Genomic DNA, 115,343 nt, shown 5'->3' with positions numbered 1-115,343 from the left:
GGGAATGGGTGCCATGGAATCCTGCTACGAACAAAGAATCAACCAGCGGAACAGGAACGTTCAAGACAGACGGCAACGGCTATCATTTTAATAATGGCCTGGACCCGGGAGAATACAGGGCGTATATGACAAATCCTGCGACTGGCTACGAGAACTTCTATCCTGAGAAGTATACTGGCGTCCAGGATAAATCATTGGCATTCCATTTCAACGTGGTCGTGTCCGACAGAACACAAACCTTCACTACATACAGTCCGTCCAAACCGAAGATGACCATCACAAAGACGGATATGAGTGGAAAAGCCATTTCGTTGCAGGCGGAGTTCAAGCTGGACAAGAAAGAAGGTACAGCTTACAGCAAGACTGCAAAAACCAACAGAGACGGTGAGGCTGTCTTCACAGAACTTCCGGCTGATACCACGTTTACTCTATCTGAGACGAAAGGACCAGATGGATTTACAAACGAGTACTTCAAGCAACTCTTCATGGCGCAGTATCCGGACTTTAAGAATCTGGTAAACGGCACGGGATATCCGGTCAGCTACACAACCGAGACGAAACCGAACGGAACCAGCAGCCTGGATGGTTCGAAACTGCATGAGAAAGTCATCAAAAAGAAAGAGTATAATAAAGCCTTTGCTTTGAAGGCACCGAATCTTGAAACTGTCAAAATAAAGCTGGAGAAGAAAGACGCCCAGAAGGGCACAGCTTTGTCAGGTGCTGAATTTGCAGTTTATTACCATGCCTTTGATAAGATCAGCGGTGAATATACTGTTCCTGAATTCTCAGCCTCAGACAGTGCATGGATCAGCCGCGGCAAGGTCACGACCGGAACTGACGGATCGATCACGATAGATGATAGCACCTTCAGTAATGTTAAGATCAACCCAGGCATCTACTATGTAGAAGAGACAAAAGCGCCGGCACATTATGATCTTCCTGATCCTGCGGCACAGACCATCGTTATGACCGGCGGACTGGATCTGCGGATCGCTGAATCTGACAAGTACACGGTTAACAGTGTCGCAGGCGGCACAGGACTGCTGACTTTCAAGGACATGCCGAAAGTCAAGATGCTGATCGACAAGACGGTTGATTTCGGTAAAATACCTGCCAGAGATTACAGCTTTGAATTCGAACTTCTGGATTCAGAAGGTAAGATCGTACCGGGAAATCCAATTAAGGCTACGGGTAAAGCTGATGGCGGTGAAATTCCGAAAGCGAAAAAAACCAAAGCGGTCTTTGAAGATCTCAGCCAGGGAGCGACCTACTATCTGAAGGAAAAGACAGCAGCAGGTTATCTGCTTCAGAGTGTACAGGTCGGCAATAAGAAAATCGATCCTGAAACGAGCGGGAAATTCAAGGGTTATTACAAGATTGTCATTCCGAAGGACGGAAAAGATGTCTCTGTAGATGTGACAAATCTCTGCCTTGAGGCGCGCGTCACGATATTCAAGTATGATGGAGAGACCGGAGAAGGCCTGACCGGAGCATCCTTTGAAGTGCTGAAGTCGGATGAAAAAACACCGATTTCAGGTGCAGAAGTAACAGACAACGGAGACGGCAGTTACACAACAATCATCCCATTTGTGAAGGATGAACAACAGACAGTCTTTATCCATGAGGTCAAGGCGCCCGAAAAAGACGGCAAGAGATACACCATCGATGAAGACAACGCTTCAATCAGAGTGGATGATCTGAAGCCGGGCGATAATTTGCAATACAAATTCAACTCCCCTCAGGCAGATGATAATCAGTATGTTCTTCCGAACTACGAAGGAACATCCGTCAAGATCCTCAAGTACGGAGGAACCCATGGAACTTCCAATCCTGTGGAGCTTAAGGGAGCCCAGTTCCAGATGTACTTCAGTACAGATAACGGAAATACCTGGGATACATGGCATCCTTATGAAACAACAGATGCGAATGGGAAGGCTGAGTTCCTGGTTCTGCCGGGGTATGATTACGCACTGGCAGAGATCAATGATGTGAAGGGATATGTGGACTTTGAGGGCCTCTATAATGGTTCGGAGAAACTTTCAACCAAACAATCCTCAGACGGCAGAACACTGTATCTTCTGGACATCGATTGGGACAAGCACGAATCCGGTCAGGAGTACAATTACACTGGCTACAACATTCCGTACCTGAAACTCATTGTAAACAAGGAAGACATCAGCGGAAAGGTTCAGAAGCCGGATGTTGATTTCCATGTTTATGAAGTTCCAGACGGAACACCAACGACACTGACAGAGGAGCAGATCACTGCACTGACAAAGAATAACAAAAAGAATATTGGAGGCAAGACGAAGGATTCGACCTATTCCAATGAACAGTTTATCCGTCCGGGAAGGACGTATCTGGCTGTGGAGGATCATGCAATTGCCACCGGCACAGAATATGATGATTATAGTATCATCAAAGACGATTCACGTGTTGTCAGTTATGAGGTATTCTCTGTACCGGCAAAGAATTATGAAAAAGAGTACAGCGTTACATTCAAAAACAACAAAGGTGACGCGTCGATCGCACTCAAAAAAACAGTAGATCAAAAACGGATTGATAGTCTGACTGTGAAAGCAGCAGAGCTGACTTACACGTTGAAGCCGACGACTACCAATGGTTATGCATTGGATGCGTATAAGCTGAACGATTCCGGGCTGACTGCAACGCCTGATAATGCAACACTGGCTGATGAATGGTACGACATCACGGAGGTTATCGTCGGTCAGGGAAGCATGGATCATTACCTCAAAGGCGCGAAGAAGGATAAGGATTACACAATCGAGGCAACTGTAACCTTTGTAGCATTCGACGGAACCGAGTACAAGATGGATCCGGTCAACGTTTCTGAAGGTAATATTACTGTAAAGCCATCCGGAACAGATGGAAAGAAGATCAAATCCTTCTACGTAGAGTACAATTCACCGGATTTGAAGACAGATACAGGCTATGCACTGGGGCAGAATTTTGTTGCAGGGGAGACCGTTGCAAAAGCGACTGTATTCAAACAGGAGAAACCGGCACAGGGCGTTGTAAAGTCTGTCACCAAGATCAAAGATGATGCAGATGTGATGCTGAAATACACGCCATGGTCTTCAACAGGTGAGAAAGAAACGCAAAAGACCCTGACAGCCAAGGATGATGCCGAAACTCTGGTAGACAGTGCCAAGGCGCCAAAAATCGAGTTCACGAAAGACGGTCCGGATACGAATACAGCTATTGATGTTGGCAAACCAATCACTTATACACTTACGGTCAAGAACATTACCGGAGAGCCGATCGACTTTACGGATCCGATCATAGTTGACCTACTGCCACAGGGCGTTATTGTGGATCCGAGCAAGGAATTCGTGAAAGTTACTAAAAAACCGGATACCATTACCGGAAAGCCAACAGTCACCACAGGTTATGCTGGCGATAGCCAGTATGTGAATATTGCCTTCAATGGTACAGTTGGAAATGGTGAATCCATTGAGATCGAGCTGACAGCGGACGTTACTGATGCGGTAACCAATTTTGGTTCCGAGATTTGGAACTTTGCATTTACAACCAGTAAAGAAGTCGGCGTTGCTACCAGTGACAATACCACAGGTGCCGTTATCAAGGATGATGAGGGTCTGTGGGCGAGCGAACTGGTAAACATCGCCACGGCACTCCACTGTCCGGAAGAACGGGCACAGGCGCTGAAGACAGCTCTCGGTACGCAGGGCACATATGGATATCTGGGTGATTTCCATGAAAATACCTGGGCCACAGACAATCAACTGGTTTGCGTAAAAGCGGAGTATGGTCCTTCTGACGGAGGTGTATACCGGACAGACAAAGTCGCTTTGCTGACCAATGATGAACAGGATGCGCAGAGAACCATGCATTATCAGCTGACGATCAACAATGTGTCAGAGGCCAAGCGTACGAATATGGCGGTCATGGATATCATGCCTGCCGTGGGAGACCAGCGCATCAACAATACGGACAGAGGATCCAACTGGGATCTTTACTTCAATGAATTGGGGACTGTGACTGTAAACGGCAAGAAGTGTACAGATTATACCGTTTACTATTTTGAAGGTGACGCCACACAGTTTGATGCAGATACGATCACTGATATCGTCAACGAGTCCAAGAGAGGCTGTCCGGCTGGATGGCGCACAGACAAACCAGCTAAGCCAACGGCATTCATTGTTGCCTTTGCTTATGATCCAAGTGATGAAACTGCAGTAACAGATGATAAAACTGTAGTCCTGGAAGGCAATAAGAGCGTACAGATCGAGTACACAGCTAAGATTGATTACATAGCAAACCCTGAAGATTTGAACAAGATTGTTTTCACGAATGCAGCGAATGACTTCAACTTCGGTTACAGTACATTCTCGCCTCCGTCTACAGCGGATAAGGCAAAGGAATATGATCCGCTCGGCAGTAATGTGGTAGAAGTGACCATCGCGCCTCCCAAGGTCAAGGTGGGTGGCGATGTCTGGATCGATGCCGACAGCGACGGATGGCAGAATGACGGAGAACAAAGCTGGTATCTCAGCTTTGACGTCGTGAAACAGCTGCTCAAGGATCTGAATGTTAAGCTGAATACTTCCAACCAGAGGAACTTCGCTGTCACAGATGTGACGCAGGGGACCATAAAACAGACAGGGTCGGATCCTGACAACTATGGTATCGCGCATTTCGAGTTTGATGATTTGACAGCAGCAAAACTCAGAAGCAAAAGTACAGATCTTGACGATCTTAAAAACTGGATCAACGACAAATCAGGCGATGAAGCAGGAAAACTCATTGGTAAGAACCCGTATACCTACAATATGAATATGGTCTACAGTGGCAGTACCTTTACGAAGACGAAGAACAATGTCGATCCCAGAGGTTCCTATATTCCGGGAAAGATTCCGGGTGATGACCAGAAGGATGACAACTTTGTGACCCGCAGAGGTAATTATCAGACAGAACAGTTCTTCCTGCATCAGACTGCAGATGTCTTTGATATGACCAAGGACAACGGATACAATCTGCTTAGAAGCCTGAAACTGACCAAGGTCAGCCAGTCAAGCGGAGAAGCGTTGGAGGGCGCGGAGTTCACCATCTACGGACCGTTTGATCATGGTACAGGAACCAAGGCAAGTAAGAAGCTGTCTGATGACGATATCGTCGCGAAGCTTACAACGGATTCGGATGGGAAAATCTCCAAGGATGATCTGTTCTTCTTCAAGGAGTATGTGATCGTTGAGACCAAGCCGGCCGATGGCCACAGCATTGAAGGAGCAAAGGCGGAAGGCACCAACATCACCAAGCTGGGAGAAGGCAAGTGGCTGCTGAAAGTTCCTGCCGCTGACTACGTACCTTCGGGCGACGAGATCACAGATCAGGTTATTGTCCGTGATCCTGGAAATATCGAGGTAGAAGTCGACAAGATCTGGGATGACGATGAGGATGCTTACGGCACCAGACCGGAGTCCATCCAGGCGACGATCTATACAGATGAAGCGTGCACCAAACAGGCGAAATACGCTGATGGAAAGGTTGCCGAAAGCAAGACACTGGATGCTGGCAACGACTGGAAGGCTGTATGGAAGGAACTGCCGAGATATCAGGCTGTAGAAGGCGCAGAAGCAGAAGAAATCACCTACTACGTCAAAGAAACCGATTCTCAGGGCAGGGAACTCAGTGGATATAATGTCAGAACTAAGTCCGTTAAAGACAAGGATAACGGAAATCAGAAACTGACCATTACTAATACACCGATATCCACCAGCCTCGAAGTCAAAAAGAATTGGGAAGACACAGATGATCTTGCCGCACAGGTCAAAGCAGTTACGTTCCGTGTGGAACAGTCAAGTGATGGCGAAACCTGGACACCGGCAACAGTGAAAGGCAAGGAGATCACCCTGACAATCGAGAGAAAACAGGGCGAGAAAATGGGCACAGCGACAAAGGATGGATTGCCGGCATACGATGCGGGTAATAAACCTCTGACGTACCGTGCTGTGGAGATTTCGATCACCATCGATGGCAAGACACTAGAAGTCAAAGACGGCAAGGTCGGACCGTACGAAGTGACAGAAGCACATATGCCTGGCGAGGATGAATCGGCAGAAAACGCCACTGCGACCGATCTCTCAGAGATCACCAATACGATGATTCCGACGAAGTTCAGTGTCGAGAAGTCATTCGTGGATGATACGTTTGATTTCAACAAAAACATCAAGTCGATCACTGTCATGCTCCAGAGAAAGAGCGGTGAAGCAGACTGGGATGATGTCGAAACATTTGACCTGACTGCGCATGGCGACTGGAAGCATACCTGGACCGGACTGCAGAAGCTGGACGGGGAAGGAAATGCATACGAATACCGTGCTATCGAGGTCAGTTATACCACGAAGCAGGGCCAAACTGTCGCTGTAGATTATGAATCCGGTGACAAGACAACAGGAACCATCGGTGCCTTCACGTATACTTCCAGCACAGAGGGTACAGAAGAGGAAGGTTTCACGACCTATATCGAAAACAGACCGCTGAAGGGATCTCTCGAAGTGTCCAAAGTCTGGAAAGGAAGCGATGGAGCAAAAGTGCCTGATTCACTGACCATCAGCCTCAAAGCAGTTGTGAACGGCAAGGAAGTCAACCTCAGGGGCATTCCTAAATCTGTGGAACTGAACAAAGCGAACGGTTGGACGGATGATACCACCTGGGCGGAACTGCCGGTTTACTACACAGACGGAAGCAAGATCAGCTATCTTCTGACAGAGGCCGGAAAGGGCAAGTACACGGCAGCATACAAGGTTTACTATGATGGCAATGTCATCCGCAAAGGAGCAGGCAAGAGCCTCTCGGTCAACGTTTATGCGAATGACACGGTTGAAGCGGAATACACCAATACACTGACGCCTCCGCCGACCAGAACCAGAACCGGAGACAACACGCCGTTCCTGCCATTCCTGTTATCAGCGCAGATATCCTTAGCAGTTCTGCTGCTTCTGATCTACAGAAGAAGGCGCGCCGTATCATAAAGCATACGATTTCTATAATAAGAAAAACCGCCGATTCTAAATTGACCCCCAAAAGTCTAACTTTTGGGGGTCACTTCAATCTGGCGGTTTTTCTGTAAGTGGTGATCATCGTCGGATACATACTTAATAAAAGCTCAGGCCGCTGAGTATGACCAGCGTGATACCTATTACTACTCGCGAAACGGAAAGATCAGCTGCCGTGACATTGCAAGGCAGATCAAGGGTGTTCCCTATGAAGCGCTGCTGGATGTGGGCTGCGGGACAGGGTTTTTGATCGATATGCTCACAAAGCAGAGACAGTGCAGGATCAGCCGGAATGGCTGCGGCAGTTCTACCGCCTCAGACTGGACGTGGAAGGAATCCGTTCGGAATATGACCGAAAATGATAATAGTCTAATTCAAGTTTGTTGCAGGGAGGCTCCATCATGCAGGGGTGGACAAATGACGATCGTATGATGATTGCCTGCTGCAACGGCGGGACGAGGCCAGTCATATTCAAAATCGAGAGAATAGATATTCTGGAGACAGATGAAGAAAAAGCATGGTTAGAGAAACAGGTTTTTTCGAATTCTGCCGAGGATGCATACACAGGCTAAAATGTCGAAATGCGATCAGGGAGAGCGATCCGGATGCAAAGACAATACAGCTTTTGTCAGCCAATCCGCTTGCTTTGTCCTATGAGAAACTTGTGCCGATCCTGGAGATGATCACCCATCATACAGTGTCCGGAAAGAATCTGACCGGGCCGGGGTTTCTACGCAGGAAAGACAGCATTATTGCCGCACTGGACCACGAGATCCGGCACGGAGATCTTGACAGGATGGCGGCGATCAGACAAAGCAAGAGGACTCTGTGACGGCGCGCGTTACAGCGGGAATGCCACCGCGTCGGCATACAGTTTCTTCAGGATGGTCAGGAAGCGGGTCAGGCTCTCGCGGTTGTCGGCTTTGTGCGTGAGAAGCTGACAACGGAAGGATTCTTCGCAGTCGAAGGGGATCCAGGAGAACTGACCGCTGTGGTCATTCAGGAAGCCCGGAGCAAGGCAGAGGCCGCGTCCGGCGGCTAGATTTATCAGTGTCGTGTCGTGATCAGCGCTGTTGAAATACCGGATCCTGCCGCTTGCGATCAGCCTTTGCTGGACCGCGCGCAGCGCCGGGGGAGAGCCACCGCCCACCATGAGGGTACGGCCGTAGAGATCCGCATCGTTTACTTTGTTTTTCTCGGCGAGAGGATCCTTGCGGTCTGCAATGAGATAGATGTGACTTTCGAACAGGTCGTGGACGGACACACCGGAGAGCTGCCTGGTTTCGTCGCTCAGGGCGAAGAGAATGTCCGCATCTCCCTTCAGAAAGGTGTCCATGCCGCCCTCGTACTGGAACATGGGCGTGACCTGTACGTCGGGATCGCTCTTCTCGAACAGGCGCATCGCCTCCGGCAGGAAGTAGACCGCCTGTCGGACCATCAGGCTGATGGTGATGTTGTCCTTGTATCTGGCGCTGAAGTTCTGCCCCTGCTCGACGGCGCGTTTCAGCTCCTCCCGCATGCCAGTAAGATAAGTGACGAACTGGGAGCCGGCCGGTGTGAGCTCGGCTCCTTTTCCATTGCGGTAGAATATCTGAAAACCGACTTCCTCCTCCAGCAGACGGATCTGGTAGGAGAAGGTGGGCTGGCTGACGAAGAGATTCTCCGCCGCCCGGCTGAAGTTCAGTGTTCTGGATAATTCGATACAGTAGTCGATCTGTTTGGTGTTCATGGGAGTGCTCCTGTGCTATTTAATAATTAAATCAATTATACAATAGTTCGATTGGACTTTGCAATAGTTTGGTGGGATAATAGAGTCAGAAAACAGAACGACAGGACAATAAGTAAAAACTTAGGAGGATACAGAAATGGCAAAGACACTGATCGCATTTTTTTCAAGAGCAGATGAGAATTACTTCGGCGGCGCAATGAGATACGTGAAGGTGGGAAACACGGAGATCGTGGTGGGCCACATGAAAGACATGATCGATGCGGATACCTTCAAGATCGAAATGAAGGAACCCTATTCTCCGGTCTACATGACCTGCATCGACGAGGCCAAGAAGGATCTGAGGGCGGGAGCACGTCCGGAGCTGGTCAGCTATCCCGGGAGCATCGATGAGTACGACACCATCATCCTGGCCTATCCCAACTACTGGGGGACCTATCCGATGGCAGTGGCCACCTTCCTGGAAAGGTACGACTTCACAGGCAAGACCATCCTGCCGCTTTGTACCAACGAGGGAAGCGGGATGGGCAGCAGCGAGCGCGACCTCAGGAAGGCCTGCCCGGGAGCAGAGCTGAAGGCCGGCCTGTCCATCACCGGCAGCCGCGCGCAGGAGTCTGCCGGAGCAGTGAAGAAGTGGCTGAACAAGAACGGTATCGCGTAGGAACGAGGGAGGTAAGATCATGGAATATATCAAATTGAACAACGGGATCCAGTGCCCTGTCATCGGCATCGGGACATTCATGCTGAGCCCGCAGGATGCGGAAAACAGCGTGCGAGAGGCACTGAAGATGGGCTATCGCCTGGTGGACACGGCCAACGCCTATGTCAACGAGAGAGCGGTGGGTAGAGGGATCAAGGCCAGCGGCGTTCCGAGAGAAGAGGTCTTCCTCTCCACAAAACTTTGGCCCAGCGAATACGAGAACGACCACGCTGTCGAGGAGACGCTGGAGAGACTGGGCGTGGATTACATCGACCTCCTGTACATCCATCAGCCCGCAGGAAACTGGATGGCAGGCTACCGGCAGCTGGAGAAAGCCTACAAGGAAGGCAAGGTCAGATCCATCGGTATCTCCAATTTCGAAGGCGAGTACATCGAAGAACTGCAGGCAAAGTGGGAAATCGTTCCGCAGTACATCCAGGTTGAGGCGCATCCGTACTTCACCCAGAAAGAACTGCGGAAGACCCTGGAGAAGTATGATATCCGGCTGATGTCCTGGTATCCACTGGGGCATGGGGACAAAGCCCTGATCCAGGAGCCTTTGTTCCAGACGCTGGGCGAGAAATATGGAAAGAGCAGCGCGCAGATCATCCTGCGGTGGCATACACAGATGGGATTCTCCGTGATCCCGGGCAGCCGGAACGTGGATCACATCAGGGACAATCTGGACATCCTGGACTTTCGCCTCACGGAAGAGGAAATGGCAGAGATCGCCAAGCTGGAGAATGGCGTGCGCTACTACAACCGTACAGACGAAGCTCTGGCTGGGTTCGCATCCTGGAGGCCGGAGTTCGAGAAAGCGTGAAAACGACATGACAGACGAAAAACAGATCCAACAAATATACCGGGACTACTGGACGTTTATGATTCGGAAAGATACGCAGGGACTTCGGGGTTTGATGGCGGAGGACTACTATCTGGAGCATATGACCGGTGTCCGGCAGACCTGTGAGGAATTCCTTGCAGGTCTGCTGGCGGGAACCTTCAACTATTATTCTGCGGAGCACGATGCCATCGAGGTGCGCGTAAACGGAGACTACGCTGAAATGATCGGAAGGAGCCGGGTCATGGCGGCCGTGTACGGCGGTGGGAAGAAACGCTGGCGGCTGCAGGGGGATTTCACTCTTAAAAAAGAAGAGGGTGCGTGGAAACTGACAAGCTCCCGCGCATCGACCTATTGAAAGGTGAGGAGGTGCTGCAAGATGAAAATCAGGAAGCTATGGATCGTCATCCTGGCGATGGTGTTGACGGTGGCGCTGACTGCCTGCGGGAGCACCAGGCCGCCAGGAATGACGTGATCAAGTGGTTGCAGGGGCTGGATCTGTAACGAGCGCCAGAAACCCCCGCCGTTATAGGCGGGGGTTTCTTGCTGAGATTTTTGTTAAATTGCCCTGCTTTTTCTCTGGCAGTCAGACGCTGAACTGTTTTTATCTGATCCGTTGCCTGCTTCGGCCCACCCAGGGTGCAGAAGAGCCCACAAAGCAGGGTTTCCAAGGTTGCTTTTATGGTTGACACGATGTCAGCGAGGTGCTATAATGACTTTATTGACACGGTGTCAATGAGGGCGATGAAAAAGACTGGCAGGCAGCCTCCAGATCAACGCGATCCGTTTCTGGGAAAAGGAGATGAAATAATGGCAAAGAAGACATTGGTAGCAGTATTTTCTGCAAGTGGAACAACGAAACGTGTAGGGAAAGAGATTGCGAGAGTAAGCAGCGGTGACTTCTATGAGATCGTTCCAGCGGAGAATTACACAGGCGCTGATCTGGACTGGACGAACAAGAGAAGCCGCAGCAGCGTGGAGATGAATGATCCTTCCGCAAGACCGGAGATCGCAGGTAGACCGCTGGATATGTCCTCTTACGATATTGTGATCATCGGGTATCCGATCTGGTGGGGAGTCGCGCCGCGCATCATCGAGACTTTTCTGGAAAGCTATGATTTCAGCGGAAAGACGATCGTTCCCTTCTGCACGTCGGGGGGAAGTGGCGTCGGCAGAAGTGACAGAGAACTGCACAAGAATGTAGGCGGCGATGTCAAGTGGGCAAAAGGCAGGCAGATCAATCGTCCAAATGAATCGGAGATCCGACGCTGGATGGACGAGGTACTGTAAGTCGGAGGTGAGTTTTGAAAAAGATATTATCAATACTGATGACACTTTGCCTGCTCTTCGGACTAACGGCATGTGCAGGTGGAAGTTCGGAAGACCCCGCAGGCATAGATAGCGGAGCAGAAACTGCCACAGAAGAGGCAGAGACTCCTGAAGAGAAGGGCAGCAGCTCCGGGAACGCGACTCTCGTCGTATACTTCTCTGCAACCGGTACCACCAAAGGCATTGCGGAGAAGATCGCAGCGATTGAAGGTGCGGATCTATATGAGATCGAGGCGGCCAAGGAGTATACGGATGCGGATCTGGACTATAACGATTCCGACAGCCGCACCACGCGCGAGCAGAATGATTCCTCTGCCCGGCCAAAGATCGGAAGCGACCCGGTATCGCTCGACGGATATACGACCATCTACATCGGCTATCCCATCTGGTGGGGTGAAGAGCCGCGCATCATGGATACCTTTGTGGAGAGTTATGACTTTGATGGCAAGACAATCATCCCGTTCTGTACATCAGGCGGCAGTGGCATTGGAAGAAGCGGACAGAATCTGGCGGATCTTGCCGGAAAGGGCAATTGGCTGAAAGGGGCCAGATTCGACGGCGGTACTTCGGAAGAGGAACTGAGATCGTGGATCAAAGGGAACTAGGGCCCAGCTTCGCATGAAACAGATCATCATACATGTGGATATGGACGCATTCTTTGCGTCCGTGGAGATCAGAGACGATCCGGCCCTGAAGGGGAAACCGCTGATCATCGGTTCTCTGCCGAGAGAACGAGGGGTGGTTGCGACCTGCAGCTACGAGGCGCGTCGATACGGCGTTCGCTCCGGGATGAACATCAAGGAGGCCTACAGGCGCTGCCCGCAAGGCGTCTATATGCACCCGAACATCGATAAGTACAGAGCGGTGTCCCGGCAGCTTCATGAGATCTGGAATGTCTATGCCACCGCGTCCGAAGCGGTCGCTCTGGACGAGGCTTATCTTGATGTGACAGAGAAAGCCGGTGATCTCGCGGGTGCGCGGAAGATCGCACACTGCATCAAGAAGCGGACCCTGGAGAAACTGGGGCTGACCTGCTCGGTGGGGGTAGCCTATTCCAAGACAGCGGCCAAGATCGCCAGCGAGGAGAAGAAGCCAGATGGGTATTACGAGATCCCAACTGCGGAGGACTTTGTGTCCCTGATCGCGGATCGGGATGTCAGAGTGCTGTACACCGTGGGGCAGATGACCGCTGAGAAGCTCCGGGGCGCAGGGATCCGCACGGTACGGGATATCCAGAACAACACGGAGACGGTGATCAACCTGCTGGGCAAACAGGGGGGATGGATCGCGAACATCGCCCGCGGGATAGACGATCGCAAGGTGAAGCCATACAAGCCGGAGAATGCCAAGTCCATCAGCAGGGAGGTCACCTTTCAGCAGGATGTGGAGGACTTTGGGCTTTTGAAGGATGTGCTGATTCTCCTTGCTTTTTGTGTTGAGAAAAGAGCCAGGCGCTACGGCTTGCACGGGCACGGCGTCACGCTGAAGCTCACCTATGCGGATATGAAAGGGATCACTCGCTCCCGGGCAAAGGACTCTGCCGAGGATGCGGCGACGATCTACAGGGAGGCGGCGGCGCTGCTGGATTCTGTGGAACAAAGCCCTGTGCGGCTGGTGGGCGTCGGTGTGTACAATCTCTCAAAGGAGGTCAACCGCCAGATGGATCTGTTTGCCTTCATCGACGGGGAGGCGGGTAGTCCCGAGGAGGAATTCCAAACGCTGCTCGCCGCGTTGCAGGAGAAGTACCACCTGGATTTTGCCGCCCACCTGGAGGAGATCTATCACGCAGAAACGCTTCACAAGACAGTCGAATATATGCGAAAACACACCTGACAGGAGCAGGAGGGCGTTTGTTTTGTGACAGCCTGGTGTGCCGCGGACAACGCCGGCTCTCGCAGGATCATGGAGAAGGCCGGCATGGTGTGCACAGGCGCGGTGCAAGGGGCGCTGGAGATCGACGGACAACGCTTTGATAAGATGGATTACCGGTACGAGAGAGAGGAGAGGAAGAACAGTGTTTAAGGGAACCCCCAAGATCGTTGCGCAGAGGAGGGAAGAGATCGTCAATGCCTGCGAGCAGCTTTATCAGACGATGAATTTCAAGGACATCACCCTCAAGGAGATCGGAAAGGTGACCTCCTTCTCCCGCCCGACGATATACAACTATTTTCAGACCAAAGAAGAGATATTCCTCGCCCTTTATGAGCGGGAGTACAGCCGATGGAACGCGGAACTGAAACGCATCCTGGACAGCGAGGAACCCTGCACCAGAGAGCAGCTGGCCCAGAAGATCGCCCGGTCGCTGGAGAGCCGGGCACAGCTTTTGAAACTGCTGGCCATGAACAACTACGATATGGAGGAGAACAGCAGGGCGGAGATGCTGGCTGATTTCAAGCGAGCTTACGGAGCATCGCTGAAGCTGTTTCGGAGCATCCTGGAGAAGTACTGCCCGGAGATGTCCGAGGAAGCGGTAGCGCACACCATGTACGTGTTCTTCCCTTTCATGTTCGGCATCTACCCGTACACATCGGTCACGGATAAACAAAAGACGGCAATGGAAGAAGCGGAGGTCGATTATCAGTACCAGTCGATCTATGAGCTTACCTACCACTGCCTGACCAAACTGCTGGAGGTATAGATATGCAATACACAAGACTGGGCAATTCAGAACTGCAGGTATCCCGCATCTGCATGGGATGCATGGGATTTGGGGACGCGGCCCGGGGGCAGCACAGCTGGACCATCGACGAAGCCCATTCCAGAGAGATCATCCGGCGCGGCCTGGATCTGGGCGTCAACTTCTATGATACCGCCATCGCCTACCAGAGCGGCACCAGCGAGCAGTATGTGGGACGCGCCCTGCGGGACTTTGTGCCCCGGGAGGAGGTCGTAGTGGCCACCAAGTTTCTGCCCCGCACCCCTGAGGAGATCGAGCAGGGCATCAGCGGACAGCAGCACATCGAGACCATGATCGACACCAGCCTTCGGAATCTGGGCATGGACTACGTGGACCTGTACATCTACCATATGTGGGACTGGAACACGCCGCTCTACGATATCCTTGACGGGCTGGATCGGGTCGTGAGAGCGGGGAAGGCTCGCTACATCGGCATCTCCAATTGCTTCGCCTGGCAGATCGCCAAGGCCAACGCCCTGGCCGAGAAGGAGGGGTTCAGCAAGTTCGTCTCCGTGCAGGGGCACTACAACCTGATCTTCCGGGAGGAGGAACGGGAGATGGCACCTTACTGCGCGGAGGAGAACATCGCTCTCACCCCCTACAGCGCCCTGGCCAGCGGCAGGCTTTCCCGGCGTCCGGGGGAGGAGGGCACCAAGCGCGCCGCCGAGGACACCTACGCCAGGTTCAAGTACGACGCAACAGCAGAGCAGGACAATGTGATCATCCGCCGCGTGGCAGAGCTTGCAGACAGGCACGGCGTGACCATGACAGAGGTCTCCCTGGCGTGGCTGCTCACCAGAGTAACCTCACCGGTGGTGGGCGCCACCAAGCTACACCACATCGAAGGCGCGGCGAAGGCGGTAGATCTGGAGCTTGCTCCGGAGGAGATCGCCTATCTGGAGGAGCCCTATGTGCCGCACCCCCTCGCCGGTGTGATGGCACAAAACAAACCAACAGCAGCAAAAGAGAAACACGTATGGTCCACAGGCGACCAGAAGATCGGAGGTAAAGACAATGAGTGAGATAATCGTACAGACAGCAGGAAGAGATCAGCTGGGAGAGTTCGCGCCGATGTTCGCGCATCTGAATGACGATGTGCTGTTCGGTGAAGTTTGGAATGAGGAGGCGATCGATGTAAAGACCAGGTGCATCATTACCGTCGTCTCCTTGATGGCCTCCGGGATCACAGATTCATCCCTTACCTATCACCTGCAGAACGCGAAGGCCCACGGTGTGACGAAGGAAGAGATCGCCGCGATCATCACCCACGCCACCATGTACGTTGGCTGGCCGAAGGGATGGGCCGTATTCCGTCTGGCCAAGGAGGTCTGGAACGAGGACGCGCCGGCTGCGACGGAGAAAGAGAAGTATCAGAATTCCATCTTCTTCCCCATTGGAGAGCCCAATCCTTACGGCGAGTTCTTTGTGGGAGAGAGCTATCTGGCGCCAGTGTCCACCGAGCAGGTACCGGTGTTCAACGTGACCTTTGAGCCGGGCTGCCGAAACAACTGGCACATCCACCACGCGAAGAACGGTGGCGGACAGATGCTGATCTGCGTCGGCGGCAGAGGGTATTATCAGGAATGGGGTAAGGAAGCCGTGGAATTGACCCCAGGCACGGTGATCAACATCCCGGCAGAGGTCAAGCACTGGCACGGCGCGGCGCCGGATTCCTGGTTCTCCCACCTGGCTATCGAGGTGGAAGGAGAAGAGACCAGCAACGAGTGGCTGGAGGCCGTTGCGGATGAGGATTACAATGCTCTGAGATAACAAAGGAAGATTTCCAATGGATCTCCGTCATCCGCCTGCCAGGCTTTGTGACCAAGGTATAGGCCGTATTCGATCATTGACATAATCGCACAACTCAATTATAATTAATTCAATACAATTATCTTCAGCTGGTGGTTTTGTGACGTTAAAGCACGCCCTAGCTTATTTAGATCACTGGAGAAACTGTGTTGGTTGGATAAATTGAGGTTGGATCGATATGACGAATTGCCTGACAATACCAACTTTGGCGACAACAATTAGACAGACAGACAGGATAATCCCGTCCTTTTTGTATTTCAAGAAACACATCGTGATGTTTGGCACACTTTCTACACAGAGATGATCTGTGTAGAAGGTGCTCTTTTTTTGTGGAGGCTTCTATGGGAAAATTATTTTCAAATGAACCGGTTAACAGCGGCAGACAGATCGAGCTTGACCTTGCGAAGTGTCTTGCTATTTTCTTTATGATTTTTTTGCATTGCTATTTTGGTACGAGTTATTTTACAAATGAGATCAGCTTGGGCATGCAGCGGGCCGTTAGCCAGCTTTTCGGGGGTCCATTTGCTGCCCCTGTCTTTATGTTTGCTATGGGTGTGGGGATGGTGTATTCCAGAAATCAAGCGCCGGCATATTTAATAAAACGAGGAATAAAATTGATCCAACTCGGTTTTTTCGTAAACATAGGTGAATTTTTTGTTCCTTATTTCCTTTCGGGAAATTTGCTTGGTGATTGGGATACTTTCCCGATTGCGAATGGACTGCTTTTGTTCTGCATTGATATTTTAGCCTTTGCAGGAATGGCGTTTATTCTAGTCGGTGTTCTTAAGAAATTGAAGGTGTCGGCAAAAGGAACAGTTGTTGTTGCTTTGCTCCTTTCTATTATTGGTTCGATTGCTAGATTCCATGACTTTGGGAGCAATGTCCCGAATCTGATAGCGGGATATTTTATTGGAAGTGCAGGCGGGTTTACGGCATTTCCATTGTTTAACTGGTTTGTATTCCCGGCGGTTGGGCTTCTGTTCGGAGAGTATTATATGAGATGTAACAATAAGGAAAAACTGCTGCGTTTGTGGCCGTTAGGTCTTATTGTATCTGTTGCATATTTTGTAGTATCCTGGTTCATCCCGGGAGGCTTCCTGTCGGAAACACACCATTATTACTTTATGACGACTATTGATGCCATGTTTTGCCTTATGTGTATTTATGGCGTTATTGGCGTTTGCTATTTGGTGTCAAAGCGTTTGCCTGAAGGAGCTGTTAGTTTTTTCTCGAAGACAAGCAGCAATCTGAATACGATTTATGTTATTCAATGGTTTTTAATACCGATCACATATGTTCTTATTGTTTATTTCAATAGAGATATTGTATTTGGCGATTTATCACTTGTTATAGTTGCTCTTTTGGAAATGGCGCTATCAACGCTGTTTGCAAGTTGGTATAAAAAATTAAGTCTATAAGTTAGAAAAAGGAGAAGTGATATGGTTAATATAAAAAAATGGGGCATTCTCTTATCACTGGTTGTGACGGTAGCATTGTGTTTTGTTTTTTCTGTGTCGCCAGCATTTGCGGAGGGAAAAAAATCGGAGATAACACCCGCAAAAAAAGCAGAAATTGAGAAAGAGTTGGGAATAGAAGATTATGATGAAAACGGAGACCCGTATGAGACGGGTATTGGCGTTCATGCTGATGAAAATACTTTTAAGAAGGATTTCTCTTTAACGGTTGACCAAAAAGAGTATACAATTACGGAAATGCAGAGGGTTGTTTCCGAAATCATAGACCCGCAGATGAGTGATTTGGAGAAATATTACACGCTCGCTGTTTGGGTGAATAAGCATGTAGAGTATGATTGGGAATTTTGGTGTGGAAGATATTATTTTGAATACTATAGTCATCAGTGGGATTCATATGGCGGAATGAAAGATGACGAGAGGTCTGTTTGTGCAGGCATTGCGATATTCTATGCAAATATGTGTCATGCGGCTGGACTTCCTTGTAAATTTGTTAGATTGGATCCGAAGCATTTAGACCATACGATAAATTATATTCCTGATATTAATGGTCATGCGTATTTGGTTGATGTGACAGAGGATGTTTTCCTGATGTCCGAGCATTCAAGTTCTGCTTTTTCACATATCGATAAAGCATTTGCCAATATAACGAAGAATGCAGATGATGAGACGTTTGACTATCGCAATACAGCAGATGGTGAATTAGTGTCGTCAACGATAAAGGAATATTACGATACTCCATTTGACACTTGGTTTAATGAGTATGCACGGCACAAGAATACGAAAAAAATCTTCAAGACTCCGTATGTAGAATTGGGAAGCGGTGTAAGAGGCCAGAATCATGCATCTTACCGTAATTATGAATCGAATCGCACAAAAAATCCAGATATTTGGTTTATGGATGATTTTTATGAGGATACAGCAGGTGTGAGTGCTAAGGTTCTATCTGGACAGTTTGATGACCAGGTGACTAGTGTTACGGGCGTAAAGAAGGGTTATGATTGCGATTCTGAATCTGCTCTTATGGGAATGGTTGAAAATGATATTCAGGTAAAGAATTTCCCGTCTGCTGAAAATGGAAAAATTGTTGCTAAGACAGCTAATTTGAAAAAAGACGTAGATTTTACATTAAGTCTTGATAGTTATGATGAAGCTGGTAAGAAAGCACAGTTTACTGTGAAAGGTATTGGTAGTTATAGCGGTACAAAGACATTTACAGTATCTTTAAATTCTGCGGTAGTTGAAAAAGAGCCAGTTAGAAAGTCAGGCCTTATCTATACTGGAGATGCCCAGAATCTTATAGTTGGAGGCGAGGCAACCAACGGGGAGATGCAGTATGCTATTGGTGATGAAAAAGGCCCTACAGGAGAATTTAGTACGGAGATTCCATCTGCTGTTAATGCGGGGGCATATCATATATGGTACAAAGCAGTTGGAGATGACACGCATGGGTCAACTACGCCAGAGAGATTAGAAAAAGCAGTTACGATTTCTAAAGTACAGCTGGACATTAATGTTGAAGATATGACAATTGAAGTTGGTCAGACAGCAAAAGCAAAGCCTGCTTTGGATAATGGCATGACTGCAACTTTTGGTTATTATACATTTGATGATGATATTGTAAAGATTGATAAAAAAGGTAATATTACGGGACTTAATGTTGGACATGCAGATATTATTGTTAGTGCTGATTTAGGGGCAAACAGTCAAAATTATGAGATTTCTGATTGGGTGTATCTTATGGTTGATGTAGATGCAACAAGCATTAACAATGCAAAGGTTTCTCTTTCTAAGTCATCGTTTGTTTACAACGGGAAGGTTCAAAAGCCTGAGATCAAGACAGTCAAAGGCTTGAAGTTGAAGGATGGAAGAGACTATGCAGTGAAATGGTCCGATGGATCATCTAAAAAAGCAGGCAAATATAAAGTCGTCGTCGAAGGGAAAGGCAATTATATCGGATCGACAGAGGCGACATATACAATTACAAAGGCCGCAAATCCGATGACCCTGAAAGGAAAGACCGTTAAAGTTAAGCGTAAGACGTTAAAGAAAAAATCAAAGTCGATCAAGAGAGCGAAGGCGTATACCGTAAGAAAGGCGAAGGGCAAGCGTTCCTATAAACTCGTTTCCGCCAGAAAAGGCAAGAAGAGTTTTACGAAGAAGTTCAAAGTCAATGCCAAGACCGGAAAGGTTACGGTGAAGAAAGGGCTTAAGAAAGGTGCCTATAAAGTGAAGGTGAAAGTAAAAGCGAAAGGAAATGCCAATTATAAGGCATCTGCCTGGAAGACCGTGACGTTTAAGGTACGAGTAAAATAAGAACAGGGCGTTAGTCCGGCGTTAGTACCCATAGCGTATAATAGTCTCTGCGCGCCAGCGGAGACGAGAAAGTAGCCGCATCATGCGGCTTTTTCCTTTGGGGTTGGTGCTGAAAGCCGTAATGCATAAAAGAGGTGGATCATGAAGATCAAAAATGCAAGAATACTACAGATCATTGCACTGGCCCTGGCAGTCATCGCTGCTCTGATCAGCTGCCTGGTGGCGGTACGTCCCGAAATAATGGGAATCACGGGCCTGGGAATGGTCCGAGCGATCCCGACGGCCGCCCTCGGGAATAGCATCGGTTTTGTCATTGTGGATATCTTCTACCTTGTGATGCTGATGCGTGCCCGGACAGCAGGCAGCAGCAAGGCGGCTGTCCTCATCTCTACAGTGCTTCTTTGTCTCCGGGGCACTGTCCTTCCTCTCGATGGGTGGATTCTGGGGGAAACCCATTGATTTTTCCGAGAAGTAATCCTATACTCTACCTTAGGGTAATGCGATCTATAGAAGATAACGAGGAGTATAGAATTGAACACGCAGAAACTGAACCATGGATCCTTATTGTCGGTCTGCGGCGCCAAAGCCGCCCCAGGCTCCCCCTTTGATGCCGCTGCAGCGGAAAACGCTCTGCGGTTTCACAAGAGTCTTCCCGGGTATCAACAGACCGAGTTGGTCTCTCTGGAGGGGGCGGCCAAGGCAGCCGGTGTGAAAGAGATCCTCCTCAAGGACGAGTCGGCCAGATTTGGTCTGAAGGCCTTCAAAGGGCTGGGCGGAAGCTACGCCGTGTACCGGATCCTCTGCAATCGTCTGGGACTGGATCCGCAGAAGGCTTTGTTCAGCGATTTCGGCACGGAGGAGATACGCCGCCGGTGCAGAGAGATTACCTTTGTGACGGCCACCGACGGGAATCACGGGAAAGGGGTTGCCTGGGCAGCCAGGCTGTTCGGTTGCAGGGCGCATGTATATATGCCGGCGGGCTCTGTAGCGGAGCGGCGGCAGGCCATCCAGGACGCCGGCGCTGAGAGCGTGACCATTACCGACCTGAACTACGACAAAGCCGTGGATCACGCCAGCAAAATGGCAGAGGAGCACGGATGGATCCTGATCCAGGACACTGCCTGGGAAGGATATGTGGAGATTCCTGGCTGGATCATCCAAGGCTACCTGACCATGGCGGCAGAGATTCGGGAGCAGCTTGGGAGCACCGTGCCGACCCATGTGTTCCTGCAGGCGGGTGTCGGGGCCATGGCAGGAGGTGTGCTTGGATACCTCTCCAATACCTTTGCGGAGCAGGCGCCCGCGTTCACCATCGTAGAACCGTCCACCGTGAACTGCCTGTACCGATCCGCGGAGGCTGGCGATGGAAGGGCGCACTCCATTGAGGGTGACCCGGTGACCATCATGGCGGGCCTCAACTGTGGCACTCCCTGTATGGTCACCTGGCCGGTGATCCGAGACAGGGCGGCATTCTACTGTGCCTGCGACGATGTGGTGGCGGAGCACGCCATGCGCGCTCTGGCGCATCCTCTGAGTGGGGACAAGGTTATCACAGCAGGTGAAAGTGGCGCGGCTGGCTATGGCGCGTTCCTGGAGATCGCGGCGGATGTGGGAGCACGGAAACTGCTGGGTATAGACGAAAAGTCCGTCATCCTCTGTATCAACACAGAAGGGGATACAGACCAGGCCAATTACCGGAAGATCGTTGGTTAAGTGATACAAGAATGATAGGGCGGAAAGGATCTGACCATGACTGAGAATAACATCCATATGGCCGGGCCGCTGTTGGCCTGGTACGACCAGAATCGCCGCATTCTTCCCTGGAGAGAAGACCCGACACCTTATCATGTATGGCTGTCGGAAATCATGCTCCAGCAGACCAGGGTGGAAGCTGTGCGGAGCTATTATGAACGGTTTCTGACGGTACTGCCCGACATACGAGCTCTTGCCGAGGCGCCGGAAGACCAGTATCTGAAGCTTTGGGAAGGCCTGGGCTATTACAGCAGGGTACGTAACCTGCACAAAGCCGCGCAGGTCATCGTGACGGAGCACGAGGGGAAGATGCCGGCAGAATATAATGCTTTGTGCAAGCTGCCGGGGATCGGGCCGTACACGGCGGCTGCCATCGCTTCTATCGCCTTTGGCAAGCCAGTGCCCGCTATCGATGGCAACCTGCTGCGGGTGTTTGCCCGGCTTTCTTTCTATGAGGAGAACATCCTCGCGCCGGCGGCTGCCAAAGCCGCGTGGGCATTCTTTGAGGAGCGCATCCACCGGGAGCGGCCGGGAGAATTCAATCAGGCCCTCATGGACCTGGGCGCGCTCATCTGTCTGCCGAACCGCGCGCCTCTCTGTGACCAGTGTCCTCTCCAGGATGCCTGCTCGGCCCATGCCTTGGGGAGGGAGACAGAGGTCCCTTTCCGTCCAGCCAAGAAGAAGCGCCAGATCGAGAAGATGACCGTTCTGCTGATCCACTACCGGGACCACATTCTTCTGCACAAGAGATCGGCCAGTGGGCTGCTTGCAGGTCTCTATGAGTTCCCCAACACCTCCGGATGGTTGACCAGAGAGGAGGCCCTGCGGGAGGTGGAAGCGCTGGGGCTTGAGTCGGTGCGGATCCGGAAGCTGCCCGCTGCTCGCCACATCTTCAGCCACAAGGAATGGCACATGCATGGCTACCAGGTCTTTGCCGGGGACTGGCAGGCCGCTGAAGAGGAGGCGGGACTGGCCGTCCGGGATCTCTTCCTGGCATCCACGGAGGAGATCGAGACAGTCTGGTCCATCCCCTCTGCCTTTCGGGCGTATACAGATATAGCGCTGGGACAGGATTGATCTATGAAAATCCCCGCGTTTAACGCGGGGATCGTTTTTAGCAGGCATTTCACGAGACTACTCATAAGCGCTTCGTTCTATGGTCTGTCCTGCGTTAAACACCAGAAACTGCTCGTCCCATCTGCCGGCGAAAAGCTTCTCCAGAAGATAGGTGCCACCGGGGACGATATCCATGTCGGCCTGAAGCCAGTCAGCGTCCGCTCTGACGGTGTTCACATAGTCCGGCCTCCTGCAGTCGTTGAGGCCGGTGTCGATGATGTCGATCTCGTGGTAATGGCGCATCCAGTCCTGGTGGTAGCTTTTTTTTGTGTTCTCATCGAGATCTTCCGTCATGCGGTCGAAGATCCGGTGGAAGTTCTCCCGGGTGGGATCCTGGTCTTTTACGTAGAGGTGGCCCGGCTCCTTCAGATCGAACATCGGACGGTCCGTCGTCTGAAGCAGCAGGGAGATGCAGTCGTCGATCCTGGGCATCACCAGCCTGCAGGGGGGCTGCACCTCCTGCCAGGATCCCCCGCAGAATCCCATGGCTGCCAGAACGGTGTCCACCTCCGGATCTAGAGTGGCCAGAGCCTGGAGTATATGTGCCCGCATCTCCGTCGGATCGCGGTGATAGAGACGGTTCAGATAGATCACCGGGTAGTGTGTGCCCACCTTTCGCTGGGCAAGTTCTATATAGTCCTTCAGAGAAGAACAGCCTATGATCACGGTGCTCACAAAGCCCTCCTTTCAGTGCTGCCTATATATTAACAGATATGCCAGGTGACTGCAAATATTTGGGGTGAAGGGGGTTGGAGATTATTAATGAATTTTTAAGTCGGTGGTGCTATAATAGAACATATTCCAAGGGAGAAATAACTTATGTATAAACGAATCGGAATTCTCATATTGTGTGTTGTTCTATGGGCAGGCATGAGCGTGCCCGCGTTTGCCGCAGAGAAGACAGGGGAACTGCTGGAAAATCCAGTTTCTTCAGAGAGTGCGATAGCAGAGCCACAGGAATCATCTGCAGAAGAACCCCCGGCAGAGCCACAGGAAACGGATGGCCCGGTAGAAGTGGCCGGTGACATCGATGAGCTGGGAGAGGCTTTGGATGAGTCTGACCCAGAGGAACAGAAGGGGCTGGAGGCTTTCCAGCAGAAGGAACTGATCCTGTTTCTGGAGCAGGGAGCGCTGAAGGAGACTTATGGTGCTGCCAACGTAGTCTACTACGAACCGTTGGTGGAATATATTCTCCAGTACGATAGCCCGGAGGAGACCCGGGATGCTTTCCATAATCTGGTGAAATCTTATGGGGAGGACGCTGTGATGGTGAACCTGCCTGTGGAAACAAAGGCTGCCAGCTGGTCGCAGACCACCAGCAACCGCACCTCTGCCAGGTCCGTGTCCTGGGGCAGCGACGTGATGCTGCTGGACGCACTGCGGGACAGGGCGAGCAGTGCCGGAGGCCCTACCGGAAAGGTGATCGTCGGCGTGCTGGACTCCGGGGTCAACCCTACGCATGAACTGCTGAAGGGAAGGATCTCCCCGGCCAGCGCAGCAATCAAGAAATACATCGCCGCAGGGTCCACTCCTTATCTGGACGAGAACGGACACGGTACCCATGTGGCGGGAATCATCGCTGATGCGACACCACCACAGGTAGAGATCCTGGCAGTCCGGACCACGGACAGCAATGGAGGCGGGGATTTCAACAGTCTTCTGGTTGGTATGCAGTATGCCGCCAGCCATGGGGCCAGGGTCATCAACGTGAGCTTTGGCGGAGACCTGTATACCAACAGTGGGATCAGCGTCGCCAGGTATCAGGCGATCCTGGACAACTATGAGAAGGCAATCCATAACATCTGTAGCAACTACGACTGTATGGTGGTGGTGGCAGCAGGCAATAGCGGCATGGATATTGAGACCAGCAAGGCTTTTCCGGCCTGTTTCCCGGAGGTGATCACCGTGGGGGCACTGAACACCGACCTGAAACGAGCCAGTTTCTCCAACTACGGAAAGAACGTGGATTTTGGCGCCCCCGGCGTGGATGTGGCCAGCGGATGGAATGCAGGAAACAGTGAATACAAAATAGCCACCGGCACCTCTATGGCAGCGCCTCATGTGACAGCAGCCGCGGCCATGGTCCGGCTGTATAACCCGGGACTGAACCGCACAGAGGCGGAGGATGTGCTTAGGGGAAGCGTGACCGATATCACCCCGAAGGGAATAGACCGGTACACCGGTTGCGGGATGATCAGGCTGGGAAGCAGCCAGATGAGAACTTCCTTCTCCCTGGCAGGCGCATCGGTGAGCGCGGGTCCGGCAACCTGGTCAGGGAGGGCTTTGTCTCCCAGTGTGCGGGCAACGCTGAGAGGAAGGGCACTGACCCAGGGGAAGGAGTTCACCGTCACCTATTCGAACAACAAGAAAGTCGGCGTCGGCCGGTTCACCATCCGTGGAAAGGGGCGGTACACAGGCACCCGCAGCGGGACCTTCCGGATCGTGCCCAAGGGCACCCGTCTCACCAAATACAGGCCCGGCAAGAAGAAGCTTACTCTGAAGTGGGTAAAACAAAAGAAACAGACTTCCGGTTACCAGATCCAGATCTCCAGGAGTATCTCTTTCGGAAAAGGAACCAGGACGATCACCGTCAGGAAGCCGAAGAAATCCTCTGTCAAGATCAAGAAACTCAAGCGGCGGACAGAGTACTATGTTCGGATCCGCACCTACAAGAAGGTCGGCAAACAGAAGTATTACTCCACCTGGTCGACCAAGGGCATCGTCCGCACCGTATAAAAAACGAGGCTGTCTGCAATCATGCAGCAGCCTCGTCTGCGTTCTGTATGGTTACTCTTCCGCGTCGGTATCTGTATCATTGGCCGTCTCTGGCTCTGCAGTATCTCCGTTCTCCGCTTCCGCCAGAGTCTGATTCCCGTTATCCGTCGCCACGTTCTGGATGTTGTCTCTCTTGGCGCAGTAGAAGCACAGCCTGGTCCGATTGGCAGCTACCGCCTCCTTGACGGTGCCCTGGGTCAGCACGTCGCTCTGGTTCAGAGAGCCGCAATCATCATGGGTGTGGTAGACCTTGCCGAACTTGGTCCAGTAGACCTGAGTGTTGCCCAGGGCGGCCTCCGCCTGCTGGAGCTGCTCACTGGAGATGGGGTTGAAATCGATGCCGCTGACGCCGGCGATGAGCAGGCAGATGATGGCGGCAACTGTGGCGATGACCTTGGTTTTCTTGTCCATGTCCTTCTGGGTCAGACAGAGGACGATAAAAGGCAGGAAGGCCACTACGGACACGATCATGCCCAGGTTGTTCCAGAGCCAGAATTTGGTTGGGTTCGCTTCTGAAGCTGGATCGATGTGGTTGGCCTTCTTCCAGAAGGTGTTTCCGATGATCACAAGGATCAGATCCAGGATCAGGAAGACCACCAGCTGGACGGTGGAGGACATGAACGGGAGAGAGATCTTCCCGAACATCACCATGACCGCCAGGATCTCGAACAGGATGGCTATGACCCAGAGGACGATGGCTCCGATCCTGTTTGATTTCGCGTTACCGACGGGTTTAGCCTGGACTTTCTTCTTCTCGGGGTGGGCCGCCAGATCTGCGGCTTCTTTCTCTGCCTTCTTCTTGGCAGCATCGTGCGCCTGGGTGATGTCCTCGCCCTTGGTGTTGACGATGGTGTGTTTTTTCTTTTCGGACATTTTCGACTCCTGTCTCACTTTCTTTTAATAATGGTAATGATATTATTATTATACATTGTGCCCGTAGGAAAAGCAATCACCGTTTCTTTCCTGATGGATTCGTGATATAATAAAAGCATCACTTGGAAGGGAGAGATCACAATGGATATACTGAGCATGATGCTGGGAGCGATGACCAGCGAGGAGTCACTGAAGTCGATCGAGAGCAAGACCGGTGTGAAGGGTAAGGATCTTACCAAACTCATGGGAGAGGCGGTGCCCATGATGCTGGGATCCATGACGGAGAACGCATCTTCCAAAGAAGGCGCGGAGTCTCTGTTGAACGCACTGGGCGATCACAAGACCAAGAAGTCCGTTGCCAGTCAGGTGGCGGAGTTGGACGAGGAGGACGGTCGGAAGATCGTAGGGCATATGTTGGGCAAGAACAGCCAGAAGAAAGCACAGCAGCTTTCCCAGAACACAGGGCTGTCCATGGATCAGGTCATGAAGGTTCTGATCTGCCTGGCACCACTGCTGATGAGCGGCCTCTCCAATGCCACCTCTACCGCCAGTCACCAGCAGCACCAGCAGGGGAGCGGTTTCGACCTGTCCGATGGGCTGGATCTGTCGGATGTGATGGCGTTGTTTGGCGGGACCCAGAGTTCACACCAGACATCGCATCAGGGCGGCAATCTGTTGGGCGGTCTTCTGGGGAATCTGTTGGGTGGCAGCCAGCCGGCCCACACGAACAACAGCAACAACGGCATGCAGCTACTGGGGACACTGCTGTCGATGATGAAGTAACCGAATACAGAAAGGGGAACAGGGATGAGATACGCAGCGAGGAAGGCTTTGTGCCTTCTCCTGACCGCCGCTATGGTCGCCGTCTTTCTGCCGGAGAGCAGTCTGGCCGCATCCAAGCCGTTTGAGAAGACCAAACCATGCGGGGCTATGGCGACAGCGGTGGGAAGCGAGATCGCAGTGAGCTGGGAGAAACTGAAGGGCGCGCAGGGGTACTATGTGTACGAGTCGATCAGCGGCAGCAAGTATGCCAGAGTCGCCACCACCAAGAGCCTGAAGGTAGTGCGGCCAGTGAAGACCAAGGGTGTCACCTGTCGCTATGTGGTACGGGGCTACAAGATCAAGTCCGTCAAACAGACCAGGGTGGTGAACGGCAAGAAGCAAGTGACCATGGTGAAGAAAACCGCGCTGAGCAAGTTGAGCCGTACCGCCTATACCACGACGCCTGCGGCAGGGAAGTCTACGCTGAAGAACTACCTGAGAGGGGCCATCATGCCTCTCGGACACACCATGTACATCTGGGGCGGCGGCTGGAACAAAGCAGATACCGGCAGCGGCAAGACCACCCGCAGAACGGGCCTTTACAAGACCTGGCGGGCCTATGCGAAAAAACAATCCAGATGGTACAACTACATGCTGCACCGCTATAAGATCAACAAGGGTCTGGACTGTTCCGGGTTTGTGGGATGGACGGTCTACAATGTAATGCAGACACGGAATAACAGACCAGGATATGTTTACCTGGCAGATGTGGAAGGGCAGCGCTATGCCAGAATGGGACTGGGGGCCTGGACCAGGCGCACCCGGGTGAAAGACCATATCCCAGGTGACATCATGGAGGGAGATGACCATATCTGGATCTCCCTGGGGCAGTGTAAGGACGGGAGTACGGTGGTGCTCCACGCCTCGCCGCCGGGGGTCAAACTCAGCGGCACCGCTTCCCGGACGGGAGCACGAAACAGTCAGGCAGCCAGGCTGGCGGCGAAGTACATGAAGAAATACTACCCCTCCTGGTACAGCCGCTATCCCAGTACAACACTGGTATTCGCCAAATCTTACAATCAGGACTACAACCGGTTCCGGTGGTACAGTACCGTGTTATCTGACCCGGAAGGGTACAGGAATATGAGTGCTGACCAGGTACTGGCGGATCTTTTCAAGGAAATGTAATCTATCGGCCCGTCTGCTGTTGCGGCGGGCTTCTGTTTTAGGAGAAACATATGAATCAACTTGTCGACAAACTCATCGTTTACCGAAAGATCGCAGAGGACAGCATCCTACACCGGATGGGAGAGATCTGCAGGGACTGGAAGGCCGGGATAGAGGATGCAGGGGCTTTGAACTCCCGGATATACGACCAGGTGAACCGTCTGTTGGATGTGGGCACTACCTACGGGTTTGATGGAGATATGTGGGCGTGCTACATTGCCTATCTCCTGGCCAACACTATCACGCCTTTTACTCTGGTAGCGGAGAAGACCGGTGCTCCCGACGGATCGGTGAACCGATTCGTCATGAACGACTTCCACATCTTCCGCACTCTTGTGCATTATGATTTCGGCCCCATGGAGGAGGATCTGGGAATCGATTGTTTTTCCGTGCTCCGAGATTACCACGCCGTAGTGAAGAGCGAACAAATCTTCAACCGCGAGGTCAGCGCCAAGGTGAGGGAGCTGGCGGAGCAGTTGTTGGCTGCGGAAGACGATGTCACCTTCTACGATGTGGTGACAGATTTCTACCGGCGCTACGGGGTCGGTAAGCTCGGCCTCAACAAAGCCTTCCGCATCGCGGAAACAACGGACGGGGAACTGCTGGTTCCGGTCACCAATACAGCGGATGTCCGCCTGGAGGATCTGGTGGGATACGAGATTCAGAAACAACGGTTGGTGGAGAACACGGAGGCGTTTCTGGCAGGCCGTAAGGCGAACAACGTGCTCCTATACGGGGATGCGGGCACAGGGAAATCCACCAGTGTCAAGGCGATCCTAAACCAGTACTACGAGGACGGACTGCGGATGATCGAGGTCTACAAGCACCAGTTCCGGGATCTGTCCGCGGTGATCAACGAGATCAAGAACCGAAACTACCGTTTTATCCTCTACATGGACGACCTTTCCTTTGAGGAGTTCGAGATAGAATACAAATATCTGAAGGCGGTGATCGAGGGTGGGATCGAGCCCTACCCGGAGAATGTGCTGATTTATGCTACCTCCAATCGTCGTCACCTGATCCGGGAGACCTTCCGTGACAAGCGTGACGAGTCGGATGACGATCTTCATCGCAACGATACTGTGCAGGAGAAGCTGTCTCTGGCAAATCGGTTTGGACTTTCCATCGGGTTTTTCTCCCCTACACCACAGGAGTATGATACGATCGTCCGGGAACTGGCGGCCAGATACCCTCAGATCCAGATGCCAGAGGAAGAATTGATCAAGCAGGCACGGGCATGGGAGCTGCGTCACGGAGGTTACTCCGGCCGTACGGCACAGCAGTTCATCAATTACCTGGCCGGTGTAACCTATGCAGAAGACAGGAGCTTGTAATGAGAGAGGCATATACCTTCCCATCCACAGACGGGAGCACCGTCATCCACGCTGTTAGATGGATGCCGGAGAATGGGAGCATCCGGGCGATCCTTCAGATCGCTCACGGAATGATCGAGCATATTGAGAGGTACGGGGAGTTTGCGAACTACCTGACAACGATGGGATTTCTGGTGATAGGACACGACCACATCGGCCATGGGAGATCGGTGGAGACTGCCGCGGACTGGGGGTTTCTCCCGCCAAAGAACGGGGATGTGATCATGGTGGAGGATCTGCATCGCCATCGACTTCTGGTGCAGGAGAAGTATCCGGATCTGCCCTTTTTCATGTTAGGGCATAGCATGGGTTCCTACGTGCTCCGCAGGTATCTGGCGGATTATGGGGAGGGTCTCTCCGGGGCCATTCTCATGGGAACCGGCTTTGTGCCGGGGATGGCGGCCAGAAGCGGGATCGCGCTGTGTCACGCCATGGCGAAAGGGACAGGCTGGCATCACAGGAGTCGTCTGGTGACGGGCATGACCTTCGGCAAGGAGTACAGGGATTTCGACATGAACGGAGAGGATCCGTCCAACAGCTGGCTGTCCCGGGATGTGGAGATGGTGAAGAAGAACCTGAGTGACCCGGCCTGTCGGTATCTGTTCACGTTGGGAGGATACCTGGCTCTGTTTCGGACGGTGCTGTTCGACAGTCACCAAAAGAACGCCGATGCTATCCCCGGGTCACTGCCGCTGCTGCTGGTGTCCGGAGACCGGGATCCGGTGGGATCCTTCGGCAAGGGGGTCAGACGGGTGGAAGGAATGCTACGGAAGGTGGATCGGCAGGATCTGACCTGTCGCCTCTACGAAGGCTGTCGCCACGAGATTCTGAACGAGCTTAATCGCCAGGAGATCTACGAGGACCTGCGGGACTGGATGGAGGCGCGGATGTAGAGGGCGAGGAGAAGCACTTCCTAGCGCACCTTCACTGAGAAGTCGCGAAACAGGCCGTTCCGGCCGTAGTCGATGACCAAATGGTCGCTGAACTCCCTGATCTGCGAATCGATGATGATCGCAAAGCCGTCGACATGCTCCAGCGTGTCGGCGCTTTTTTGTTTGTCGGCGTAGAGGAGAAACCTGTAGCCGCAGCAGCCAGCCTTGGAAAGGACCAGCCTCGGGTACAGGCCCTTTGCGGCGAGTCGGCGGAACTCGTCCTTGGCGGCATCAGTGAGGGTGATTGTAAGTTCCTGGCGGGCGGGCGCCGGAACAGATGTGTTTGGGATCATGATGTCAGACATGACAGAACCTCCTTCTGTGGGTAGTATAGCACAGATCGAGGAACTGTGGGGCGGGAAGTGAAGGCTCTGCGACAGGAGAAAAAGAAAACCCGCGTTCCTCAGAACGCGGGGATGGTTGACTAGTGATCTGTATCAGACAGATTGTAGATGCCTATGGTCAGCAACGCAATTCCTGCCATAGAAGCCACGATACCGTAAGCCATTGGTATTACCTCCTGTTAAAATACTCGGAACTATCTGTTTTCCAACCGTATTATGCTCTTTTGTGAAGGCTTTGTAAAGCGACATTTATTCATCGCAGACATAAGGAAATCTTATGCCAGCCAGTTGAATCAGTAATGTGAATTATTATAATAATATGAGTTTTCTGATACTTTATTTCCTCGCCAGAATATGTTAATATGTAGGGTATATAAGAAGTCCAAACAGGAGGGATGTTTATGCCAATTACATATTATCTTGAGAGAAATGCCATCGAATGGCCGAACGATGTGGCCCTGGTGGAACTGAACCCGGGGCTGGACCTTCCCCAGCTCACCACCTGGAGAGAGTATGAACTGATCCAGCCCACCAGAACCGACAAGTATAGAGAAGAGATCACCTGGAGGATCTTCGATGAGAAGGCCAACCGGGTGGCTAATTACCTGCGCGCCCGCGGTGTCAAACGCGGGGAGAAGGTAGGGATCCTGCTGATGAACTGCCTGTCCTGGCTGCCCATCTATTTTGGTATCCTGAAGGCAGGCGCCATCGCCGTACCCCTGAACTTCCGTTATTCCGCCGATGAGATCGAGTATTGCGTGGAACTGGCGGATGTGAAGGTGCTGGTGTTCGGACCGGAGTTCATCGGTCGTGTGGAGGAGATCGTACCCTCCATCGCGCCGGGGCGCCTGCTGCTGTTCTTTGGTCAGTCCTGTCCGGTGTTTGCGGAGAATCTGATCTTCCAGTCCTCCAACTACCCGAGCACAAAACCGGACGTGGTGGTCAGCGACGACGACATCGCCGCCATCTACTTCTCCTCAGGGACCACGGGATTTCCCAAGGCGATCCTCCATAAGCACAAGGCCCTCATGCACTCCTGTGAGGTGGAGCGTGCCCATCATGGGCAGACCCGGGACGATGTGTTCCTGTGCATCCCGCCTCTCTACCATACCGGGGCCAAGATGCACTGGTTTGGCAGCCTGATCTCTGGCGGCAAGGCGATCCTGCTGAAGGGGACCAAGCCGGAGTACATTCTCCACGCCGTCTCCGAGGAGCAGTGCTCCATCGTATGGTTGCTGGTGCCCTGGGCGCAGGATATCCTGGATGCCCTGGACAGAGGCGATCTCGACCTGAACGATTTCAAACTCGACCAGTGGAGACTGATGCACATCGGTGCACAGCCGGTACCGCCGTCCATGATCCGCCGCTGGAAGAAATACTTCCCTGACCACGACTATGACACCAACTACGGTCTGTCCGAATCCTTGGGACCTGGATGTGTCCATCTGGGGATCGAGAACATCAACAAGGTGGGAGCCATCGGTGTTCCGGGCTACGGCTGGGAGGTCAAGGTGGTCGATCAGAACCGGCAGGAGCAGAAGCAGGGGGCTGTGGGTGAACTGGCAGTCAAGGGGCCCTCGGTCATGATCGAGTACTACAAGGACCCGCAGGCTACTGCAGAGGTGCTGGACGAGGATGGCTGGCTGTACACTGGCGACATGGCTATGGAAGACAAGGACGGCTTCTATTATCTGGTCGACCGGAAGAAGGACGTGATCATCTCCGGCGGCGAGAACATCTACCCAGTACAGATCGAGGACTTCCTCCACGGGTTCGAGCCTGTGAAGGACGTGGCTGTCATCGGCCTGCCTGACAAACGTCTGGGAGAGATTTCCGCCGCCATCATAGAAGTAAAGGAAGGCATGACCACTTCCGAAGAGGAGGTAAGAGCCTTCTGCAAGAAACTGCCGCGCTACAAGCGTCCGGTTACCATCATCTTTGCAGACGTGCCGCGCAACGCTACCGGCAAGATCGAGAAGCCGAAACTGCGTGAGATGTACGGTGCTTCTTACCTGGTCGCTGCGGAGAACGAGATGCTGAAGAAATAATCATTGGAGAGGATAGATATGGCAGAACATGCGATGAAGAAATATTTTTTGAAGAATGGACAGGAAGTAAGTGTGACGGATTTCCAAGCGGAATACCAGGCGTTGCAGCCCTCCTGCTACGAGGTTATCCGGGTGATCGACGGCAAGCCGCTGTTCCTTGACGCCCACTATCGGCGGTTCGTTGGAACGGTGGAGAGCATTGGCCAGCAGGTTCCCTGCAGTAAGCAGGAACTGGCGGCCGACATCTCTCGCCTGGCTGCACTGAACGATGTACAGAATTACAACGTCAAGCTGATCTACAACGATTTTGAACACGGCGGCACGGTGTACCTGTTCTTCACCCATACGGCGTATCCCACAGAGGAGATGTACCGGGAGGGAGTCCGCACAAATCTGCTTCGGATGGAGCGGAAGAATCCCCACGCCAAGATCATCAACCAGACCCTCCGGGAGGCGGCAGATACACTGATGGAGGAGAAGGATCTGTTCGAGGCGATCCTGGTGAACGAAGAAGACCAGATCACTGAGGGAAGCAAGTCCAACATCTTCTTCCTGAAAAGTAACTCCACAGGAGGCGAAGTCTGGACCAGCCCTGCGGATGGCGTCCTGCTGGGCGTGACCCGTCAGCATATCCTGGCTATTTGCAGGGAGGCAGGTCTGACCATCCGTGAGGAGACCATCAGCGTGTCGGATCTGCCAGATTTTCAGGCTGCCTTCATCAGCGGGACCTCTCCTAAGGTGTTGCCGATCCATTGGATCGGCGATCAGGAATTGGATGTCAACGATCCACTTCTGCGCAGGATCATGGCGCTGTACGACGAAGCGATCCTGGCCGATCTGCGCTGAGTGTATCAAAGTGTGTCAAAAGGGACGGTTCTTTTTGACACAGAAGTAGGAGGAAAACATGTATCTTGTTCAGAAATATGGTGGTGAGTACCTGAGGAACATAGAGGATCTGAAAAGGATCGCTGATTACGTTGCAGCACACCGTGATCAGCTTGGGCAGTTGGTACTGGTGACTGCGGCCATGCACGAGATCTCCACAGAGATGATGGAGCGGGCAGAGCAGTTCGGGGCCGGCGTGAAGAAACCGGAGTTGGATGCTTTGTTCTCCGCAAGCGAATATCAGACGGCGGCGCTCATGTCGGCGGCGTTGGAACAGAGAGGTATCTCTGCGCGGGTGATCAGCGACATCCGTGGACATTCTTTGGACGATGTGGACGTGGAGAACGGTAAGCACGAGCTGAAACTAAAGTATCTGCAGGAGACGCTGGACAGAGGAACCCTGCCAGTGATCGCGGGGTTTCAGGGCATCGGCGAATTCGAGATGAGCGACCGGAAAGGGCGTTACGGAGCGGCGGCAACGGCAGTGGCGCTGGCCGGCGCGCTGGAGTGCGAGTGCGAACTATATGGCGACACAAAATCCGTCTACGTGGTTGAACCAGAATTTACGGATGAACCCAAGATATTTGAAAAGATCAGCTATGAGGAAGCTATGGAACTGGTGACGCACAGCGAAAGCGATCTGGAGGCGGAAGCTATCGAGCTTGGCAAGATGCTAGATGTGCCGATCTACGTAGGACCGGCGTTCCAGGAAGAAAAAACAGGAGGTACCTATATCGTGAACAAGAAGATGATTGTCGAGGAAGCTGCTGTCAGCGGCATCAGTACATATGATGATGTGGTGGTCTACACCATCAAAGGCCTCTCCAACCAAGGAGAAGAAATCGCAGAGCTGTTCGAACTTCTGGGCGACCTGAAGGTGAACCTGAACGTGATCTCACAGCAACCCTATCAGGAGGATTCCTGCGTGGTCTCCTTCAGTTGCGAGAAACCAGATATCCAGCGTATCGACGAAGCTCTGGCGGTGAACGGCCGGTTCAAGGATCTGGAGACAGTCAAGCAGGACAACATCTGTATGATCTCTCTGGTGGGCGTGGGCATGGCGACGCATGTGGGCGTGGCCGGTAAGGTTTTCGCTACTCTGGCGGAGGCGGGAATCCCGCACTATAACATCACAACCTCCGAGATTTCCATCACTGCCACTGTCGATGCGTCGCACAAAGCCGAAGCCGTGGTGGTTCTGGCCGAGGCATTCCAGCTGTAGGAGGAGATTCGGGTTTTCTGGAAGAAAAGGGGCGCCGGAGGGCGCCCTGTTTTGGTGGTGGAGTCCTTTGGACCTTACTTTTCAAACGGGTTGTCTTTGTGCCGTTTCCGGCTAAGTCCCGACTCGAATGGATTTTCGGTGTAATTCGGTGGAAGGTCCATCAGTGTGGGAGCGGAACTTGGTTTGTCTGCCGGTCGGGTTTCCGGGTTGGCTGGCATCCGGGCAGCCGGTTTTGTTTTTGGTTTATCTGCCGGCCTGGTTTCCGGCTTGGTTTCGGTCCGCGCTCCGGTCAGTTTTTCTTTGGCTTCGTTCACCTTATCCCTGACGGCCTGTACGACAGCCTCCGCCTTCAGGTCGTCCTCCGAAAGATCCGGTGTCCATTCGTCGTCCTCCGGATTTCCCTCATCCTCATCGTCATTGGCCTTATCCTTCCCTTTGATTCTGCTGATCAAACCGAACAATACGAGTCCGGCAGGGATAAGCGTGAAAAGCCAGCTCTCATCATCTGAGTCATCCCAGTCCTCGTCCCAGTCTTCGTCGATATCTTCGTCCTCGTCCTCAGGAGCGATGCTGAGGCCATCGATTTCGACATCAAATGTCAGGTCATCCTCTTCGCTCCACCAACACTGGCAGGGCGATGGAGCAATGTCCAGAGGGTCTCCATCCTGGTCGAAGTACTCCACCTCAGCGGTTGCTTTGTGCAAGGGGGCGGTGAGACCGTCCGCATCCTCGGAATTGAAAGTAATGCTGCAGCGGTCAGACAATTCATAGAAGGACTCGCTGTACGCTTCGTCATCATCGTAGTTGATGGTGAGGGTGAAAGATGTAGCCTCCGCAGGCGGGCGGAGGAAAATCGTCTCGCTGAAGGGCTTCCCTTCGAAATCCCTCCCTTTGGTGATGTTGGCCGGTGTCCAGGCAGCACGAACCTCCCCCTCAGCCAGGTCTTCCGCTGAGGTGTCCGTCTCTCCATATGAAGGATCCGTCCATCCGTAAACAGCAAGAACAGGGCAGCCGACGAGTAACGTCAGCAGCCCTGTCAGGATAACGATCGCGATAGTTTTTCTCATCTAATCCTCCCTCTCTTCTTGCGAGGTGTCGAAGTAGCACCAGAAAGTGTGTCAAAAAGAACCGTCCCCTTTGACACATTTAGATCGAGAGCAGCTGGCTGTAGGCGGCCAGGGCGCCCTCCGTGTCGTGGGCCAGGACGCGCTTGGCCAGTACTTTGCCCAGCTGGACACCTTCCTGGTCGAAACTGTTCAGGTTCCAACAGAAGCCCTGGAACATGATCTTGTTCTCAAAGTGAGAAAGCAGAGCGCCCAGCGCCGTTGGATCGAGCTGCTCCCCGATGATGATGCTGGAGGGGCGTTCACCGTCAAACTGTTTGTTAAGATCCTGGTCTTCTTTGCCGCAGGCAAAGGCCACGATCTGAGCCGCAACGTTGGCGTTCAGTTTCTGCTGACTGGTGCTTCCCTGGATGTCCACATCTACTCCTGCCTGATTCTGACGGAATCCTACGAACTGAAGGGGAACGATGTTTTTCCCCTGGTGAAGCAGCTGGTAGAAAGAGTGCTGCCCGTTGGTACCCGGCTCACCGAAAAGTACCGGTCCCGTCGGGTAGTTCACTGGTTCGCCAAACCGGTTCACGGACTTTCCGTTGGATTCCATGTCTGCCTGCTGCAGATGGGCCGGGAACCGGGAAAGCGCCTGCGAGTAGGGCAGGACTGCGGTGGCCTGGTAACCCAGAATGTTTCGCTCGTAGACGCCGATCAAAGCATCCAGCATGGCCGGATTTTTCATCATGTCGGCCTTTGCTGCCAGACGGTCGCCCGCTGCAGCCCCCTCCAGGAACTGGTGGAACACCTCCGGTCCAAACGCCAGAGACAGCACCGCGCCTCCTACCGCCGAGGTGGAAGAGTAGCGCCCGCCGATATAGTCATCCATAAAGAAAGCGTCCAGGTACCCTTCGTTGCCGGCCAGCGGTGAGGTCTCACTGGTCACTGCGATCATGTGGTTCGATGGATCCAATCCCTCTCTGCACAAAGCCTCTTTCACAAAAGCCTCGTTGGTCAATGTCTCCAGGGTGGTGCCTGACTTGGAGACCAGGATGAAGAGGGTGTGCGCTACATCGGTTGCAGCCAGCACGCCAGCTGCGTCATCCGGGTCCACATTGCTGATGAATTTCGCCTCCATCTTCAGTGTATCGTTTGCCCGGGCCCAGTTCTCCAGGGCAATGTATACAGCCCGGGGGCCCAGGTCGCTGCCGCCGATGCCGATCTGGCAGACTGTGGTAAAGGGTTCGCCGGCGGCATTGGTGATCTTCCCGTTATGGACCTTCTCCGCAAAAGCATCGATCCTCGCCTGCTGCCCGGTATAGAACTCTCGCTTGTCTACGCCATCTGCCATCACCGGATCGCCGAGCTGGCCTCGGGTCAGGTGGTGAAGCACCAGGCGCTTCTCGCCTGTGTTGATCATGGCACCGTTATAAAGCTCACGGAACTTCTCCGCCAGCTGAGCTTCCTCTGCCAGGGCGGATAAAGCCTTCAGTATCGGCCTGTTCACAGGCCGTGCCGCATAACTGAACTGCAGGCCGCCGGCCATAGGGACACAGTACTCCTTCACCCGCCGGCCGCCTGCCTCACCCGCCAGTACCTCCTTCAGGGAGACCCGCTCGGGCAGGGCCTGCAGCTTCTGAAAACTATGCAGTGTATCTAAATTTTTCCATTCTATCATTGGATAATCCTCCGTTCTTGTGTTCTTATATTATTGTAGCAGACTGACGTAAGAATGCAAGGAGCACGAATGAAAAACAGTCACTTTGTAAATATAAACAGGATTCCTGTTGTCTCTATCGGCTATACTGCGCTATAATTGTGTCAAAAGGTGTGTCAAAAGGGACGGTTCTTTTTGACACATTCTAACACGAGAGAGGAGACTGCCATGAGGAGTATAGTGAGGCGCTGTAGTCAGGTGACTGTGCTGGTAGCTTTGTTGCTGGCTTTGTGCATGGTGGGAGCAAGACCGGTGAGTGCGGCGGGCAACTTCGTCATCAAGCAGTACGATGTTGAGATGACCGTGAACGAGGACGACACCTACGATGTCATCGAGACACTGGATGTGCATTTCACGGCAGACAGCCATGGAATCTACAAGACGATTCCCTATCTGGTAACCCTTGACCGAGACGGGCAGAAGAGCCGTTTTTTCGCCAAGGTAAGGGATTTTCGGATGCTGTCCGGTCAGCCCGTCAAGAAGATCAAGGGAGACGAGGCGTACATGTTCAAGATCGGTGATCCAGACAAGTACGCAGCCACGGATACCCGGTACAAGTTGCGGTATACCTTTGACATGCGGGGGGATCATCTGGACGGCGCTGATGAAGTGTATTATAATATCATCGGCACCAGATGGGAGGCCCAGTCTATCGACAGGGTCAGTTACCGGATTACATTCCCCCAGACCATCGACATGAGCAAGGTGGGAATCAAGACAGGGGATCAGACGCGACTGGAGTTTCAGACGGAAGGCGATAGGGTGGTAAAGGGTACCACCGACGCATTTGTCTTGAATGGTCTGACCATCCGGGCAGTGCTGCCAGAGGGCTATTTCTCCAGACAGGCCACAGCAAACAACATCCCGTTCTACATCGTGCTGGGGCTGATGATTCTGGGCGCTTTGTGGGGGATTCTGATGTGGCGGCGCCACGGTCTGGACCCAGACGTGGTCGAGACGGAGGAGTTCTACCCACCGGATGGCCTCAGCGCGCCGGAGATCGCATACCTGGAAAACGAGGATGTCAGTGGAGAACAGATTACCTCCATGCTCCTGACATTAGCAGACAAGGGGTTTGTGCGTATCGTGGAGGAATCATCCACAAAGAAAAAGCGCAAGACTCAATACCGCATCGAACGGGTAAAACTCTACGACGGTGACAACGCGCTGGAGCACACGTTCATGGAGGGACTGTTTGAAAATGCCAAAACCGGAGAAGATGGAACCGTCTATGTAAAAAAGAAAGATCTGGATGACAGCTTCTATACGACGGTAGAGGAAATAAAATCCCAGATAAACGATGCATTCAAAGACAGACTGTATGATGAGAAGGCAGGGAATTATGCCTTCCTTCTGGGACTCATCGGAGTGGTCTTGTATGCAGTGTTGTGGTTCGTTGCAAAGATCAGCAACGGCAGCCCCTTTGTCACGGATGACGAGTTCGCCGTTTACCTGGCCTTGGATGCGCTGCAGGTCCTGTTGCCCATATTCGGATTCTGGGGGATCGGCAAGCGGATCATGCGAGGGAGGAAAAACCCCTTCGGGTATCTGGGATGGGTCATCCTGATCCTGATAGGCTATGGTGGAACCCTGCTGTTCAATTCGGTGATGGGGAAACAGATTCCACTGTTTCTGGCGGGCATGGGCCTTTGTCTCCTGCTGTTCGTGGTAGGAGGGCTTTGTGAACGGAAGACCGACTACTATGCCGCCATGCTGGGCAAGATCCGAGGATTCAAGCGGTTCCTGCAGGTGGCAGAGAAGGATAGGATCGACATGCTGGCAGAGCAGGATCCGGGGTATTACTACAAGACCCTGGCCTTTGCCTTTGCCTTGGGGGTAACGGCAGTATACGCCAAACGGTTCGCGTCCCTGGCCAAGCAGCCGCCCGAATGGTACAGCACGCCTTATTACTACGGGGCGATGTCCGGTTTTGATCCCGTGCGAATGACGGACGACCTCAGCGGCGCCATGCACGGTTTCAGCAACAGCATGACCAGCTCCCCCGGCAGCGATGGAGGCGGGGGCGGTTTCAGCGGCGGCGGTGGTGCCGGCGGAGGTGGAGGAGGCTCCTGGTAACATTAGACGATAACGAGAGACGGAAGTAAACGCTTCAAAGATAAAGAGGAGGATTATGTCAGAGAAGAGTATTCAGGATATTTTCAGACTTGCCAAACCAAAGAGAAAGGGCATACTGGCGTTGATCTTCAGCCGGTTCCTGCTGATCGCCGCATTGCTTGTGTTACAGCTTGCGGTGTTTGGCGTGTTCTTTGTCTGGTTGTACAACTATCTGCCCCATTTCATCCTGTTTGAGAGGTTGTTTGCCATCACCATGATGATCTACCTCTTCAGCAATTCCATGGACTACTCGGCGAAAACCACCTGGATGTTCATCATGGTGCTGGTTCCGGTGGCGGGATCTGCGTTTCTGCTTTTCACCCAGGCAAACACGGGACAGAGAGCGATCAAGCGAAGGGTCGAACATACTATCGAAGAGACCCGCCACGCGCTCCCACAGGATCCGGCGGTCAGGAAGGCTTTGCTTGCGGATGGCGGTGACGTGGACGATCTGGTCAGTTACCTGAACCGAAGTGGTTGTTTCCCCGCCTTTGACGGCACCGATGCCCGTTTCTTTCCCTCTGGGGAGGCGAAGTTTCAGGCCATGCTGGAGGAACTGGCCAAGGCGGAGGAATACATATTTCTGGAATATTTTATCATCGAAGAAGGCTATATGTGGGGCGAGATCCTGAAGATCCTGGTGGAGAAGGCAGCGGCCGGCGTAGAGGTCCGGGTGATGTATGACGGCATGTGTGAGATGTCCACACTGCCCCATAATTATCCGAAACTGCTGGCGTCCAAGGGCATCAAGGCCAAGAGCTTTTCGCCCATCCGGCCGATCATCTCTTCTCACTACAACTACCGTGACCACCGAAAGATCCTGGTCATCGACGGCAAGGTAGGCTTTACCGGCGGGGTCAATCTGGCGGATGAATATATCAACCATATCGAACGCTTTGGGCACTGGAAGGACACGGCGGTGATGCTGAAGGGGCCGGCGGTCCAGAGTTTCACCCTGATGTTCCTGCAGATGTGGAACGTCACCGAGAAGACTTCTGAATACGAACCCTGGCTCTCGCACAAAGCCCTGCCTGCCGGAGCATCGCGCCCCGGCGGCTACGTGATTCCCTATTGCGACTGCCCGCTGGACGATGACAAGGTAGGCGAGGCCGTCTACATGGATATACTGAACAGGGCCGGCACCTACGTCCACATCATGACGCCATACCTGATCCTGGATGGAGAACTGGAGACTGCACTGAAGTTTGCGGCGGAGAGAGGAATCGATGTGAGCCTGATCTTGCCCGGCATCCCGGACAAGAAGATGGCATATGCTCTGGCCAAGAGTCATTACAAATCGCTGCTTCGCTCCGGCGTAAAGATCTACGAGTATACACCGGGCTTTGTCCATGCCAAGGTATGCGTATGCGATGACGAGAAGGCTGTGGTGGGCACCATCAACTTCGACTACCGGAGTCTGTACCACCACTTTGAGTGTGCGACCTACCTGTATAAGACGGACTGCATCACTGAGATCGAGGCGGATTTTCAGGATACTATGTCCAGATGCCGTCAGGTCACGCCAGAGACCTTACACGAGGAGAGGTTGTACTACAAAGTCATGGGAAAGCTGATGAAATTCGTTGCGCCGCTGATGTAGTAGACCGGGCGCAATGCAGTCAGGTGCGTTACGTCTGATGAGAGGAGCGGGGAAATGATCAGACCTGCGAGAGCACAAGATCTGGATGGAATAGAAGAATTGTATGACCACATCCACGATCTGGAAGAGGCTGGTGGACAGACCATTGGTTGGATCCGGGGAATATACCCTGTCCGGGCAACTGCAGAAGAGGCGCTGGCGCGTGGAGACTTGTTTGTCATGGAAATCGACGAGACGGGTTCCACAGGGGAGATCTGCTCCCGGATCGTTGGTGCGGCCTTCATCAACCAGCTGCAGGTGGATGTGTACGATCAGGCCAACTGGCGCTATCCGGCAAGGGACGATGAGGTCATGGTCATGCATACGCTGGTCATCGATCCGGCGGTCCAGCATCGGGGATTGGGACGTGCGTTTCTGGAGTATTACGAAGACTATGCCAGAGTCCATGGCTGCCGCTGCCTGCGCATCGACACCAATGCCCGCAACGAGACCGCGCGGGCGATCTACCGGAAGTATGGGTACTGGGAGGCCGGTATCGTATCCACCACATTTAACGGCATTCCGGGTGTAGACCTGGTGCTGCTGGAAAAGGCAATCGAGGAGGAGAAGGATGGACATCAGTGAGATCACAAGGCAGGTAAAGGGCGTGTTCGCAGCAGAAGGGGAGAGTGAACAGTTTGCCAGAAAGGCGTGGGAGATGGGCCAGGAGTACGCCCGCACACACCGCTTCAACAACTCACGCTACTATCACAATTACCAGTTTCAGCTGGAGGACGGCACCAAAGTCAGCTCCCATTCCTTCTTCAGCATCTACACCACCCGCAACCAGACAGGAGCCTATCTGGACGCAGAGAAAGCCGTGCAGGAAGCCTGCGCGGCTGCCGGCGAGCCGTTGGATGACGCCGCGCAGAAGGCTTTGTTCCACATGGTGCGGGACCAGCGCTTCGGTATCAACGGCGTCTTCAAGGCCGTGCTCTCGCCCGCCGAACCACAGCAGATCAGTTACACAGACTATGTGCTTATCATCGCTGCGTTCTGTGCGGGGGCCTTGGGACTGGCATAGGGGGATCGAGTTCCGAAATCCCTCAAAGATGGAACTACATCAAACGACAGGAAAACCACCCGAGAGAAGGGTGGTTTTCCTGCCTTAGCATCGGTTTATTTGGTTTTCACGGTTTTCTTCGACCACTTGGAGTAGTAAGTCTTCCCGTTGACGACCGTGTAAGCTCTCATCTTGATTCGATATGTTTTCTTGCGAGTCAGCTTCTTGAGTTTGGCGGACTTCTTTTTGGCAGATTTCACTGTCAGTGTCTTCGCATCCTTGAAGTTGCCGCTCTTGGTGTACATGATCTGGTAGCCGGTCAACTTTGATTTTGGCTTCTTCCACTTGAGTTTGATGGTCTTTTTGCGTGCCTTTGCCTTGGTGATCTTGCAGGCTGCAGGATTGATGGCAAAGTTGGCGCGCAGTGTGCCTCGGTAGCTACCCTTGCCGGTGATGATCACGGTTGCGGTGCCGATGTTCTTGTTGGATGCATAGGCGATCGCATAGTCCTTTCCGGCCGTGAGTCTCTTGCCGTTCATGGTGATGACAAGCTTCTGCACCTGTGTCTTTCCGTTGAACGCCTTGGCTTTCAGTTTGGAGAGGGCTGCGTATTTCAGATCGCTGCGCAGCGAATTCAGTGCAGCTTCCCTGTCGGCCAACTGAGAAGCGGCGTCCTTGTTCTTGTTCAGTGCTTCCTGCAGGGCCTTCTCAGCGGCAGCTAGTTCCTCAGTCAGAAGCTGACGATCCGTCTTCTGCTCGGCTACGCTTGTGTGCAGTTCGTCCATGGCCTTGTCGATGGCTTCCAGGCTGGTGGCATTCTGGATGGCCTCCCGGGCCTGCTTCTGCAGGTCGCAGATCCTCTGCTGCTGAGCCTGTCGGTAGTCCGAAAGATCGACCAGATCCGCGGCCTCCTGCTGCGCCTTTTCTTTGGCAGCGGCCAGCTGCTGGAAGATAGCCTTCACCTGTAGGAAAGGTACGGTGATCGGATCCTTCAGGTCTTCCTTGCTGACAGACTTGACCGTATAGGTGCCGTCTTCCGGGAAAGTGAAGTGCAGTACGCCATTCTCATCGGAGACAGCGCTGACCTCATGGCCATTCTCGTTTGCCAGTGTTACCTGGAATCCGGTGGCCTGTGCCGGCTGTTTGGGATCGCCGGTGTGAAGTACGACATCGTGGCTTTCGGCAGGTGCTTCCTCCCTGATTTTATCGAAATACAGATATTGATCGCTGTAGCTCTTGTCGATCTTGATAGTGACCAGGTCACCGCTGTGGACGTCCGTCTTCTGGTAGCCCATGTGGTCAACGTAACTGTTGTTCAGTCGGTAGGAGGTCTGGTTGGTGTCTTTGCCGAAGATCCTGGTGACCACGTACATGCCAAAGTCATACTGCTCCAGGTAATCCAGCGGCTTCTTGTCAAAGTTTTCTCCATACATCTCTTCGTGGACGGCCACCAATACATCCAGGATGGTGACCATCTTCTTGTGAGAACTTGGTTTGGCATACTTGTGAGACTTGGCAGTGTCGCCCTTGACATGAAGTTCCATGAGCTGTCCCGGCTCACCGGCAGTCTGATTCACCTGCACGAGTACGTCAGCTTCGTCCGGCAGCTGGGCGTTTGCAGCTTTGGTCTCTGCCTTCTTCAGTACAGACAGCGCCTCCTGGAAAGAGTCCTCGGTACCCTCTTCCTTGTTCAGTGCGGTTTCTGCTGCGGCAATGGCCTCCTGGAAGGCAGACTTTGTGCCGGAGGGATACTCCAGCGGCGCATCGCCCTCGGTGATATCCGCCAGCTGGGCCTTCGCCTTCTCGATTTCCTTCTTCAACTGGTTGCGGAAGTTGATCTTCAGAGAGAAGGTATAGTCCACAGTGGGCTCGAAATCGTTGGGCGTCAGATAGACTTCTTTGGACTGATATCCCTCCATCGTCAGCAGGCAGTGGAGCTGTTTGCCGCCAGGGACAGTGAAGGACCCGTCTTCATTTGCCGGGATCTCCTTGTCCTCTACGGTGATGGATCTGACCACATCTTTCAGTTCCTCAGAGGTGTCCTCATCGTATACCTTGAGCGTGATGGTGTGACTATCCAGATACTTCTTGATGGTGATCTCCTGAACAACATCCTCGGTGGGCTTGAGATAGTTGTATTGGCTCTCCTGGTAACCGTCCTTGGACACGGCGCAGTTGTACTGGATCCCATCGTACAGGCGGTAGCTTCCGTCTGCTTCTGGTGCCACGGTCTCTCCGCTTCTGGTGACAGTGATCACAGGCTCGGGTACATCCTCGCCCAGCTGATCCTTCACGTGGAACTTCACAGTGTGCATGCTGTCTGCTTCCTTGAGGAGAGAGAGCACCACGTGCTCCTCTTTGGCCGGTGAGTAGCCGGTCTTTGTCGCCTCGGCGGCGCCTCCCTGTGCCACAAAGCCTTCCTTGGAGACGGAGATAGTATATTTCTTCAGGGAATTGAGTTTGAAGGTACCATCGGCATTCGGGGTGATCTCGGTATTGTCTGCCTCGTCCACCACCTTGATGGTGGCGCCATCGATCGCCTCTTTGGTCTTCATGTCGGTTACATCCACCGTCACATCAAAGTCGATGACGGGCTTGTCCTGGACGGTGATGTGGAAGGTGCGCTCCGCCAGAGGCTCCTTGTCATAGTACACACCGTTTCCATCGTACTGATCGTAGCCAGTGTCGGCGGGGTAGAGTTTTAGCGTGGCCGTGAAGTCCATGCCGCTATCTCTGTAGGCTGCTTTCGGGCTGAAGGTGACCGTGCCGTTTTTGCCTTCCGGATAACGGATCTTCTTCAGGTTGGTGCTGGAGAAATAAGTCGTCTTCAGGATGCTGCTGTCGATGAACCAGCCCGCCCGGAACTTGTTACTACGCTTGAAGATAAAACTTTTTATCTCGGTCCCGGTAGTATCATAGTAAGGCACTGTGACATTGGTTCCCTTGCCCTTGATGGCATCCGCATGGTCGCTGCTGATGGTCCCGTTAGAGAAGTACTGGTCCATGTAGCGCTGAGCATCCTGCTGCGGTGTCATGATCTCTGTGCTGTCGCTGACGCGCTTCAGGTTTTCCTTGTCGATCTGGAAGTCGTGGACGTAGTAATACTTGTCCGGGGTCTTGTCCTGCTTGGCAAAGTGGCTGGCGGAACGGGCAGCGTAAACCTTCGGCTCTCCCAGAGTGATGGGCACGGGCCAGAAGGTGTAAGCGTTGCTCTCCGGCAGAATCAGCCCACCCAACAGATTGCTTTCCTTGCCGCCGACTTCTTTCTTTTCTTCTTCCACGGCCTCAGCGATGATGGTGTCCTTGGTGGCGGTGTCGGAAACATAGAAGCGATCGGCGCCGGTTCCCTTCATGGTGACGATGGCGGTGGCCTTTCCATCCTTGATGACAACAGTAGCCTTCGATACCACGATCATGCCGCTGGCATCGGTCGTCACATCTGTCTTGAATCCGGTTGCGGTGTAGGTCCCGTCAGTGATCTCTTCTGGCTGGGAAGGATCCGTGGGGTTTGTCGGATCTGTGGGGCCGGTGGGATCTGTGGGGTCTGCTGGCTGGTCGGAACCACCCTGGCCAGGTTCATCCGGTTTCTGGGAAGGATCGATGGTGATCATGTAGGTGTAATTGATCCAGTGCGGTTGAGACATCGCCGTTGTTCTGGCGCTGATCGCTGTTTTCTCGTTCAGTTTTACAGGCAGGGTGACCTTCTTGTTCTCAATCTTAAAAGTGTCTGCGCCCATCTGGTCCGTATCCGGATCATATATGGAGAGCTCCTCGCTCTCTGCGGAAACGGTTCCGATATGAACGTGTGACATGTTTGCGCTGCTGGCTGTGAACTCACCTGTAGCCTGCCCGTCCTTGATGGTGACGCTGGTGCAGGTCAGCCTGGCCTTGCCGGTGCCGCCATCGAACGCATAATGATCCGCGTCGATGGTATAGGTTCCGTCTGCCAGAGTCGCGCTGCCTGTGCCCGTGGGGTTTTCGTCCGCAAATGCAGGAACGCTCATCATGGACAAAGCCACCGCTGCAGATAGCAGAAGCGCCATCACCTTTTTCAAGTGTGTTTTCATAGATTCTTTTCCTTTCATTGTAATCCTTATGATGAAATGACTTGTACGCTTCTGGGGAACTCTGCCGGCATTGCCTTCTCCACAACAAGAAAAACTGCCTCCTCCTGCGAGAAGACAGTTCATAAACACATCAAAAATGCAGACCCCACTGCATGGTGTGATTGGACAGCTTTCTCCGGAAGCGTTTCTCCAACTTACAATGCAGCAGGTTTCCTGGCTCAGGGATCCATCGTGTACAGCTCCTTCTCGGGCGGAGGCGGGCGAATCGACTGATTCACCTGACGTAGCCGTCCAATGGCGATCGCTGTACGCATCTCCCCTCACAGTGACCGGATCGCTCGGGATTTCCACCCGATTCCCTATTATCCCCGCTATTACCGCAGGGCACTGCAAAGCGTACTATTCCACCCGTAATTATACTGCGGTAATGGGGTAACTGTCAACACAGAACCTGTCTTTGGAAGATGACTGCACAGGGAAGGGGTGCGGGTAGTATCGAAATCAATACTCTGTTCACCTGAGAGTTTCCCCACGCGACATTCCTGTCGCTATTCGGGTCCTTTCTCCTCAGGCCCGCATCCCGCGGTAGATTCCTCATTGACAGGCGGCAGATTTATGGTAGAATATTAGAAGCGTAAAACTGAATACGAAGCCAGTTCGGTGCCCCGGCCTGCGCGGCCGTGGGATAATAGGGAATCAGGTGCAAGTCCTGGACGATCCGGTCACTGTAATGGGGAGTTTCGGTACACGATGTCATTGGGAAACAGCCTGCAACGGCGCAAGTCCTGAGAAGACGTACTGTTGCGAGGAACCAGAGTCAGGAAACCTGCCGAATCTGAGATTGATGCCATGAACTTCCGAAGAAGGTTCGTCAATATTTCTTTTGTTATGTGTAGACCTTCTCCATGGTTTGTGGAGGAGGTCGTGCTGGTTTTTGGGCCCTGCGTACCGAAGATGCGGGCGGTCAGCGATGCGCGTGGTTATTTCACAAAACATTGTGTCATGAGAAGGAGGAAGTATGAATAGTAAGTTGAAACAGATACTGACGCTGTTGCTGTCAGTGTGTGTGGTGTTTGCATTCAGCAGCGTGGCTGCGTTTGCGGATGGGGAAGGGACGAGTAGCCCGACTCTGGAAAGCGTTACAGCAGCGATTGGGGAATTGTCCAACGATCCGCGTGATTTCAAAGCTGAGGATCGCGAAAAGGTCGAAGCTATTCAGACCGACTATGAGGCTCTTTCAGCAGAGGATCAGGCGACGATCGACAAAACATTCAACCATCCATCCGGAGACGGTCAGTCCTACGGCCGCGTTCTGGAGGCCGCTTTGTGGGCAGTGCGCTCATATGAGATCGATACGAACACCGTATTGACAGATGGTACCTACACGACAACATCTGAGCCGGCCGTCAGTTCCCAGTCCGACAAGGGTAAGAGTGATTCGAGCCGCACAAGAAACTGGTGGGTTGAGAGCGTCACCGTGGAGAACGGTCAGGCGACAGCCAACATCTATGTGACGAGTGGTGCGGCAACGAAAGCCAAACTGACTTCATACCCAAGTGTGTGGGTCGGTGGTAAGTCAATCGAGCGCGATTCGAATAATAACTACCCGATTCCGGTGGACCTGAACGGTGTGACCTACTTCGGCGGAGTCTCCTCGAGTATGCCAAGACCGATCATGTATTCGTTGAGTACTACTATCGAAGAACCTGTTAATCTGGCCATCACTAATAACACTGGCATGTTCAAAGCCGAGACAGCATCGCTGGAAACCACAGAGGGGAAGACTTACCTGGTCATGTCTCTTAGCGGTAAAGGCTATCATGAACTGTACAAGGGAACCTATGAGCAGGCTGTAGCCAATGGAGATGGCAGCAAAGATAATGGGAATGACTCGTGGATCCACGGCTATTTGAATGCAGCCGGTAAGTGGGAATTCAGAATTCCGGTGGAAGATGGGGAGTCTTATATGCCGCTGGTGGCGGTGTCTGATTCCTACTATCAGAAGTATCTGCAGGGGCAGAACTCTCTGGCAAGAGCGTTTTATCCCAGACAGATGGAGCTTGATCGTGCGGCAGGTACATTGGTTACAGGTGACTATGAGTTCAGTAGAGATATCACAGTGACAAACAATGTCAAGATGCTGAAGGTGAACTCCGCAAAGTTGGATACAGTTGGGGGGCCAAATTCTAATAACTACAAGGCTGATCTTGTTCTCGAGATGGGAAGTGAGTCTTACAGCGAGGCGTTTGTCGGAACGTTTGCAGAGGCAAATGCGGCTGAGAAGACGATTGCGCTTGCGGATGGAAATGTGTTTACGATCCCCGTCAAATGGGTGGAGACCTTTGGGCAGCCTGAAACTCTGAAGACGCTGGCGAATGGAGAGCCGTTTTATCTGTCTCTGAAATCGAAGAAGAACGGTACATGGTATGAACGGATCGCAACATTGGACGAAGGGAATGGTACATTAGTGATCGATCCAAGTATTGCCGATTACACGGCAGTGGATGCCGCTATCGCAAAGATTCCTGGAGATCTGAGTATTTATACTGACGAAACAGTAGCAGCAGTAACAAAGGCGAAAGAGGCCGTAGGTAAGAAGGATAAGTTCGCGACACAGCAGGATGAGGTTGATTTGATGGCGAAAGCTATTGATGACGCAGTGAAAGGGCTGGTCAAAAAGACAACTAAGCCTTCGACTACTTCCAACACTGGGAAGCAGGCTGCTACCGCCAAGGCCAATAGGATCAAAACCGATAGGATCAAAACCGAGCAGAACAAGATCAAGAACATCGCTCTGGCCAAGGTAAAGGTCAAGAAGGGAAAGAAGAAAATAACTGTTAAATGGAAGAAGAACACCAAGTTCGCCGGCTACCAGATCATGGTCGTTGAGCAGAAGACCAAGAAGCCTGTCAAGACTCTGAAGGTTAGTGTCAAAGCCAAGAAGAAGGTCATCAAGGGGCTCAAGAAGAAGACAAAGTATATCGTGACCATCCGCGGCTACAAGACCGTCGAGAAGACCGATATCTTCGGGAAGGCCACGACCAAGACCGTCAAGGTGAAATAAGATTGCTCCAGACAATCTTTTATATGGGAAACCCGCCACAGAGCGGGTTTTCCCTTCATAAGTTTTAAGGAGAAATAAATTGAAGGAGAAAACGATCAAAAAACTGATTTCCATAGGACTGATCCTGATGATGGTGATGTCCACTGCTGCCATGGGCTTTGCGGAGGATGGGACGGAGGAGCCGGTCCAGAAGAAGGCCCAGACAGAAACTCAGGTCGAGAAGGAGAAACCAGAAGCCGAAGAGGAGAAGGTCCAGGAGGAGGCTCCGGCAGAGGAGCCGGTGGTCACTCCCGAACCGCCCCAGGAAGAACCTCAGGAAGCTCCGGCGCCGGAATCCGAAAAGGTTGCGGAGAAGAAGGCAAGTAAGAAGGAGTCCTCTGCTGAACAGGAGCAGGTTGCTGAGCAGAAGACTGCCAAGGAGAAGTCTTCTATAAAGAAATTAAAGAAGAGTCCAAAGGCCCTTACAGACGGCACCTACAAACCGTCCACCTTCAGCTTTTCCGGCGGCACCGGCAAGGCGAAACTGACCTGTGACCAGGTCATCCTGAAGGATGGCAAGGCCACCGCCATTTTCCGGGCCAGCAGTGAGAAGATGACCCACGCCTATTTGGGAACAGTACCCGAAGGGAACGAGGACACTTCTCTCTTCGATCCTGCCAGCGGCAAGATGGGGAAAGATGTCTACCGGATCATCGATCAGGTTACTTACGTACCGGTGGTCCTGGAGGAGGAGGGGGATATCGCTGCGCGTACCACCGCCATGAGCGAGCCCCACTGGATAAATTACAAGTACAAGATTACTCTGGCAGAGGACGCGCAGAAGCTCAGCGATGACACCACGATCCCCACGGATTACTCAGAGGAAACACAGGTGTCCACAGAACTGAAGGGCACCTACAAGGTGGACAGTTTTACTTTCAAAGGTGGGACCGGAAAGGCCACCGTCAACTGTGACCGGGTCATCATCGAGAATGGCAAGGTAACGGCCTTGTTCAAGGCTTCCAGCAACAAGATGAGCCACATTTACATGGGGACAGCAGGCACCAACGAAGAAGACAAGACCCTCTACGATCCTTCGAAGGATCAGGGGAAGGCAGGTGTGTACCGGTTTATCGGCCAGAACGCCTATGTGCCGGTGACTCTGAACAAAGATATGCCGGCTGCCTGCCGCACCACTGCTATGACTGTGCCCCACTGGGTGCAGTATACGTATCACATTGCTTTGTCCGATAATCCGGAGAAGATCAGTGACGAGACTACCGTGCCGGAAGGCTATGCGGTGGATGTTTTGAGCGGTGATTCCGGTGAGCCGGGCGGAAACTCCGGTGAGCCGGGCGGGCAGACGACTCCCACAAAGCCAACGGACCCGACACCAACTACCACCTCCAAGCTCTCTGACGGTACCTGGAAGGTGAAGGCGACTACAGACCGGGTCATGTTCAACCTGTATCCAAAGGAGAAGGATCCAGTGCAGGTGATCCTGGTCAAGAAGGGCAACAAGATGACAGCCACCATCACGCTGAATGGTGACGGATATGACTATGTATATATGGGTACCCCGGCTCAGGCCAAAAAGGCAGGGATCAAGAACTGGAGCAAGGCGAAGATCGTCAATGGGTACTATACCTTTACGGTTCCGGTGTCTGCATTGGATAAGAAACTGGCAATTACGCCTCATTCCAAGAAGTATGAGACGGATGGTAACCCGGGAACCGACCCCTGGCGGGCGGGCAAGTGGATCATCTTCTACAGCGCCGGGGCAGTGAAGGTGAAGGACGGCACCACGGTGGCGCCCACCAAGCCCAAGGCCAAGGAGGAGAAATACGCTACCTCCGGCAAGCAGGGGAAGATCAAACTGACCGACAAGAAGAAGGACAAGGTCTCCAAGTGGAAGGATGACAGAGGCAAGAGCACCTCAGCGGTGAACAACAAGACCAGCCTGAAGGACGGTGTCTACGCACCGGACCGCTTCAGTTGGAGCGGTGGCTCAGGCCGCCTGGCGTACATCAAGTGCACCAAGATCACCGTCACCGGCGGCAAGGCCTATGCCACCATCGTGTTTGGCAGCAGCAAGTACGACTCTCTGAAGGCCAGCGGCCGGGTGTTCTCCAAGAGCGGGGGTGGCAACTCCACCTTCACGATTCCGATCAAGCTGAACGCCAACAACACCATCATCGGCAGGACCACTGCCATGTCCCAGCCCCATTGGATCAAGTACAATATCTTTGTGTACAAGAAGGGGGCGACGGGTGCCAGCGCCGATGCGGCCAAGGGCGATGACGGTCATTTGACCAGCACCAAGAAACTCTCCGACAAAGCTCCGGACCTGCTAGGGCTGAAGGTGAAGAAGGGCAAGGTGGTGGAGAAGGCGGAATACTTCAAGATCTTCCGCTACGAGAAGGGCATCACCTTGATCTCTTTGGATCAGGCCAAGGACACGGCTCTGTATAAGGAAGAAAAGAAGGAAGCGGCAGAAAAGAAAGCCGATGCACAGAAAAAAGAGCAAGACAATGGCGAAAAGATAGAGTATGATGAAGAGGGCAAACCCATCGCCAGATCCCAGAACGAGATCACGGCGGACCTCTACCAGAACAACGTGGTAAACTATCTGGTGGTACCAAAGGGCGTGGAGATCCCTGCGGGCCTGGACAAGGACTGCATCATCATCCAGCAGCCAGTGAAGAGCACCTATGTGTTCGACAACACGGTGGCCAGCGAGTTGGAACAGTTGAAGCACATGGACGATGTTTCTCTCCTGGGAATGGATGAGGCGGATCTGCAAGACGCTGCCAGAAAGGCCCTGGACGAGGGCAAAGTGAAGGTCACCGGCGATGTACAGAAGCCTGATTATGCCCAAGTAGTGAAGGAAAAGGTCAAGCTGGCCGTGCTCCCGGGCAGCGTGCTTCCAGAGAAGGTCAAGGCAGAGGAGAAAGGCCTGTTGGGCGGCAGCGATAACGAAGAGGCAAAGAAAGAGTCCGAGCAGAAGACGAAGAATCTGGCTGTCCTCCAGAAGCGTTTTGCAGCCCTGTCGATCCCCATGCTGGTGGACCGCGCCGATGCGGAGAAGTCCAACTATGCCAAGGCAGAGTGGATCAAGGTCTATGGCGCCATCTATGGCGAGGAAGACCTGGCCAAGAAAGTTTTCCAGAAGTACATGAAAGATCACAAAGAAAAGAAACTGAAGGGTAAGAGCAATGATGAGAAGTAAGAAAGGACGGGTACTGGCCCTGGTGGTGGCTGCGGTCATGGTGATGATGGCTTTGTGCACGGGCTGCGGTGGCGGCGGGAACAAAGCCGACTCTGACAACAAAGCCCCCCAGATCGAGGGCCTGACCTATGAGTCAGAACTGCCCTTGGAACGGGCGAAGGAGTTCAGCGTTTACCGCTATCAGGACGGGTATGATCTGATCGACATCCACGATCACCAGCGATTCCTGCTGGTGCCGGAGGGGAAGGAGGCTCCTGAGGGTCTGGACGAAGATATCAAGGTCCTCCAGAAACCCATCGACAGAATCTACCTGGCGGCTACAGCGTCCATGGCTATGTTCGCCTCCATGGACGCGATGGATCACGTGCGCATGAGCTCCATCAAGAAAGAGGCATGGACCTTTGACGAGCCGAAGAAGGCCATGGAGGAGGGAAAGATCCTCTACGCAGGCAAGTACAGCCAGCCGGATTACGAGACCATTCTGGATGAAGGATGCGATCTGGCGCTGGAGTCCACCATGATCGAACATACCCCAGAAGTACAGGAGATGATCGAGGACCTGGGCGTTCCGGTGATGATCGACCGGGCCAGCTACGAGTCGGACCCCATGGGCCGGGCAGAGTGGATCAAGCTCTACGGCGTGCTCACCGATCACGAGAAGGAAGCGAACGCGTTCTTTGACCGCCAGATGGAGGAACTGAAGGCGCTGGATGACTTCAAGAACACAGAGAAGACCGTGGCGTTCTTCTATATCTCTACCGATAACAAAGTCGTCGTCCGACGGAGCACAGACTACATCCCCAAGATGATCGATATCGCGGGAGCGCGGTACGTGTTCAAGGATCTGGATGACGAGGACGGTCGAATCTCCATCGACATGTCCATGGAACAGTTCTATGACACTGCCAAGGACGCGGACTACATCGTATACAACGGGAGCATCGATGGCAGCGTGAAATCCATGAAGGCGCTGCTGGGCAAGGATCCCATCATGAAACAGATGAAGGCCGTGAAAAACAACAACTGCTGGGTCACTGAGAGTGCGATGTACCAACGGACGGACCTGGTAGCGGATATGATTATGGATTTCCACAAGCTGTTTGCTGAAGACGATCCAAAGGATCTGAAGTATATCACAAGATTGGAGTAAAGTATGGAACAGGGCTTTCATGGGGAGAATGCGCGGCGCCGTCTGCGGTGCGCCATCGTGTTCGTGCTGATGGCAGTGGCCTTTCTGGTGATCACCGTGGTGAACATCAATTCTGGAAACGTACATATTAGCGTGGGCGAAATCGCCCGCGCTATCTTCCTTCGTGACGGATCGGAGAAGACGATGGACATCGTGTGGACCATTCGCCTGCCACGGATCATCACGGCGGGGATCCTGGGAGGGGCGCTGGCACTGTCCGGGTTCCTTCTGCAGACCTTCTTCCGCAATCCCATTGCGGGGCCTTTTGTGCTGGGAATCTCTTCGGGTGCCAAGATGGTGGTTGCCATCACCTTGATCGTGTTCCTTCGGAACATGGAACATGTTTCCTCCTATACGTTGATCGTGGCAGCCTTTGTTGGATCCCTGATCGCCACCATGTTCATTCTGGCGGTCTCCCGTAGGATCCACAATATGTCAGCACTTCTGGTGGCAGGCATCATGGTGGGCTACATCTGTACCGGCGTGACGGAGTTCGTGATCACCTTTGCGGAGGATTCGGACATCGCCAACCTGCACAACTGGAATCAGGGAACGTTCTCAGGCATGACCTGGAGCAATGTGTTTATCTGCCTGGGCGTGGTGGGTGTGTGCTTTGTGGTCACCATGCTCCTGTCAAAGCCCATCAGCGCGTTCCAGATGGGCGAGTCCTATGCCCAGAGCATCGGGGTGAACATCCGCCTGTTCCGTGTGCTCCTGATCGTGCTGTCCAGCCTGTTCTCCGGCTGTGTCACAGCTTTCGCGGGTCCCATCTCCTTCGTGGGCATTGCGGCGCCATTCCTGGTGAAGGGCGCCATGGGCACCTCCAAACCGCTGGTGGTGATCCCGGGCTGTATGATGGGCGGAGCGGTGTTCTGCATGATCTGTGACCTGATCGCCAGATTGGCTTTCGCACCTCAGGAACTGAATATCAGCACGGTGACCGCTATCTTCGGTGCCCCCGTGGTGATCTACATGATGATCAGCAAAAGGAGGCTCGGCTAATGGATAGGAACAGTTATATCTCCTTGGATAACCTGTCTGTGGGTTACAGTGGGCAGGCGCTGATTCGAGATATCTGCTTGGATATCAGAAAGGGCGAGATCGTGGCCATGATCGGTCCTAACGGTGCCGGCAAGTCTACCATTCTGAAGACCATTACCCGGCAGCTGGCCAAGATCCGCGGCGGTGTGAGTCTGGAAGGTCGGGACATCCACCGTATCCCGTATGCGGAGCTATCCCGGAAGATGGCAGTGGTGCTCACAGAGCGCCTGAAAACGGAACTTCTGACCTGCTATGATATCGTCGCAAGCGGCCGCTATCCCTACACCGGTCGTCTGGGTGTGCTGCGCCCAGAGGATGAAGCCATGGTAGATACGGCCATCGCCGCCGTCAACGCCACCGAGCTGGGGCCCAGGGACTTCAATGCCATCAGTGATGGCCAGCGTCAGCGCATCTTGCTGGCCAGGGCCATCTGCCAGGATCCGGAACTCATCATCCTGGACGAGCCCACTTCCTTCCTGGATGTCCGCTACAAGCTGGAACTCCTCTCCATCCTGCGAAACATGGCGAAGGAGAAAGGCATCACCGTGATCATGTCCCTTCATGAGATTGACCTGGCGGAGAAGATCGCAGACAAGGTCATCTGTGTGAAAGGCGACCACATCTACCGGTACGGTTCACCGGAAGAGATATTTGAAGAAAACATGATCAGGGATCTTTACGAGATCGACAACGGGTTCTTCGATCCGCTGTTCGGCAGCATCGAACTCCCCGCCCCTAACGGCAAAGGCTGGGGGTATGGCGCGGCAGAGGCACCGGGATCGGCAGTGCAGGACGCACCGGACGTGTTCGTCATCAGTTCCTGCGGTACGGGGATCCCTGTCTACAGGAAACTGCAGAAGGAGAACAGGTCCTTTGCGACGGGCATCCTGTACGAAAACGACGTGGATTTCCGGTTGGCCAGACTGCTGGCGCGCGAAGTGATCACGGAGAGACCCTTCGAAGAGATCAGTGACGCTGCCCTGGAGCGGGCGAAGGAGCTGATCCGGCTTTGTGGCCGGGTGATCTACGCCGAGTTTCCCCGCGGCACCGCCAATCGGCGCGTGGAGGAACTACTGCAGCTTGCACAAAGCCTGGGTAAACTGGAAAAGATTTAACTGGATAGGCTTCCAATCCTCTGAACAGGGCGGAAGCCTTTTACGTAGAACGAGATCATTGCCATATCCCCCTTTTCTGTGGTAAAATGAGAATGGGTATTGTATCGAACAGAGAAAGTGAGCACGACATGAAGGGGATTATTGGCAGAGTATTGATCATCCTGGTTTTGCTCAGTGCGCTGGCACTGACTGCCTACATCGCCACGGAGAAGTTCATGGATGATAAGGCAAGAGCCGAGGAACTGGCCCGGAAGGAGAAGCTTCCGCCCACACTGACACTGGAGGGCAAGGACACCGTGAAGGTCCGTCAGGGGAAGAAGTTCAAGGAACCCGGGTATTCAGCGGTGGATGCCTTTGGGAAGGATCTGACCGACCAGGTGGAGGTGGATGTGCCGGATCTGAAGGAGCGGGGCACCTACACTGTGCGCTATCATGTGGCAGACAAGCGTGGGAACACAGCCGACGCGGAGCGCACCGTCAAGGTCGACTTTCCCAAACAGACCGAGGAAGGGGCGGCCAGAGGGCTTTCTGTGATCATGTACCACGATGTATATGACCCGGAGGATCTGACGGTGGAGGTCACGCCGAACAAGGTCTCAACAGCGACCCTGGAGGAGGAACTGCAGTTCCTGGTAGAGGAAGAGTATTACTTCCCCACCTGGAAAGAGGTGGAGCGCTACCTGAACGGGAAGATCGACCTGCCGGAGAAGAGCGTGGTGCTCACCTTTGATGATGCTACCGATGGGTTCCTGAAGAACGGGATCCCCCTGCTTGAGAAGTACGATGTGCACGCTACATCCTTCGTGATCACGTCCAAGAAAGGAAAGAAAATACAGAAGCTGCTGCAGAATGATCCGCCGCAGCATGTGGAGTTCCAGTCTCACTCCCATGATATGCATAAGCCGGGAGGTCTCATTGGACACGGCGGCATCATGACGGCCCTTGGCCACGATGAGATCGTGGCGGATCTGAAGAAATCCCAGGACATCCTGGGAACATCGGATGCGCTAGCCTATCCCTTTGGAGATTACACCGAGGAGTGCGCGCTGGCCGTAAAGGACGCAGGCTTCCGCGTGGCATTCACCACCCAGTACGGAAAGATCTATCCGGGGAACGACCCCATGCTGCTGCCCAGGATGCGCAGCAACGGGGACATTTCGCTGGATACCTTTAAAGAATTATTATAGTATATAGGAGGAAAAGATATGCTCGATAAGAACGTGAAGGATTTACTGAACACCCAGATCAACAAGGAACTCTATTCTGCGTACCTGTATCTGGAGTTTGCAAACTTCTACGAGGATGAGGGACTCAGCGGGTTCAACAACTGGTACACGATCCAGGCGCAGGAGGAGAGAGATCACGCCATGCTGATGCTGAAGTTTCTGCAGATGTGCGGAGAGAGCATCGAGCTTCTGGCCATCGACAAGCCGGAGGCAGAGCTGAAGACCCTGATGGATCCCCTGCAGAAGGCCTATGAGCACGAACAGTATGTTACCGGTCTGATCAACAACATCTATGCGGCAGCTTATGATGTGAAGGATTTCAAGACCATGCAGTTCCTGGACTGGTTCGTCAAGGAGCAGGTAGAGGAAGAGGACAACGCCAGCACTCTTATCAAGAAGATGGAACTGTTCGGCACCGATGGAAAGGGCCTGTACATGCTGGATCAGGAACTGGCCGGAAGAACCTACTCGGCACCATCCCTGACACTGGACTGATTCCCGTCCGCCAAAACAATCCCCCGGCTTTATGCCGGGTTTTTTTAGAACGCAGACGTTGCAATTATCCTCTGCAGATGGTAGAATATATAGGTTATGAATAAGAAGACAGTAGATTTTGAACATGCGCATTACAGCAAGGATCTGATCCGTAAGCTGGAAGATCCTGCGTATGCCAAGGCCGCTGAGGAATACGAGCGGCAGGCCAGGGCGGCCAGGCAATCCGGACAGAAACAGAAGGAAGAGCCCAGACCGGCCCACAAGCCGAACCAGAGTTTCACCTATGATGACTATATGTCATCAAGAGTAGGAAAGCACGGAAAACACGGCAAGCACAGCAGGAATGCACTGCCAAACGTCAGAGAGGTGGCCACTGGACGAAAAGCCGCCCCGAAAGCAGTGCGGACAGCCCGTGCTCCCAGAAAGCGACAGCCCAGAGGCAAACGCCTGAAGAGGGTGCTGGCGCTTATTGGCGTACTCGTGATTGCCCTTCTGGTTTTTGCCGGATACAATTTCTGGAAGATCACTTCCCATCTGGATCGCGTGGATACCGATGACAAGAACTTTGCCATTGACGCGGGAGTTGCAGATAGTCTCAGCGGATACCGCAACATTGCCATCCTGGGATCAGATGCACGTAAGGGAGAGGGCTATGAGGGCAGCCGAACGGACGCCATTCTGGTGCTCAGCATCAACAAAAAGACCAAGGAGTCCCGGCTCATTTCTGTGATGCGCGACTCCTACCTGAAGATCGAGGGCTCTGATGGGGAACTTACTCTCGACAAAGTTACCCATGCCCACGCCTTCGGCGGAGGCATGGACACCACCCGGGCTCTGAACCGAAACCTGGATCTGAACATCCAGGAATACGTAGTGTTCAACTGGAAGGCCGTGGCGGACACAGTGGATACCCTAGGCGGCATCGAGGTGGATGTCAAGAAGAAGGAACTGAAGGACCTGAACCATTACGGCAAGGAGACCGGAAAGAACGTAGGCAAGAAATTCCACAAGGTAAAACACGCTGGTGTCCAGACGTTGGACGGCGTACAGGCCACTACCTACTGCCGAATCCGTAAGAATTCCGGCGGAGATACAGGCCGTGCCAAGCGTTACAAGAAGGTCGTGGAGGGCGTCATGAAGAAAGCCGTCACCCAGCCATGGAAGGCCGATGAGCTGGCAGAGACGGTCATGCCGCAGATCCGGACCAACATGAGTCGGATGCAGTTGTCCACGTTGATGCTGAAAATGCGCGGCATGGACATGAAGAAAGGCATCGCATGGCCCAAGTCCTACTACGGCGGGATCGTGGGAGGTGTCTGGTATGCGGTGCCCACTACCCTGAACAGCAATGTGAAGAAACTCCATAAGAAGGCGTTCGCCCAGGAAGATTATAAACCGAGCAAGACAGTACGCAAGATCAGTAAGCAGATCGTCAATGAGACCGGTATCAGCTAGAGGATACGCTGACAGCAACAGAGAAAGGAACCTTATGAGCGAGAACAAGTCAAACAACTTTATTCACAACATCATCGATGAGGACAATGCGTCCGGCCTGTACGGCGGCAAGGTGTACACCCGTTTCCCGCCGGAACCGAACGGCTACCTCCATATCGGTCACGCCAAGTCTATCTGCCTGAACTTCACCACCGCGCAGAAGTACGGTGGCAAGACCAACCTCCGATATGACGACACCAACCCCGTCAAGGAAGACGTGGAGTACGTGGATTCCATCGAGGAGGATGTACGCTGGCTAGGCTTCCAGTGGGAGAAGCGCCTCTGGGCATCGGACTATTTCGATACCATGTACGAGGCTGCTGTGGAACTGATCCGGAAGGGCCTGGCCTATGTGGATGACCTCTCCCCGGAACAGATGAGGGAATACAGAGGTACCCTGAAGGAGCCGGGCAAGGAAAGCCCCAACCGGAACCAGAGCCCCGAGGAGGCGCTGGCTTTGTTCGAGCGGATGCGCGCCGGCGAATTCGCCGACGGAGAGCGTACCCTGCGGGCCAGGATCGACATGGCCTCTCCCAACATCAACATGAGAGACCCTATCATCTACCGCATCGCCCATACGGAGCATCATAATACAGGAGATAAGTGGTGCATCTATCCGATGTACGATTTTGCACACCCCATCGAGGATGCCATAGAGGGGATCACACACTCCATCTGTACACTGGAGTTTGAGGATCACCGGCCGCTTTACGACTGGGTGCTTCAGAACGTTGGCTTCTGGCCCAACCCACCCAAGCAGATCGAGTTTGCCCGGCTGAACCTGACCAACACCGTCATGAGCAAGCGCCTGTTGAAAGGCCTGGTGGACGATGGCATGGTGGAGGGCTGGGATGATCCGCGTATGCCGACGATTGCAGGGCTGCGCCGCCGGGGATACACTCCGGAATCTATCCGCAACTTCTGCGAGGAGATCGGTGTTGCCAAGGGCAACAGCACCATCGATGTGGCCATGCTGGAACACTGCGTCCGGGATGACCTGCAGGACAAGGTCCAGGCCCGCAACGTGGTGGAGGATCCCATCAAGGTCATCATCACCAACTACCCGGAGGACAAGTCCGAGATGGTGGAGATGGAGAACAATCGGAACGTGCCGGAAATGGGGAATCGTGAGATCCCCTTCTCCAGAGAGATTTACATCGATGGTGCGGATTTCATGGAGGTCCCCGTCAAGAAATACTTCCGTCTCTTCCCGGGGAATGAGGTCCGGGTAAAGGGCGCCTATTTCATCAAGTGCGAGGAGGTCATCAAGAACGAGGATGGCACCATCAAGGAGCTTCACTGCACCTACGATCCTGCGACCAGATCCGGAAGTGGGTTCGAGGGCCGGAAGGTGAAGGGCACCATACACTTCGTGGACGCAAAGACCGCGGTGAAGATACGAGTCCGTAACTATGACTACCTGTATAAGGAAAATGAGGAAGGAGAAGAGATCTTCAACGAGAACTCCGTAGAGGAGAAGATCTGCTATGGAGAGCCTTCTCTGGCGGAGGCAAAGCCAGGCGAACGGTTCCAGTTCTTCCGTCACGGTTACTACATTGCCGATGAGAAACTGACTACCGACGAGGAGAAGGTCTTCAATCTGATCGTGGGACTGAAGAGCTCTTTCAAGCCTAAGAAATAGGAAAGGAACGAACAACAGGAATGGAAATCAAAGACATCGAACTACGAGAACTGTATCGCAACACAGATGCCTATGACGGCAAAGAAGTGACTGTGCGGGGCTGGATCCGCCAGAACCGCAGCTCCAACGCTTTTGGCTTTCTGGCCATCAGCGATGGATCCTTCTTCAGCCCTGTACAGATCGTGTGCGAATCGGAGAAACTGTCCAACTACGAGGAAATCGCTAAGGCGCATCTTTCCTCCGGTGTATTGGTGAAGGGCACCCTGGTGAAGACCCCGCAGGCCAAGCAGCCTTTCGAGATCAAGGCCACCGAAGTGGTGATCGAGGCGGAGTCCACACCGGATTACCCGCTGCAGAACAAGCGTCATACCATGGAGTACCTCCGGGAGATCGCTCATCTGCGGCCAAGAGCGAACCTGTTTCAGGCCGTGTTCCGGGTGCGTTCCCTGGTAGCCTATGCCATCCACCAGTTCTTCCAGGAGAGAGGCTTTGTGTACGTGCATACACCGATCATCACCGGAAGTGACGCGGAGGGCGCCGGAGAGATGTTCCAGGTGACTACGTTGCCTCTGGAGGAACTTCCCAGGACAGAAGGTGGTGCAATCGACTACAGCAAGGACTTCTTTGGCAAGGAGTGTAATCTTACCGTCAGCGGCCAGCTGGAGGGAGAGATCTTCGCCATGGCTTTCCGGAACATCTATACCTTTGGACCGACCTTCCGCGCGGAGAACTCCAACACAGCTCGTCACGCCTCTGAGTTCTGGATGATCGAGCCGGAGATCGCTTTCGCGGATCTGACGGACGATATGCAGGTGGCAGAGGATATGGTGAAGTATATCATCAACTACGTGCTGGAGAATGCGCCAGAAGAAATGGAATTCTTCAACAAGTTCGTGGACAAGGGGCTGATGGATCGATTGAATCACGTGGCCAACTCGGATTTCGAGCGGGTAACCTACACCAAGGCGGTAGAGATCCTGCAAAACTGCGGAGAGAAGTTCCAGTATCCGGTGGAGTGGGGCATCGACCTGCAGACGGAGCATGAGCGCTATCTGACGGAGAAGGTATTCAAGAAGCCGATCTTTGTCACCGATTATCCGAAGGACATCAAGGCCTTCTATATGCGGTTGAACGACGACGGTAAGACCGTGGCGGCCTGCGACATGCTGGTGCCCGGCGTGGGCGAGATCATCGGCGGCTCCCAGAGAGAGGAGCGTCTGGATGTGCTGGAAGAGCGGATCAAGGAGCTGGGCATGGATCCTGCCGACTACTGGTGGTATCTGGAACTGCGGAAGTACGGCGGTGTCAAGCACGCGGGCTATGGTTTGGGATTCGAGCGCATCATCATGTACATCACCGGTGTGAGCAACATCCGCGACGTACTCCCGTTCCCGAGAACGCCCAAGACCGCAGAGTTCTAATCCGATTGTGCCGAGCCAAAGGCGAAGGCAGAATCGATGGTAGGTCCTCCGCGAGGGACGTCCGAGAACACGAGCCGGAGGCGAAGTGTGATCGGAAACGGCCTACCGCGCTTCTAATTTAAGTGAATCAAAAAGTAGAAAGGAAAGTATTACCATGAAAAGAATTAAGACTATCGAGACCAGAAACCTGAAGGACAGTGCCAAGAACGGTGGATGCGGCGAGTGCCAGACTTCCTGCCAGTCTGCCTGCAAGACATCCTGCGGCGTTGCCAACCAGAACTGCGAGAAGGCCGAGTAACATGGTACATCAGTATAAGCTGAACGGCTACAACATAGTACTGGATGTAAACAGCGGGTCTGTACATAGCGTGGATGATGTCGCCTACGACATCATCCGCCTTTTTTGTGAGCAGAAGAGCAGGGAGGATGTCAAGGCAGAGGTTCTGGCTCGCTACGGACACCGGCCGGATGTTACGCCAGAAGATATCGACGAGACCATCGAGGATATCGAGGTCCTGAAGGCCCAGGGGAAGCTGTTCGCAGAAGATAACTTCGCGCCATCGGCCGGGGTGCTGAAGGAAAGACACACGGAGGTGAAGGCTTTGTGCCTGCACGTGGCGCATACCTGTAACCTGGACTGCGAGTACTGTTTCGCGGGGCAGGGGAAGTTCCACGGAGAGCGGGCCCTGATGAGCCCAGAGACCGCCCGGCGAGCCATCGACTTCCTCGTCGAGAACTCCGGAGACAGGCATAACCTGGAGGTGGATTTCTTTGGGGGCGAGCCGCTGATGAACTGGGAGGTGGTGAAGGACACTGTCCGCTACGCCCGGTCCATCGAGAAGGATGCCGGAAAAAACTTCCGATTCACCCTGACCACCAACGGGGTGGGGATCACCGACGAGGTCATAGAGTTTGCCAACCGGGAGATGCACAACGTGGTGCTGAGCCTGGACGGCCGCAAGGAAGTACACGACAGACTGCGCAGGCACCTGGACGGCAGGGGGAGCTACGACGAGATCGTGCCCAAGTTCCAGAAATTCGTGGCGGCTCGCGGGGAAAAGGACTACTACATACGTGGCACCTTCACCCACGCCAACACGGATTTCACCGAGGATATTTTCCACATGGCTGACCTGGGGTTTGACAAACTTTCCATGGAGCCGGTGGTCTGTGCCCCGGGAGAGCCCTACGCGCTGACCGAGGAGGATCTGCCCGTCATCAAGGAGCAGTACGAGATCCTGGCCAGGGACATGCTGCGCCGGGAGGAGGAAGGTCATCCCATCACCTTCTATCACTACATGATCGACCTTACCGGCGGTCCTTGCATCTACAAGCGGATCTCCGGCTGCGGCTCTGGGACCGAGTATTTCGCGGTGACTCCCTGGGGGGATCTCTACCCCTGCCACCAATTCGTGGGGGAGGAGGCCTTCCGCATGGGGGACATCTGGCACGGGATCACGGCCGAGAGCACAAAGCAGGATTTCAAGATGTGCAACGTCTACGCACGGGAGGAGTGTCGGGAGTGCTGGGCCAGGCTATACTGTGCCGGCGGATGCGCTGCCAACGCTTACCACGGAACCGGCTCTATCCGGGGTGTCTACGAGTATGGATGCGAGCTTTTCCGCAAGCGGATGGAGTGCGCCATCATGATGCAGGTGGCGAAAAGCGAGTAGAGTTCGGTTGACATTGAAGGTCTTCCTGAATGATAAATACAGATTATTAATGCGTGGGTCTTTGTACTGACAGGATATTGGACGGTATGTAGACCCGCGCATTATAATTATGATAAGGTTTATTGTTTACCTTGTGCCATTTTTTTAGGAGGACTTATTATGGGTAAAAAGATACCTCTATGGCAAGCATACGTGGTGTTTCTCGTAACCATCATCGTACTTATGTATTGCCTGGGCATCCTCGGAAAACTTCTGGGGGATGCATTCGCCTGTGACTATGGCGAAGTACACATCGCACTTTTAACGTCAGCGACATTCGCTGCAATTGTAGCTGCGGCTAACGGCTACAAATGGTCATTCCTTGAGGCCGGCATGCTGGCCTCCATCAACCGTTCCATGCAGGCTATGCTGATCCTGGCAGAAGTCGGTCTGATGATCGGCGCCTGGGTCGCTGCCGGTGTGGTCCCGGCTATGATCTACTACGGACTGCTCATCCTGAAGCCGTCCATCTTCCTGTTTGCTGCCTGCCTGCTGTGCTGCATCGTAGCATTGGCTACCGGTTCTTCCTGGACCACCGCAGGCACCATCGGCGTTGCGCTGATCGGTGTTGCTACCGGTCTGGGCATCCCGACCGGTATGGCGGCAGGCGCAGTCGTATCCGGCGCTTACTTCGGTGACAAGATGTCCCCGCTGTCGGATACCACCAACCTGGCTCCTGCTATGGCAGGATCCACCCTGTTCGACCATATCAGCCACATGATCTACACTGTTACTCCATCTCTGCTCATCGCGCTGATCCTGTACCTGATCCTGGGATTCAAGAACGTCAACGGATCCGGCAGCATGAATATCGTTGAGCCGATGAGAGCAGCATGCCAGATCAACTTCAACATCAACCTGTTCATGCTGATCCCGCCGATCCTGGTCATCCTGATCGTCGCCCTGAAGATCCCTGCGATCCCGGGCCTGGCGGCAGGCATCGTCGCCGGATTGATCATCGGCTCCATCTTCAACGGAGTGTCTCTGGCAGAGTGGCCGGGAATCATGCACTATGGGTATGAGGTTCCGTCCTACACTGACACCTTCACCAACTGGGAGACCACCAACGCAGATGCCATCGCATCCATCAATCCGGATGCGGGCGGTCTGATGGATCTGTCCAATGACGAGTTTGCAGCCCTGCAGGCAGCGACTACCGTACCTCCTGAGATTGCCGGTGAGTACAACGTAGAGCAGCTGCTGGACGGCAGAGGCGGTATGGACGGCATGATGTGGACCATCAACCTGATCCTCTGCGCCATGTGCTTCGGCGGCATCATGGACGCTTCCGGAATGCTGGGCGCGATCGCACAGTCCTTCCTGAAGGTGGCCAAGGGCCGCGGCGGACTGGTTACCGCAACCATATTCTCCTGCATCCTGATGAACGTCATCGCAGGAGACCAGTACCTGGCTATCGTACTTCCGGGAAGAATGTACAAGTCCACTTACGAGGATATGAAGCTTGCTCCGCGCAACCTGTCCAGATGTCTGGAAGATGCCGGAACCATCACTTCTTCCCTCGTACCATGGAACACCTGCGGCGCTACCATGCAGAAGTTCCTGGGTTGCCCGACATGGGGCAAAGGCGGGTATGGTTACTTCGCCTTTCTGAACCTCATCAATCCTCTGGTATCCATCTTCTACGGATTCACAGGAATCACCATGATGAAGATGACCGACGAGGAATACGAGCACATCCTGAAGGAAAGAGAGAGAGAGAAGGAAGAGGCTCTGGGAGAACTGGATGCATAGTAATTCGTTTGGCATGGAGTAAATTTTATAAACCTGTGGTAAGAGACCGCGAAAGCGGTCTCTTACTTTTCTTTTTGGAGTGTTTGAAACTTAAGAATCTTTAAGAGAAATGTTTAATTAATCTTAAGATTTTAGTGGGATAATTGTATATGAGATCAATGATAGTATGAGAAAGAGAAGGGAATGTCATGGATATCATGAGAGCAAGATACTTTCTACAGGTGGCCAAGTACGAAAGTATGACGAGGGCGGCCAGGGAACTGCACATTGCAGAGCCGGCCATAAGTCTGGCTATGAAGCATCTGGCAGAGGATGTAGGATTTGCTTTGTTCCAGAAAAAGGGACGGAATATCCAGCTGACGGAGGCAGGGAAGGAGTTCTACGAAGAACTGACTCCTTTGATCGAGAAACTGGATAACGTTCCCGAGGCCATCCGGCATCGTAGCAAGGAGGAACCGAAGATCATTCATCTCAATACACTGGCATGTCATTCTCTGATCGTAGGTATCATCAGCGCGTACCGGAAGAAACACCAGGATGTGAGATTCCGTCTTACGCAGAACGAGGAAGAGACGGGTTGGGATTATCGGATCTCATTGATGCCTTCTCCTGTTGGCAAGTGGAAATCGGTGCCTTTGTATTCAGAAAGGATCAAGGTTGCCGTCTCTGCAGGAAGAGACATGGAAGAGAAATTGAGTCTTTACCAGTTGAAGGACGAAGATATGATTCTGCCGCCGCGAAACACTCAATTCGGTCGCTTCGCTGTGGGGCAGTGCATGGAGGGGGGATTTGATCCCCGGGTGGCTTACGAGAGTGAGGATCCACGGGCCATCAATGATCTTGTGGCAGCCGGTATGGGAATTGCATTCTGGCCGGTTCGATCCTGGGGAGAGCCTTCCAGAGGAGTTCAATTACATGAGATTGACAATCCGGCGCTTAAGCGTATTATATATATAACAACAGGCGATTCCAAAGACGAGAAGGCATATAAGTCAGATTTCTATCGTTATTTGGTAGGGCTTTTCTCGGATCCTGGAAAGCCGCGGGAGGAAGTATGAAAGCCAGAATACTTGTAACAGAAGATGATGGAGACATCCGGGAAGGCGTTCGGATCCTGCTTGAGAGCGAGGGTTACGAGGTGCTGGAAGCGGAGAGCGGGGAACAGTGTCTTTCCTTGATCGACGAAGCTTTGGATCTGGTGATCCTGGATGTGATGATGCCGGGAATGAACGGTATTCGGACATGTGAGGAGATCCGAAAGAGTTCCAACGTTCCGGTACTTTTTCTGACTGCCAAGGATCAGGAGTCGGATAAGCTTCTGGGCTTGATGGTGGGGGGCGATGACTATCTGTCCAAGCCCTTCTCCTACTCAGAGCTACTGGGAAGGGTCAAGGCGCAGATCCGGCGTTTTCATGTGTACAAAGGCAAGGATGCTGAGAATGTGGCGGCAGAAGATGCCTGCATAGAGAGAGCGGGTGTACGCCTGCGAAAAGACTGCAACCGTGTCTGGGTCGATGGAGGAGAGGTCATGCTCTCAGACATCGAATACAGAATCCTGATGCTCCTGATCAGTCATCCGGAGATGGTGTTCTCGGCCAAACACATCTACGAGAGTGTGTGGGAAGAGCCTTTCTTCCATTCTTCTGCAAGCACCGTGATGGTACACATCCGAAAATTGCGTCTGAAGATCGAGAAAAACCCACAGGAGCCGGTACTGATCAAAACCATTTGGGGAAAGGGTTATCGATTTGGCTAGACGAAACTATATTAAAGGGGGTCTCCGGAACGAGTCCATCTTTTCCGTGGTGATCGCCGCGATCATATCGCTGATCTTCTTTTATTTTTTGCATACGGCAGGAAACATGCTCCTTGCACATCACTTTGCCGATGAGGACGTGTGGAAGGACAAGATGGCAGACAAGGCGCAGGAACTCCAGTCGTTCATTACGAAGAATCATCTCTCCTCCCACGATGTGAGGGAAATGAACCGATGGATGCAGTCCCAGAAGGGGCTTTTTGTCTATATCAGCAACGTTGGGAAGAAGGAACTGATCTACGACTCAGAGGACTATCAAGGGAAACAGATCACCAACAATGAGAGCCGACCCCATTACAAGCTGGAGTTCTCTGACCGGCAGGCGGATCTACAGCTCCACTGGGATTACGCGGATCGTTACTTCACGGTTGCTCTTGTGGTAGAGATCGTGTTGACGATCCTCCTGTTTTTGCTGATCTTCCTATACTTTGTATACGGGAAGATCAGGGACATCGAGCACCTGGAGGAGCAAGTGGGGCTCCTGGAGTCCGGCGATCTGGAGCATCGAGTCATGATCCGCGGAAAGGACGAGATCGCCTCCCTGGCTGGTGCTATCGATGATATGCGGCTGGCGCTGAAAGAGAACATAGACCGCAGTGATCGGCTGCTTCAGGCTAATCAGGAACTGGTGACCGGGATGGCCCATGACCTGCGCACTCCCTTGACGACATTGCTTCTCTATCTGGAACTGCTTCAGAAGGAAAAGTACCGCGATGAGGTCCAGATGAAGCAATTCATCGACACCTCTATGGAGAAGGGGCGCCGGATCAAGACTTTGTCCGACGATCTCTTTCGTCAGTTCCTGGCTGCGGGAATGCGACAGACGAGGAAACTGTGTACACAAAGTCTTCCTGAAGCGTTTGAGGATCAGTTGTCTGATGTGATCATCAACCTGGAGGACCAGGGTTTCATGGTTAGGGCACTTGTGGATCTCCCGGCGTCTAAATGCGTAAGAGTCTATACGGACGATATTAGTCGCATCATGGAAAACATCTGTTCCAACATACAGAAATACGCGAATGCTGAAGAACCGGTGGAGATAGAGGTGGTGAATACCGGGGAGGAGGCTGTCCTTCGATTCCGAAACAGGAAAACCACCCATGAGCCTGAGGAGGACAGCACCCACATCGGTGTTCGGAACATCGAAATTATGATGCGAAGTATGGGTGGACGTTGTGAAGTGAAGGATGATGAGACGTACGCGATATCGCTGTTTTTTCCGTTATTTTGTGTGTTGAAAGAGGCGAAGTGACCGAGTTGACTGACTATTCAAAAATACATTGTACACCAGATTCTTTTGTGTTAGAATGGTTATGTTGACTTACGATTATATTTTAAGGGAGGTCTTTTTATGAAGGGCTATACAAGTGAAAATATCAGAAACGTTGCGTTGCTTGGACATGGCGGATGCGGCAAGACCACATTCCTCGAGGCGGCACTCCTGGAGACAGGTGTGATCAAGAAGGCCGGAAAGGTCGAGGATGGAAACACCGTATCCGACTATGACAAGATGGAGAAGGAGAAGGGATTCTCCATCAACACCTCCATCGTCCCTGTGGAGTGGAAGGACACCAAGCTCAACTTCATCGATACACCGGGATACTTCGACTATGTAGGTGAGGTTAACGCGGCAATGAGGGCTGCAGAGGCTGCCGTGATCATGGTGGATGCCGGCTCCGGCGTACAGGTCGGTACCGAGAAGGCCTGGAAGGCTTGCGAGCGCTACAACATGCCGCGCATGGTCGTGATCAATAAGAGAGACAGAGACGAGTTCGATTTTGATACCACGCTGGGACAGCTGAAGGAGAAGTTTGGCGATGCGCTGGTTCCCATCACTTTGCCGTTGGAGGACGTGGATGACGACCTGATGGAAGCCATCGCCTCCGCAGACGAGGACCTGATGGAGAAGTTCTTTGAGGGTGAGGAGTTCACCAAGGAAGAGATCCAGACCGGTATGGTCAAGGGCATCTCTGAAGGGACCATCGTTCCCGTGTGCACGACTTTGTTCCAGATGGGGCAGAGTGTAGCCGGGATCCTGGATATGGTGCAGGAACTGACACCCAACCCGCTGCAGCATGCTCCCTATGAGGGTACTGACGATGCAGGGGAGACCGTGGAGAGAGAATGCTCCGTGGACGGTGCTCCGGCAGCTTTCGTATTCAAGACTATCGCTGACCCGTTCGTGGGCAAGATCAGCATCATGAAGGTCGTATCCGGCAAGCTGGAGAATGGCCAGGATATGTACAACGACAGAGCCGGTAAGACCGAGAGGCTGGCCAAGGTCGTCTGCATGAGAGGTAAGGAACAGAACGAGGTAGGAGCTATCGCTGCTGGAGATATCTGTGCCGTTGCCAAGTTGCAGTATACCGAGACAGGTGATACTCTCTGCGACAAGGGTTCGCAGATCAAGTTCCCGCCGGTGGACTTCGCCTCCCCGACTTACTATGTGGCCGTGGAAGCAGATGACAAGAACGATGAGGAGAAGATGGGTACAGGTCTGAACCGTCTGAAGGAAGAGGATCCGTCCTTCACCGTAGAGCGTAACGCAGAGACCCACCAGACTCTCCTGGGCGGCCAGGGCGACATGCAGCTGAACATCGTCATGGCGAAACTGAAGGATCGTTTCGGTGTGAACGTGCACACCGTACCGCAGAAGATCGCGTACAGAGAGACCATCAAGGGCAATTCCGACGTACAGGGTAAACACAAGAAACAATCCGGTGGTGCCGGGCAGTACGGTGATGTACACATCCGGTTCTCTCCGTCTCAGGAGGATGGACTGGAGTTCTCCGAGGAACTGTTCGGTGGAAGTGTACCCAAGAACTACGTACCGGCTGTTGAGAAGGGTCTGCTGGAATGCATGGAGAAGGGCCCCCTGGCTGGCTGCAAGTGCGTCAACATTAAGGCCGTCCTCTACGATGGATCCTATCACGAGGTAGACTCCAACGAAGTATCCTTCAAGCTGGCAGCAAGCCTGGCTTTCAAGAAGGGAATCGTTGAGGCGAATCCGTGCCTGTTGGAGCCCATCATGCATATGGACATCTATGTACCGGATGACTACATGGGCGCTGTCATGGGTGATATGAACAAGCGGCGCGGCAGCATCCTGGGTATGGAGCCACAGGCCAACGGTGAGCAGAAGCTGATGGCAGAGGCGCCGCAGGCAGAACTGTTCGACTACGCGCTGGGCCTGCGTTCCATGACACAGGGTAGAGGTCGTTTCGAGATGCACTTTGAGAGATATCAGGAAGTGCCTAAGCAGATGGCCGACAAGATCATCGCTGCTCACGCAGAGGAAGAGAAATAAGCAATCAGACTATGCAGAAGGGACCATCTCCACATTTTGGAGATGGTCCCTTTCGTTTGGGACAGCACTTCGGTTTTTGTTCGTAGAGTTTTTATTTCCACCTGGTAAATCCGATCTGGGCCATGGTAAAGCCGGTCTTGGATTTGGTGATGCTGTTGAACTGCCGGAAGGCACGGCCAACGGACTTCGCGGCTTCTGTCTTGTAGGTCTGCAGCTGTGTGGGAGAGAACCCGCTGTAGTCTTTCCAATGGCGATCCTTGATGGTGGTGAATACGATTCCTCTGGCACCGCCATCGTAGCTGCCGTAGATCCTGCCGCACAGGGTGTAGACATCCCTTGGTTTGGGGCCAAGTTCCAGTTCCACATACACGTAGTTGTTGAACTGGTTGTTCATGAGCTGGCTATCCATGTATACGGTGTCCAGGTCCGGGTAAGTCTTTTTCCGGGATCCGTAGTAGAACTCCAGATAGCTGCTTCCCAGTGCCGAGTCGATGCTGATGGAAGGACTGCTGCCCACGGTGTAGGTGTAGCCATCCTCGTTCTCATCCTCGTACTTGCCGTGCGCCTTCACATAGTTCCACACCTTGGATGCGTTATGGCTGGTGAGGCGGATCACGTTCACCTTGCAGGTCAGATGTGTCTGCTTCTTCTTGGAGTATTTGATGGTTGCGGTAATCACTGTCTGACCGCCGCTCTTGGCCTTGACCTTGCCTTTCTTGCTGACCGAGGCAATCTTGCTATTCGCGCTCTTCCACTTGATCTTTGGTTTCTTTCCGGTCTTGGCGTTCTTCTGGAGGCCCTTCACCTTCAGTTTCAGCTTGTTCCCCTGGATGAGCCTGACGCTGGTTTTGTTCAGGTGAACTGACTTGGTCGATTTGGCTGCATAAGCAGTCCCTTCTCCGCCTGCCATCGGCAGAAACGCTGCGATCAGACACAGTGACATCAGTACGGTGAGCCCCTTTCTCAATCCCTTTTTCATGTTTTTCCCCTTTCCTTGTCAATCAGTTGAATTTCACGATCCTGCGGGCGAGGCGGTATCCGGCAACGATGAGACGGCGCCTTCCCGGCAAGGGCAGGCTCAGTGCGCGGCCCAGCGCGGTGGAGCGGATCTCACGGTCAAGCCTTGGATACAGCGTCGCCAGATCCTGCCAGATGGCAGATTCCTTGGCCATGGCATCCTGGCTGCCGTCTCGCAGAAGCAGAGTGGTGCAGATGGTGTACATCATGCTCAGGTAATGCAACATGTAGCGATGCAGTCGCTTGGGCAGGGGGGCTGTCCCGCAGGCTTCGTCACCTGCGCACTCTGGATCGGTGTACCTTGCCAGAAAATCGCGCATCATGCTGGTGACTCGAATCTGCTGATCGATCCGGCCGATCATTACCTTCTCGTTGACACTCTGATCCTCTCGTCCGATATAATAGTGGTAGAGATCCTCGTCCATGTAGTAGAGTCGCTCTACGAAGGGGAGTGGCTGAAAGACAAAGATGTTGTCCACATAGAAGGTGTGCTTAGGCAACTCCATTCTGCTCTTGCGCAGGATGTCGGTCCGATAGATAGCTGAGTGCATCAACAGGTACTGGGACTGGCGGAACCTGCCCACATCCTCCCACCCAAAGAGTTTCTCCACAGGGAAGACGTTCTTGTAGTTTACGGAGTAGCTGGTTCCGTCCTCTACATGCTCGTAAACATAGTTCGCTACCAGGAGATCCGGCAGAGTGCCACGTTTTTCGAACACCTTCAGTGCCACCAGGATCCTTTGCAGAGATTTCTCTCCCAGCCAATCGTCCGAATCGACCACCTTGTAGTAGAGGCCGGTGGCATGGCGAAGTCCCTGGTTGACGCCCTCGCCGTGACCGCCATTTGGCTGGTGGATCACACGAACGATGTCAGGGTATTTCTCTGCGTAGGAATCTGCGATCTCCCCGGTGCGGTCGGTGGAACCATCGTCGATGATGATGATCTCCACATCCTCTCCGCCGGTGAGAAGTGTGTCGAGGCACTTGTCCATGTACTCTTCTGAGTTGTAGCATGGCACAGCCAGTGTCATTAGTTTCATTTCTTTCCCTTCTCCTCAAAAACAAAAGCCAGACGCACAAAACAGACGTCCGGCTAAATAATCAATGTTCAACTGCGTGCAGGTGTTCCAGATAGGTTTCTGTAATCTGGTCTTTCACCCACAGAAGGAAGAACGCCAGTCCGCAGCCACAAAGCACATCCGCGATAGAATGTTGGTCGATGAACATGGTGGACAGACAGATCATGATCCCCCAGATGTTGACTGCGTGTTTCATCCAGCCGCGCAGTGCGCGGGAGCGACTTGCTACCAGCATTACAGCCACCGTGTTCGCTACATGGATGGATGGAAGCACGTTGGTGGAAGTGTCTGTCTCCCGGATCATTCGGATCAGATCCGTGCAAAAGCCCTCTGTGATCAGTGGTTGACGGAGTGCAACCTGTGTCGGGAAGACGGTATAGATGAACAGACATACTGTCATGCCTGTAAAGAGCAGGAAGCAAAGCTCGAAGTACCTGTCTTTCTCTGTAAGCAGGAAGAATAATACTGCCAGAGGCACCAGGAGAAACCAGCTCAGATAGGGAATCACGAACTCCGGAATGAAGGGCATGATCTCATCCGGCCAGAACTGAACGGTGTAATACCCGGACAGAGCCGGAACCTTCTCCAGGATCATAAAGCACGGGAAATAGAACAGTGCGTAAGCGACAGGTACCAGAAGAGGGTATTTCTTCGCAAGTGATATGAGTTTGTTGAGTATGCTATGCGTTTCCATAGAGTTCCTTTCTTATACAAGTCCATTCTTTACTATAACCTTTTTTTGATAGAATGTCAATATATCCAAGATGGTTCACCGAATCTTCACAAGTGGATGGTTTTCTGATAGAATAGAAATGATTCAAAGAAAGTAGGAGATTATATCATGAAATACGACTATCTGATCGTCGGATGCGGACTGTACGGGGCGGTATTCGCCAGACAGATGACCGACGCCGGAAAGACAGTGCTGGTAGTGGAGAAGCGTTCCCACATCGGTGGCAACGTGTATACGGAGGATGTGGAGGGAATCCAGGTCCACAGGTACGGAGCGCACATATTCCATACCAACGATAGGAAGGTCTGGGAGTATGTGAACCGCTTTGCGCGTTTCAACCGATTCACCAATGCACCGGTAGCGAACTTCAGGGGAGAGATCTACTCCCTCCCCTTCAACATGTATACCTTCAACAAGATGTGGGGTGTGGTGACTCCACAGGAGGCGGCGGAAGAGATCCGGCGTCAGCGAGAAGCAGCGGGAATAACAGAACCCCGGAACCTGGAAGAGCAGGCTATCTCACTGGTAGGGACGGACATTTATGAGAAACTTGTTCGCGGCTATACGCAGAAGCAGTGGGGACGGCCTTGTGACCAGCTGCCGGCATTCATTATCCGTCGTCTGCCGGTACGACTTACCTATGACAACAATTACTTCAATGCTTTGTTCCAGGGAATCCCAGAGGAAGGATACACCCATCTGGTGGAGCAGCTGCTGCAGGGGGTTGAGGTACGCCTGAACTGTGATTACCTGAAGGAGAAACTCTCCTTGGACGCGCTTGCGGACCGAATCGTCTACACTGGGCCACTGGATGCGTATTTTGGGTACACTCTGGGGCCTCTCGCCTATAGGTCGGTACGGTTTGAGACCAAGGTACTGGATATGGAGAATTTCCAGGGAAACGCGGTGGTGAATTACACCGACAGTGAGACGCCTTGGACCAGGATCATTGAACATAAGCACTTCGCCTTCGGGAATCAGGCGAAGACGGTTGTGAGCTGGGAATACCCGGAGGAATGGCAGCCTGGCGGGGAACCGTATTATCCCGTCAATGATCAGGCGAATATGGCTTTGTGCCAGGAGTATGAGAAACTGGCGCAGGCGGAACGTCACGTTCTCTTTGGAGGACGCCTGGGGCGCTACCGTTATTACGATATGGATGCAGTGATCGCAGCGGCACTGGCTGACGCAGAAGGAGAATTGAAATGAATCTTAAGGAAGCTGGATGGAGGGCGATCTACGAGAGACTGGTGGTCCTTTCACTGAACGAAGCCCTTACAGAGGCACTGAAAGAGTTTCCGGGCGCGGAAGAGGCAGACCATGCGGTCTGTTACGGATACGTAGACCACGAGTCGGGCCTGTTTTTGGAAGTGATGGCGGCTGCCAGGATGACGGAGGAGGGGATGGCTGTCTATCCTCCACACCCTGGGAAACGGTCCACGGTGGGCGCGGCGATGGTGGACGAACAGGAGATCTACATCTTTGATGATGAGGATGCAGGCGCACATCCGGAGTACGCAGAAAAGATTGCCCAGGCGCGGTTCCTTCCCGTGTCAGAGGGAGTGAGGCGCTCTCGGAACATGGAATTTCTGGATCATCTGCGGGATCAGATCTATGTGGATGACCTGAGGATCTACATGATAAAGGATGACATGGAGCCAGAGGTATGCTGGGTGCGGATCGAGGATCTGAACCGGGAGGAACACAATCTGACCGGCAGGTTGTTGGGAAGACCGAAGCATGATTTTGGTGTAGAGGCAGGGGATGTAATCACTTTCTATGTGCAGAAGCTGGAGGATGAGAAGATCATCTGTTGCGCGGACTTTGACCGTCCGGAGACCATCGTGAAGAGGCGTGCAGACGAGGCAGATCCGTTGCGAAGGGCGCTGGCGGATTTTGAGCACGATAAGACCTATGAGGGGATCAACCGAGTCATCGAAGCACTTCGGGAGAGGGATGTGTGGCTGCCGTGTAACACGGTCCTCAGCCAGGAGGAGCAGGCGAAGCTAGAGGCACTTCTGGATGAGTACGGAGAGGATGTAGAGAAACTGAACGAGTACATCATGTCCAGTGAGGGGGAAATCGAGTTGGTTCCGGATATCCTAAAGCATGAGGATGGATCCTTGTTTCTTCCGGTCTTCGTCTCCCCGGAGGACATGGGCTCATATGGAGACCGGTATTCCAAGGTGGAGAAACCTTTCCTGGAAGTACTGGATATGGTAGAGCATCATCAGGAGGATCTGGTGGGGGTCGTGATCAATCCGTTCACGGAGTCTATGATCATCGCGAAGGACCTGTTTGAGGCCGTGCGCCATGGGCTGGATGTTGCCTTGTCGGCGACGCTTCAGCAGAAACCCGCCAGCGACAAGCTGAGTTGAAGGTGAGGTATATATGAAGAATGTAGTCGTTCTCGGCGGTGGCACCGGGATCTCGAGTCTGCTGCGCGGGCTGAAAGAGTTTCCGGTGGATGTGACCGCGATCATTACAGTCAGCGACAACGGCAGCAGTACGGGAGCGCTGAAAGAAGAACTAAACATTCCGGCGGTAGGAGATGTAGGCAAGGTGATCATGGCCATGGCCAATGCGGACAAGGATATGGTGGACCTGCTGGGCTACCGGTTTTCTCATGGATCGTTGGAGAACCATCCGATTCGCAACATCCTCTTGGCGGCGCTGATTGACCTTCAGGGAGATCTGACGGAAGCGACCCAGTACCTGAGCAGATTGCTGGGGGTGCGCGGGACCATCTATCCTCTGACCGAAGAGAAGGTGGAACTGGTTGGCGTAGGCGGAGACAGAGAGTTCTATGGAGAAATGGAAGTTTCGGAGAACGTCAAGAAGATCCACCGGCTCACTTACGATCACGACATCACGGTACGCACGGAGATCACGGAGAAGATACGATCCGCGGATCTGATCATCCTCCCGCCAGGCAGTCTGTACACCAGCATCATTCCCCATCTGCTTTCGGATGATGTGGTGGAGGCGATCAGGGACAGCAAGGCCCCGGTGATGTATGTGGCGAACCTGGTGACACAGCCGGGGGAGACGGATGACCCCAGGCTGTCCCGCCACATTCGGGTGCTGAATCGTTTCCTGCGTTATCGTAAGGTGGATGTATGTATCGCCAACGATTCTCCGGTGGATCCTTTCGTGGTGAAGCGGTATCTGGACACCGAGGGCAAGAATATGCTGGTCATCGACCGGGACAAGGTAGAAGAGATGGGATGTCGGGTGATCTCCGGTGATGTGTTCCAGCTGGATGAGGAGGACAAAGTCCGCCACCACGCAGTGAAGACGGGCTACCTGGTGTTCTCATATATCATGAAGGTGTTGGAGTAAGGAGAAATAATATGTACGATTCACCGGAAATGAAGATCATCGCCCATATCGAGAGTGACTACGGTGAGAAGTTCGGGATCCCTCGGCAGGCGGGACTGACGAATGGGCTGGCTCGGATCGTGTTTGAACCGGAATTCCGGAGCGAGGACGCGGTGCGGGGGCTAGCGGAGTTCTCTCACCTTTGGATCATCTGGCAGTTTTCCGAAAACGTGGGCAAGCACTGGTCGCCGACCGTGCGGCCGCCCCGGCTTGGGGGTAACAGGCACGTGGGAGTATTCGCCACCCGCTCTCCGTTCCGCCCCAACCCCATCGGGCTTTCCTGCGTGCGCATTGAGAAGGTAGAACCGGGGCCGGTGATCTGGGTGCGGGGAGCCGACCTGATGGACGGCACACCCATCTACGACATCAAGCCTTATGTGCCCTATGCAGACTCACATCCGGAGGCGACGGGCAGTTTTACGGAGCGCACAAAGCAGCACGCGCTGGAGGTGGATTTCCCTGCGGCACTGTTGGAAAAGTTGCCGGAAAAGAAACGGTTGCCGCTGCTGGAGGCTTTGTCCCAGGACCCAAGACCTGGTTACCAGGAGGATCCGGAACGTGTATACGGGATGCGCTATGCGGAACACAACATCCGGTTTCGGGTGGCGGGCGATCTGCTGACAGTGGAGAGTGTAGAATAGAAATGGAAAACCCGCGGGAGACACTCCGCGGGTTTCTGTTTGCTCATTGGTATGTACTTAGCGTGTACATATGTGGGGACGGGTGAGACTTATTTTGCAGCCTTGGCTGCGTTGAATCTCTTGGTGATCTGGGAGACCTTGTGGTTAGCAGACTGCTTGGAGATGGTGTGCTTGCTGGCAGCCTTCTTCAGGGTCTTCTCAGCAGCAGTTCTCTTCTCAGCGGCAGCTTCCATGTCGCCCTCAACAACAGCCTGATCAAAAGCCTTCAGAGCCAGCTTGATGTTGTTCTTGATTCTTCTGTTCTGTGCTGTCTTGCGGTCGATTACCTTGATTCTTTTCTTTGCGGATTTAATGTTTGCCATGTAAATTTCACCCCACTTCTATCAATTTAGCTATAAATTCGCTAACGTTAAGTATACAACAGGAAAGGGGAGATTGCAAGTGGTTTTTGCCTGATGCTTTGTGGAAAAAGATCGCTCGGGGGTATTATAATGGTTTATATAAAAAAGTTAATGGTTATTAACCCAATTTTGTTGATATGAAATATATTATATGTTATATTTTTATTAGAGTCGATAAAGTGCTGAGGTGAGTCATTTGTTATGTGGATACAACGTTGGAAAACCGGGAAGGGGATCCGTTATCTCGTGGAAGGAGAGGCGGAGTATATCGGTCTCCAGAAAGAGAAAGAAGCGTGGTTGCGCATTCTGGGTATGTTGGCTGGACTTTTCCTGTGCTACGTTGCCATCCGAAATCACCAGTACTATATTATTATTCTCGGTGTAGCCGTGTTCCTGGCTTCTCTGATGTTCAAGGACATGGCGGTCACGGAGGAGGGGGTGGAGATCCGCTACCTGATGCCGGGCTGGCATATGGAAAACGCCTGGTCCTGGGAGGAAATCACCCATGTGCTGGTGGACTACAAGCAGGCGGCTCCCAATCTGGCCGTTCATATCGGCCGTGATACAGTTCACAGGATCGTGGTTCTCAATCATGCAGATGCCAGAGCCGTCAAGGAACTGGCTCTCCGGATGAACCCCAATATTCGGGTGGAAGACATGATGGACTGAATTTGCATCAGAGTGCAAATAATTTGGCGAAATAGAGCAAAAATAATTGCAATTTTTTTGATAATGCATTGACAATTGGTGAGGAATGAGTTAGAATTTGAACCGTTCGTAATTGCTTTCTATTATGAGAATTTGTTTTATGAAAGGTTTAGGAGGTTTACAGCAATGGAAAACAAGACATCTCGTCTTCCTCATCCTGTCCTTGCCCTGCTCCCGATCGTAGTTCTTCTGGTGATCATGATCACCAACTACGTGCTGGACTGGGGCCAGGATCCACACATCCCTGTGCTGATTGCGTGTGTCGTGGCAATGATCGTCGGAAGGATCAGTGGTCACACCTACAAGGAAATGCTGGCAGGCGGTCTGGCCGCCGTCAATCAGTCTCTGGAGGCTATCATCATCATCCTTTGTGTAGGGTGCCTGATCGGTTCTTTCGAGTGGTGCGGAAGCATCCCTGCCGTGGTATTCTATGGACTGAAGTGCATCAATCCGGGCTTCTTTCTGCCCCTGGCATGCATACTTTGTTCTATCGTAGGTATCGCACTTGGATCTGCCTGGACAGTAACCGCTACTCTGGGCATCGCATTCATGTCTATCGGTCAGACCATGGGATTGAACCCGGCGCTGGTTGCCGGCATGATCCTGTCTGGAGCGTGTACAGGAGACAAACTGTCCCCACTGTCCGACTCCACCAACCTGGCTGCAGGTGCATCGCAGACTGGTCTGTTTGACCATGTGCGTGCCATGATGACGACGACACTGCCGAGCCTGGCTATCGCCATCCTTCTCTTTGCGATCCTGTCGCTGAAGGGTTCTTCCAACTATGATCCTGAGGTGGCTAACTCACTGTCTGCGGCAATTACAGATCACTATCAGTATATGAGCCCTGTGCTGCTGATCCCCTTCATCGCCATCTTTGTGGTAGCGATCCTGAAGGTTCCGGCACTGCCTGGCATCCTGCTTCTGGCCTTCATCGGCGGCATTTTCGCCATGGTCTTCCAGGGGGCTAGCGTGAACGATCTGATCACCATGTGGCACTATGGCTACGAGGCTGAGACTGGCAATGAGCTCTGTGACAAACTGCTGAACAAGGGCGGTATGGACAGCATGCTCTGGACCAACAACCTGGTCATCATTGCCGTTGGCTTCGGCGGGATCCTGCAGACCATCGGTGCGGTGGAGGCGATTCTGGGTGGACTGATCCACCGTGTAAACAACGTATTCCAGCTGGTCCTGGTGACCATTCTGACAGGAATGTTCTGCATCACCACCATGTGCGACCAGTATCTGGGCCTGATCATCCCGTCCGCTATGTATAAGGACAAGTATGACGAGATGGGCCTTGGCAGAAATATGCTCTCCAGAACACTGGAGGATGGCGGCACACTGTGGTCACCACTTGTTCCCTGGTCCTCCTGTGGAGCGTACCATTCCAGCATTCTGGGTGTCAGCACCTTCGCATACCTGCCGTTCTGCTTCATGAATCTGATCAATCCGATCTTCGCGTTGGTCACCGTTGCTCTGAAGAGAAACATCTTCTATGCAGACGGTACTCGTATCAACCTCTTCGGCAGGCTGGTCAAGGGAGATGTGGCAGAGGCTCCGGCAGAAGCTCACGAGAAGGCCATGAAAGCACTGGAACGCATCCGTGCAGAGGAGGCCAAGTAATTTCCGCCTGGCGGAAGCCAATTAACTTCGCATGAAAGTGGCGTTTTCGCCTCTTCCGTGATAACAAGTACCGAAAGCAGAACCTTCATTCGGAGGTTCTGTTTTCGTTTTTGGGGTTTCTGGGGTCTCATTTTTCTTTGTGCGCCTGGCCGGAGTATTGGACTACAATGCATTGCCTTTCATTAAATATGTAGCAGCTTGCCGCACAGACCTGCCACAGAATCTCGTTCGGACCGGAACAGTGAAGTCCAGATGCATCTGTACAAAGATCTGCTGCGCACACAAAAATAGAAATAAAAAAAACACCGCAGAAACCGGATGTTCTGCGGTGTATTTGGTGAGAAAGAAGTTGTTAAGGGTTCGTGCTGTTGTCTGCCGCCATTTCTTTTCCACAGGAAGGGCAGTAAGCTGCGTTTTGTGAGACAGAGGCTCCGCAACCAGGGCAATTCTGCTGCAGGGCGGCTCCGCAGTCCGTGCAGTACGCCTGCTCCGCATCCTGCCAGGCGTCGCAGTTTTCACAACGGACCTTCAGGATGCTCCTGGCGATAAAGAAGGCGAGCAGCGCCAGGAGCCCTCCAAATATTCCCAGGATGGTCCAAAGGGTGCGGTTCATGCGAGAGAAGGTACTGGAGCGATAGAGGTAACAGACGATGGTGTACCAGACTACAAGTAACCAGAGGATCCCCAGGATGGTGGTAGCCAATATGACGATCTTGGTGACGATGGATATCTGATTGTTGTGAAGGATCATGGACAGGAAGTGTCCGTGATGACCGCCGCGTCCATCCATGCGTACTCCGTCAAATCCGCCTCCCATGTTGCCCATGCTACCCATGTTGCCGCCAGCTGTCTGCTGGTAACTGGCGACCTGTGCTATGGCTCCTGTAGTATTGGCGTCCTGGGAAGTGTTTCCGCTTTTGCTACTGTTATTACTATTGCCTGTATTGTTATCATTGTTGGCACCATTCTCAGGGGAGGCGCCGTTGCCTTCCTGTGTATCCGGTGTGCTGTTCTGGTCCGGAAGATGTTGTTTTCCGTCATTCCCGAATCGTCCGTGACCTCCGTAAGGCTGCGCGGTTCCCGGTGGTTGCCTTCCGGCGTTGTTTTCCTGTTCGATCTGTGTCGATCCACCCAGGGCATTCGCATCCACTGTGTGCAAGAGGATTGCCGATGCACCCCCTCCGATGATCAGGATACAAAGCCCTGCCGCCAGCAGGAGCCGGAATCGTTTCCCGTAGTCTACGGAGAGGATCCGTGATCTGAAATTCTTCATGTTGTCATTCTCCTTTCGTTTTTTTCAATCATAACAACTCTCCATAAACTGGATATGAAGGAAATATAAACAAAAGATAAACAATTGACGTTTTTGAAAGGCGTTGCTATAATCTCTTTTAGAGAATTCAGGAAAAAAACGAAAGAGGCTGAAACGTGGAAAAGACAATCATGAAACCGTCTGCGATGCTGAACCCCGTCCCTGTGGTGTTGGTATCCTGTGCAGATGACAGGGAAGAGAATCTCATTACTATCGCCTGGGCCGGCACCATTTGCTCAGACCCACCCATGGTGTCCATTTCTGTGCGAAAAGAGCGCCACTCCTACCATATCATCCGGGAGTCCGGCGAGTTTGTGATCAATCTGGTCACCGAGGACCTGGCAAAGGCTACGGATTTCTGCGGCGTTCGCTCCGGCAGAGATCTGGACAAGTTCGAGGTATGCGGTCTATCCAAGGTGCCGGGGGCAGTAGTTGCCGCGCCGCTGGTGGCGGAGTCACCGGTAAATCTGGAGTGCAAGGTGAAACAGATCATCGAGTGCGGCAGTCATGACGTGTTCCTGGCTGAGATCGTGAAGGTGCACGCGGACCAGGCTTTGTTCGATGAGGCAGGGAGGATCCGCCTGGACAAAGCCGGCCTGGTGGCATATTGTCATGGTGAGTATTTCGGTCTGAAGAAACAACCCCTGGGCAAGTTCGGGTACTCCGTCATGAAGCCGAAGACAAGGAAACGGATCAACCGGGAGCGCTATCAGGCCAAACATCAGAAGAAATAAGCCAAGAAACTAGTCCGGATGGCCGGACTAGTTTCTTGTTATGGGCAGAGCACCAGCTCCAGCAGGAACACCGTGACGCAGCAGGCGGCAGCTACCTTGAAGAGACTGGCACCGCGCCAGGCCACCAGAACGCCAACCAACAGGGCGGCAGCGCCTGCCAGCTGGGACTGTGTTGCCTGCATGATGGCGGGAAAGGTCATCACTGCCAATGTCACGTAAGGAACATAGTACAGAAAAGACTGAAAGAACCGGTTCTCGATTGGCCGGCGGATCAGCGTCAACGGGAGCACCCGGCACAGGTAGGTGGCCAGTGCCATGACCGCGATGTAGATATAAATATAGATCGTTTCACTCACGGGAGGCCTCCTCTCTGGTAATGGCGGTGGTGTTGGATGTGTCCGCTGTGTCCGCCGCGCCTTCCACTTCGTGCCGCGCCGGGAAGAGAACCGCGGCAATCGCAGATATGGCCACCGTAAGGATGATGGTTCGATTTCCCGCAGACAGATCCCGGATCCAGGGAAGGATGGTAGCTGCATAACTGGTGCCAAAACTGATGGCGACAAAGATTCCCACGATCTTATCGCGGCGGGATGGCGGGATGATTACCGCCAGGAACATGCCAAAGAGAGCTACGCTGAGGGCGCTGACCAGGCGTAGCGGAAGAAGATTTCCCATGGTGATCCCAAGGGCGATGCCACAGGACCACATGGGAGCTGCCGTTACCAGCGCGCCCAGTGGATAGAAGGGGTTGACGTACCCCGGGCGTGCGATGGTGATCCCAAAGATCTCATCCGTGATGGCCACTCCACAAAGCATACGCTTGTATAGCGGTGTCCCCTGGGGTAGTCGCTGGTTCAGGGCGAATCCCATCAGCAGATAGCGTGCGTTGGTGATGACCGTCATGATTGCCAGCTGCAGCAGCGTGGCGTTGGCCGCATACAGTGTGTAGCCGATGAACTGGCCCGCCGATGCATAGGTGGTGATACTGGATAGGAATCCCTGGAAAGCGTTGAAGCCACAGTCTCTGGCAGTAATACCCAGAGAAAAGGCGACAGCGAAGTATCCGATCCCGATGGGGATCCCATCATGCATTCCATGCAAAAAGATTTTTTTGTTTGTTTCCATCGATAATTATTGTGTCCTTTTCAAATTCTCCGCATTCCAATATACCACTGCTTCGGAAGTGTGTCAAAGGGGACGGTTCTTTTTGACACATTGTGTCAAAAAGAACCGTCCCCTTTGACACACTCCGTGGTATACTGTAGTGGAGGAGGAAATCATTATGGATGCAAGACTGAAAGAAATCATCGAGACTAGTGAGAATATCGTGTTCTTTGGCGGCGCGGGCGTGTCCACAGAGAGCGGGATTCCTGACTTCCGTTCAGAAAAAGGACTGTACCATGCACAGCAGGTGTACGGGTATTCCCCGGAGACCATGTTGTCCCATTCGTTCTACACACGGAACACCAAACTTTTCTTCCAGTATTATAAAGAAAATCTCATTCACCGGGAAGCACAGCCCAATGAGGCTCACAAGACCTTGGCCAGACTGGAGGATATGGGTAAACTGAAGGCAGTGGTGACGCAGAACATCGATGGACTTCATCAGAAGGCCGGCTCCAAGGCCGTCTATGAGCTTCACGGAAGCGTGCTCCGCAACTACTGTGAGAGGTGTGGCAAGGCTTACGATCTGGACTACATCATGGATGAGGCAAACTGCAAGGATGGTGTGCCTGTTTGCAACTGCGGAGGTACCATCAAACCAGACGTGGTCCTCTACGAGGAGGCGCTGGATGATGCATGCGTGAACGGTGCGGTACGGGCCATCTCCGAGGCAGATACGCTGATCATCGGGGGAACTTCCCTGGTGGTCTATCCGGCAGCAGGGCTGATCAACTATTTCCACGGCAACCACCTGGTTCTGATCAACAAGGATGCGACAGCGTACGATAACCGGGCTGATCTGGTGATCAACGACTCCATCGGAAAGGTGATGGCATGGGAGTAGACAGAAACAGCCGCCGGCTGAATGTGCTGGTGGTGAACGACGACGGTATTCATTCCGAAGGATTGCGTCAGTTGACCCAGGCTTTGAGCAAGGTGGCCAGCGTATATGTATGTGCGCCGGATACCCAGAGAAGTGGCGCCAGTCAGTCCCTGACCCTGACGGACCGCATCTACATTAACGAAGCGGTGTATCCCGGCGCAGAGGGGGCGCTGATGGTGACCGGAACTCCTACCGACTGCACCAAGGTCGGTCTGCAATTTTTTGGAGAGAGGGGGATATCGTTCGATCTGATCTACAGCGGTGTCAACCTGGGTAGCAACCTGGGTTGCGACACCTTGTACTCTGGCACAGTGGGAGCAGCCATGGAAGGTGCACTCAGCGGAGTGCGGAGCATCGCTTTGTCGCTGGACTCGCACAAAGCCACGGACTTCACTGTCGCATGCGAACTGGCGGTGGATGTAATCGATATGGCCATGGAGAAGATCGGACCGGATACCATTCTGAATATCAACGTGCCCTACATCCCCAGGGCCGAGATCAAGGGGATCCGAACCTGCGCACTGGGTGGGCGTTATTACTCGGACGGTTTTGTGGAGCAGCCAGGAGGCGGGTACGAGTTGGAAGGATACCCGGCTCCTGAAGAGGATGAAAGCCTGCGACTCGATATGGCGGCGCTGGGCGCCGGCTATGTGACCATCACCCCCATGCACTGCGACTACACTCAGTTTGATAAGATGGAGACGGTGGAAGCATTTGGTTTAAAATTAAGAACATAATTGATGCTACAATTAGGTTGATTTTTAGTCAGGCGTGTAGTAGAATGAAACTGACATAAATTTCACAATTACTGTCACTTATTTTGCCGATTGGCAATTACTAATAAGGAGGTACACATAAAATGAAAGACGTAGTAATCGTAGGTGCTGCTAGAACAGCTATCGGAACTTTCGGTGGAGCTCTGAAGGACGTACCGGCTCGCAAGCTGGGTGCAGTCGTTATCAAGGAAGCCCTGAACAGAGCAGGCGTCAAGCCTGAGCAGGTAGACGAGGTCATCATGGGTGATGTTCTCCAGGGTGGACTTGGTCAGAACGTGGCAAGACAGATGTCTCTGGATGCTGGTCTTCCGGTAGAAGTACCTGCCATGACTATTAACAAGGTCTGCGGTTCCGGTCTGAGAGCAGTTGAACTGGCAGCACAGATCATCAAGGCGGGCGACGCTGATATCATCGTTGCCGGTGGTGCTGAGAATATGTCCGCTACATCCTATGCGCTGCCCAAGGCTAGATGGGGAGCCAGAATGTTCAATACTCCGGCTGTTGATATGATGGTTAACGACGGTCTGTGGGATGTATTCAATAACTACCACATGGGAATCACCGCTGAGAACGTAGCTGAGCAGTGGGGCCTGACCAGAGAAGAACTGGACGAGTTTGCTCTGGCATCCCAGCAGAAGGCAGAAGCAGCTATCAAGGGCGGTAAGTTCAAGGATGAGATCGTTCCTGTCGAGGTCCCTCAGAGAAAGGGTGATCCCATCATCTTCGATACTGATGAGCATCCTAAGTTTGGATCCACCATGGAGAAGATGGCTAAGCTGAAGCCGGCATTCAAGAAGGACGGCGGTGTTGTCACAGCAGCGAACGCTTCCGGAATCAATGATTCTGGCGCTGCAGTGGTCGTAATGTCCGCAGAGAAGGCTGAGGAACTCGGCCTGAAGCCGCTGGTGAAGATCGTAAGCTATGCTTCTGGCGGTGTTGATCCTTCCATCATGGGCGTTGGTCCTGTACCGGCAACTCAGAAGGCTCTGGAGAAGGCTGACCTGACCATCGCTGATCTGGACCTGTATGAGGCTAATGAGGCATTCGCAGCACAGTCTCTGGCAGTTGGCAAGGAGCTGGGATTCGATCCTGAGAAGCTGAACGTCAACGGTGGAGCTATCGCTCTGGGACACCCGATCGGAGCTTCCGGCTGCAGAATTCTCGTCACCTTGATCTACGAGATGCTGAAGAGAGAAGACGCCAAGAAGGGTCTGGCTACTCTGTGCATCGGCGGCGGAATGGGAACTGCTGTCATCGTTGAGAAGTGCTAGTACTTTTCACAACTGAATAAGACTTTTGGAAGAGGCCGGCGCATTGACGCCGGCCTCTTTTGGTAGAGTAGCAGAACACGGCGAAATATGATATAATGGTCAACAGAAGCATACTAAGGAGAGGGTAGACTACAGAATGAACGGATATAAGAAGGATTACCACCTGGAGAAGCGTTTTTTTCTGCACCGTGATCTGCGGGAGATGCTCAGGTGGTGTGCGGAGGCTTACAGCGATCGTATTGCCTTCATTACCAAACTGAAGGGGAAAGCTCTGGCGAGGATTCCTGAGGAGAGCAGGAAGGATGCGGGCGCGGCAGCGTCCTGTGTCGCCGCGCCCGCCGATGGCGCTATGTATGTGACCACTACATATGCCGATCTGTTTGCGCAGATGGGCTGGCTCGGCAGTGCCCTGACTGCACGTGGTATGGCAGGGCAGAAGACCGGTGTGATCGGAGAGAACAGCTATCGCTGGGTGCTGTCCTACGTGACGGTGGCTTGCGGCGTTGGTGTTACGGTGCCTTTGGACAAGATGCTCCAGAAGGAGGAACTGATCAGTTGCATCAACAGGGCGGACCTTCGGTGCCTGTTTTACGACAAGAAGCACGAGGGACTGGTGAGGGAGATCGCTGAGTCCGGAGAGACAAACATACGGTTATATGTATTGATGGATCCATTCGCCGGCGAGGAGATGCTCCCGGCGCTCGAGGAAGGCTTTGTGACTGAGGAGGCGTTGCTGGAAGAAGGCAGAGCGCTGGTGGAGGCGGGAGCACGGGATTACCTGGACGCAGAGATCGATCCGGATGCCATGTCCTTCCTGCTGTTCACTTCGGGTACCACATCCCAGTCCAAGGCGGTCATGCTTTCCCACAGGAACCTGATGAGCTGCAACTTCGGCATGAACTGCGAGGAACTCTTCTTCCCGGAGGACATCAACATGATGATCCTACCACTTCATCACATCTATGGGTTCTCGGGATTGTTGACCTTCCTGTCCCAGGGGCTGACCAACTGCTTCTGCGATGGACTGAAGTATATCGCAAAGAATATGCAGGAGTACGGGGTGTCGGTGATCATGAGTGTGCCTCTGCTACTGGAGAACATGTACAAGAAAATCAACAAGGCCATCGAGAAGCAGGGCGCCCAGCGGAAGGTGGCGGTCGCCAGAAGGCTTTGTGCGGCAGCAGATCGAGTGCATATCAACCTGCGGAAGAGACTTTTCAGGAGCATCATCGACCAGATGGGCGGCCGAATGCGGTTCTTCATCAATGGAGCAGCGGCGCTGGATCCAGAGGTGCAGAAGGGACTCAACGAGTTCGGGATCCTGACGGTGCAGGGTTACGGTCTGACGGAGACCTCGCCTACCATTGCCAGCGAGACATATCGCTACCTGCGTCCCGGGAGCACAGGAAAACTCATGCCTAACGTGGAGGCGAGGATCGATGATCCGGATGAGCACGGGGTTGGAGAACTGGTGGTCCGGGGAGAGAATGTGATGCTGGGTTACTACAACGATCCGGAAGCCACGGCAGAGGTCATGGAGGGCGACTGGTTCCATACCGGCGACCTGGCTCGTATCGACAGCGACGGATACGTGTTCATCTGTGGCCGCAAGAAGAACGTGATCGTCATGAAGAACGGGAAGAACGTATTTCCTGAGGAGATCGAGAATGTGCTGAACATGCTCCCCTACGTATCGGAAAGTATGCTGTTCACCCGGCACAAAGCCAACGATCTGGTGCTCTGGGCGAAGGTCGTCGTCGATGGAGAGTATATGAGGGAGCACGGATGCTCCCTGGAGGAACTCTCGCAGCGGCTGGACCAGGATATGGAGGAGATCAACCGAGAGTTGCCTGCATACAAGATGGTGAAACACTGGTTCCTCTCGGAGCAGCCCACCATCAAGACCACCACACAGAAGACAAGACGCCACGACGAGATCCGCCAGATCGAGGAGGAAATGGCGTCGAAGGGACTGGCATGATTGCCCCCAAAGAGGGCTTTCGCAATAGATTCTAAGGAGGTTTTATATGTTATATTTTGGAGCTATCATCAAATTGATCTTGCTGATCATCGTGGTATTGCTGCTGGTTAGCTGCGTGCGCATCGTGCCACAGGCACACACCTACATCACGGAATTCCTTGGGAAGTACTACTCCACCTGGGAGGCGGGGCTGCACTTCAAGATTCCTGTCTTGCAGAGGGTTTCCCGGAAGATCTCGCTGAAGGAGCAGGTACTGGACTTTCCACCTCAGCCTGTGATCACCAAGGACAATGTATCTATGGATATCGATGCGGTCATCTTTGCCAAGGTGTTCGATCCAAAACTGTACACCTACGGGGTGGAGGATCCCATTCGTGGTCTGCAGAACCTGTCCGCCACCACGCTGCGTAATATCATCGGTGAGCTGGAGTTGGATCAGACACTGACCTCCCGTGACCAGATCAACGCTCAGATGAAGACTATACTGGACGATGCCACAGATCCCTGGGGGCTGACGGTCACCCGCGTGGAACTGAAGAACATTCAGCCTCCTTCGGAGATTGAGGAAGTCATGACCAAGCAGATGCGTGCTGAGCGTGAACGCCGGCAGACGGTGCTGGAGGCGCAGGCCCATAAGGAGGCTGTGGTCGCTCGTGCCACCGGTGATAAGGAAGCAAAGGTCCTGGCAGCGCAGGCGGAGCGAGAAGCCAAGATCGCGCTGGCACAGGGTGAAGCGGAGTCGATCCGCCTTGTCTACGAGGCGCAGGCGCAGGGTCTGGAAATGCTGAAGGATGCCAATATCAATGAGTCCGTGCTTCGGTTGAAGGGGCTGGATGCACTTCGCGATGTGGCCGATGGCCGTGCCACCAAGATCTACATGCCTTCTGACATCGCTTCGGCGGTGGCTGCCCTCGGTGTTGCCAGCGAGTCGCTGGGGATCGGGGATGCGACACCGGTGGACAAAGCCCCCAAGGCGCCGTCCGTCCCGGATCCGGATCCACTGCTGAAACCATCCAACTCTATGGAGAGCGCAGCGGCCTCTGCCTGTGCCCAGCGGGTCAAGAAAGAAGTGGAGACCGAAAAAGTAAACCATTAGTATGTTGCAGCTGCGGGCGCCCATGGTCTATGTTGGGCGCCCGCTTGTCATACTGTACTTTCAGGATATCAAATAGTGGGGGCTTCAAGGGAATCAATACAGTTGAATAATGATCGTTAAAATGAGCAAAAATAGTGTAGAACGACTCGTTGCAGACGAGTTGATACGTTTGGTCAGGGCAGTGGGGCTGGAACTATATAGGGATGAAGAGGGATTGGCGCTGGAAGGCGACGGAATGGTCGTTCGGGCGGATTTTGGCGAGATGCTGCCACGCCTTCGTCCACAAAATCTGCAGCGAGAGTTGCTGGTGCGGGCATGCAGAATCAAGCCCGCACAGTTGGAGGCTGCTGAACGGAGGAACAGGGCTCACAATGGAACTTCCCCCTCTGCCTATGGCCCGCGCCCCATTCGGGTGCTGGATGCCACTGCCGGGCTGGGGGAGGATTCTCTGCTGTTGGCGGCAGCAGGGTTTCAGGTGACTATGTACGAGAGTGATCCTGTGATTGCGGCACTGCTGGGGGATGGTGTACGCCGTGCTGCCGGACATCCGGCGCTTGCAGAGATCGTTTCCAGGATGGACGTGGTAGAAGGGGACAGTGTCGCGGCTATGCGGGCGATCGGTGACGAGCCCATGACTGCATCTGCACCACCAGATGTGATCTACCTGGATCCCATGTTCCCGGAACGGCAAAAGAGTGGAAAGATCAAAAAAAAGTTTCAGTTGCTACAGAGGCTGGAGAGTCCCTGCGCTGATGAAGAGGATTTGTTGGCGGCGGCCATTGCCGCGAAGCCGATCCGCATCGTGATCAAGCGACCCCTGAAAGGGCCTGCTCTGGCAGGTAGAAAACCCAGCTTTGTCCTGAAGGGGAAATCAATCCGGTACGACTGTATCGTACTTTAACGGAAGAAGTATCCTCGTTCTTTCGTAATGGAGCGGTTGCCTGAAACCCCGACAACGGTTGCCTAAATTTAAAAAAACGGCGTTTCTGTCTCCTATGTACGTAGCAAAAGGCCTTGGGATACTGTTTTCCTTTGAAAAACGTTTTTTGGTATCCAGGTAACCATTATGAAGCAAAATGGGAACAAGAACCGAGTAATATTGATTTTTGGAAACGGTTGGCGTGTTTACACGCATCCAGTGAACCTAGTAGACAAACGGTACAAATTGTGTTAAAATTGTATTCGGTTTTATCACGTTATATTTATTTTGAAAAGTTAACGGAGGTTTTGTTATGCAGGCAATCGATAGTGTGATCCTAAAGATCGGCGATTTCCTTTACCAGCCATGGTTCGTTCCACTGCTGCTGTTAGCAGGCGGGCTTTATTTTACCGGCAGAAGCGGTCTTATGCAGGTGAAGTTTTTCCGGGAAAGCATCCGGGTGGTCATGGAAAAACCGAAGAATGAGAACGGTATCAGTTCCTTTGGAGCTCTGATGGTTTCCACGGCATCCCGTGTCGGAACCGGAAACATCATTGGTGTAGCCACAGCCATTGTGAGTGGTGGTCCCGGGGCGATCTTCTGGATGTGGGTGACCGCTTTCATCGGTGGTGCTACAGCGTTCGTGGAGTCCACATTGGCGCAGGTCTACAAGAGAAAGAACCCGGACGGATCCAGCTACGGTGGACCGGCCTACTACATGAGAGATGCGCTGGGCCAGAGATGGCTGGGTGTGCTGTTTTCCATCTTCATCATCCTGACGTATGCGGTTGGATACAATATGCTGGCGGCGTATAACCTACAGTCTACGTTCGCGGTGTTCAGTTTCTACAAGGAAGGTACCACACCAGCGATCATCGGCATCATTCTGGCGGTGCTGTTCGGTATCATCGTTATCGGTGGTGCCAGGAGACTGGTGCATGTTACCGGCGTCATGGTGCCTGTTATGGGTGTAATGTACGTGCTGATAGCTGTGCTGGTACTGATTCTGAACATCACAAATATTCCGCACATGTTCGTGCTTATCTTCAAGAGTGCCTTTGATTTCAAGGCGATCTTCGGTGGATTCGCCGGTTCCTGTATCATGTACGGTATCAAGAGAGGCCTGTACTCCAATGAGGCTGGTATGGGTTCCGCTCCGAATGCGGCGGCTACTGCGGATGTATCTCATCCGGTCAAGCAGGGTCTGGTGCAGATGCTGTCCGTGTTCATCGATACATTGCTGATCTGTTCTGCTACCGCCCTGATGTGCCTGTGCACCAACGTAGTGCCTAAGGATTTCCTGAACGCGGATGGTACGGCAGATGCGGCAGGCTATGTACAGAGTTCCATCGGCTCCACCTTGGGAGGGTTCGGTCCGGTATTCCTGGCAGTGGCTATGTCTATGTTCGCCTTTACCACGCTGATCGGTAACTACTCCTACTGCGAGGGCTGTCTGCGGTTCATCCTGAATAGAGAAGCAAGCCCGACTGGACTTCTGGTGTTCCGACTGGCTGCCACCGCTCTGGTGTTCGTAGGGGCTGTCGCAAGTGCCGGTCTTGTATGGCATACTGCGGATTTGATGCAGGCTCTGATGGTAGTCACTAACGTACCGTCTATCCTGATCCTTGGAGGTATCGCCATCAAGTGTTTGAGAGATTATCAGAAGCAGAAGGAGGAAGGAAAGAATCCGGAGTTCCATGCAACCGATATCGGGCTGAAAGAAAAAACCGATTTCTGGAGATAACGACAGCAATAGACCCCGTATCCTCACATCGAGAATACGGGGTCTTTGATTCCGATTTCTGTTGTCGATCAGTACGCCGTGATCCTGTGATCTACGGCGTATTTTACATAGTCGAACAGCTTGCGAGTGTTGGACCAACGGGCGGATTCTGAGCCAGCGCCAAGAACTACAGTGATGTAGGTCTTTCCCTTGTAGTGAAAGGCCCCGGCGAAACAATAGCCTGCCCGTTTTTCCGTGCCCGTTTTCATGCCGATGCACCCTTTCTGCCCCAGGAGCTCGTTGGTAGTAGTGAGGGCGTAGCGGCCCTTCCGGGTCTTGATTGTTTTGCTTTTCTTTTTCATGGCCTTGCGTACAGGTGCCATGCGGCCATTCGTCATGATAAACCTGGCCAGGAGCGCTTGATCATAGGCCGTGGAATAGTTGCCGCTCCTTTGCTTTTTTCCTACATCCAGACCATGTGCGTTCTTGTATTCTGTCCGGTACATTCCAAGCGCGCGGGCGCGTCGGTTCATCTTTCGGACGAACGCCTTCCGGGAACCGGAGACAGCCTTGCCTGCGCCATCTGCTACCTCGTTGGCGCTGACCAGCATCATGGCATAGAGCGCTTTTTTTGCGCTCATGGAGTCCTTGGGCTTGAACCCGTATTGCCATGGACGGACCTCCTTGATGGAGGATTTCCTGATCTTGACCTTGGAGGAGAGCTTCTTGTTTTCGACCAGAAGGACAGCCGTCATCAGCTTGGTCAGAGAGGCGACCTTGCGCTTCTTGTCCATCTTGAAATCGTAAAGGATCTCACCGGAAGCGGCTGGCATAGCCACCGCGGTCTTGCAACTCAGAAACTTGTTGTGCAACGTGGTGGTGGTCTCTGCAGCTTCTGCCGGTGTCAGATTGCCTGAGTTGGAAGCGTCCGCGGCGGGGACCAGGATCTTCCACCTGGATTCCGCGTGAGCCTTCCAGTTGTCCGGGTACTTGATCGTCACCTTGGATTGCTGGTCGTTCGATGTGAGGAAGGTCTTCTTCAGGAGCCACTGCCTGTTGTCCTCGTCGTAGAGATAAAGCTCCACTGGTCGCCCATAGGCGGGAGAGATGGTGACGGTGTCCGAGGCAGTGTGTTTGTAGTTCTCGGTGATGCTCCCATTGACTCCCGTGATAGAAGACTTTGTGTCGGCATCCGCGTGAGCTGCGGTGGCACAAAGCAAAACGACCAGAGTCAGAAGCAGAAGGACCCGACGTGTACGATTACGTATGATCATGGTGCAATATCCTTTCATGTGGTTGAACGGTGTCGCCTCCGGCCAGGTAAAGCGAACGTTACAGGACTGCGTGTCCAACTGTCTGGCCCATACGCACGGGCGTCTCCCTGCCAGCAGCGGAGGCTTCCATCAGGGGGGGCTCAATGACAGCTCGGCCTGCTTGCAGAAGGACTATGATGGTGGATCCTCCATAGAGGAAACAGCCTTTTTCCTGGCCGCGCTGGAATCGGGTGATGGGGTGGTTGACGATCTTTCCCACCAGCAGGGCGCCGACTTCCATCTGGATGGCACGTCCAAACCTCTCTGTGTTCAGAACTGCGTATTCCCGGGTGTTTTCGGTGAATACGGGAACGTTTCGCAGGGCGATGGGACGCACCGTGTGAAGACGCCCCGGGATCCTGCGAGTGGAGACACAGGTGCCGCCATCGAAGAAGGCATACCGATGGTAGTTGTCCACACACAGTCTGTATACCAGGCACATTCCGCCGGAAAACTCCGCCGCCAGGGCAGGATCATCCAACAGAGTGGAGAGATCATAGTGGGATTGCTTGACAGGCAGGATCGTCTCTCCTTCGATGGGGATACAAGTCAGTAGCCCATCGCAGGGGGCTGCCAGTGTCGATGGGTCTGCAGCAAAGGGGCGCCGATCTGCCTCGCGAAGGTGGCGGGAGAAAAACGCATTAAAAGAAGGAAAGGGGCCTGGCTCGTAGTCTGCCATATCGATGTGATTTCGCCGGATGAATCCGGGAACCAACCGTCTGGACAGTGGGCCGTCCAGAAAACGACCGCAGGCGGCAGACAGTCCGGGGGTAGTCAGGACGCGCAGAAGGAGGCGTCCAGGAACGGTTTCGTACAGAAACTTCAGACCAGTATCAGCCATGACAGAGATCCTTTCTGCGGCACAGCCGCGGGGATGTGGAAAGCGGGCGCCTGCAAGCGCCCGCGATTGATTCTAAGGTGTGAACGGCGCCCATCCTACAGGACGTTGATGGCGTCGTGGAAGTAGCCCAAGACGAAAGCCTCGATGGCGCCGATGGCAACCAGGACCAGAACCATTCGGAAAGAAGGCTTGGGGATCTTTATGGGAACGATGAAGCACACGCCGACGATGAACATGACCAGGAAATACACAGGGGTCAGATCGATGACGATGATGTACTGGAGCAGCATGACAAAAGGGAAGATCAGGGCGGCACCGGTGACAGGCAGCCCTTCGTAATACTTGCGCACTCCACCTTCCTTTCGGCTGCGTTCCTCCTCCGTTACGTTGAAATAAGCCAGGCGGATCAGTGCTGCCATGGCGTAGAAGATGATCACTGCCAGGATAAGAACCGTCATCCAGGATTCCTTGCCCCAGTCTGTGATCAGATGGGGGATCCCGTCCAGCTTGGGGTAATTCCAGAGCATGGAGTCGCCGATACAGGCGGGAAGGACCCCGAAGGCGACGATATCCGCCAGAGAATCGATCTGGATGCCATAGTTCTTCTCCAGATCGGAACGGTTTTTCTTGGTGCGTGCCACCTTGCCGTCAAAGGCATCGCAACAGCCACAGATCATCAGGAAGAAGACCCCGAGGAACGGATGCCCGTTGCCGTGCAGAGATGTAAAGATCCCTGTGATGGCAGAGATCAGTGACAGATATGTCAATACTACTGTATAATTGTAAACACCTATCATATATGACTCCTTCAGGTATGGTTCAGGTCTCAGAAGCTCGCCGGCGCAGATAGCCTCCGGCGATGATCAGCAGACAGATGACTACGCAAAAGTAGAAGCTGATACCGCGACTGAGAAGCTCCAGATGTGCCGCCATGTTGCGAGGCATGAGCATGGAGAAGCCGGACAACATCAGATAGTCCACGACCCCCATGGCACCAGGGATAGGAATGCAATTTGACCCAATGACCGCAAAACTCTGCAAGGCGAAGATCTGGAAAAACATTGCGGGGTTTCCGCCGATACATACGAATATACAGGAGGAAACCGCGATCTGGCATGCCCGTTGCGCCAGATTATAGAAGAAGGCGTTCCGGAGCAGGGCTTTGTCTCCCAGGAAGAGGGCGGCGCATTCGCCGTAGTTCTTCACGAGCCGATCCAGCCGTTGGATGAGCCGGTCTGGCTTTCGGAGGAGATGCAGCTTATGAAACAGGAGGATCAGAGCCCCACCGATGGCCTTGATCCAGTCGCCTTTGCGCAGAAGAAGAAGGAATCCTGCCATGAGTCCGGTCAGGGCCACGTAGCCGATGAGGATCAGGACCTTGCAGGGCAGGTTGAACTGCAGGAACAGTCCCGGGCACAAAACCATGCAGACTATTCCGATCAGTACGATGGCAGCGTTATACATGGCCAGGTTCAGGACCAGCGCTGCACTGCTCAGGTAGAAGGGCAGCCCGTCTTTCTTCATGAAGTACAGGGAAGCGGGTTGTCCGCCTGTGGCCGAGGGCGTGATCGCAGAAAAGTAGACGTCCGCAGCGGCGTAGAGAAAGCCATGCAGCTGGGTCATGCCAGCGCCTGCTTCTATTCGGTTGACGATACAGCGCAGAGCTGCGCCTTCGAAGAACACATATCCGAACATCCCAAGAATGGCTAGCACAAGAAAACACGGGTCGCCGCCACGGATCATGGCCCACAGGGAGGCGAGGGAGATCTCGCCGGATTCCTGGATGACTGTATAGATCGTGCAGACAGCGATGACCGCGGAAACGATAGCCCAGAGGATTTTTCTGTTAAGTTTCAGTCCTTCGGTTTCCTTTTTCATCCAGATAATAATACCATAGAAATTACTCTTTCGCAATACGCCGTTTGTGGTACAATAATGAGAGGAGGTAAATATGGAGAAATCTGTTTTTAAGTCGAATATATATAAAGTGCTTGCATTGAGCAATGAGCAGGAGGGCAGGTTCAATCGTCAGCTGGGGCTGGAACTGTTGGACTGTTGCGGAGAGGATGTACCGTGGATCGAGTTTCGCTACAAGGGAACAGAAGCACACCGCAATCCGTATGGGGGTATCCATGGAGGAATCATCAGTGCCCTGGCGGATACCTGCAGCGGCATGGGAGCGGTGGCTCTGACCGGCTGCTATGTGACCACCACAGACCTGCATATGAGCTTCATTCGGGCTATGGCAGGGACTCATTTCCGCATCCATGTGGACTACACCCATATCGGGCGTACACTGATCCGCTGTATGGGGAAGATCTACGACGAGGACACGGGGAAGCTCATGGCAACCTCCATGGCATCGTTCATGGCGTTTGATAACAAGCCACCGGGGTTGAGAGACTGATGGTGGAGAGAAAGAAGAAGAGGGTCTACGTTGCCATCGACCTGAAATCTTTTTATGCCTCGGTGGAGTGCAGGGAGAGAGGGCTGGATCCGTTGAAGACCAATCTGGTGGTGGCGGATGCCAGCAGGACAGAGAAGACCATCTGCCTGGCGGTGTCTCCGTCGCTGAAGGCATGGAATATCTCCGGAAGGGCCCGGCTTTTCGAGGTGGTCCAGCGTGTGAAGGAGATCAACGCCGTCCGGCAGGCTGAGAATGGAGGGAAGCCCTTCAGCGGGGAGTCTTATGATGACGATGAGCTGCGAGCGGACCCTTCCAGGAAACTCAGCTACATCGCTGCGCCGCCCAGGATGGCTTTGTACATGGAGTTCAGCAACAAGATCTACGATATCTATCTGCGGTTCGTGGCGCCGGAGGACATCCATGTGTATTCCATCGATGAGGTGTTCATGGACGTAACGGATTACCTGAAGACCTATGGATGTACTGCACGGGAGCTGGCCCGGAGGATGGTAGGCGAGGTTCTGGCAGAAACCGGGATCACGGCTACGGTAGGGATCGGATCTAACCTGTATCTGGCCAAGATCGCCATGGATATCTATGCCAAGCATCAGCCGGCAGACGAGGATGGCCTGCGCATGGCGGAATTGGATGAGATCAGCTACCGGCAGCAGCTCTGGAGCCATCGGCCTATCACGGATTTCTGGCGTATCGGCCGGGGGTATGCCAGACGACTGGCCGCGGTGGGCATTTACACCATGGGGGACGTGGCTCGCTGCTCGGTGGGTCGGCCGGAAGAGTTCTACAACGAGGATCTTCTGTACCGGCTGTTCGGTGTGAATGCGGAGCTGCTCATCGATCACGCATGGGGATACGAGCCCTGTACCATCGCTGATGTGAAAGCCTATCGGCCAGCCTCAAACAGTCTTGGTTCCGGGCAGGTCCTCGCCCATCCCTACGAGGTCCATAGCGCCAGGATCGTTCTCAGGGAGATGATCGATCTGCTGGTGCTGGATCTGGTGAGAAAGGGGCTCGTCACAGATCAGATCGTGCTGACAGTGATGTACGACATCGAGAACCTGAAGGATCCAGCGATCACTGCCAGCTACCATGGACCTGTGACCACAGACTATTATGGCCGTAAAACGCCGAAACACGCCCATGGAACGACGAACTTCCCACGCCTGACATCTTCTACCAAAGAAATCGTTGAGGGCGCTGTGGCGCTGTTTGACCGCATCGTGAACCCGGCACTTCTGGTGCGCCGTATCTACATCACGGCAAACCACGTGCAGCCGGAGCCACCTGCTGCAACAGAACCGGATCTGACTGGTGAACAGCTGGATTTCTTTACGGATTACGCAGCCAGGGAGAGGGCAGAGAAGGAGGCGGCAGAAGGCAGGAAACAGGAGCGCCACGTTCAGAAGGCGATTCTGGATATCCAACAGAAATTCGGCAAGAACGCCATCCTGAAGGGGACCAACCTGGAGGATGGCGCCACTACCATAGAACGGAACAAGACCATCGGAGGGCACAAGGCATGACAGAGTATGATGACCTGATCTACAGAGACAGACCTGTTTCCCGAAAGCACAAGCCGATGTCCATTGAAAATCGAGCGGCGCAGTTCGCTCCCTTTGCGGCGCTTACAGGGTACGAGGAGAGCATTCAAAAGACGGCAAAGCAAAAGGCTGATCAGTATGACGAGAAGGGGCGCCGGCTTTCGCAGATCGAAGAAGATCCGTTTGAAGACGATATAGACTGAAGAGAAGGAGAGAACATGGCACAGCAATACGATCACTATTGGTATACTGATATCAGGGAGATGGTCACTCTGAAGGACATGCTGGCAGGAAGCGTAGAGCTCTACGCGGATCGTCCTGCCTTCTGGGTGAAGGAAAAGCGCGGGGCAGCATATCGGCCCATCAGCTACGCACTGCTGCAGCATGACGTGAACGCGCTGGGCACAAAGCTATCGGCAATGGGCCTTGCCGGCAAGCCGGTCGCGGTCATGGGACAGAACTGCTACGAGTGGATCGCCACCTATCTGGCGGTGATAAACGGCATAGGGGTGGTCGTGCCAATTGACAAGGAACTGACCGGACCAGAGGTGGGAAACCTTATGGAAACGGCGGAATGTGATACCATCTTTTGTACCAAGGAAGAGTTTCGCAAGCTGCGGGGTCTGCCGGCGGTGAAGCAAGCGGTGGTCATGGAGTTTTACGGCGACCGGGCGGAGGTTGATCAGAAGCCGGTCTCGGGAGTCGATGACATCGGAAAATACCGGGATATGCTTCGGGAAGAAGGTGAACCACCGGTGCAGGTATGGGCCTGGCGGGAGCTTTTGGCAGAAGGAGAGGTGCTGCTGGCGGAGGGCCGTAGGGATTACGTGGATACTGTGATCGATCCGGACGCGCTGGCGGCGATCCTGTTTACCTCTGGAACCACAGGAAATCCAAAGGGAGTCATGCTTTGTCACCGGAACATTACGATGAATATCATGGATGTGTGCCGGATCGCTTATATCACTCCGGAGGATAAGACTTTGTCGCTGCTGCCTATCCATCACACCTATGAGTGTACGCTGGGGATGCTGCTGGTGCTCTATCGAGGGGCCAGTACAGCGTTCTGCGAAGGCTTCAAGTACATCTCCAAGAATATGCAGGAGGTGCATAACACGGTGATCATCGTGGTGCCCAGGGTGCTGGAGATGATCTACGGGCGTATCCAGAAGAGCGTGGCCAAGGGTGGCAAGGAGAAGATGTTTGGACGGATCATGAGGCTGAACCGCAGGTTGCGGCGCATGGGGATCAATGTGAGCCGCCGGATTTTCCATCAGATCATCGATGAGCTGGGAGGAAACCTTCGGATCGTTATTACCGGGGCGGCAGCGCTGTCACCTGAGATCAACCGGGCTTTTGAGGATTTCGGCATCATCGTCCTGCAGGGCTACGGCATGACGGAGTGCACTCCGTTGATCTCGGGCACGCCTATGAGCGCCCCAAAAGAACGCTATCAGAAAGCGGGATCTGTGGGTGTGCCGGTGCATACAGGTGAACTTCGGATCATCAACAAGGATGAGGATGGCATCGGCGAGGTGTTGTTCCGCGGACCGAACGTAACGATGGGCTATTATAAAATGCCGGAGGAGACAGCGGAGGTCATCGACCAGGATGGTTGGCTGCATACCGGCGATCTGGGCTACATGAAAGACGGATGGCTCTTCCTGACGGGGCGCTGCAAGAACGTGATCGTCACCAAGACAGGCGAGAACGTGTATCCGGAAGAGGTCGAGGAAGTGATCGGTGCCAGTCCCTTTGTGGAAGACTGTATGGTCTTTCCTTATAACGACAACGGAGAGGAACTGGTGGGCATCCAGATTCTTCCCCAGAAGGAAGAACTCCGGGAGAAGTTCGAAAGAGAACTATCGGAAGAAGAACTTGGCGATTTTATGACGGAGCTGATCAAGGAGAAAAACCAGGAGTTGGCTGTCTACAAGCGGATTCGTAAGGTGTTCGTAAGGAAAGAAGACTTTGTCCGGACCACCACGAGGAAGATCAAACGACAGGACAATATGTATGTTGACGAGCGTGTCAGAGGGTGTGTCAGAGGGGACGGTTCTTTTTGACACACTTTCGTGAGGAGAAAATGCACAAGAGGGGGATGCGCCCCCTCTTGTGCATTTTTTACGTATTATAGAAGTGTGTCAAAAAGAACCGTCCCCTTTGACACACCCTTTCTGCAGTGCCCGGATTTTCAGGGGCAGGGAGAAGAGGTTGATGAATCCTTCCGCATCGCTCTGATCATAGACATCATCTGCACTGAAAGTGGCGAACTCTTCGTTGTAGAGCGAGTAGGGGGACTGACTGGCCACAGGCCATGCAGTGCCCTTGTAGAGTTTCATTTTCACCTTGCCGGTCACCTTCTCCTGGGTAACATCCACGAAAGCGGAGATAGCCTCACGGAGAGGCGTATACCAGAGTCCGTCATAGCAGAGCTGGGCGAACTTCTGGGCCACGATGGACTTGTATTGCATGGTGTCTCGGTCCAGAATCAGTTTCTCTAGATCTCTATGGGCAGCAAACAAGATGGTGCCGCCCGGCGTCTCATAGACCCCTCTGGATTTCATCCCTACCAGCCGGTTCTCGATAATGTCGATGGTCCCGACACCGTTCTGGCTGCCCAGCTCGTTGAGCCTGGTGAGGAGGGCGATGGGATCCATCGCCTGATCATCAATGGCGACAGGCACACCTTTCTCGAAGGTGATATCCACGAACGTCGGCACATCCGGCGCTTCCTCCGGTGTGCAGGACAGAACATGGATGGTATCCTTGTGGAGATTCCAGGGGTCCTCAAGCTCCCCGCCTTCATGGCTGATATGCCAGATGTTTTCATCCCTGGAGTAGATCTTCTCGGTGGTCTGTTCGATGGGAATGCCATTTGCGGAGGCGTACTCGATCAGATCCTCTCTGGACTGGAAGTCCCAGAACCGCCAGGGGGCGATGATCTTCAGAGAAGGATCGATGGCATGTGCGGACGTCTCAAACCGAACCTGGTCATTTCCCTTGCCGGTGCAACCGTGACACAGGGCAGAGGCACCCTCCGCATGCGCCAGCTCCACCAGTTTCTGAGCCATCAGAGGTCTTGCCATGGAGGTGCCCAATAGGTAGTCTCCCTCGTAGATGGCGCCTGCTTTCAGAGTCGGGTAGATATAATCTGTGATGAATTCTTCTCTGATATCGATCGTAACGGCCTTCGATGCGCCGGTAGCGATCGCTTTCTTCTCTACGGCATCGAAGTCTTCTCTCTGTCCGGCATCGCAGCAGGCTGCGATAACTTCATAGTCATACTCGTTGATCAGCCATTTCAGGATGACGGAGGTATCGAGTCCACCGGAATAAGCAAGGATCACCTTTTCTTTTGACATGGTCAGACTTCCTTTCTGAATAAAAAAATCTAAAAATTAATAAATATTAAAGTGCATAACTACTATATCACATAAATAAGCAAGAGGCAAGGGGATTTTGTGATAAAATCCAAATATTCTCAAAAATAATGGTATAATTTGATACAAAACACACATTTTTTATACATTGTATGAATAAAAGTACAATGAGCGGAGCGTTGGCGTTGACGCATCCTGCAAGGCCGTTATATAATAAGACCATGAGTAAACAAAGGATCGAGCTGCTGGCACCAGCCGGCGGCGTAACGCAATTGATCGCTGCCGTGGAAAACGGTGCGGATGCGGTGTACCTGGGGGGACGACTGTTCAATGCCAGGATGAACGCCGGGAATTTTGACGACGAGACTATGCAGCAAGCCATTGACTACGCCCATCAGCATGGGGTCGCGGTCCATGTGACACTGAATACGCTTCTCCGGGAGGAAGAGCTCCCGGAGGCGCTTAAGTACGCGGCTTTTCTGTACGCAGCAGGGGTGGATGCGCTGATCATTCAGGATCTGGGGCTGGCGAAACTCATTCATCAGTTCATGCCAGATCTGCCGCTTCATTTTTCTACGCAAGGGACGACTTACGATCTGCGTGGAGTCGAGGCGGCTGTCCGGTTAGGGTTTTCTCGGGTCGTGCTGGCGAGGGAGCTGTCCCTGACTGAGATTCGACAGATTTGTAAGGGAACAGACGTAGAGATCGAAGTCTTTTGTCACGGCGCGCTTTGTGTATGCTATTCTGGCCAGTGTCAACTTAGCCGTTTTTTCGGTGGCCGGAGCGGTAACCGCGGTGCCTGCGCTCAGCCCTGTCGCCTTCCTTATGAGACGGTAGGAGGCCAGGGGAATGTGCGCTATCCGCTGAGTCCCAAGGATCAGTGTCTGATCGACCACCTGGGGGAGTTGATCGAAGCCGGTGTCCGCTCGTTGAAGATCGAAGGGCGCATGAAATCTCCTGAGTATGTTGGCACAGTAGTGGCAATCTACCGAAAGTATATTGACAACTACTATAGAAGCGGTCACTGTCGCGTTTCTGAAGAGGATAGAGAAGCGTTGGCCCAGATATTCAACCGGGGCGGCTTCACGGATGGGTATCTGCGAGGGAATGATGGGATGGAACTCATGGCCGGAGATATCCCGAAGCACCAGGGGATCTTCGTCGGCACGGTGAAGGCCCGCATTAAGGGAACGGCATTGGTCGACATGGCTTTGTCCAAGCCCCTTGCGAAGGGGGACAGTATCGAGATCCGCGGGCGATCGGTGGAAGGCTGCTTTGTGACCTGGCTGGAGAAACGCGGGCCGCTCTGGCGGATCGGAGACATCGATGGGGAGGTACATCCGGGGGACAAGGTCTATCGCCTCTTCTCCAAGTCACAGCTCGTGTCGGTGCGACGAACTTTTCAAGGGTTTTCGCTGAGTGGCGATAGCACAAAGCCTACCGCCTGCCGTACCAGGGTGTCTGCCCGTGTGATCGGGAAGGGAGAGAATCTGGAACTGGTACTGAAGCATGAGAGCGGGCGCACGGTTCAGGTACCTGCTGCTCTTCACGGTGATATGGAACTGGACGAGGAACGGCTGGCTGCTGCCCTTCGAAAAACCGGCGCAACGGCGTTTACGGTGACCAAAGTTGATATACGAGGGCGTTTTCTGGGAGGTCTGCGCGTGGCGGAGATGAATGCTCTGCGCAGGCAGGGAATGGCTGTGCTGGAGGATGCGCTGCGAGTGAGACGGCTGAAACCAACCTGTTGGTACCAGCCTATGGAAACCAGAAGAGAAGGGCAGATTACGGAGCGATATCTCTGGGAGTTGCCAGACGTTGAGAGGACAACGGATCCCGAGGATTTGTACAGAAAGCAAGACCAAAAGGAAGTTCTGGTGGTGCCGGTGAAGTATTTCGTGGAGAAGGATGTCCAGCTTTGTGAGGGGAAAACAGTAATCCCGTGGATATCCAATGTGACCAGAGGAGAAGAATCGAACTGGTTGGAAGAACACTTTGATCAGGTGGTGGAAGCATGCCGGGAGACAGGCGTCTATGTGGGGAATCTCTCGTGGATCGCACCCTTTCGCGAAGCTGGGGTGCCGGTTTACGGCGACTTCGGATTGAACGTGTACAATAGTCAGGCAGAAGCGGCGCTGGCCTCCCTGGGGGTGGAGCATTGTGTGGACAGTCTGGAAGCTGTAGATTTCCGAGAAGCGGGGAAAGTCCCACTTATGACACTGCAGCATACGCCGGATGGCGAACGGCTTCTGGCGAAAAGACACGAGGCACTTCGTATCCTTCGGAGGCCGGATTCAGACCAGACGTTGCTGGTACCCGAAGAGGGCGAGTGTGCTGTCGTGCGCGGAAACCTGTACCGAAGCGGTGTGCGAAGGGTATATGGAATATGAATTGATCAGAGTTGGTAAGCGTAAGCAAGATATGCAAAAGGCGGCCGATTGTGGCCGCCTCTTTTAGCATGGATTTTATTCTTGGTGAAGAGTATTTGGGTAGGTTGGATTATGCATCCAGTTCTCCCAGAGCCTCTTCCTTCTCTCTCTCTCTTTCTCTCAGGATGTGCTCGTATTCTTCGTCGGTCATCTTCATCATGGTGATACCGGTGAATCCGTAGAAGATGGATACCAGAGGATTGATGAGGTTCAGGAAAGCGAAGTAACCATATCCGCCCTTGCCCCATGTCGGGACGCCCAGGAACTTCTGCATGGTAGCACCGCAGGTGTTCCATGGTACGAGGGAGGATGTGATCGTTCCGGAGTCCTCCAGACATCTGGACAGGTTACGCGGAGCAAGCTTCATATCCTCGTAAGTGGTCTTGTACATTCTTCCCGGAAGTACGATAGCCAGGTACTGGTCTCCTGCGATGACGTTCATCAGGATGCAGGAGAATACGGTTGCGGTAACCAGTCCGCCGCGGCCCTTGGCCACCTTCAGGAAGGACTGTGCGATCGCGCCCAGCATTCCGGAAGCGTCCATGATACCGCCGAAGCACATAGCGCAGAGGATCAGGTTGATGGTCCACATCATGCCGTCCATACCGCCTCTGCCGTCCAGCAGCTGCTCTACGTTGTACTCACCGGCAATCTCAGGAGGTACGGTAGTAGCTGCCTGCAGGGCTGCAAACTCGTCGTTGGACAGATCCATCAAACCGCCCGCATCCGGATTGATGGATGCGATGGCATCTGCGTTGGTGGTCTCCCAGTTGGTGAAGGTGTCAGTGTAGGACGGAACCTCATATCCATAGTGCATGATTCCCGGCCACTCTGCCAGAGTTACTCCGTTGAAGATGGATCCGATGATCAATCCGGCGATGATGCCTGCTGTCAAGCCCGGGATCGCAGGGATCTTCAGGGCGACGATCAGGATAACCAGGATCGGTGGGATCAGCATGAACAGATTGATGTTGAAGTTGATCTGGCAAGCTGCTCTCATCGGCTCAACGATATCCATGGTGCCGGATCCGCTTATGTTCTTGAATCCCAGGATCAGGTACAGGATCAGCGCGATGAGCAGAGATGGAGTAACAGTGTAGATCATGTGGCTGATATGGTCGAACAGGGTGGCTCCTGCCATAGCAGGAGCTAGGTTGGTGGTATCCGACAGCGGGGACATCTTGTCACCGAAGTAAGCGCCGGATACGACTGCGCCTGCTGCCATACCGGTCGGGATGCCCAGACCGGTAGCAACACCGATCAGCGCAACGCCGATGGTGCCTGCGGTGGTCCAGGAAGAACCGGTAGCCAGTGCTACGATGCAGCACAGCAGGCAGGCAGCAAACAGGAAGATGGACGGCTTCAGGATGAGCAGTCCGTAGTAGATCATAGCCGGGACCACACCGGCAGCGACCCAGGCGCCGATCATCAGACCGACTTCTGCCAGGATCAGCATAGCCTGCATGGAACGGTTGATGGAGGCCAGCATGCCGGCCTCGAGGAATGACCATTTGTAGCCGTTAGCCGCGGCTACAATTGCAGCGAATGTCGCTGACGTTAAAAGTGCGATGTGTACTTCGCCATAGTCACAGGCGAACGCATCCCCCAAAAGCATTCCGAGGATGCCCAGGCAATACATAAGTACGATGATGGTTACGAGAAACACCACGTATGCTTGCCATAGAGGTATCTTTTTACCCATAATAAGTCCTCCTAAAATAAGACAAGTTTTGTAATAAAATAAAACCAATGCTAATTGCATCTATTATTATAGATTATTATTGGGTTTTTGTCAAGATTGTGGGAATTATGTGAAAAAGGGTCGGTATTGTTGGAATTTCAATATTTGCGGAGGATACTTTTGCGCTTTAATGTGATACCAAAGTATACCCTTAGGGGGAGGGTAAAGAGGAACAGGTATCGGTTGGTTGTGCAATGTATATAATATATAATAATGTAGGAACAGGTTGGTTTTCGAGGGAAGAAAGTGTTGAGGGATGTATACCCTGACCAGAAGAAGAGTTCGATTCCATCAAACGGGATGGTTCCGGGAAGTCAGCATATGAGGTAGGAGATTCGGAAGGGTGCGCAGCCATACAGAGGCGGGGGAGGGAGAACCGAAAAAAAACTTTCAGAAAACCAAAAAAAGTTGTTGACATGAGTGTCGGAGAGTGGTATAGTATTTACTGTTCGCGGTAAGCGGGCGCGGGCGAAAGTCCGCTGAACATTGAAAACTCCATAGACAGAAATCTAGTAGTCAAACAAGACAATTACAGGTTACATGTTAACCAACCTGGATCATTGAGACATGAATGATCCCCAAGATTTCCAAAACAGTAATACGGTAACAAGAGACGCAAGCGTCTGACCGGATACAAACGGAAAGAGATGATAACGCGAGAGCGTTAACATACCATTTTCATTAAGAGTTTGATCCTGGCTCAGGATGAACGCTGGCGGCGTGCTTAACACATGCAAGTCGAGCGAGAATCGCTCTGATGACGCTTCGGTAGATTCAGGGCGAGGAAAGCGGCGGACGGGTGAGTAACGCGTGGGAAACCTGCCCTTCACAGAGGGACAGCCGAGGGAAACTTCGATTAATACCTCATAACGCATCGAGGTCGCATGGCTACGATGCCAAAGATTTATCGGTGAAGGATGGTCCCGCGTCTGATTAGCTAGTTGGTGAGGCAGCGGCTCACCAAGGCAACGATCAGTAGCCGGCCTGAGAGGGTGAACGGCCACATTGGAACTGAGACACGGTCCAGACTCCTACGGGAGGCAGCAGTGGGGAATATTGCACAATGGGCGCAAGCCTGATGCAGCAACGCCGCGTGAAGGAAGAAGGCCTTCGGGTCGTAAACTTCTGTCCAAAGGGAAGAACTCTGACGGTACCTTTGGAGGAAGCCCCGGCTAACTACGTGCCAGCAGCCGCGGTAATACGTAGGGGGCAAGCGTTATCCGGAATTACTGGGCGTAAAGAGTACGTAGGTGGCCCTGTAAGCGTAGGGTTTAAGGCGACGGCCCAACCGTCGTTCGCCCTGTGAACTGCAGAGCTTGAGTGCTGGAGGGGAAGGCGGAATTCCTAGTGTAGCGGTGAAATGCGTAGATATTAGGAGGAACACCAGTGGCGAAGGCGGCCTTCTGGACAGTAACTGACACTGAGGTACGAAAGCGTGGGTAGCAAACAGGATTAGATACCCTGGTAGTCCACGCCGTAAACGATGAGCACTAGGTGTCGGGCTCATAAGAGTTCGGTGCCGGAGCAAACGCATTAAGTGCTCCGCCTGGGGAGTACGCACGCAAGTGTAAAACTCAAAGGAATTGACGGGGACCCGCACAAGCAGCGGAGCATGTGGTTTAATTCGAAGCAACGCGAAGAACCTTACCAGGGCTTGACATCCCTCTGAAAGACCGGGTAATGCCGGTCCCCTCTTCGGAGCAGAGGAGACAGGTGGTGCATGGTTGTCGTCAGCTCGTGTCGTGAGATGTTGGGTTAAGTCCCGCAACGAGCGCAACCCTTGCCGTTAGTTGCCATCATTAAGTTGGGCACTCTAATGGGACTGCCGGAGACAATCCGGAGGAAGGCGGGGATGACGTCAAATCATCATGCCCCTTATGTCCTGGGCGACACACGTGCTACAATGGCCGTCACAGAGGGAGGCGACGGAGCGATCCTGAGCGAACCCCCAAAGGCGGTCCCAGTTCGGACTGCAGGCTGAAACCCGCCTGCACGAAGCCGGAGTTGCTAGTAATCGCGGATCAGCATGCCGCGGTGAATGCGTTCCCGGGTCTTGTACACACCGCCCGTCACACCATGGAAGCCGGGGGTGCCCGAAGTCGGTCAACTAATCAGACTGCCTAAGGCAAAACTGGTGACTGGGGTGAAGTCGTAACAAGGTAGCCGTATCGGAAGGTGCGGCTGGATCACCTCCTTTCTAGGGAGACACTGGATACTGTCTATGGGTTTTATGGGGAATTAGCTCAGATGGGAGAGCACCTGCTTTGCACGCAGGGGGTCAAGGGTTCGAATCCCTTATTCTCCACCATTAACTTCTGCGGAAGTTAATATGTACCTTGAAAACCGAATAACTTGCAAGAAATGCATCACAGTAAGAGATCGAGATCAATATCTGAAAGGTATTAGTAAGTAAAGACTAAGCAAGAGGGTATGAATCTACGATTTCAACCGAGAAGCCAGGAGAAGAACAACGTAACAGTATGTTCTTTGACAAAGCAAGAAAGACCATACATGAGCGCCATGTATGGCAAGCTAAGAGAACCGAGAGGAACTCAATTGGCCAAGCAAAGAAGGGCATAAGGTGGATGCCTTGGCACTGGGAGCCGAAGAAGGACGTGACAAGCTGCGAAAAGCTACGGTGAGGAGCACATATCCGTTGACCCGTAGATGTCCGAATGGGGGAACCCGGCTGAAGTAATGTTCAGTCATACCGTACTGAGTCAAGCAGGTACGGATAAGGTAACGCGGGGAACTGAAACATCTAAGTACCCGCAGGAAGAGAAAGCAACCGCGATTTTCCTAGTAGCGGCGAGCGAACGGGAAAGAGGCCAAACCAGGTGCTTGCACCTGGGGTTGAGGACTGCCAAAGGATGTTGACATGTTAGCAGAACATGGTTGGAAAGTCAGAGCATAGAGGGTAACACTCCCGTATGCGAAAACATGAGACACAGGGCAGGATCCAGAGTAGGGCCGGACACGTGGAACCCGGTCTGAAGCAGGGGGGCCCACCCTCCAAGCCTAAATACTACCCAGTGACCGATAGCGAATAGTACCGTGAGGGAAAGGTGAAAAGAACCCCGGGAGGGGAGTGAAAGAGAACCTGAAACCATATGCCTACAATCGGAGGGAGCGAAAGTGACCTCGTACTTTTTGTAGAACGGGCCAACGAGTTATGGTATGCAGCGAGGTTAAGGTGCTGGAGCACCGGAGCCGAAGGGAAACCGAGTCATAACCGGCGAAAGTTGCATGCTGTAGACCCGAAACCGGGTGACCTATCCATGTGCAGGTTGAAGTGTCCGTAAAAGGACATGGAGGACCGAACCCGTATCTGTTGAAAAAGGTTGGGATGACGTGTGGATAGCGGTGAAATTCCAATCGAACCCGGAGATAGCTGGTTCTCCCCGAAATAGCTTTAGGGCTAGCCTCGTGTGGTGATACCTGGGGGTAGAGCACTGAATGTCCTAGGGGCCTTCACCGGTTACCGAAGACTATCAAACTCCGAATACCAGAATATCAAACACGGGAGTCAGACTATGTGTGATAAGATTCATGGTCGAAAGGGAAACAGCCCAGACCGTCAGCTAAGGTCCCAAAATGCAGATTAAGTGGAAAAGGATGTGGGGTTGCACAGACAGCTAGGATGTTGGCTTAGAAGCAGCCATTCATTCAAAGAGTGCGTAATAGCTCACTAGTCGAGTGACCCTGCGCCGAAGATGAACGGGGCTGAAATCTGTTACCGAAGCTACGGATACCTATGGGTATGGTAGGGGAGCATCGTATGCGGGCAGAAGCTGTTCTGAAAGGGATGGTGGACTGCATACGAGAGAGAATGTTGGCATGAGTAGCGCAAGGCAGGTGAGAATCCTGTCCACCGAAAATCTAAGGTTTCCTGAGGAAGGTTCGTCCACTCAGGGTTAGTCGGGGCCTAAGGCAAGGGCGAAAGCCGTAGTCGATGGACAACAGGTAGATATTCCTGTACCACCGAGTACCGTTTGAGCGAGGCGGGGACACGGAAGGATAAGCTGAGCACACCGTTGGTAGAGTGTGTCCAAGCGTCGAGGCAGGTATGGTTTAATCATCATAGCGAAACTGAGGCGCGATGGGGTGACGAAAGAGTCTGAAGCAGCTGATTTCACGCCGTCAAGAAAAGCCGCTAGCGAGGTACAAGGTGCCCGTACCGCAAACCGACACAGGTAGATGAGGAGAGAATCCTAAGGTGAGCGAGAGAACTATTGTCAAGGAACTCGGCAAAATCACCCCGTAAGTTCGCGAGAAGGGGTGCCAGCGAGAGCTGGCCGCAGTGAAAAGGCCCAGGCAACTGTTTACCAAAAACACAGGTCTCTGCGAAAGCGTAAGCTGAAGTATAGGGGCTGACGCCTGCCCGGTGCTGGAAGGTTAAGGGAAAGTGTCAGGGCAACCGAAGCACGGAACTGAAGCCCCAGTAAACGGCGGCCGTAACTATAACGGTCCTAAGGTAGCGAAATTCCTTGTCGGGTAAGTTCCGACCCGCACGAAAGGCGTAATGATCTGGGCGCTGTCTCGACAATGGACTCGGTGAAATTGTAGTGCCGGTAAAGATGCCGGCTACCCGCAGCAGGACGGAAAGACCCCATGGAGCTTTACTGCAGCCTGATATTGAGCCTCGGCGCTGCATGTACAGGATAGGTGGGAGACAGAGAACTGAGTACGCCAGTATTCAGGGAGTCACCGTTGGGATACCACCCTTGTAGTGTTGGGGTTCTAACCGCGTATCATGATCTGGTACCGGGACAGTGGCAGGTGGGCAGTTTGACTGGGGCGGTCGCCTCCAAAAGAGTAACGGAGGCGCCCAAAGGTTCCCTCAGCGCGGACGGAAATCGCGCGAAGAGTGCAAAGGCAGAAGGGAGCTTGACTGCAAGACAAACAGGTCGAGCAGGGACGAAAGTCGGGCTTAGTGATCCGGTGGTACCGAGTGGAAGGGCCATCGCTCAACGGATAAAAGCTACCCTGGGGATAACAGGCTGATACCCCCCAAGAGTTCACATCGACGGGGGTGTTTGGCACCTCGATGTCGGCTCGTCTCATCCTGGGGCTGGAGTAGGTCCCAAGGGTTGGGCTGTTCGCCCATTAAAGAGGTACGCGAGCTGGGTTCAGAACGTCGTGAGACAGTTCGGTCCCTATCCGCTGTGGGCGTTGGAGATTTGAGTGGAGCTGTCCTTAGTACGAGAGGACCGGGACGGACTTGCCTCTGGTGCACCAGTTGTTCTGCCAAGGGCACAGCTGGGTAGCTACGCAGGGACGGGATAAGCGCTGAAAGCATCTAAGTGCGAAGCCCCCCACGAGAAGAGATCTCCCCCGCAAGGTAAGGTCCGTGGGAGACTACCACGTTGATAGGTCGGAGGTGGAAGTGCAGTAATGTATGGAGCTGACCGATACTAATAGACCGAGAGCTTGGCCAGCAAATGGCAAAGAAGGTGAGTGAGCGGACTTGCAAGGTTATTCGGATTTGAGGGTACCAACTCTCAGAAAAATGATTGAATCTGGTGGCAATAGCGAAGAGGTCACACCTGTTCCCATCCCGAACACAGTAGTTAAGCTCTTCAGCGCCGATGATACTCGGTGGGAGACTGCCCGGGAAAGTAGGACGCTGCCAGTTTCGACAGAAGACAGATCGCTACGGCGGTCTGTTTTTTTTAGGCTGGAGGCGCGCGGACCTTTGAGAAGGCCGTTGCGTGACCATGGATTTTCCTTGCGCTCCGTTGCCTGGGGGATGCTGCCGGAAGCCGTTTCCGTCAAAAGTATCTTACTCGTATTCTGACGGAATTCAAAGGGAGATTATTGGTTGATTCGAGTTCGAAACACCGTCTGTTGTGCCAGAGAGTGGGCCATTTGAAAGGGAAAAGGTACCACTGGGGCTCGTTTTTCCTTGCAGAGATGCATATTGCGCCTTTCTGAGGAAAGTAATTAGCAGAACATGGTAAAAACCGGGTGTCCGTTTCCGTCAATTATTCGATGTGCACAGGATGACGGAAAATGCTCGCCTGAAACAATGCTTCCCGAAAGCTCGTCCTGAAAATGCTCGCCTGGAACGATGCTCCTCCTGAACAATGATCCCATGGAACGATGCTTCCCGATTCCTTGGGATACCTCTCACCAATCGTAAGCCGGCATCCCAGGGAACCTGCCGCATGCCCGCAGGTTTGGACGGATATGTTTTGTGAAAACATTCTCTTCTTTGCGATCGCAGGATAAGCTGAAAACATTGAAAACTCTGAGGTTTCGTGATACAATAATATGTCGAGTTATATTTAAAGGACTGGAGGGTGGACATGTTCGTATTAAAAATCATATTTGCTATCATGGTTACCGTACCCTTTGGTTTTGTTGGATACATCCTTTATACCAACCTCTTGTCGGAAGGAAGAAGGAAAGGTCAATAGGGAGATCTACATGGAGAGAGGACTATTCATTAGCTTTGAGGGACCGGATGGTTCCGGCAAATCGACACAGATTGAGTATCTGAAGGAATATTTTCTGGAGAGGGAGATTGCCTGTGTTTTTACACGGGAGCCAGGTGGTACTCACATTGGTGAGGAGATTCGGGAGATCATCCTGGATAAGCAGAATAACGATATGACAGATCTGACAGAGGCTTTTCTTTATGCTGCCAGCAGAAGTCAACACGTGGAGCAGGTGATCCAGCCGGCCCTAGAGGCAGGCAAGGTGGTGGTTTGTGACCGCTTTGTGGATTCCTCCATCGCTTATCAGGGATATGCCAGAGGTCTGGGTGACCTGGTGGAAGAAATCAACCGTTATGCCACCGGAAACCTGTTGCCAGATATTACTTTTTTTATCGATGTAGATCCTAAGGTCGGGAAGAGGCGTATTTCTTCTGGCGAGCGTGATCGGTTGGAGAGTGAAAAGATCCGTTTCCACAGAAAGGTCTATCAGGGATATATTGCTATGGCAGAGAAGGATCCTGATCGAATCGTCACCGTGGATGGTTCAGGTACCCGAGAGGAGATGCGAGATTTCATTATGGAACATCTCACTGTTGTCCTTAAAGAACGGGGGATGCTATGAGTCTCTCCGCCTACAGAGATCTTGGAAATGCAGCGGACACTGTCTCCAGCGCGATCTTGCATGGGATGGTTCCGCACGCATATATCATAGAGGGCGATCACAATACGGACAAGTCTGGGTTTGCGCGAGCCTTTGCGAAAGCATTGCTTTGTGCCGAGGCGCCGGGCGAAGGTTGTGATCAGTGCAGGACCTGCCGGAGGATCGACAGTGGAAACTACGAGGATCTCTACTGCATTGGTCCTGAGGCAAGCCGTTCAGGCAGTGTTGCTTCTATTCGTGATCAGGCAGCAGAGGATCTGCAGAACCGGTTGCGGCTCAAGCCGACGGGTGGGGACAGAAATATCGCCATAGTGGAAGGCGCTGATCATATGACGGTGCGCGCACAGAATCGTTTTCTGAAGACCCTGGAGGAGCCGTCCGAAGGGACGGTGATCATGCTTCTTTCGGAGAACGTGGAAAATCTTCTGCCGACCATTCGATCTCGGTGCATAATTCTTCGTTTGGGAGCACCGACATCATCGGTGGAACACGAGATGGGACGGTTTGCTGCAGAGATTCTGGAGCAAGTGAGCCAGAAGTCCTTTTTCTTTGATATACAGAAGGCGCTGGATAAGCGAGTTAAGGATAGACAGAGCGCAGACGCATTTCTGGATGCGCTGGAGGTCGTTCTGAGCCAGGCAATGAAGGATGGTGGCAGCAGCTTCAGTCGCGGCGCCATAGCAGAAGCGATCTCCCTTGTGGAACAGGCGAGGATGGATATCCGGAGAAATGTAAATCAGAAATATGCAATCAGAAGTCTGATTTTAAAATTGGAGGAATTTTAATGGTTAATGTTGTTGGAGTCAGGTTCAAGACAGGCGGAAAGGTTTATTATTTCGATCCGGGAGAGTTTGTACCTGAACCAGGGGCCGGGGTGATCGTTGAGACAGCCCGGGGGCTTGAGTTTGGCACGGTGACCATGGGGATCACAGCCGTCAACCGGAAGGACATCTCCAAACCCCTGAAAAAGATCGTCCGAATCGCAGACGAGAAGGATATCGCCAGACACGAGGAGAACGAGAAAAAGAAATCTAAGGCCATGGCCATATGCCAGGAGAAGATACACAAGCATGGTCTGGAAATGAAACTGATCGACGTGGAGTACACCTTTGATAACAACAAGGTGATCTTCTATTTTACAGCGGAGGGCCGGGTGGACTTTCGCGAGTTGGTGAAGGATCTGGCCAGCACCTTCCGTATGCGCATTGAACTGCGTCAGGTAGGGGTCAGAGATGAGGCAAAGATCCTGGGGGGCGTGGGTTCCTGTGGAAAGGGACTGTGCTGTGCTACGTGGCTGAAGGCTTTTGAGCCTGTTTCCATCAAGATGGCGAAGGTGCAGAACCTATCCCTGAATCCTTCCAAGATTTCCGGGGTCTGTGGCAGACTTATGTGTTGTCTGAAGTACGAGAACGATATGTATCTGGAACTTCGAAAAGATATGCCAGACCAGAACGAGAGAGTCATGACTTCAGAAGGTCTGGGCAAGGTCATCGAGTCCGATGTGATGCAGGGACGGGTGAAGGTGCGTATTTACAGCGATGAGAAGGGGGATAACGGCGAGCTCAAACTGGGCTCTGATGTGTTCGTGTTCGGCAAGGATGAGGTTGAGAGGATCAATAAGAAGGGAGCACGAAAACCAAAACCGGAGGAGCCGCCTAAACAAAAGGCTGGAGCATCTGAAGAGGAAGGAGCCTCCGCTGGAGCAGAGGAGGCCGGTGGAAAGAGCCGGAACAGGAATAGAAGAAGACGTCGCAGAGGAAAAAAGAATGGAAGTAAACCTGCACAGCCGCAGGCTGAATGATTCCGAGCACACGGGGCTGCGTGTTG

90 protein-coding genes, 1 tRNA gene, 3 rRNA genes and 2 riboswitches (2 of these 96 running past the window's edge) are annotated in these 115,343 nt (G+C 53.2%); of the genes, 74 read left to right on the top strand and 20 right to left on the bottom strand.

The genetic code is table 11. The features are described 5' to 3' along the window. The 3 genes from P156_RS0106175 to P156_RS0106165 all read left to right on the top strand — a co-directional run. Positions 1-7,016: the 3' portion of a SpaA isopeptide-forming pilin-related protein gene (locus tag P156_RS0106175; RefSeq protein ID WP_027869375.1), read on the top strand. 5,749 nt of this gene lie to the left of the window's left edge; the window shows 7,016 of its 12,765 coding nt (coding positions 5,750-12,765); the start codon falls outside the window, past its left edge; the stop codon is at positions 7,014-7,016. A 404-nt stretch (positions 7,017-7,420) separates the two neighbouring features. Next, positions 7,421-7,612 (top strand): TIGR04076 family protein, encoded by a 192-nt coding sequence (locus tag P156_RS11825; protein ID WP_369770436.1) that lies wholly within the window; start codon positions 7,421-7,423, stop codon positions 7,610-7,612. Positions 7,613-7,665: 53 nt separating this feature from the next. After that, positions 7,666-7,872 carry a hypothetical protein gene (locus P156_RS0106165; protein ID WP_027869374.1) on the top strand — a complete coding sequence of 69 codons (207 nt, stop codon included), beginning with the start codon at positions 7,666-7,668 and terminating at the stop codon, positions 7,870-7,872. Between the two features lie 9 nt (positions 7,873-7,881). Here the strand turns inward: P156_RS0106165 and P156_RS0106160 are convergent, their stop codons facing one another. Further along, positions 7,882-8,769 carry a LysR family transcriptional regulator gene (locus P156_RS0106160; RefSeq protein WP_027869373.1) on the bottom strand — a complete coding sequence of 296 codons (888 nt, stop codon included), beginning with the start codon at positions 8,767-8,769 and terminating at the stop codon, positions 7,882-7,884. A gap of 136 nt (positions 8,770-8,905) precedes the next feature. On the opposite strand from P156_RS0106160, the gene P156_RS0106155 reads away from it, so the two are divergent. The 15 genes from P156_RS0106155 (at position 8,906) to mutY (ending at position 22,739) form a co-directional block, all read left to right on the top strand. Beyond that, the gene (locus tag P156_RS0106155) at positions 8,906-9,427 is read left to right on the top strand and encodes a flavodoxin (RefSeq protein WP_027869372.1); all 522 of its coding nucleotides are present in this window, start codon (positions 8,906-8,908) and stop codon (positions 9,425-9,427) included. 19 nt (positions 9,428-9,446) lie between these two features. Beyond that, positions 9,447-10,289: an aldo/keto reductase gene (locus tag P156_RS0106150; protein ID WP_027869371.1), complete on the top strand. Its 843-nt coding sequence runs from the start codon at positions 9,447-9,449 to the stop codon at positions 10,287-10,289. Between the two features lie 7 nt (positions 10,290-10,296). Next, complete coding sequence (locus P156_RS0106145) at positions 10,297-10,665, top strand: nuclear transport factor 2 family protein (RefSeq protein ID WP_027869370.1); 369 nt, start codon at positions 10,297-10,299, stop codon at positions 10,663-10,665. Positions 10,666-11,117: 452 nt separating this feature from the next. Continuing rightward, the gene (locus P156_RS0106135) at positions 11,118-11,597 is read left to right on the top strand and encodes a flavodoxin (protein ID WP_027869369.1); all 480 of its coding nucleotides are present in this window, start codon (positions 11,118-11,120) and stop codon (positions 11,595-11,597) included. 38 nt (positions 11,598-11,635) lie between these two features. Then, complete coding sequence (locus P156_RS0106130; protein ID WP_081818471.1) at positions 11,636-12,241, top strand: flavodoxin; 606 nt, start codon at positions 11,636-11,638, stop codon at positions 12,239-12,241. Positions 12,242-12,254: 13 nt separating this feature from the next. After that, on the top strand, positions 12,255-13,469 hold the full coding sequence (gene dinB, locus P156_RS0106125) for a DNA polymerase IV (RefSeq protein ID WP_027869367.1): 1,215 nt from the start codon (positions 12,255-12,257) through the stop codon (positions 13,467-13,469). Positions 13,470-13,493: 24 nt separating this feature from the next. Next, complete coding sequence (locus tag P156_RS13315; protein ID WP_185752152.1) at positions 13,494-13,658, top strand: GNAT family N-acetyltransferase; 165 nt, start codon at positions 13,494-13,496, stop codon at positions 13,656-13,658. Beyond that, the gene (locus P156_RS0106115; RefSeq protein ID WP_027869366.1) at positions 13,651-14,274 is read left to right on the top strand and encodes a TetR family transcriptional regulator; all 624 of its coding nucleotides are present in this window, start codon (positions 13,651-13,653) and stop codon (positions 14,272-14,274) included. Before P156_RS13315 ends, P156_RS0106115 begins: the two co-directional genes overlap by 8 nt. Positions 14,275-14,276: 2 nt before the next feature. After that, positions 14,277-15,335 carry an aldo/keto reductase gene (locus tag P156_RS0106110; protein ID WP_027869365.1) on the top strand — a complete coding sequence of 353 codons (1,059 nt, stop codon included), beginning with the start codon at positions 14,277-14,279 and terminating at the stop codon, positions 15,333-15,335. Next, entirely contained in the window at positions 15,328-16,083 is a 756-nt protein-coding gene (locus tag P156_RS0106105; protein WP_027869364.1) for a carboxymuconolactone decarboxylase family protein, read from the top strand. The genes P156_RS0106110 and P156_RS0106105 overlap by 8 nt, the downstream gene beginning before the upstream one ends. Before the next feature lie 380 nt (positions 16,084-16,463). After that, complete coding sequence (locus tag P156_RS0106100) at positions 16,464-17,540, top strand: acyltransferase family protein (protein WP_027869363.1); 1,077 nt, start codon at positions 16,464-16,466, stop codon at positions 17,538-17,540. Between the two features lie 21 nt (positions 17,541-17,561). Next, a complete protein-coding gene (locus P156_RS12810) occupies positions 17,562-19,910 on the top strand; it encodes a transglutaminase-like domain-containing protein (protein ID WP_051600731.1) in 2,349 nt (782 codons plus the stop codon). A gap of 141 nt (positions 19,911-20,051) precedes the next feature. Then, positions 20,052-20,369 carry a hypothetical protein gene (locus P156_RS0106090; RefSeq protein WP_027869362.1) on the top strand — a complete coding sequence of 106 codons (318 nt, stop codon included), beginning with the start codon at positions 20,052-20,054 and terminating at the stop codon, positions 20,367-20,369. A 72-nt stretch (positions 20,370-20,441) separates the two neighbouring features. After that, positions 20,442-21,623: a diaminopropionate ammonia-lyase gene (locus P156_RS11815; RefSeq protein ID WP_051600729.1), complete on the top strand. Its 1,182-nt coding sequence runs from the start codon at positions 20,442-20,444 to the stop codon at positions 21,621-21,623. 36 nt (positions 21,624-21,659) lie between these two features. Continuing rightward, the gene (gene mutY / locus P156_RS11810; protein WP_034802310.1) at positions 21,660-22,739 is read left to right on the top strand and encodes an A/G-specific adenine glycosylase; all 1,080 of its coding nucleotides are present in this window, start codon (positions 21,660-21,662) and stop codon (positions 22,737-22,739) included. A gap of 57 nt (positions 22,740-22,796) precedes the next feature. Here mutY and P156_RS0106075 read toward each other — a convergent pair whose 3' ends face one another. Then, the gene (locus P156_RS0106075; protein WP_027869361.1) at positions 22,797-23,453 is read right to left on the bottom strand and encodes a DUF1638 domain-containing protein; all 657 of its coding nucleotides are present in this window, start codon (positions 23,451-23,453) and stop codon (positions 22,797-22,799) included. A gap of 144 nt (positions 23,454-23,597) precedes the next feature. Between P156_RS0106075 and P156_RS12805 the strand changes: the two genes are divergently transcribed. Further along, the gene (locus P156_RS12805; RefSeq protein WP_051600727.1) at positions 23,598-25,514 is read left to right on the top strand and encodes a S8 family serine peptidase; all 1,917 of its coding nucleotides are present in this window, start codon (positions 23,598-23,600) and stop codon (positions 25,512-25,514) included. Positions 25,515-25,565: 51 nt separating this feature from the next. Here the strand turns inward: P156_RS12805 and P156_RS0106065 are convergent, their stop codons facing one another. Next, positions 25,566-26,426: a hypothetical protein gene (locus P156_RS0106065; RefSeq protein ID WP_027869360.1), complete on the bottom strand. Its 861-nt coding sequence runs from the start codon at positions 26,424-26,426 to the stop codon at positions 25,566-25,568. A 141-nt stretch (positions 26,427-26,567) separates the two neighbouring features. Between P156_RS0106065 and P156_RS0106060 the strand changes: the two genes are divergently transcribed. Genes P156_RS0106060 through P156_RS0106045 form a run of 4 tightly spaced genes read left to right on the top strand, consistent with a single transcriptional unit; the run spans position 26,568 to position 30,681 of the window. Beyond that, positions 26,568-27,209 (top strand): DUF937 domain-containing protein, encoded by a 642-nt coding sequence (locus tag P156_RS0106060; protein ID WP_027869359.1) that lies wholly within the window; start codon positions 26,568-26,570, stop codon positions 27,207-27,209. Between the two features lie 24 nt (positions 27,210-27,233). Beyond that, complete coding sequence (locus tag P156_RS12800) at positions 27,234-28,376, top strand: hypothetical protein (protein WP_051600725.1); 1,143 nt, start codon at positions 27,234-27,236, stop codon at positions 28,374-28,376. Positions 28,377-28,426: 50 nt separating this feature from the next. Next, on the top strand, positions 28,427-29,749 hold the full coding sequence (locus P156_RS0106050) for an ATP-binding protein (protein WP_027869358.1): 1,323 nt from the start codon (positions 28,427-28,429) through the stop codon (positions 29,747-29,749). Next, on the top strand, positions 29,749-30,681 hold the full coding sequence (locus P156_RS0106045) for an alpha/beta fold hydrolase (protein WP_027869357.1): 933 nt from the start codon (positions 29,749-29,751) through the stop codon (positions 30,679-30,681). Before P156_RS0106050 ends, P156_RS0106045 begins: the two co-directional genes overlap by 1 nt. A gap of 20 nt (positions 30,682-30,701) precedes the next feature. Here the strand turns inward: P156_RS0106045 and P156_RS0106040 are convergent, their stop codons facing one another. Beyond that, entirely contained in the window at positions 30,702-31,025 is a 324-nt protein-coding gene (locus P156_RS0106040; protein ID WP_027869356.1) for a hypothetical protein, read from the bottom strand. Between the two features lie 440 nt (positions 31,026-31,465). On the opposite strand from P156_RS0106040, the gene P156_RS0106030 reads away from it, so the two are divergent. Genes P156_RS0106030 through P156_RS0106020 form a run of 3 tightly spaced genes read left to right on the top strand, consistent with a single transcriptional unit; the run spans position 31,466 to position 35,219 of the window. Continuing rightward, positions 31,466-33,112: a class I adenylate-forming enzyme family protein gene (locus P156_RS0106030; RefSeq protein WP_027869355.1), complete on the top strand. Its 1,647-nt coding sequence runs from the start codon at positions 31,466-31,468 to the stop codon at positions 33,110-33,112. 18 nt (positions 33,113-33,130) lie between these two features. After that, entirely contained in the window at positions 33,131-33,958 is an 828-nt protein-coding gene (locus P156_RS11795) for an aminotransferase class IV (protein ID WP_051600721.1), read from the top strand. A gap of 58 nt (positions 33,959-34,016) precedes the next feature. After that, positions 34,017-35,219: an ACT domain-containing protein gene (locus P156_RS0106020; RefSeq protein WP_027869354.1), complete on the top strand. Its 1,203-nt coding sequence runs from the start codon at positions 34,017-34,019 to the stop codon at positions 35,217-35,219. 74 nt (positions 35,220-35,293) lie between these two features. Here P156_RS0106020 and P156_RS0106015 read toward each other — a convergent pair whose 3' ends face one another. Together P156_RS0106015 and P156_RS0106010 are read right to left on the bottom strand one after the other, a co-directional pair. After that, positions 35,294-36,286, bottom strand: coding sequence for a hypothetical protein (locus P156_RS0106015; RefSeq protein WP_027869353.1), 993 nt, complete (start codon positions 36,284-36,286; stop codon positions 35,294-35,296). 79 nt (positions 36,287-36,365) lie between these two features. Further along, on the bottom strand, positions 36,366-37,949 hold the full coding sequence (locus tag P156_RS0106010; RefSeq protein WP_027869352.1) for a glucose-6-phosphate isomerase: 1,584 nt from the start codon (positions 37,947-37,949) through the stop codon (positions 36,366-36,368). A 207-nt stretch (positions 37,950-38,156) separates the two neighbouring features. On the opposite strand from P156_RS0106010, the gene P156_RS0106005 reads away from it, so the two are divergent. From P156_RS0106005 to P156_RS0105990, 4 genes are read left to right on the top strand one after another with little or no spacing between them, the layout of a single operon-like run. Beyond that, a complete protein-coding gene (locus P156_RS0106005; protein ID WP_027869351.1) occupies positions 38,157-40,064 on the top strand; it encodes a DUF2207 domain-containing protein in 1,908 nt (635 codons plus the stop codon). A gap of 55 nt (positions 40,065-40,119) precedes the next feature. Beyond that, the gene (cls, locus tag P156_RS0106000) at positions 40,120-41,703 is read left to right on the top strand and encodes a cardiolipin synthase (RefSeq protein ID WP_051600719.1); all 1,584 of its coding nucleotides are present in this window, start codon (positions 40,120-40,122) and stop codon (positions 41,701-41,703) included. A gap of 54 nt (positions 41,704-41,757) precedes the next feature. Beyond that, positions 41,758-42,327 (top strand): GNAT family N-acetyltransferase, encoded by a 570-nt coding sequence (locus tag P156_RS0105995; RefSeq protein ID WP_027869349.1) that lies wholly within the window; start codon positions 41,758-41,760, stop codon positions 42,325-42,327. Further along, positions 42,314-42,766, top strand: coding sequence for a hypothetical protein (locus P156_RS0105990; protein ID WP_027869348.1), 453 nt, complete (start codon positions 42,314-42,316; stop codon positions 42,764-42,766). Before P156_RS0105995 ends, P156_RS0105990 begins: the two co-directional genes overlap by 14 nt. A 95-nt stretch (positions 42,767-42,861) precedes the next feature. On the opposite strand, the gene P156_RS0105985 is transcribed toward P156_RS0105990, so the two are convergent. Beyond that, entirely contained in the window at positions 42,862-46,812 is a 3,951-nt protein-coding gene (locus tag P156_RS0105985; RefSeq protein ID WP_027869347.1) for a carboxypeptidase-like regulatory domain-containing protein, read from the bottom strand. 185 nt (positions 46,813-46,997) lie between these two features. Further along, positions 46,998-47,219, bottom strand: a riboswitch (cobalamin riboswitch). Positions 47,220-47,453: 234 nt separating this feature from the next. After that, positions 47,454-47,661: riboswitch (cobalamin riboswitch) on the top strand. Between the two features lie 169 nt (positions 47,662-47,830). Here P156_RS0105985 and P156_RS0105980 point away from each other — a divergent pair. The 17 genes from P156_RS0105980 (at position 47,831) to P156_RS0105900 (ending at position 71,294) form a co-directional block, all read left to right on the top strand. Continuing rightward, on the top strand, positions 47,831-49,876 hold the full coding sequence (locus P156_RS0105980) for a hypothetical protein (protein WP_027869346.1): 2,046 nt from the start codon (positions 47,831-47,833) through the stop codon (positions 49,874-49,876). A gap of 79 nt (positions 49,877-49,955) precedes the next feature. Further along, the gene (locus P156_RS0105975; protein WP_027869345.1) at positions 49,956-53,084 is read left to right on the top strand and encodes a hypothetical protein; all 3,129 of its coding nucleotides are present in this window, start codon (positions 49,956-49,958) and stop codon (positions 53,082-53,084) included. Then, positions 53,074-54,234 (top strand): ABC transporter substrate-binding protein, encoded by a 1,161-nt coding sequence (locus P156_RS0105970; RefSeq protein ID WP_027869344.1) that lies wholly within the window; start codon positions 53,074-53,076, stop codon positions 54,232-54,234. The genes P156_RS0105975 and P156_RS0105970 overlap by 11 nt, the downstream gene beginning before the upstream one ends. Before the next feature lie 3 nt (positions 54,235-54,237). Further along, the gene (locus tag P156_RS0105965) at positions 54,238-55,275 is read left to right on the top strand and encodes an iron ABC transporter permease (RefSeq protein WP_027869343.1); all 1,038 of its coding nucleotides are present in this window, start codon (positions 54,238-54,240) and stop codon (positions 55,273-55,275) included. Continuing rightward, positions 55,275-56,429, top strand: a complete 1,155-nt coding sequence (locus P156_RS0105960; protein WP_027869342.1) for an ABC transporter ATP-binding protein — start codon at positions 55,275-55,277, stop codon at positions 56,427-56,429. The genes P156_RS0105965 and P156_RS0105960 overlap by 1 nt, the downstream gene beginning before the upstream one ends. A gap of 128 nt (positions 56,430-56,557) precedes the next feature. Then, on the top strand, positions 56,558-57,616 hold the full coding sequence (locus P156_RS11790; protein ID WP_185752151.1) for a polysaccharide deacetylase family protein: 1,059 nt from the start codon (positions 56,558-56,560) through the stop codon (positions 57,614-57,616). 18 nt (positions 57,617-57,634) lie between these two features. Continuing rightward, positions 57,635-58,150, top strand: a complete 516-nt coding sequence (locus P156_RS0105950) for a ferritin (RefSeq protein ID WP_027869341.1) — start codon at positions 57,635-57,637, stop codon at positions 58,148-58,150. 96 nt (positions 58,151-58,246) lie between these two features. Beyond that, positions 58,247-59,605 (top strand): LCP family protein, encoded by a 1,359-nt coding sequence (locus P156_RS0105945; RefSeq protein WP_027869340.1) that lies wholly within the window; start codon positions 58,247-58,249, stop codon positions 59,603-59,605. A gap of 34 nt (positions 59,606-59,639) precedes the next feature. Continuing rightward, the gene (locus tag P156_RS0105940) at positions 59,640-61,286 is read left to right on the top strand and encodes a glutamine--tRNA ligase/YqeY domain fusion protein (protein WP_027869339.1); all 1,647 of its coding nucleotides are present in this window, start codon (positions 59,640-59,642) and stop codon (positions 61,284-61,286) included. Positions 61,287-61,306: 20 nt separating this feature from the next. Beyond that, entirely contained in the window at positions 61,307-62,707 is a 1,401-nt protein-coding gene (asnS, locus tag P156_RS0105935) for an asparagine--tRNA ligase (protein ID WP_369770423.1), read from the top strand. A 154-nt stretch (positions 62,708-62,861) separates the two neighbouring features. Beyond that, positions 62,862-63,005, top strand: coding sequence for a six-cysteine ranthipeptide SCIFF (scfA, locus tag P156_RS11785; RefSeq protein WP_034802308.1), 144 nt, complete (start codon positions 62,862-62,864; stop codon positions 63,003-63,005). Between the two features lies 1 nt (position 63,006). After that, entirely contained in the window at positions 63,007-64,380 is a 1,374-nt protein-coding gene (gene scfB / locus P156_RS0105925; RefSeq protein WP_027869337.1) for a thioether cross-link-forming SCIFF peptide maturase, read from the top strand. A 159-nt stretch (positions 64,381-64,539) separates the two neighbouring features. Next, the gene (locus P156_RS0105920; protein ID WP_051600716.1) at positions 64,540-66,171 is read left to right on the top strand and encodes a Na+/H+ antiporter NhaC family protein; all 1,632 of its coding nucleotides are present in this window, start codon (positions 64,540-64,542) and stop codon (positions 66,169-66,171) included. Between the two features lie 188 nt (positions 66,172-66,359). Beyond that, positions 66,360-67,229: a LysR family transcriptional regulator gene (locus P156_RS0105915; protein ID WP_027869335.1), complete on the top strand. Its 870-nt coding sequence runs from the start codon at positions 66,360-66,362 to the stop codon at positions 67,227-67,229. Further along, positions 67,226-67,927 (top strand): response regulator transcription factor, encoded by a 702-nt coding sequence (locus P156_RS0105910; protein WP_027869334.1) that lies wholly within the window; start codon positions 67,226-67,228, stop codon positions 67,925-67,927. Before P156_RS0105915 ends, P156_RS0105910 begins: the two co-directional genes overlap by 4 nt. Beyond that, the gene (locus P156_RS0105905; RefSeq protein ID WP_027869333.1) at positions 67,920-69,239 is read left to right on the top strand and encodes a histidine kinase dimerization/phospho-acceptor domain-containing protein; all 1,320 of its coding nucleotides are present in this window, start codon (positions 67,920-67,922) and stop codon (positions 69,237-69,239) included. Before P156_RS0105910 ends, P156_RS0105905 begins: the two co-directional genes overlap by 8 nt. A gap of 99 nt (positions 69,240-69,338) precedes the next feature. Then, complete coding sequence (locus P156_RS0105900; RefSeq protein WP_027869332.1) at positions 69,339-71,294, top strand: translation factor GTPase family protein; 1,956 nt, start codon at positions 69,339-69,341, stop codon at positions 71,292-71,294. 91 nt (positions 71,295-71,385) lie between these two features. Here the strand turns inward: P156_RS0105900 and P156_RS0105895 are convergent, their stop codons facing one another. The 3 genes from P156_RS0105895 to P156_RS11780 all read right to left on the bottom strand — a co-directional run bounded on the left by P156_RS0105895 (position 71,386) and on the right by P156_RS11780 (position 74,084). Further along, entirely contained in the window at positions 71,386-72,273 is an 888-nt protein-coding gene (locus P156_RS0105895; protein ID WP_027869331.1) for an Ig-like domain-containing protein, read from the bottom strand. Positions 72,274-72,295: 22 nt separating this feature from the next. Further along, positions 72,296-73,351 (bottom strand): glycosyltransferase family 2 protein, encoded by a 1,056-nt coding sequence (locus tag P156_RS0105890; RefSeq protein WP_027869330.1) that lies wholly within the window; start codon positions 73,349-73,351, stop codon positions 72,296-72,298. Positions 73,352-73,412: 61 nt separating this feature from the next. Further along, complete coding sequence (locus tag P156_RS11780) at positions 73,413-74,084, bottom strand: phosphatase PAP2 family protein (protein WP_051600714.1); 672 nt, start codon at positions 74,082-74,084, stop codon at positions 73,413-73,415. 147 nt (positions 74,085-74,231) lie between these two features. Here P156_RS11780 and glf point away from each other — a divergent pair, with 147 nt between their 5' ends. From glf to tsaA, 4 genes are read left to right on the top strand one after another with little or no spacing between them, the layout of a single operon-like run. Continuing rightward, positions 74,232-75,332 (top strand): UDP-galactopyranose mutase, encoded by a 1,101-nt coding sequence (glf, locus tag P156_RS0105880; protein WP_081818468.1) that lies wholly within the window; start codon positions 74,232-74,234, stop codon positions 75,330-75,332. Continuing rightward, a complete protein-coding gene (locus tag P156_RS0105875; protein WP_027869328.1) occupies positions 75,329-76,501 on the top strand; it encodes an SseB family protein in 1,173 nt (390 codons plus the stop codon). Before glf ends, P156_RS0105875 begins: the two co-directional genes overlap by 4 nt. 13 nt (positions 76,502-76,514) lie before the next feature. Further along, entirely contained in the window at positions 76,515-77,465 is a 951-nt protein-coding gene (gene yvcK, locus P156_RS11775; protein WP_051600713.1) for a gluconeogenesis factor YvcK family protein, read from the top strand. Between the two features lie 11 nt (positions 77,466-77,476). Next, positions 77,477-78,145, top strand: coding sequence for a tRNA (N6-threonylcarbamoyladenosine(37)-N6)-methyltransferase TrmO (gene tsaA / locus P156_RS0105865; protein ID WP_027869327.1), 669 nt, complete (start codon positions 77,477-77,479; stop codon positions 78,143-78,145). 89 nt (positions 78,146-78,234) lie between these two features. Here tsaA and rpsT read toward each other — a convergent pair whose 3' ends face one another. Then, positions 78,235-78,507: a 30S ribosomal protein S20 gene (gene rpsT, locus P156_RS0105860; RefSeq protein WP_027869326.1), complete on the bottom strand. Its 273-nt coding sequence runs from the start codon at positions 78,505-78,507 to the stop codon at positions 78,235-78,237. Positions 78,508-78,747: 240 nt separating this feature from the next. Here rpsT and P156_RS0105855 point away from each other — a divergent pair, with 240 nt between their 5' ends. After that, positions 78,748-79,215: a hypothetical protein gene (locus tag P156_RS0105855; RefSeq protein ID WP_027869325.1), complete on the top strand. Its 468-nt coding sequence runs from the start codon at positions 78,748-78,750 to the stop codon at positions 79,213-79,215. Between the two features lie 165 nt (positions 79,216-79,380). Beyond that, the gene (gene nhaC, locus P156_RS0105850; RefSeq protein WP_027869324.1) at positions 79,381-80,883 is read left to right on the top strand and encodes a Na+/H+ antiporter NhaC; all 1,503 of its coding nucleotides are present in this window, start codon (positions 79,381-79,383) and stop codon (positions 80,881-80,883) included. 352 nt (positions 80,884-81,235) lie between these two features. Here nhaC and P156_RS12795 read toward each other — a convergent pair whose 3' ends face one another. Then, positions 81,236-82,156, bottom strand: coding sequence for a zinc ribbon domain-containing protein (locus P156_RS12795; RefSeq protein WP_051600711.1), 921 nt, complete (start codon positions 82,154-82,156; stop codon positions 81,236-81,238). Positions 82,157-82,311: 155 nt separating this feature from the next. Between P156_RS12795 and P156_RS0105835 the strand changes: the two genes are divergently transcribed. Beyond that, the gene (locus P156_RS0105835; RefSeq protein WP_027869322.1) at positions 82,312-82,929 is read left to right on the top strand and encodes a flavin reductase family protein; all 618 of its coding nucleotides are present in this window, start codon (positions 82,312-82,314) and stop codon (positions 82,927-82,929) included. 38 nt (positions 82,930-82,967) lie between these two features. On the opposite strand, the gene P156_RS13310 is transcribed toward P156_RS0105835, so the two are convergent. Together P156_RS13310 and P156_RS11765 are read right to left on the bottom strand one after the other, a co-directional pair. Further along, positions 82,968-83,285, bottom strand: coding sequence for an AzlD domain-containing protein (locus tag P156_RS13310; protein ID WP_027869321.1), 318 nt, complete (start codon positions 83,283-83,285; stop codon positions 82,968-82,970). Next, positions 83,278-84,021, bottom strand: coding sequence for an AzlC family ABC transporter permease (locus tag P156_RS11765; RefSeq protein ID WP_242838700.1), 744 nt, complete (start codon positions 84,019-84,021; stop codon positions 83,278-83,280). The genes P156_RS13310 and P156_RS11765 overlap by 8 nt, the downstream gene beginning before the upstream one ends. Positions 84,022-84,211: 190 nt before the next feature. On the opposite strand from P156_RS11765, the gene P156_RS0105820 reads away from it, so the two are divergent. The 7 genes from P156_RS0105820 (at position 84,212) to P156_RS0105790 (ending at position 92,763) form a co-directional block, all read left to right on the top strand. Further along, positions 84,212-84,937, top strand: a complete 726-nt coding sequence (locus P156_RS0105820; protein WP_027869320.1) for an NAD-dependent protein deacylase — start codon at positions 84,212-84,214, stop codon at positions 84,935-84,937. Further along, positions 84,928-85,713, top strand: a complete 786-nt coding sequence (gene surE / locus P156_RS0105815; RefSeq protein WP_034802302.1) for a 5'/3'-nucleotidase SurE — start codon at positions 84,928-84,930, stop codon at positions 85,711-85,713. Before P156_RS0105820 ends, surE begins: the two co-directional genes overlap by 10 nt. A 122-nt stretch (positions 85,714-85,835) precedes the next feature. Further along, positions 85,836-87,023, top strand: coding sequence for an acetyl-CoA C-acetyltransferase (locus P156_RS0105810; protein ID WP_027869318.1), 1,188 nt, complete (start codon positions 85,836-85,838; stop codon positions 87,021-87,023). Positions 87,024-87,159: 136 nt separating this feature from the next. After that, the gene (locus P156_RS0105805; protein ID WP_027869317.1) at positions 87,160-89,004 is read left to right on the top strand and encodes an AMP-binding protein; all 1,845 of its coding nucleotides are present in this window, start codon (positions 87,160-87,162) and stop codon (positions 89,002-89,004) included. A 46-nt stretch (positions 89,005-89,050) separates the two neighbouring features. After that, the gene (locus P156_RS11760; protein WP_081818466.1) at positions 89,051-90,100 is read left to right on the top strand and encodes an SPFH domain-containing protein; all 1,050 of its coding nucleotides are present in this window, start codon (positions 89,051-89,053) and stop codon (positions 90,098-90,100) included. 121 nt (positions 90,101-90,221) lie between these two features. Beyond that, positions 90,222-91,001 carry a class I SAM-dependent methyltransferase gene (locus P156_RS0105795; RefSeq protein WP_027869316.1) on the top strand — a complete coding sequence of 260 codons (780 nt, stop codon included), beginning with the start codon at positions 90,222-90,224 and terminating at the stop codon, positions 90,999-91,001. Between the two features lie 331 nt (positions 91,002-91,332). After that, the gene (locus P156_RS0105790; protein ID WP_051600708.1) at positions 91,333-92,763 is read left to right on the top strand and encodes a sodium:alanine symporter family protein; all 1,431 of its coding nucleotides are present in this window, start codon (positions 91,333-91,335) and stop codon (positions 92,761-92,763) included. 68 nt (positions 92,764-92,831) lie between these two features. On the opposite strand, the gene P156_RS0105785 is transcribed toward P156_RS0105790, so the two are convergent. From P156_RS0105785 to P156_RS0105770, 4 genes are all read right to left on the bottom strand, one after another. After that, positions 92,832-94,034, bottom strand: coding sequence for a D-alanyl-D-alanine carboxypeptidase family protein (locus tag P156_RS0105785; RefSeq protein ID WP_027869314.1), 1,203 nt, complete (start codon positions 94,032-94,034; stop codon positions 92,832-92,834). A gap of 40 nt (positions 94,035-94,074) precedes the next feature. Beyond that, the gene (locus tag P156_RS0105780; protein ID WP_034802300.1) at positions 94,075-94,896 is read right to left on the bottom strand and encodes a phosphatidylserine decarboxylase; all 822 of its coding nucleotides are present in this window, start codon (positions 94,894-94,896) and stop codon (positions 94,075-94,077) included. Positions 94,897-94,991: 95 nt separating this feature from the next. Then, positions 94,992-95,693 (bottom strand): phosphatidylcholine/phosphatidylserine synthase, encoded by a 702-nt coding sequence (locus P156_RS0105775; protein WP_027869312.1) that lies wholly within the window; start codon positions 95,691-95,693, stop codon positions 94,992-94,994. Positions 95,694-95,715: 22 nt separating this feature from the next. Beyond that, positions 95,716-96,774, bottom strand: a complete 1,059-nt coding sequence (locus P156_RS0105770; protein WP_027869311.1) for a lysylphosphatidylglycerol synthase transmembrane domain-containing protein — start codon at positions 96,772-96,774, stop codon at positions 95,716-95,718. Positions 96,775-96,847: 73 nt separating this feature from the next. Here P156_RS0105770 and P156_RS12790 point away from each other — a divergent pair, with 73 nt between their 5' ends. The 4 genes from P156_RS12790 to P156_RS11745 are packed head-to-tail and all read left to right on the top strand — an operon-like array spanning position 96,848 to position 100,928. Next, a complete protein-coding gene (locus P156_RS12790; RefSeq protein ID WP_051600707.1) occupies positions 96,848-97,303 on the top strand; it encodes a PaaI family thioesterase in 456 nt (151 codons plus the stop codon). Next, positions 97,303-98,844 carry a DNA methylase gene (locus tag P156_RS0105760; protein ID WP_034802297.1) on the top strand — a complete coding sequence of 514 codons (1,542 nt, stop codon included), beginning with the start codon at positions 97,303-97,305 and terminating at the stop codon, positions 98,842-98,844. Before P156_RS12790 ends, P156_RS0105760 begins: the two co-directional genes overlap by 1 nt. Further along, positions 98,841-99,065: a hypothetical protein gene (locus P156_RS11750; RefSeq protein WP_034802294.1), complete on the top strand. Its 225-nt coding sequence runs from the start codon at positions 98,841-98,843 to the stop codon at positions 99,063-99,065. The genes P156_RS0105760 and P156_RS11750 overlap by 4 nt, the downstream gene beginning before the upstream one ends. A 15-nt stretch (positions 99,066-99,080) precedes the next feature. Further along, positions 99,081-100,928, top strand: a complete 1,848-nt coding sequence (locus P156_RS11745) for a long-chain fatty acid--CoA ligase (protein ID WP_051600705.1) — start codon at positions 99,081-99,083, stop codon at positions 100,926-100,928. Between the two features lie 78 nt (positions 100,929-101,006). Here P156_RS11745 and P156_RS0105745 read toward each other — a convergent pair whose 3' ends face one another. Further along, on the bottom strand, positions 101,007-102,227 hold the full coding sequence (locus P156_RS0105745; protein ID WP_027869309.1) for an argininosuccinate synthase: 1,221 nt from the start codon (positions 102,225-102,227) through the stop codon (positions 101,007-101,009). 170 nt (positions 102,228-102,397) lie between these two features. Here P156_RS0105745 and P156_RS12785 point away from each other — a divergent pair, with 170 nt between their 5' ends. After that, positions 102,398-104,635, top strand: coding sequence for a U32 family peptidase (locus P156_RS12785; protein WP_081818465.1), 2,238 nt, complete (start codon positions 102,398-102,400; stop codon positions 104,633-104,635). Positions 104,636-104,744: 109 nt separating this feature from the next. Here P156_RS12785 and P156_RS11735 read toward each other — a convergent pair whose 3' ends face one another. Next, positions 104,745-106,376, bottom strand: a complete 1,632-nt coding sequence (locus P156_RS11735) for a Na+/H+ antiporter NhaC family protein (protein WP_051600700.1) — start codon at positions 106,374-106,376, stop codon at positions 104,745-104,747. 716 nt (positions 106,377-107,092) lie between these two features. On the opposite strand from P156_RS11735, the gene P156_RS11730 reads away from it, so the two are divergent. The 8 genes from P156_RS11730 to P156_RS0105690 all read left to right on the top strand — a co-directional run. Beyond that, positions 107,093-108,612, top strand: a 16S ribosomal RNA gene (locus tag P156_RS11730). 35 nt (positions 108,613-108,647) lie between these two features. Beyond that, positions 108,648-108,723, top strand: a tRNA-Ala gene (locus P156_RS0105725). A 250-nt stretch (positions 108,724-108,973) separates the two neighbouring features. Beyond that, positions 108,974-111,853: ribosomal RNA gene (locus tag P156_RS0105720) — 23S ribosomal RNA — on the top strand. Between the two features lie 80 nt (positions 111,854-111,933). After that, positions 111,934-112,050: ribosomal RNA gene (gene rrf / locus P156_RS0105715) — 5S ribosomal RNA — on the top strand. The 16S, 23S and 5S rRNA genes sit together here with 1 tRNA gene alongside, the layout of an rRNA operon. 794 nt (positions 112,051-112,844) lie before the next feature. Then, positions 112,845-113,477 (top strand): dTMP kinase, encoded by a 633-nt coding sequence (tmk, locus tag P156_RS0105705; protein WP_027869308.1) that lies wholly within the window; start codon positions 112,845-112,847, stop codon positions 113,475-113,477. Then, complete coding sequence (locus P156_RS12780; RefSeq protein WP_051600698.1) at positions 113,474-114,301, top strand: hypothetical protein; 828 nt, start codon at positions 113,474-113,476, stop codon at positions 114,299-114,301. Before tmk ends, P156_RS12780 begins: the two co-directional genes overlap by 4 nt. After that, complete coding sequence (locus tag P156_RS11720) at positions 114,301-115,317, top strand: stage 0 sporulation family protein (protein WP_081818464.1); 1,017 nt, start codon at positions 114,301-114,303, stop codon at positions 115,315-115,317. The genes P156_RS12780 and P156_RS11720 overlap by 1 nt, the downstream gene beginning before the upstream one ends. Beyond that, positions 115,283-115,343: the start of a tRNA1(Val) (adenine(37)-N6)-methyltransferase gene (locus P156_RS0105690; protein ID WP_051600696.1), read on the top strand. 749 nt of this gene lie beyond the right edge of the window; only the first 61 of its 810 coding nucleotides appear in the window; the start codon lies at positions 115,283-115,285; its stop codon lies beyond the right edge, outside the window. Before P156_RS11720 ends, P156_RS0105690 begins: the two co-directional genes overlap by 35 nt.

This window comes from Eubacterium sp. AB3007 (assembly GCF_000688015.1).
Classification (GTDB): Bacteria; Bacillota; Clostridia; order Peptostreptococcales; family Anaerovoracaceae; genus Aminicella.
The sequence above is the reverse complement of the archived record's forward strand: the minus strand, read 5'-3'. Positions and strand labels throughout refer to the sequence as shown.

Excerpts from the sequence above, each read along its gene's own strand:
- P156_RS0105895 (WP_027869331.1), bottom strand. The coding sequence starts at position 72,273 with ATGAAAAAGGGATTGAGAAAGGGGCTCACCGTACTGATGTCACTGTGT.
- P156_RS0105790 (WP_051600708.1), top strand. The coding sequence starts at position 91,333 with ATGCAGGCAATCGATAGTGTGATCCTAAAGATCGGCGATTTCCTTTAC.
- P156_RS0105920 (WP_051600716.1), top strand. The coding sequence starts at position 64,540 with ATGGGTAAAAAGATACCTCTATGGCAAGCATACGTGGTGTTTCTCGTA.
- P156_RS0106060 (WP_027869359.1), top strand. The coding sequence starts at position 26,568 with ATGGATATACTGAGCATGATGCTGGGAGCGATGACCAGCGAGGAGTCA.
- P156_RS0105980 (WP_027869346.1), top strand. The coding sequence starts at position 47,831 with ATGAATAGTAAGTTGAAACAGATACTGACGCTGTTGCTGTCAGTGTGT.
- P156_RS0106010 (WP_027869352.1), bottom strand. The coding sequence starts at position 37,949 with ATGATAGAATGGAAAAATTTAGATACACTGCATAGTTTTCAGAAGCTG.
- P156_RS0105915 (WP_027869335.1), top strand. The coding sequence starts at position 66,360 with ATGGATATCATGAGAGCAAGATACTTTCTACAGGTGGCCAAGTACGAA.
- rpsT (WP_027869326.1), bottom strand. The coding sequence starts at position 78,507 with ATGGCAAACATTAAATCCGCAAAGAAAAGAATCAAGGTAATCGACCGC.
- P156_RS0105785 (WP_027869314.1), bottom strand. The coding sequence starts at position 94,034 with ATGAAAGGATATTGCACCATGATCATACGTAATCGTACACGTCGGGTC.
- nhaC (WP_027869324.1), top strand. The coding sequence starts at position 79,381 with ATGGAAAACAAGACATCTCGTCTTCCTCATCCTGTCCTTGCCCTGCTC.
- P156_RS11790 (WP_185752151.1), top strand. The coding sequence starts at position 56,558 with ATGAAGGGGATTATTGGCAGAGTATTGATCATCCTGGTTTTGCTCAGT.
- P156_RS0105890 (WP_027869330.1), bottom strand. The coding sequence starts at position 73,351 with ATGAAACTAATGACACTGGCTGTGCCATGCTACAACTCAGAAGAGTAC.
- P156_RS0106090 (WP_027869362.1), top strand. The coding sequence starts at position 20,052 with ATGAAGATCAAAAATGCAAGAATACTACAGATCATTGCACTGGCCCTG.
- P156_RS0106100 (WP_027869363.1), top strand. The coding sequence starts at position 16,464 with ATGGGAAAATTATTTTCAAATGAACCGGTTAACAGCGGCAGACAGATC.
- P156_RS0105910 (WP_027869334.1), top strand. The coding sequence starts at position 67,226 with ATGAAAGCCAGAATACTTGTAACAGAAGATGATGGAGACATCCGGGAA.
- P156_RS11765 (WP_242838700.1), bottom strand. The coding sequence starts at position 84,021 with ATGCATGATGGGATCCCCATCGGGATCGGATACTTCGCTGTCGCCTTT.
- P156_RS0105940 (WP_027869339.1), top strand. The coding sequence starts at position 59,640 with ATGAGCGAGAACAAGTCAAACAACTTTATTCACAACATCATCGATGAG.
- scfB (WP_027869337.1), top strand. The coding sequence starts at position 63,007 with ATGGTACATCAGTATAAGCTGAACGGCTACAACATAGTACTGGATGTA.
- P156_RS11745 (WP_051600705.1), top strand. The coding sequence starts at position 99,081 with ATGGCACAGCAATACGATCACTATTGGTATACTGATATCAGGGAGATG.
- P156_RS12785 (WP_081818465.1), top strand. The coding sequence starts at position 102,398 with ATGAATAAAAGTACAATGAGCGGAGCGTTGGCGTTGACGCATCCTGCA.
- P156_RS0105770 (WP_027869311.1), bottom strand. The coding sequence starts at position 96,774 with ATGAAAAAGGAAACCGAAGGACTGAAACTTAACAGAAAAATCCTCTGG.
- P156_RS0105795 (WP_027869316.1), top strand. The coding sequence starts at position 90,222 with ATGAGCAAAAATAGTGTAGAACGACTCGTTGCAGACGAGTTGATACGT.
- P156_RS0105820 (WP_027869320.1), top strand. The coding sequence starts at position 84,212 with ATGGATGCAAGACTGAAAGAAATCATCGAGACTAGTGAGAATATCGTG.
- P156_RS12800 (WP_051600725.1), top strand. The coding sequence starts at position 27,234 with ATGAGATACGCAGCGAGGAAGGCTTTGTGCCTTCTCCTGACCGCCGCT.
- P156_RS0106155 (WP_027869372.1), top strand. The coding sequence starts at position 8,906 with ATGGCAAAGACACTGATCGCATTTTTTTCAAGAGCAGATGAGAATTAC.
- glf (WP_081818468.1), top strand. The coding sequence starts at position 74,232 with ATGAAATACGACTATCTGATCGTCGGATGCGGACTGTACGGGGCGGTA.
- P156_RS0106040 (WP_027869356.1), bottom strand. The coding sequence starts at position 31,025 with ATGTCTGACATCATGATCCCAAACACATCTGTTCCGGCGCCCGCCCGC.
- P156_RS0106030 (WP_027869355.1), top strand. The coding sequence starts at position 31,466 with ATGCCAATTACATATTATCTTGAGAGAAATGCCATCGAATGGCCGAAC.
- P156_RS11780 (WP_051600714.1), bottom strand. The coding sequence starts at position 74,084 with ATGGAAACGCATAGCATACTCAACAAACTCATATCACTTGCGAAGAAA.
- surE (WP_034802302.1), top strand. The coding sequence starts at position 84,928 with ATGGGAGTAGACAGAAACAGCCGCCGGCTGAATGTGCTGGTGGTGAAC.
- P156_RS0106110 (WP_027869365.1), top strand. The coding sequence starts at position 14,277 with ATGCAATACACAAGACTGGGCAATTCAGAACTGCAGGTATCCCGCATC.
- P156_RS11760 (WP_081818466.1), top strand. The coding sequence starts at position 89,051 with ATGTTATATTTTGGAGCTATCATCAAATTGATCTTGCTGATCATCGTG.
- P156_RS0106045 (WP_027869357.1), top strand. The coding sequence starts at position 29,749 with ATGAGAGAGGCATATACCTTCCCATCCACAGACGGGAGCACCGTCATC.
- P156_RS0105760 (WP_034802297.1), top strand. The coding sequence starts at position 97,303 with ATGGTGGAGAGAAAGAAGAAGAGGGTCTACGTTGCCATCGACCTGAAA.
- P156_RS0105995 (WP_027869349.1), top strand. The coding sequence starts at position 41,758 with ATGATCAGACCTGCGAGAGCACAAGATCTGGATGGAATAGAAGAATTG.
- P156_RS0105985 (WP_027869347.1), bottom strand. The coding sequence starts at position 46,812 with ATGAAAACACACTTGAAAAAGGTGATGGCGCTTCTGCTATCTGCAGCG.
- P156_RS12805 (WP_051600727.1), top strand. The coding sequence starts at position 23,598 with ATGTATAAACGAATCGGAATTCTCATATTGTGTGTTGTTCTATGGGCA.
- P156_RS0106020 (WP_027869354.1), top strand. The coding sequence starts at position 34,017 with ATGTATCTTGTTCAGAAATATGGTGGTGAGTACCTGAGGAACATAGAG.
- P156_RS0105960 (WP_027869342.1), top strand. The coding sequence starts at position 55,275 with ATGGATAGGAACAGTTATATCTCCTTGGATAACCTGTCTGTGGGTTAC.
- P156_RS0105950 (WP_027869341.1), top strand. The coding sequence starts at position 57,635 with ATGCTCGATAAGAACGTGAAGGATTTACTGAACACCCAGATCAACAAG.
- P156_RS0106135 (WP_027869369.1), top strand. The coding sequence starts at position 11,118 with ATGGCAAAGAAGACATTGGTAGCAGTATTTTCTGCAAGTGGAACAACG.
- P156_RS0105990 (WP_027869348.1), top strand. The coding sequence starts at position 42,314 with ATGGACATCAGTGAGATCACAAGGCAGGTAAAGGGCGTGTTCGCAGCA.
- P156_RS12810 (WP_051600731.1), top strand. The coding sequence starts at position 17,562 with ATGGTTAATATAAAAAAATGGGGCATTCTCTTATCACTGGTTGTGACG.
- scfA (WP_034802308.1), top strand. The coding sequence starts at position 62,862 with ATGAAAAGAATTAAGACTATCGAGACCAGAAACCTGAAGGACAGTGCC.
- P156_RS0105805 (WP_027869317.1), top strand. The coding sequence starts at position 87,160 with ATGAACGGATATAAGAAGGATTACCACCTGGAGAAGCGTTTTTTTCTG.
- tsaA (WP_027869327.1), top strand. The coding sequence starts at position 77,477 with ATGTACGATTCACCGGAAATGAAGATCATCGCCCATATCGAGAGTGAC.
- P156_RS12795 (WP_051600711.1), bottom strand. The coding sequence starts at position 82,156 with ATGAAGAATTTCAGATCACGGATCCTCTCCGTAGACTACGGGAAACGA.
- P156_RS0105780 (WP_034802300.1), bottom strand. The coding sequence starts at position 94,896 with ATGGCTGATACTGGTCTGAAGTTTCTGTACGAAACCGTTCCTGGACGC.
- P156_RS11750 (WP_034802294.1), top strand. The coding sequence starts at position 98,841 with ATGACAGAGTATGATGACCTGATCTACAGAGACAGACCTGTTTCCCGA.
- yvcK (WP_051600713.1), top strand. The coding sequence starts at position 76,515 with ATGAAGAATGTAGTCGTTCTCGGCGGTGGCACCGGGATCTCGAGTCTG.
- dinB (WP_027869367.1), top strand. The coding sequence starts at position 12,255 with ATGAAACAGATCATCATACATGTGGATATGGACGCATTCTTTGCGTCC.
- P156_RS11735 (WP_051600700.1), bottom strand. The coding sequence starts at position 106,376 with ATGGGTAAAAAGATACCTCTATGGCAAGCATACGTGGTGTTTCTCGTA.
- P156_RS0105900 (WP_027869332.1), top strand. The coding sequence starts at position 69,339 with ATGAAGGGCTATACAAGTGAAAATATCAGAAACGTTGCGTTGCTTGGA.
- P156_RS0105945 (WP_027869340.1), top strand. The coding sequence starts at position 58,247 with ATGAATAAGAAGACAGTAGATTTTGAACATGCGCATTACAGCAAGGAT.
- P156_RS0106145 (WP_027869370.1), top strand. The coding sequence starts at position 10,297 with ATGACAGACGAAAAACAGATCCAACAAATATACCGGGACTACTGGACG.
- P156_RS0106130 (WP_081818471.1), top strand. The coding sequence starts at position 11,636 with ATGACACTTTGCCTGCTCTTCGGACTAACGGCATGTGCAGGTGGAAGT.
- asnS (WP_369770423.1), top strand. The coding sequence starts at position 61,307 with ATGGAAATCAAAGACATCGAACTACGAGAACTGTATCGCAACACAGAT.
- P156_RS0106015 (WP_027869353.1), bottom strand. The coding sequence starts at position 36,286 with ATGAGAAAAACTATCGCGATCGTTATCCTGACAGGGCTGCTGACGTTA.
- P156_RS0105745 (WP_027869309.1), bottom strand. The coding sequence starts at position 102,227 with ATGTCAAAAGAAAAGGTGATCCTTGCTTATTCCGGTGGACTCGATACC.
- P156_RS0106050 (WP_027869358.1), top strand. The coding sequence starts at position 28,427 with ATGAATCAACTTGTCGACAAACTCATCGTTTACCGAAAGATCGCAGAG.
- cls (WP_051600719.1), top strand. The coding sequence starts at position 40,120 with ATGTCAGAGAAGAGTATTCAGGATATTTTCAGACTTGCCAAACCAAAG.
- P156_RS12790 (WP_051600707.1), top strand. The coding sequence starts at position 96,848 with ATGGAGAAATCTGTTTTTAAGTCGAATATATATAAAGTGCTTGCATTG.
- P156_RS12780 (WP_051600698.1), top strand. The coding sequence starts at position 113,474 with ATGAGTCTCTCCGCCTACAGAGATCTTGGAAATGCAGCGGACACTGTC.
- P156_RS0105775 (WP_027869312.1), bottom strand. The coding sequence starts at position 95,693 with ATGATAGGTGTTTACAATTATACAGTAGTATTGACATATCTGTCACTG.
- mutY (WP_034802310.1), top strand. The coding sequence starts at position 21,660 with ATGACTGAGAATAACATCCATATGGCCGGGCCGCTGTTGGCCTGGTAC.
- P156_RS0106160 (WP_027869373.1), bottom strand. The coding sequence starts at position 8,769 with ATGAACACCAAACAGATCGACTACTGTATCGAATTATCCAGAACACTG.
- P156_RS0106105 (WP_027869364.1), top strand. The coding sequence starts at position 15,328 with ATGAGTGAGATAATCGTACAGACAGCAGGAAGAGATCAGCTGGGAGAG.
- P156_RS0106005 (WP_027869351.1), top strand. The coding sequence starts at position 38,157 with ATGAGGAGTATAGTGAGGCGCTGTAGTCAGGTGACTGTGCTGGTAGCT.
- P156_RS11720 (WP_081818464.1), top strand. The coding sequence starts at position 114,301 with ATGGTTAATGTTGTTGGAGTCAGGTTCAAGACAGGCGGAAAGGTTTAT.
- P156_RS0105875 (WP_027869328.1), top strand. The coding sequence starts at position 75,329 with ATGAATCTTAAGGAAGCTGGATGGAGGGCGATCTACGAGAGACTGGTG.
- P156_RS0106065 (WP_027869360.1), bottom strand. The coding sequence starts at position 26,426 with ATGTCCGAAAAGAAAAAACACACCATCGTCAACACCAAGGGCGAGGAC.
- P156_RS11795 (WP_051600721.1), top strand. The coding sequence starts at position 33,131 with ATGGCAGAACATGCGATGAAGAAATATTTTTTGAAGAATGGACAGGAA.
- P156_RS0105965 (WP_027869343.1), top strand. The coding sequence starts at position 54,238 with ATGGAACAGGGCTTTCATGGGGAGAATGCGCGGCGCCGTCTGCGGTGC.
- P156_RS0105970 (WP_027869344.1), top strand. The coding sequence starts at position 53,074 with ATGAGAAGTAAGAAAGGACGGGTACTGGCCCTGGTGGTGGCTGCGGTC.
- P156_RS0105855 (WP_027869325.1), top strand. The coding sequence starts at position 78,748 with ATGTGGATACAACGTTGGAAAACCGGGAAGGGGATCCGTTATCTCGTG.
- P156_RS0106150 (WP_027869371.1), top strand. The coding sequence starts at position 9,447 with ATGGAATATATCAAATTGAACAACGGGATCCAGTGCCCTGTCATCGGC.
- P156_RS0105810 (WP_027869318.1), top strand. The coding sequence starts at position 85,836 with ATGAAAGACGTAGTAATCGTAGGTGCTGCTAGAACAGCTATCGGAACT.
- tmk (WP_027869308.1), top strand. The coding sequence starts at position 112,845 with ATGGAGAGAGGACTATTCATTAGCTTTGAGGGACCGGATGGTTCCGGC.